Origin of the sequence: Halobacillus dabanensis (assembly GCF_900114165.1) — a bacterium.
GTDB lineage: Bacteria > Bacillota > Bacilli > Bacillales > Halobacillaceae > Halobacillus > Halobacillus dabanensis.
Genome location: NZ_FOSB01000004.1, coordinates 172,105 through 287,447, shown reverse-complemented (window position 1 = coordinate 287,447; position 115,343 = coordinate 172,105). Strand labels below are relative to the sequence as shown.

Annotated in this window: 112 protein-coding genes and 1 pseudogene (1 of these 113 running past the window's edge); 84 read left to right on the top strand and 29 right to left on the bottom strand. The window is 41.3% G+C overall.

Annotated features, from left to right (window positions below; all coding sequences use genetic code 11):
- The first annotated feature begins 395 nt into the window (after positions 1–395).
- The 5 genes from BMZ58_RS09130 (at position 396) to BMZ58_RS09110 (ending at position 5,498) form a co-directional block, all read left to right on the top strand.
- Positions 396–1,352: a hypothetical protein gene (locus BMZ58_RS09130; RefSeq protein ID WP_244151520.1), complete on the top strand. Its 957-nt coding sequence runs from the start codon at positions 396–398 to the stop codon at positions 1,350–1,352.
- 213 nt (positions 1,353–1,565) lie between these two features.
- Complete coding sequence (iolC, locus tag BMZ58_RS09125; protein WP_075036234.1) at positions 1,566–2,567, top strand: 5-dehydro-2-deoxygluconokinase; 1,002 nt, start codon at positions 1,566–1,568, stop codon at positions 2,565–2,567.
- Between the two features lie 61 nt (positions 2,568–2,628).
- Positions 2,629–4,095 (top strand): CoA-acylating methylmalonate-semialdehyde dehydrogenase, encoded by a 1,467-nt coding sequence (locus BMZ58_RS09120; RefSeq protein WP_075036233.1) that lies wholly within the window; start codon positions 2,629–2,631, stop codon positions 4,093–4,095.
- An 84-nt stretch (positions 4,096–4,179) separates the two neighbouring features.
- Positions 4,180–5,073, top strand: a complete 894-nt coding sequence (gene iolE, locus BMZ58_RS09115) for a myo-inosose-2 dehydratase (RefSeq protein WP_075036232.1) — start codon at positions 4,180–4,182, stop codon at positions 5,071–5,073.
- Between the two features lie 203 nt (positions 5,074–5,276).
- Positions 5,277–5,498 (top strand): YczF family membrane protein, encoded by a 222-nt coding sequence (locus BMZ58_RS09110; RefSeq protein ID WP_075036231.1) that lies wholly within the window; start codon positions 5,277–5,279, stop codon positions 5,496–5,498.
- On the opposite strand, the gene BMZ58_RS09105 is transcribed toward BMZ58_RS09110, so the two are convergent.
- The 3 genes from BMZ58_RS09105 to BMZ58_RS09095 all read right to left on the bottom strand — a co-directional run bounded on the left by BMZ58_RS09105 (position 5,495) and on the right by BMZ58_RS09095 (position 9,484).
- On the bottom strand, positions 5,495–6,589 hold the full coding sequence (locus BMZ58_RS09105) for a GerAB/ArcD/ProY family transporter (protein WP_075036230.1): 1,095 nt from the start codon (positions 6,587–6,589) through the stop codon (positions 5,495–5,497). The two genes, BMZ58_RS09110 and BMZ58_RS09105, sit on opposite strands and share 4 nt — an antisense overlap.
- Before the next feature lie 63 nt (positions 6,590–6,652).
- Positions 6,653–7,864: a Ger(x)C family spore germination protein gene (locus BMZ58_RS09100; RefSeq protein ID WP_075036229.1), complete on the bottom strand. Its 1,212-nt coding sequence runs from the start codon at positions 7,862–7,864 to the stop codon at positions 6,653–6,655.
- A complete protein-coding gene (locus tag BMZ58_RS09095; protein ID WP_075036228.1) occupies positions 7,865–9,484 on the bottom strand; it encodes a spore germination protein in 1,620 nt (539 codons plus the stop codon). It lies immediately after the preceding gene.
- Positions 9,485–9,686: 202 nt separating this feature from the next.
- Here BMZ58_RS09095 and BMZ58_RS09090 point away from each other — a divergent pair, with 202 nt between their 5' ends.
- Positions 9,687–10,295: a metallophosphoesterase family protein gene (locus BMZ58_RS09090; RefSeq protein ID WP_075036227.1), complete on the top strand. Its 609-nt coding sequence runs from the start codon at positions 9,687–9,689 to the stop codon at positions 10,293–10,295.
- A 284-nt stretch (positions 10,296–10,579) separates the two neighbouring features.
- Here BMZ58_RS09090 and BMZ58_RS21080 read toward each other — a convergent pair whose 3' ends face one another.
- On the bottom strand, positions 10,580–10,723 hold the full coding sequence (locus BMZ58_RS21080) for a hypothetical protein (RefSeq protein WP_167360056.1): 144 nt from the start codon (positions 10,721–10,723) through the stop codon (positions 10,580–10,582).
- A gap of 231 nt (positions 10,724–10,954) precedes the next feature.
- On the opposite strand from BMZ58_RS21080, the gene nirB reads away from it, so the two are divergent.
- The 12 genes from nirB to gudD all read left to right on the top strand — a co-directional run bounded on the left by nirB (position 10,955) and on the right by gudD (position 24,141).
- Entirely contained in the window at positions 10,955–13,351 is a 2,397-nt protein-coding gene (nirB, locus tag BMZ58_RS09085; RefSeq protein ID WP_075036226.1) for a nitrite reductase large subunit NirB, read from the top strand.
- 32 nt (positions 13,352–13,383) lie between these two features.
- Positions 13,384–13,707, top strand: a complete 324-nt coding sequence (gene nirD / locus BMZ58_RS09080) for a nitrite reductase small subunit NirD (RefSeq protein WP_075036225.1) — start codon at positions 13,384–13,386, stop codon at positions 13,705–13,707.
- 24 nt (positions 13,708–13,731) lie between these two features.
- Positions 13,732–14,583, top strand: coding sequence for a formate/nitrite transporter family protein (locus tag BMZ58_RS09075; protein WP_075036224.1), 852 nt, complete (start codon positions 13,732–13,734; stop codon positions 14,581–14,583).
- Between the two features lie 13 nt (positions 14,584–14,596).
- Positions 14,597–15,382 carry a uroporphyrinogen-III C-methyltransferase gene (gene cobA / locus BMZ58_RS09070; protein WP_075036223.1) on the top strand — a complete coding sequence of 262 codons (786 nt, stop codon included), beginning with the start codon at positions 14,597–14,599 and terminating at the stop codon, positions 15,380–15,382.
- A gap of 156 nt (positions 15,383–15,538) precedes the next feature.
- Positions 15,539–16,195: a carboxymuconolactone decarboxylase family protein gene (locus tag BMZ58_RS09065; protein ID WP_075036222.1), complete on the top strand. Its 657-nt coding sequence runs from the start codon at positions 15,539–15,541 to the stop codon at positions 16,193–16,195.
- Positions 16,196–16,462: 267 nt separating this feature from the next.
- Positions 16,463–17,152: a FadR/GntR family transcriptional regulator gene (locus BMZ58_RS09060; RefSeq protein ID WP_075036221.1), complete on the top strand. Its 690-nt coding sequence runs from the start codon at positions 16,463–16,465 to the stop codon at positions 17,150–17,152.
- Between the two features lie 23 nt (positions 17,153–17,175).
- Positions 17,176–18,111: a 5-dehydro-4-deoxyglucarate dehydratase gene (gene kdgD, locus BMZ58_RS09055; RefSeq protein WP_075036220.1), complete on the top strand. Its 936-nt coding sequence runs from the start codon at positions 17,176–17,178 to the stop codon at positions 18,109–18,111.
- Positions 18,112–18,169: 58 nt separating this feature from the next.
- The gene (gucD, locus tag BMZ58_RS09050) at positions 18,170–19,636 is read left to right on the top strand and encodes an alpha-ketoglutaric semialdehyde dehydrogenase GucD (RefSeq protein WP_075036219.1); all 1,467 of its coding nucleotides are present in this window, start codon (positions 18,170–18,172) and stop codon (positions 19,634–19,636) included.
- 91 nt (positions 19,637–19,727) lie between these two features.
- On the top strand, positions 19,728–20,774 hold the full coding sequence (locus BMZ58_RS09045) for a tripartite tricarboxylate transporter substrate-binding protein (RefSeq protein WP_083412654.1): 1,047 nt from the start codon (positions 19,728–19,730) through the stop codon (positions 20,772–20,774).
- Positions 20,775–20,845: 71 nt separating this feature from the next.
- A complete protein-coding gene (locus BMZ58_RS09040; protein ID WP_075036218.1) occupies positions 20,846–21,250 on the top strand; it encodes a tripartite tricarboxylate transporter TctB family protein in 405 nt (134 codons plus the stop codon).
- A 43-nt stretch (positions 21,251–21,293) separates the two neighbouring features.
- Positions 21,294–22,769 carry a tripartite tricarboxylate transporter permease gene (locus BMZ58_RS09035; protein WP_075036307.1) on the top strand — a complete coding sequence of 492 codons (1,476 nt, stop codon included), beginning with the start codon at positions 21,294–21,296 and terminating at the stop codon, positions 22,767–22,769.
- A 25-nt stretch (positions 22,770–22,794) separates the two neighbouring features.
- A complete protein-coding gene (gene gudD / locus BMZ58_RS09030; protein WP_075036217.1) occupies positions 22,795–24,141 on the top strand; it encodes a glucarate dehydratase in 1,347 nt (448 codons plus the stop codon).
- A gap of 101 nt (positions 24,142–24,242) precedes the next feature.
- Here the strand turns inward: gudD and BMZ58_RS09025 are convergent, their stop codons facing one another.
- Together BMZ58_RS09025 and cudC are read right to left on the bottom strand one after the other, a co-directional pair.
- Positions 24,243–25,130 carry a glycine betaine ABC transporter substrate-binding protein gene (locus BMZ58_RS09025; RefSeq protein WP_075036216.1) on the bottom strand — a complete coding sequence of 296 codons (888 nt, stop codon included), beginning with the start codon at positions 25,128–25,130 and terminating at the stop codon, positions 24,243–24,245.
- 179 nt (positions 25,131–25,309) lie between these two features.
- Positions 25,310–25,861 carry a choline uptake/conversion transcriptional regulator CudC gene (gene cudC, locus BMZ58_RS09020; protein WP_075036215.1) on the bottom strand — a complete coding sequence of 184 codons (552 nt, stop codon included), beginning with the start codon at positions 25,859–25,861 and terminating at the stop codon, positions 25,310–25,312.
- Positions 25,862–26,149: 288 nt separating this feature from the next.
- Between cudC and betB (BMZ58_RS09015) the strand changes: the two genes are divergently transcribed.
- Entirely contained in the window at positions 26,150–27,622 is a 1,473-nt protein-coding gene (betB, locus tag BMZ58_RS09015) for a betaine-aldehyde dehydrogenase (protein WP_075036214.1), read from the top strand.
- A gap of 184 nt (positions 27,623–27,806) precedes the next feature.
- Positions 27,807–29,489 carry a choline dehydrogenase gene (gene betA / locus BMZ58_RS09010; RefSeq protein WP_075036213.1) on the top strand — a complete coding sequence of 561 codons (1,683 nt, stop codon included), beginning with the start codon at positions 27,807–27,809 and terminating at the stop codon, positions 29,487–29,489.
- Between the two features lie 158 nt (positions 29,490–29,647).
- Here the strand turns inward: betA and BMZ58_RS09005 are convergent, their stop codons facing one another.
- Entirely contained in the window at positions 29,648–30,481 is an 834-nt protein-coding gene (locus BMZ58_RS09005) for an MBL fold metallo-hydrolase (protein ID WP_075036306.1), read from the bottom strand.
- Positions 30,482–30,803: 322 nt separating this feature from the next.
- A complete protein-coding gene (locus BMZ58_RS09000) occupies positions 30,804–30,923 on the bottom strand; it encodes a YjcZ family sporulation protein (RefSeq protein WP_075036212.1) in 120 nt (39 codons plus the stop codon).
- Between the two features lie 232 nt (positions 30,924–31,155).
- Here BMZ58_RS09000 and BMZ58_RS08995 point away from each other — a divergent pair, with 232 nt between their 5' ends.
- Positions 31,156–31,353, top strand: coding sequence for a spore germination protein (locus tag BMZ58_RS08995; RefSeq protein ID WP_075036211.1), 198 nt, complete (start codon positions 31,156–31,158; stop codon positions 31,351–31,353).
- A 143-nt stretch (positions 31,354–31,496) separates the two neighbouring features.
- Here BMZ58_RS08995 and BMZ58_RS08990 read toward each other — a convergent pair whose 3' ends face one another.
- The 5 genes from BMZ58_RS08990 to BMZ58_RS21595 form a co-directional block, all read right to left on the bottom strand.
- Positions 31,497–31,676 (bottom strand): YjzC family protein, encoded by a 180-nt coding sequence (locus BMZ58_RS08990; protein WP_075036305.1) that lies wholly within the window; start codon positions 31,674–31,676, stop codon positions 31,497–31,499.
- A 76-nt stretch (positions 31,677–31,752) separates the two neighbouring features.
- The gene (locus BMZ58_RS08985) at positions 31,753–32,214 is read right to left on the bottom strand and encodes a general stress protein (RefSeq protein ID WP_075036210.1); all 462 of its coding nucleotides are present in this window, start codon (positions 32,212–32,214) and stop codon (positions 31,753–31,755) included.
- 361 nt (positions 32,215–32,575) lie between these two features.
- A complete protein-coding gene (locus BMZ58_RS08980) occupies positions 32,576–33,577 on the bottom strand; it encodes a DUF3231 family protein (protein WP_075036209.1) in 1,002 nt (333 codons plus the stop codon).
- Between the two features lie 148 nt (positions 33,578–33,725).
- Positions 33,726–34,277 carry a spore coat protein gene (locus BMZ58_RS08975; RefSeq protein ID WP_075036304.1) on the bottom strand — a complete coding sequence of 184 codons (552 nt, stop codon included), beginning with the start codon at positions 34,275–34,277 and terminating at the stop codon, positions 33,726–33,728.
- Between the two features lie 88 nt (positions 34,278–34,365).
- Entirely contained in the window at positions 34,366–34,494 is a 129-nt protein-coding gene (locus BMZ58_RS21595) for a hypothetical protein (RefSeq protein ID WP_279626123.1), read from the bottom strand.
- 298 nt (positions 34,495–34,792) lie between these two features.
- Between BMZ58_RS21595 and BMZ58_RS08970 the strand changes: the two genes are divergently transcribed.
- Positions 34,793–35,215: a CBS domain-containing protein gene (locus BMZ58_RS08970; RefSeq protein WP_075036208.1), complete on the top strand. Its 423-nt coding sequence runs from the start codon at positions 34,793–34,795 to the stop codon at positions 35,213–35,215.
- Between the two features lie 64 nt (positions 35,216–35,279).
- Entirely contained in the window at positions 35,280–36,017 is a 738-nt protein-coding gene (locus BMZ58_RS08965) for a YqjF family protein (protein ID WP_075036207.1), read from the top strand.
- Positions 36,018–36,044: 27 nt separating this feature from the next.
- On the opposite strand, the gene BMZ58_RS08960 is transcribed toward BMZ58_RS08965, so the two are convergent.
- Together BMZ58_RS08960 and BMZ58_RS08955 are read right to left on the bottom strand one after the other, a co-directional pair.
- Positions 36,045–36,962: a DMT family transporter gene (locus BMZ58_RS08960; RefSeq protein WP_075036206.1), complete on the bottom strand. Its 918-nt coding sequence runs from the start codon at positions 36,960–36,962 to the stop codon at positions 36,045–36,047.
- Between the two features lie 193 nt (positions 36,963–37,155).
- Positions 37,156–37,533, bottom strand: a complete 378-nt coding sequence (locus tag BMZ58_RS08955) for a YndM family protein (RefSeq protein WP_075036205.1) — start codon at positions 37,531–37,533, stop codon at positions 37,156–37,158.
- Between the two features lie 221 nt (positions 37,534–37,754).
- Here BMZ58_RS08955 and BMZ58_RS08950 point away from each other — a divergent pair, with 221 nt between their 5' ends.
- From BMZ58_RS08950 to BMZ58_RS21075, 7 genes are all read left to right on the top strand, one after another.
- Positions 37,755–38,030, top strand: coding sequence for a general stress protein (locus tag BMZ58_RS08950; protein WP_075036204.1), 276 nt, complete (start codon positions 37,755–37,757; stop codon positions 38,028–38,030).
- Positions 38,031–38,250: 220 nt separating this feature from the next.
- Complete coding sequence (locus BMZ58_RS08945; protein WP_075036203.1) at positions 38,251–38,703, top strand: general stress protein; 453 nt, start codon at positions 38,251–38,253, stop codon at positions 38,701–38,703.
- A 76-nt stretch (positions 38,704–38,779) separates the two neighbouring features.
- Positions 38,780–38,962: a YjzC family protein gene (locus BMZ58_RS08940; protein ID WP_075036202.1), complete on the top strand. Its 183-nt coding sequence runs from the start codon at positions 38,780–38,782 to the stop codon at positions 38,960–38,962.
- 80 nt (positions 38,963–39,042) lie between these two features.
- The gene (locus tag BMZ58_RS08935) at positions 39,043–39,888 is read left to right on the top strand and encodes a manganese catalase (RefSeq protein WP_075036303.1); all 846 of its coding nucleotides are present in this window, start codon (positions 39,043–39,045) and stop codon (positions 39,886–39,888) included.
- Positions 39,889–39,902: 14 nt separating this feature from the next.
- Entirely contained in the window at positions 39,903–40,106 is a 204-nt protein-coding gene (locus BMZ58_RS08930; RefSeq protein WP_075036201.1) for a hypothetical protein, read from the top strand.
- A gap of 12 nt (positions 40,107–40,118) precedes the next feature.
- Positions 40,119–40,424 carry a spore coat protein gene (locus BMZ58_RS08925; RefSeq protein ID WP_075036200.1) on the top strand — a complete coding sequence of 102 codons (306 nt, stop codon included), beginning with the start codon at positions 40,119–40,121 and terminating at the stop codon, positions 40,422–40,424.
- 20 nt (positions 40,425–40,444) lie between these two features.
- Positions 40,445–40,600, top strand: a complete 156-nt coding sequence (locus BMZ58_RS21075; RefSeq protein WP_167360055.1) for a hypothetical protein — start codon at positions 40,445–40,447, stop codon at positions 40,598–40,600.
- 246 nt (positions 40,601–40,846) lie between these two features.
- Here BMZ58_RS21075 and BMZ58_RS08920 read toward each other — a convergent pair whose 3' ends face one another.
- Together BMZ58_RS08920 and BMZ58_RS08915 are read right to left on the bottom strand one after the other, a co-directional pair.
- Positions 40,847–41,347, bottom strand: coding sequence for a DUF3231 family protein (locus BMZ58_RS08920; protein WP_075036199.1), 501 nt, complete (start codon positions 41,345–41,347; stop codon positions 40,847–40,849).
- Positions 41,348–41,436: 89 nt separating this feature from the next.
- The gene (locus BMZ58_RS08915) at positions 41,437–42,129 is read right to left on the bottom strand and encodes a DUF421 domain-containing protein (RefSeq protein ID WP_075036198.1); all 693 of its coding nucleotides are present in this window, start codon (positions 42,127–42,129) and stop codon (positions 41,437–41,439) included.
- 260 nt (positions 42,130–42,389) lie between these two features.
- On the opposite strand from BMZ58_RS08915, the gene BMZ58_RS08910 reads away from it, so the two are divergent.
- Complete coding sequence (locus BMZ58_RS08910; RefSeq protein WP_075036197.1) at positions 42,390–43,226, top strand: manganese catalase; 837 nt, start codon at positions 42,390–42,392, stop codon at positions 43,224–43,226.
- Positions 43,227–43,451: 225 nt separating this feature from the next.
- Positions 43,452–44,903 (top strand): 23S rRNA (uracil(1939)-C(5))-methyltransferase RlmD, encoded by a 1,452-nt coding sequence (gene rlmD / locus BMZ58_RS08905; RefSeq protein ID WP_075036196.1) that lies wholly within the window; start codon positions 43,452–43,454, stop codon positions 44,901–44,903.
- 131 nt (positions 44,904–45,034) lie between these two features.
- On the opposite strand, the gene BMZ58_RS08900 is transcribed toward rlmD, so the two are convergent.
- Both BMZ58_RS08900 and BMZ58_RS08895 read right to left on the bottom strand, forming a co-directional pair.
- The gene (locus tag BMZ58_RS08900; RefSeq protein ID WP_244151519.1) at positions 45,035–46,564 is read right to left on the bottom strand and encodes a hypothetical protein; all 1,530 of its coding nucleotides are present in this window, start codon (positions 46,562–46,564) and stop codon (positions 45,035–45,037) included.
- 76 nt (positions 46,565–46,640) lie between these two features.
- Positions 46,641–47,465, bottom strand: coding sequence for an alpha/beta fold hydrolase (locus tag BMZ58_RS08895; RefSeq protein WP_075036194.1), 825 nt, complete (start codon positions 47,463–47,465; stop codon positions 46,641–46,643).
- Between the two features lie 319 nt (positions 47,466–47,784).
- On the opposite strand from BMZ58_RS08895, the gene BMZ58_RS08890 reads away from it, so the two are divergent.
- Positions 47,785–49,932: a type IA DNA topoisomerase gene (locus BMZ58_RS08890; RefSeq protein ID WP_075036193.1), complete on the top strand. Its 2,148-nt coding sequence runs from the start codon at positions 47,785–47,787 to the stop codon at positions 49,930–49,932.
- A gap of 277 nt (positions 49,933–50,209) precedes the next feature.
- Positions 50,210–50,845, top strand: coding sequence for a 2OG-Fe(II) oxygenase (locus BMZ58_RS08885; protein WP_075036192.1), 636 nt, complete (start codon positions 50,210–50,212; stop codon positions 50,843–50,845).
- A 120-nt stretch (positions 50,846–50,965) separates the two neighbouring features.
- On the opposite strand, the gene BMZ58_RS20790 is transcribed toward BMZ58_RS08885, so the two are convergent.
- Positions 50,966–51,088, bottom strand: a complete 123-nt coding sequence (locus BMZ58_RS20790; protein ID WP_139207318.1) for a YfhE family protein — start codon at positions 51,086–51,088, stop codon at positions 50,966–50,968.
- A 231-nt stretch (positions 51,089–51,319) separates the two neighbouring features.
- Between BMZ58_RS20790 and pfkA the strand changes: the two genes are divergently transcribed.
- The gene (gene pfkA, locus BMZ58_RS08880) at positions 51,320–52,279 is read left to right on the top strand and encodes a 6-phosphofructokinase (protein ID WP_075036302.1); all 960 of its coding nucleotides are present in this window, start codon (positions 51,320–51,322) and stop codon (positions 52,277–52,279) included.
- A gap of 295 nt (positions 52,280–52,574) precedes the next feature.
- On the opposite strand, the gene BMZ58_RS08875 is transcribed toward pfkA, so the two are convergent.
- On the bottom strand, positions 52,575–53,345 hold the full coding sequence (locus tag BMZ58_RS08875; protein WP_075036191.1) for an SDR family NAD(P)-dependent oxidoreductase: 771 nt from the start codon (positions 53,343–53,345) through the stop codon (positions 52,575–52,577).
- A gap of 185 nt (positions 53,346–53,530) precedes the next feature.
- Positions 53,531–55,048 carry a BCCT family transporter gene (locus BMZ58_RS08870; RefSeq protein WP_075036190.1) on the bottom strand — a complete coding sequence of 506 codons (1,518 nt, stop codon included), beginning with the start codon at positions 55,046–55,048 and terminating at the stop codon, positions 53,531–53,533.
- Positions 55,049–55,536: 488 nt separating this feature from the next.
- Between BMZ58_RS08870 and BMZ58_RS08865 the strand changes: the two genes are divergently transcribed.
- The 17 genes from BMZ58_RS08865 (at position 55,537) to BMZ58_RS08795 (ending at position 71,699) form a co-directional block, all read left to right on the top strand.
- On the top strand, positions 55,537–56,604 hold the full coding sequence (locus BMZ58_RS08865; RefSeq protein WP_083412650.1) for an amidohydrolase family protein: 1,068 nt from the start codon (positions 55,537–55,539) through the stop codon (positions 56,602–56,604).
- Between the two features lies 1 nt (position 56,605).
- Positions 56,606–56,965: a Rieske (2Fe-2S) protein gene (locus BMZ58_RS08860; protein WP_075036189.1), complete on the top strand. Its 360-nt coding sequence runs from the start codon at positions 56,606–56,608 to the stop codon at positions 56,963–56,965.
- Positions 56,966–56,996: 31 nt separating this feature from the next.
- On the top strand, positions 56,997–58,004 hold the full coding sequence (locus BMZ58_RS08855; protein WP_075036188.1) for an NAD(P)/FAD-dependent oxidoreductase: 1,008 nt from the start codon (positions 56,997–56,999) through the stop codon (positions 58,002–58,004).
- Positions 58,005–58,008: 4 nt separating this feature from the next.
- Positions 58,009–58,593 (top strand): chromate transporter, encoded by a 585-nt coding sequence (locus BMZ58_RS08850; RefSeq protein ID WP_083412648.1) that lies wholly within the window; start codon positions 58,009–58,011, stop codon positions 58,591–58,593.
- A gap of 5 nt (positions 58,594–58,598) precedes the next feature.
- Positions 58,599–59,129: a chromate transporter gene (locus BMZ58_RS20785; protein ID WP_139207317.1), complete on the top strand. Its 531-nt coding sequence runs from the start codon at positions 58,599–58,601 to the stop codon at positions 59,127–59,129.
- Between the two features lie 18 nt (positions 59,130–59,147).
- Positions 59,148–60,614, top strand: a complete 1,467-nt coding sequence (gene betB, locus BMZ58_RS08845) for a betaine-aldehyde dehydrogenase (RefSeq protein ID WP_139207322.1) — start codon at positions 59,148–59,150, stop codon at positions 60,612–60,614.
- 289 nt (positions 60,615–60,903) lie between these two features.
- The gene (locus BMZ58_RS08840; protein WP_075036187.1) at positions 60,904–62,088 is read left to right on the top strand and encodes an alanyl-tRNA editing protein; all 1,185 of its coding nucleotides are present in this window, start codon (positions 60,904–60,906) and stop codon (positions 62,086–62,088) included.
- A gap of 210 nt (positions 62,089–62,298) precedes the next feature.
- Positions 62,299–64,350 carry a BglG family transcription antiterminator gene (locus tag BMZ58_RS08835; protein WP_075036186.1) on the top strand — a complete coding sequence of 684 codons (2,052 nt, stop codon included), beginning with the start codon at positions 62,299–62,301 and terminating at the stop codon, positions 64,348–64,350.
- Positions 64,347–64,871 carry a PTS sugar transporter subunit IIA gene (locus BMZ58_RS08830; protein WP_425268650.1) on the top strand — a complete coding sequence of 175 codons (525 nt, stop codon included), beginning with the start codon at positions 64,347–64,349 and terminating at the stop codon, positions 64,869–64,871. Before BMZ58_RS08835 ends, BMZ58_RS08830 begins: the two co-directional genes overlap by 4 nt.
- 2 nt (positions 64,872–64,873) lie before the next feature.
- Positions 64,874–65,158: a PTS sugar transporter subunit IIB gene (locus BMZ58_RS08825; RefSeq protein WP_075036185.1), complete on the top strand. Its 285-nt coding sequence runs from the start codon at positions 64,874–64,876 to the stop codon at positions 65,156–65,158.
- A gap of 29 nt (positions 65,159–65,187) precedes the next feature.
- Positions 65,188–65,472 carry a PTS sugar transporter subunit IIB gene (locus tag BMZ58_RS08820; RefSeq protein WP_075036184.1) on the top strand — a complete coding sequence of 95 codons (285 nt, stop codon included), beginning with the start codon at positions 65,188–65,190 and terminating at the stop codon, positions 65,470–65,472.
- A 47-nt stretch (positions 65,473–65,519) separates the two neighbouring features.
- Complete coding sequence (locus tag BMZ58_RS08815; RefSeq protein ID WP_075036183.1) at positions 65,520–66,779, top strand: galactitol-specific PTS transporter subunit IIC; 1,260 nt, start codon at positions 65,520–65,522, stop codon at positions 66,777–66,779.
- Between the two features lie 14 nt (positions 66,780–66,793).
- Positions 66,794–67,828, top strand: a complete 1,035-nt coding sequence (locus BMZ58_RS08810; protein WP_075036182.1) for a zinc-binding dehydrogenase — start codon at positions 66,794–66,796, stop codon at positions 67,826–67,828.
- A gap of 21 nt (positions 67,829–67,849) precedes the next feature.
- The gene (locus BMZ58_RS21070) at positions 67,850–68,023 is read left to right on the top strand and encodes a hypothetical protein (protein ID WP_167360054.1); all 174 of its coding nucleotides are present in this window, start codon (positions 67,850–67,852) and stop codon (positions 68,021–68,023) included.
- Positions 68,024–68,041: 18 nt separating this feature from the next.
- A complete protein-coding gene (locus BMZ58_RS08805) occupies positions 68,042–69,097 on the top strand; it encodes a galactitol-1-phosphate 5-dehydrogenase (RefSeq protein WP_075036181.1) in 1,056 nt (351 codons plus the stop codon).
- Positions 69,098–69,297: 200 nt separating this feature from the next.
- Entirely contained in the window at positions 69,298–70,911 is a 1,614-nt protein-coding gene (locus BMZ58_RS08800; RefSeq protein ID WP_075036180.1) for a metal ABC transporter solute-binding protein, Zn/Mn family, read from the top strand.
- A gap of 269 nt (positions 70,912–71,180) precedes the next feature.
- Complete coding sequence (locus BMZ58_RS08795; RefSeq protein ID WP_075036179.1) at positions 71,181–71,699, top strand: YehS family protein; 519 nt, start codon at positions 71,181–71,183, stop codon at positions 71,697–71,699.
- Positions 71,700–71,803: 104 nt separating this feature from the next.
- Here BMZ58_RS08795 and BMZ58_RS08790 read toward each other — a convergent pair whose 3' ends face one another.
- A complete protein-coding gene (locus BMZ58_RS08790; protein WP_075036178.1) occupies positions 71,804–72,508 on the bottom strand; it encodes a general stress protein in 705 nt (234 codons plus the stop codon).
- Positions 72,509–73,063: 555 nt separating this feature from the next.
- On the opposite strand from BMZ58_RS08790, the gene BMZ58_RS08785 reads away from it, so the two are divergent.
- Positions 73,064–74,974 carry an LTA synthase family protein gene (locus BMZ58_RS08785; protein ID WP_083412646.1) on the top strand — a complete coding sequence of 637 codons (1,911 nt, stop codon included), beginning with the start codon at positions 73,064–73,066 and terminating at the stop codon, positions 74,972–74,974.
- A 266-nt stretch (positions 74,975–75,240) separates the two neighbouring features.
- On the opposite strand, the gene BMZ58_RS08780 is transcribed toward BMZ58_RS08785, so the two are convergent.
- Positions 75,241–75,807 carry a TetR/AcrR family transcriptional regulator gene (locus tag BMZ58_RS08780; protein ID WP_075036177.1) on the bottom strand — a complete coding sequence of 189 codons (567 nt, stop codon included), beginning with the start codon at positions 75,805–75,807 and terminating at the stop codon, positions 75,241–75,243.
- Positions 75,808–76,023: 216 nt separating this feature from the next.
- Here BMZ58_RS08780 and BMZ58_RS08775 point away from each other — a divergent pair, with 216 nt between their 5' ends.
- The 17 genes from BMZ58_RS08775 to BMZ58_RS08695 all read left to right on the top strand — a co-directional run bounded on the left by BMZ58_RS08775 (position 76,024) and on the right by BMZ58_RS08695 (position 95,469).
- Positions 76,024–78,021 (top strand): efflux RND transporter permease subunit, encoded by a 1,998-nt coding sequence (locus tag BMZ58_RS08775; protein WP_075036297.1) that lies wholly within the window; start codon positions 76,024–76,026, stop codon positions 78,019–78,021.
- A 2-nt stretch (positions 78,022–78,023) separates the two neighbouring features.
- The gene (locus BMZ58_RS08770; RefSeq protein ID WP_244151518.1) at positions 78,024–79,751 is read left to right on the top strand and encodes a YhgE/Pip domain-containing protein; all 1,728 of its coding nucleotides are present in this window, start codon (positions 78,024–78,026) and stop codon (positions 79,749–79,751) included.
- A 607-nt stretch (positions 79,752–80,358) separates the two neighbouring features.
- Complete coding sequence (locus tag BMZ58_RS08765; RefSeq protein ID WP_083412644.1) at positions 80,359–80,976, top strand: ECF transporter S component; 618 nt, start codon at positions 80,359–80,361, stop codon at positions 80,974–80,976.
- 191 nt (positions 80,977–81,167) lie between these two features.
- The gene (locus BMZ58_RS08760) at positions 81,168–82,298 is read left to right on the top strand and encodes an NAD(P)-dependent malic enzyme (RefSeq protein ID WP_075036176.1); all 1,131 of its coding nucleotides are present in this window, start codon (positions 81,168–81,170) and stop codon (positions 82,296–82,298) included.
- On the top strand, positions 82,295–83,074 hold the full coding sequence (locus BMZ58_RS08755) for a fumarylacetoacetate hydrolase family protein (protein WP_075036175.1): 780 nt from the start codon (positions 82,295–82,297) through the stop codon (positions 83,072–83,074). Before BMZ58_RS08760 ends, BMZ58_RS08755 begins: the two co-directional genes overlap by 4 nt.
- Positions 83,075–83,292: 218 nt before the next feature.
- Positions 83,293–84,330 (top strand): LacI family DNA-binding transcriptional regulator, encoded by a 1,038-nt coding sequence (locus tag BMZ58_RS08750; protein WP_075036174.1) that lies wholly within the window; start codon positions 83,293–83,295, stop codon positions 84,328–84,330.
- Between the two features lie 20 nt (positions 84,331–84,350).
- On the top strand, positions 84,351–85,244 hold the full coding sequence (locus BMZ58_RS08745; RefSeq protein ID WP_075036173.1) for an energy-coupling factor transporter transmembrane component T family protein: 894 nt from the start codon (positions 84,351–84,353) through the stop codon (positions 85,242–85,244).
- On the top strand, positions 85,244–86,092 hold the full coding sequence (locus BMZ58_RS08740) for an energy-coupling factor ABC transporter ATP-binding protein (protein WP_075036172.1): 849 nt from the start codon (positions 85,244–85,246) through the stop codon (positions 86,090–86,092). Before BMZ58_RS08745 ends, BMZ58_RS08740 begins: the two co-directional genes overlap by 1 nt.
- Before the next feature lie 19 nt (positions 86,093–86,111).
- Complete coding sequence (locus BMZ58_RS08735) at positions 86,112–86,969, top strand: energy-coupling factor ABC transporter ATP-binding protein (RefSeq protein WP_075036171.1); 858 nt, start codon at positions 86,112–86,114, stop codon at positions 86,967–86,969.
- Positions 86,953–87,804, top strand: a complete 852-nt coding sequence (locus BMZ58_RS08730) for a nucleoside phosphorylase (protein WP_075036170.1) — start codon at positions 86,953–86,955, stop codon at positions 87,802–87,804. Before BMZ58_RS08735 ends, BMZ58_RS08730 begins: the two co-directional genes overlap by 17 nt.
- A 27-nt stretch (positions 87,805–87,831) precedes the next feature.
- The gene (locus BMZ58_RS08725) at positions 87,832–88,632 is read left to right on the top strand and encodes an MTAP family purine nucleoside phosphorylase (RefSeq protein WP_075036169.1); all 801 of its coding nucleotides are present in this window, start codon (positions 87,832–87,834) and stop codon (positions 88,630–88,632) included.
- A gap of 1 nt (position 88,633) precedes the next feature.
- The gene (locus BMZ58_RS08720) at positions 88,634–90,079 is read left to right on the top strand and encodes an amidohydrolase family protein (RefSeq protein ID WP_075036168.1); all 1,446 of its coding nucleotides are present in this window, start codon (positions 88,634–88,636) and stop codon (positions 90,077–90,079) included.
- Positions 90,076–90,678, top strand: a complete 603-nt coding sequence (locus tag BMZ58_RS08715) for a class II aldolase/adducin family protein (protein ID WP_075036167.1) — start codon at positions 90,076–90,078, stop codon at positions 90,676–90,678. The genes BMZ58_RS08720 and BMZ58_RS08715 overlap by 4 nt, the downstream gene beginning before the upstream one ends.
- Before the next feature lie 18 nt (positions 90,679–90,696).
- A complete protein-coding gene (gene mtnA / locus BMZ58_RS08710) occupies positions 90,697–91,773 on the top strand; it encodes an S-methyl-5-thioribose-1-phosphate isomerase (RefSeq protein WP_083412637.1) in 1,077 nt (358 codons plus the stop codon).
- A 20-nt stretch (positions 91,774–91,793) separates the two neighbouring features.
- A complete protein-coding gene (locus BMZ58_RS08705) occupies positions 91,794–91,964 on the top strand; it encodes a DUF1427 family protein (RefSeq protein WP_075036166.1) in 171 nt (56 codons plus the stop codon).
- A 25-nt stretch (positions 91,965–91,989) separates the two neighbouring features.
- Entirely contained in the window at positions 91,990–94,164 is a 2,175-nt protein-coding gene (locus BMZ58_RS08700) for a malate synthase G (protein ID WP_075036165.1), read from the top strand.
- Positions 94,165–94,452: 288 nt separating this feature from the next.
- Positions 94,453–95,469, top strand: coding sequence for a DUF3231 family protein (locus tag BMZ58_RS08695; RefSeq protein WP_075036164.1), 1,017 nt, complete (start codon positions 94,453–94,455; stop codon positions 95,467–95,469).
- Between the two features lie 264 nt (positions 95,470–95,733).
- Here the strand turns inward: BMZ58_RS08695 and BMZ58_RS08690 are convergent, their stop codons facing one another.
- Complete coding sequence (locus tag BMZ58_RS08690) at positions 95,734–96,624, bottom strand: fructose bisphosphate aldolase (RefSeq protein WP_075036163.1); 891 nt, start codon at positions 96,622–96,624, stop codon at positions 95,734–95,736.
- 492 nt (positions 96,625–97,116) lie between these two features.
- Here BMZ58_RS08690 and BMZ58_RS08685 point away from each other — a divergent pair, with 492 nt between their 5' ends.
- Both BMZ58_RS08685 and BMZ58_RS08680 read left to right on the top strand, forming a co-directional pair.
- The gene (locus BMZ58_RS08685; protein WP_075036162.1) at positions 97,117–97,548 is read left to right on the top strand and encodes a helical membrane plugin domain-containing protein; all 432 of its coding nucleotides are present in this window, start codon (positions 97,117–97,119) and stop codon (positions 97,546–97,548) included.
- Between the two features lie 17 nt (positions 97,549–97,565).
- Entirely contained in the window at positions 97,566–98,747 is a 1,182-nt protein-coding gene (locus BMZ58_RS08680) for an NAD(P)/FAD-dependent oxidoreductase (RefSeq protein ID WP_075036161.1), read from the top strand.
- Between the two features lie 197 nt (positions 98,748–98,944).
- On the opposite strand, the gene BMZ58_RS08675 is transcribed toward BMZ58_RS08680, so the two are convergent.
- Both BMZ58_RS08675 and BMZ58_RS08670 read right to left on the bottom strand, forming a co-directional pair.
- Positions 98,945–99,469 carry a hypothetical protein gene (locus BMZ58_RS08675; RefSeq protein ID WP_075036160.1) on the bottom strand — a complete coding sequence of 175 codons (525 nt, stop codon included), beginning with the start codon at positions 99,467–99,469 and terminating at the stop codon, positions 98,945–98,947.
- Between the two features lie 129 nt (positions 99,470–99,598).
- The gene (locus BMZ58_RS08670) at positions 99,599–100,024 is read right to left on the bottom strand and encodes a hypothetical protein (protein WP_075036159.1); all 426 of its coding nucleotides are present in this window, start codon (positions 100,022–100,024) and stop codon (positions 99,599–99,601) included.
- A gap of 201 nt (positions 100,025–100,225) precedes the next feature.
- On the opposite strand from BMZ58_RS08670, the gene BMZ58_RS08665 reads away from it, so the two are divergent.
- Complete coding sequence (locus BMZ58_RS08665; protein ID WP_075036158.1) at positions 100,226–100,789, top strand: CotY/CotZ family spore coat protein; 564 nt, start codon at positions 100,226–100,228, stop codon at positions 100,787–100,789.
- Between the two features lie 155 nt (positions 100,790–100,944).
- Here BMZ58_RS08665 and BMZ58_RS08660 read toward each other — a convergent pair whose 3' ends face one another.
- Both BMZ58_RS08660 and BMZ58_RS08655 read right to left on the bottom strand, forming a co-directional pair.
- Positions 100,945–101,313 (bottom strand): hypothetical protein, encoded by a 369-nt coding sequence (locus BMZ58_RS08660; RefSeq protein WP_075036157.1) that lies wholly within the window; start codon positions 101,311–101,313, stop codon positions 100,945–100,947.
- 12 nt (positions 101,314–101,325) lie between these two features.
- Positions 101,326–102,516, bottom strand: a complete 1,191-nt coding sequence (locus tag BMZ58_RS08655) for a ParM/StbA family protein (RefSeq protein ID WP_075036156.1) — start codon at positions 102,514–102,516, stop codon at positions 101,326–101,328.
- A 108-nt stretch (positions 102,517–102,624) separates the two neighbouring features.
- Between BMZ58_RS08655 and BMZ58_RS08650 the strand changes: the two genes are divergently transcribed.
- The 11 genes and pseudogenes from BMZ58_RS08650 to BMZ58_RS08600 form a co-directional block, all read left to right on the top strand.
- Positions 102,625–103,473 carry a CsxC family protein gene (locus BMZ58_RS08650; protein WP_482793306.1) on the top strand — a complete coding sequence of 283 codons (849 nt, stop codon included), beginning with the start codon at positions 102,625–102,627 and terminating at the stop codon, positions 103,471–103,473.
- A 299-nt stretch (positions 103,474–103,772) separates the two neighbouring features.
- A complete protein-coding gene (locus BMZ58_RS08645; protein ID WP_075036154.1) occupies positions 103,773–104,507 on the top strand; it encodes a CsxC family protein in 735 nt (244 codons plus the stop codon).
- A 65-nt stretch (positions 104,508–104,572) separates the two neighbouring features.
- Entirely contained in the window at positions 104,573–106,030 is a 1,458-nt protein-coding gene (locus BMZ58_RS08640; RefSeq protein ID WP_075036153.1) for a hypothetical protein, read from the top strand.
- Positions 106,031–106,452: 422 nt separating this feature from the next.
- On the top strand, positions 106,453–107,184 hold the full coding sequence (locus tag BMZ58_RS08635; protein ID WP_075036152.1) for a ZIP family metal transporter: 732 nt from the start codon (positions 106,453–106,455) through the stop codon (positions 107,182–107,184).
- Positions 107,185–107,236: 52 nt separating this feature from the next.
- Positions 107,237–107,608 (top strand): VOC family protein, encoded by a 372-nt coding sequence (locus tag BMZ58_RS08630; protein WP_075036151.1) that lies wholly within the window; start codon positions 107,237–107,239, stop codon positions 107,606–107,608.
- Between the two features lie 168 nt (positions 107,609–107,776).
- Complete coding sequence (locus BMZ58_RS08625; RefSeq protein ID WP_075036150.1) at positions 107,777–109,003, top strand: hypothetical protein; 1,227 nt, start codon at positions 107,777–107,779, stop codon at positions 109,001–109,003.
- Positions 109,004–109,138: 135 nt separating this feature from the next.
- Positions 109,139–110,707 (top strand): BCCT family transporter, encoded by a 1,569-nt coding sequence (locus tag BMZ58_RS08620; protein ID WP_075036149.1) that lies wholly within the window; start codon positions 109,139–109,141, stop codon positions 110,705–110,707.
- Between the two features lie 331 nt (positions 110,708–111,038).
- Positions 111,039–113,000 (top strand): penicillin-binding transpeptidase domain-containing protein, encoded by a 1,962-nt coding sequence (locus BMZ58_RS08615; protein ID WP_075036294.1) that lies wholly within the window; start codon positions 111,039–111,041, stop codon positions 112,998–113,000.
- A 420-nt stretch (positions 113,001–113,420) separates the two neighbouring features.
- A pseudogene (gene pgsB, locus BMZ58_RS08610) lies at positions 113,421–114,668 on the top strand (poly-gamma-glutamate synthase PgsB).
- Positions 114,669–114,689: 21 nt separating this feature from the next.
- On the top strand, positions 114,690–115,139 hold the full coding sequence (gene pgsC / locus BMZ58_RS08605) for a poly-gamma-glutamate biosynthesis protein PgsC (RefSeq protein ID WP_075036148.1): 450 nt from the start codon (positions 114,690–114,692) through the stop codon (positions 115,137–115,139).
- Positions 115,140–115,152: 13 nt separating this feature from the next.
- Positions 115,153–115,343: the start of a CapA family protein gene (locus BMZ58_RS08600; RefSeq protein ID WP_075036147.1), read on the top strand. 1,063 nt of this gene lie beyond the right edge of the window; the window shows 191 of its 1,254 coding nt (coding positions 1–191); the start codon lies at positions 115,153–115,155; its stop codon lies beyond the right edge, outside the window.

The window sequence follows — 115,343 nt, the reverse complement described above, 5'->3', positions numbered from 1 at the left end:
CTGATAGACTGTTTATTCTATATTCTGTAGTTTTAGCTTTATACTTGATAAATGTTTTCCTAGAGCTATCTTACCTTGAATGGATCGTAGGAATTTTAGCTGTTCCAACGCTTTTGGTTTCTTTCTTTTATGCGACCCGTTTGTTTAAAGTCTTGGGAGGTATCTTTCTAACTACTGGAAGTTTTATGTTCCTTTCAGCAGGCATTCATTTTCACACACTTCCTTTGTACCTTATATCTAACATGAATCTCCTTGTTTTTTTAAGCATGTTGCCGTGGATCAATAGTGCTGCCTATATTGGGCGGTATGAAAAGAGTATTAAAGGTCTTATGAAAGTGAATGTTCGCCATCTAGGTGATTTGTACCCTAAAAGTGTATTTACAAGTGGAACTTTAATGACTTTTTTAAATTTGTCAGCTGTGAATTTATCTCAGGGAATATTGATAGATTCATTAAAAGGGGTAAAAAAAAGAATCCGTGATCGGTTTATTGCAAGGTCCACAATACGGGCTTATGCATTGGCAATGATATGGAGTCCGATGGAAATAATGGTCGGTATTGTTGTTGATGCTACAGGGGTTAGTTATTTAAGTTACCTCCCGTGGCTTTTGTTGGTATCGTTCACAGTCCTAATCCTTGATTTACAGATGGAAAAAAATGCCTTTCAATCCATTCCATACAAAGGTTATGAAATAGGGGATGGGTACCAGGCTAAGAAGAAAATCTATTTGAAAATGTTCAAATTGTTGATGATTTTAGGGTTGTTTTTAGCTGCGGTGATGATAACGAGTGAGTGGTTGCAATTTAGTTTTATTCTTGCTGTCACGTTGGTCATTTTCCCGTTTTCTTTCGTTTGGGCGTTCTTCATGAAAAAAGTTTTTCTTTTCTTGAGAATTGGATACAAAACCTGGCGCCAGAAAACAAATCACTTGCAGAACTTTTTTGTACTTTTTATTTCTCTATCACTTTTTTCGAAAAGTCTTAATCAAACAGAAGCCCTTACGTGGATTCAATATCTGTTTACTGTATTTAAAGAATATCCTGTGATCATACTGGGGTTAATTTTATTTACCTACATAGGACTGGGTCTTTTGGGAGTTCACCCCATTGCCACGGTTGGTGTATTACTTGAAATCTTACAGCCACTTTTTGAGGTCTTCAACCCAATGGGAATCGGCGTGATGTTGATTGTAGGAGCTTTGGCAACGGCGAGTTCTGGAACTTATGGAATTGTTGTTACCCTGACATCTATAAATACCCAGCAAAACCCATATGCAATTACAGTCACCAACTTGCCCTTTACTTTGATTTTTGGATCTATCGGAATAGTGACAGCTTATTTTCTGTTATGAGTAAGTTTAGAGGGGAAAAGCTAAACCGACCAATTTTAGAGTTGGTTTTTGAGTAAATTTAGGTTAATTTTTGATTATATTTTGTAACATTCTGTTGCAATTCTGTTCAGAGTATTATATTGTAATATTAAGATATTTAAACGCTTTCAAATCTAAAAAAGTAAAAGGTGAGTCTACTATTCTTAAAAGTTAAGAATTAATGGAGGGGATCACATGTATAACTTGGAATTCAAAGAAGATCGACCCTTAGATCTTATTGGAGTCGGAAGATTGTGCATTGATTTAAATGCAGATCAATTTAATCGTCCAATGGAAGAAACCAAATCTTTTACAAAGTATGTAGGAGGTTCCCCGGCCAATATTACAATTGGTGCTGCGAGACTTGGTCTAAAACCAGGGTTTATAGGTAAGGTTTCAGATGACCAAATGGGTCGTTTCATCGTGGATTACTTAAAAGGGGACAATATTGATACAACGAATATAGCTGTTGATCATACAAGAGCTGTTACAGGCTTAGCTTTCACTGAAATTAAGAGTCCTGAAGATTGCAGTATCTTAATGTATCGAGATAACGTGGCAGATCTGAAACTAAGCACAGATGATGTTTCAGAGGATTATATAAAAAATGCAAAGGCCCTCCATATCTCTGGTACGGCACTTGCGGCAAGTCCATCGAGAGAAGCTGTCTTCTTAGCGTTGGAATACGCTCGGAAACACGAGGTGGTAGTTATTTTTGACATCGACTACCGTCCGTACACTTGGAACAACGATAAAGAAACAGCTACGTATTATAACCTTGCTGCTGAAAAGTGTGATGTTATTATCGGCACAAGAGATGAGTTCGATATGATGGAACAGTTTGAAAAAGAGAAGAAAACAGATGAAGAGACTGCTTCAAAGTGGTTTAGTCATAACGCTGAAATCGTAGTGATTAAACACGGATCCAAAGGTTCTTTCGCTTATACCAAGGACGGAAACTCACATACGAGCGGTACCTTTAAAACTAAAGTGTTGAAAACCTTTGGTGCTGGTGACTCCTATGCATCCGCCTTCATTTATGGTCTATTTCAACATTGGGACTTATCAAAAGCAATGGAATACGGTAGTGCATCAGCCGCTATTGTCATTTCAAGACACAGTTGTTCAGATGCCATGCCGACAACTAAGGAAATTGATGATTTTAAAGCAAAAGCCGAAAGACAGGAGATTTCATGATTTACCTATAATGGAAAGCAACTTATATAATTATCATCACTATTTTAAGGAGGAAAATTAAATGAGTAATGTTACAAGTGAAGTGAAAACACTAAAAAACTATATTGGTGGCGAATGGGTTGAGGCGAAAAGTGATCAAACAGAAGAGGTTTATAACCCTGCTACGGGAGAAGTCATTGCTAGGGTACCGATTTCCTCAAAAGAAGATGTAGATTATGCAGTTAACGTTGCTAAGGTAGCTTTCGAGGATTGGAAAGAAGTACCGGTGCCGAAAAGGGCTCGTATCTTGTTTAAGTATCAGCAACTTCTGGTTGAACACTGGGATGAACTAGCTGAATTGATTACTCTTGAAAATGGGAAAAACTTGAAAGAAGCTAAGGGTGAAGTACAGCGGGGAATTGAAAATGTTGAGTTTGCGACAGGTGCCCCTACTCTTATGATGGGCGATCAATTACCGTCAATTGCGAAAGGTCTTGAATCGGGTGTCCAACGCTATCCAATCGGCGTTATTGGAGGAATCACACCATTTAACTTCCCGATGATGGTTCCATGCTGGATGTTCCCAATGGCAATTGCCACTGGTAACTCTTTCGTCATGAAGCCGTCTGAGCGGACACCCCTCTTGGCCAATCGTTTGGCTGAGTTATTAGAAGAAGCAGGGTTGCCAAAAGGCGTTTTCAATATCGTTCATGGCGCACATGATGTTGTTAACGGACTGCTTGACCATAAGAAGGTTGCAGCCATTTCCTTCGTTGGATCTCAACCGGTAGCAGAATATGTATATAAACGCGGTACAGAAAATCTTAAGCGTGTCCAAGCTCTGGCTGGAGCAAAGAACCATTCCATCGTTCTAAATGACGCTAACATGGATAATGCTTCTACACAGATTCTTAATGCAGCCTTTGGTTCAGCAGGGGAGCGTTGCATGGCTGCCTCTGTGGTTGCCGTTGAAGAGTCTGTAGCTGATGAGTTTATCGAGCAGCTTAAGAAGAAAACAGATGAGATCAAAATCGGGAACGGTCTTGAAGATGATGTCTTTTTAGGACCAGTTATTCGTGAACAGCATAAAGAACGTACAATCGGCTATATTGAAAAGGGTGAACAAGAAGGTGCCAAGCTTATAAGAGATGGTCGTCAAGATAATACCTCCCAAGAAAATGGTTATTTTGTTGGACCAACAATTTTCGATAACGTAACAACAGAAATGAAGATCTGGCAAGATGAAATTTTTGCACCTGTTCTTTCTATTGTACGTGTTAAGAATTTAGATGAAGCTGTAGAAGTCACAAATGAATCTCCATTTGCCAATGGAGCTTGCATTTTCACTAGAGATGGAGGCAGTGTTCGTCAGTTCCGTGAAACGATTGATGCAGGTATGCTCGGTGTCAATATTGGAGTTCCAGCACCGATGGCATTCTTCCCATTCTCTGGATGGAAAAATTCCTTCTATGGAGACTTGCATGCCAATGGCAAGGATGGGGTAGAATTCTTTACCCGTAAAAAAGTTATGACTACTCGCTGGGTATAAGTCAGCTGAAAAAAGGGAGGGCAATCTCCCTTTTTTTCTGCCTGATTTTGTAAGTGTTTACATAAGTGGAGGAGGCTAATGGAAATGTTTAAAGATCATACGGTTAAACTGGGGATTTGCCCGATCGGCTGGACCAATGATGATATGCCTGAATTAGGAAGTGGGAATACTTTTGAACAGTGTGTCAGTGAAATGGCACTAGCAGGGTTTGAGGGAACGGAAGTAGGTAATAAATATCCAAAAGATACCCAAAAATTAAAGAAAGCGCTTGAATTACGACAACTGCAAATTGCCAGTGCGTGGTTCAGTTCATTCCTCACCACACGCCCTTTTAAGGAGACAAAGGAAGCTTTCATAGAACATCGTGATTTTCTTTATGAAATGGGATCTAAGGTTATTGTGGTATCAGAACAGGGCCGCAGTATTCAAAAAGAAGATGTCCCTTTATTCGAAGCTAAGCCTCATTTCAGTGAAGGGGAATGGGAACTTTTAGCTGAAGGGTTAAATCTTCTAGGTGAGCTTGCTCGCGAGAAAGGGATGGATATTGTATTTCATCATCACATGGGGACAGGTGTGCAGACAAAAGAAGAAATTGATAAGCTGATGGATATCACAGATGAGGACAAGGTCTCTCTTCTTTTTGACACAGGACACCTTTATTTATCTGGTGAAGATCCTATGGAGGTATTAAATCTGCATTTCCCCCGAATAAAACATGTACATTTGAAGGATGTTAGAGATGATGTTGCAGCACAGGTTCGGCAGAAAAAGACAGCCTTTCTTGATGGTGTAAAAGAGGGGATGTTTACCGTTCCAGGAAACGGAAATATAGACTTTGGGCCGATTTTTGAAACTTTAGCACATAAGGAATACAGAGGTTGGATGCTAGTAGAAGCTGAACAAGACCCTTCTATTGCCAATCCTCTAGAACAAGCTATTATCGCTCGAAATTACATCCGGGAAAAAGCGGAGATTTAGTGGTAGTTTTGTTAAACCTATTATAAAACCTCAATAGTATTACTTGGGAAAGTTTCTCTTTACAAAGAGAAACTTTTTTAATTCTAACTTTAATGATTGTGCACTTTGGTATGGTACTGTGCCGGGGGTCAGGTACCAAAAATATGGTTCCGGGATAGGGTCTTGCTCACTCACACATACTATAAAAAAGAAGGTGTTTCTTCATGAAGATCATTTTTATCTTCCTTTTTATAAGTATCGGAATGGTCCTGATTAATTACGGAATGGACCTATTATTATTGAACGATAAAAAAGTAGCGATAACCAACCTCTTCAACCCTTTCTGGGTGATGAAACCTTTCGAGTACTTACTTTTAATCCTCTTAACATTATTGTCTATAGCTGTCCTCATCATTCAGGCCATTAAAAATAGGCAAAAAGATTAGTGTGATTTCATGCGTCTGCGAATGAGGGCGATAGCGAGCAGGATTATTGGAACCCCCACCTGAAGGGGAAGATGGATATGAAATGGTACGAGCTCGACTCCTTTTTTAATGTGATCGACTGAATTACTGGCCACACTCATGGATGATAATAAAACGATAATACTTAGCGGAAATATTAGTGATGTATATTTTTTAACATGAAATAATTCTGTAGCACTTATGAGTGCGGCATAAAAAAAGATGGCGATCTTAAAGAAGCCTCCGATGATGAGTGTCAACACAACTGCAACATCCAGCCGTTGGAAAAGCCCTGCCATATCAATCAAACCAATGGCTGATAACAACGGAAAGGCGGATCTGCTCGCTACATAAATGCCAAGAACAGCTATATCCATAGCTACAACCCATGTTAACAAAACGCCACTAATACTCATAGCAGACAAACCAGCCTTCAAGCATAGCCGCGGATGGTTCAAATAAGGGAGTAACATGGTGAAAACAATGATTTCTCCGAACGGAAAGGTAGTTGTGGCGGGGAGAGTACTGATTATAGGCATCCACCCATTTTCCAGTATGGGACGTAATTGATTGATATCGATTTGACCAGAGAAAAGTACCAAACTTGTCCCTACTACCCCGACCAACATCAAAATAACAAAGAAAAATTCCCCTGTTCTTGCTAATACTTCTATCCCGTGCCACAGTACAAAAGCGACCGACAGGATCATGATCGTGTTAATCACAAAAATCGGAGTATAGATATACGTAGATGCTGTCAGCAGTTCACCGAAGTCCCGCAAATCCCTTATTGCAATATATAGAAAGTAAAACAAGTACAAGATTCCAAGACTCATTCCTGCATATTTGCCGAGAATCTTCTTCCCGTAGCCGATTAAGGAGAGGTCAGGGTATAGGCGATAAAGAGCGAAATATACGACAAAAAGGAGGAGGCCGATAATCATTCCCAAGAGGACAGCCAGCCATGCGTCTTTTTTAGCATCGAGCCCCGGATTGATTACGATGGCTGTGCCAAGCTCGAACAAAAGCATTAATACAAACAACTGCCAGCCGCTTACTTTGGCTTTTTCCACGACATCCGTACCTCCCTTAGTAGTTTGTCTGGGAGGATTGCCATCATAGGCTTAATCCTCCTATTATTTTTTTTCTAAAATTAAAGGTTTTGTCCTTAATCCTGTACCACGAATGAAAAAATCAACATTGATCTCGACGTCCATCTCACTAAAGGTGGTTGGCCACTCTTCCTTCATTTTTTTCCACTCTTTTGGATACCTTTGATTCATTGCTTCACCGAATCCTAAAATATCGGTTTCCTGTTCCTGTACGGTCTTTACAGTGGTGCTGACTTCTTCTTCTATTACTTTTGCTAGTTGTTTATTCAAATCGATAATGACTTGAGGATCGGTCAGGTCCAGCGGACACGTAACCTCCTGTAAAGTCCCTTCGCTCTTAATATTGACTGTAATTTTCCGTTTCCCTTCATTTATAGTGGGCTTCAGTTTGGTATTCGCATTCCGGACTTCAACAGCTATCATTCCTTCGTCTTCCTCTTCCTCACAAGTAGACGTGACCACTGTTTTTCGGATCTTATTTTTCACCCACGAAACACCCCGTGCTTCCGTGTCTTCAAGCCAACCTTTTAACTTCCCATTCTGTAAAATTGCTAAGCCACTGAGTTTAATATAAGTGGACGGTACAGCTTGCTCATTAATACTTGAATTTTGACCCTCCTGCATATCCCCGAGGAGGGCTATTCCGCTCAAGGATACTCCCCCGCTTTTAGTTGTTAGTGTTTGAATGACATCATTGATATTTTGATCAGTAGTCTCCCCCCACACCTCGGCGGTTTTCTTTGAGGCTTCCTGAATTTTCATAGCCGGGATTTTTTCCATTGGGTTAAGGATACTTAATATAGGTTGTGCGGGACCACCTTTTGAAATGAGCACAATTGCAGTCGAACGGAATCCATAAAATCTTTCGGTGAAATCCATTACTTCAAAAAGCCCATCGTCCTCTGCTAAACTTTCCCCGATAATAAGTACAACCATATGGGAGAAATTAAGCTTACGAGGTACTTCTTTAGATATTTTCCGTATGGTCTCAAATAAAGTCTGGCCCGTTTCTCTGTATGTAGTGACCGCTGTGCCTTTAGAAGTTTGAGACATTTCTCCGCCACTTACTTGGGCTGGGTTCACGATCTGGAAGGAAACATCATATAAGCCATCCTCCGTTTTATCGATACCCATTCCCATGACAAGAGCTATATCCTCTAGTTCATTCTGATCCCAGCAGCCCGCTAATAGAATCAGCGCAGAAAACAGCCCTATAAATAAAATCCTCTGTTTCATCTAATCACCCTTTTCCTTATTTGAGTTAGAATCAACAGCATCCGGCGGGGCTGGCTTTTGTCCTTTTTCTTGTCGTTGGACATTTTGCTGGCTAATGAGACGAGGGCGGGTAATCATTGACCATAAAGGCTGGCGAATAATGGAATCTTTGATATCCGACCAAATAAACGGTGCAAATGGACTTAAATAAGGAGTCCCGAAAGAACGGAGACTACTCATATGAGCAATGAGAATAAACAGAGCCATTAATACACCGTACAAACCAAAACTTCCCGCTATGATCATCAACGAAAAACGCAGGATACGTGGAGCGACCCCCATGTTATAAGAAGGAAATGCAAAGCTGGCGATCCCGGTTAGTGCTACGACTATTATCGTCGTAGCACTAACAATCCCTGCTTGTACGGCAGCTTGCCCGAGCACAAGCCCTCCAACAATAGAAACCGCTTGCCCTACGGCTCGCGGCATACGAAGTCCAGCTTCACGTATGATTTCAAAAGTGAATTCCATGATCAGTACTTCCATGAAAAGCGGAAATGGTACGCCTTCTTGCTGGGCGGCAAAGCTTATCAATAGAGGCGTAGGGATCATCTGTGGATGAAAAGTCGTCAGTGCTATATAAAGTGACGGCGTCAGCAGGGAAATTGTAAAAGAGATCACCCTTAATAACCGTAAAAATGAGCTGATCACAAAGTTTTGATAATAATCGGAAGGAGTATGAAAAAACTGTATGAATAGGGCAGGTGCCACTAATACAAATGGTGTCCCATCAACTATAATGGCAATCCGTCCTTCCATAAGGTTGCCTACTATGGCATCCGGACGCTCTGAATTATAGATGGTCGGAAACAGGGTGAAGGAGGCATCCTGGATGTACTGTTCAATATAGCCGGAATCGATGATATCTTCGACCTCAATCTTGGTCAGCCTTTTTTTGATTTCACGCAACACTTTCTCACTAGCGATTCCTTTCATATACATGACAGCGACATCCGTCTTGCTTATACTACCGACCTGCATGGTTTCAAACCGGAGATCAGGGCTTTTCAGATAACGTCGGACCAGGGATATATTCGTTCCAAGAGACTCAGTGAACGCAACCTTCGGGCCACGGATGACTAGTTGAGTACTGGGCTCCGTGACACCACGCGTTTCTCCGCCTTGTGTGTCACCGGAAATTGCTTCCTCATAACCATCTACTAAAATGACTGTGTAACCGGATAAAACAGCTAATAATAATTTGTCCCATTCAGAAACTACCGTAACTTTTTCAACCGAATGAGCATGGGCTTTAATAAAATCAAAACTATTGACTCCGCGATATTCCTGCGCCCTCTTTTCAATAGAAGCCTCGACATTCAATGCTCCGGAAACAAATTCATTCACATTCTTTTCATCTACTAATCCACTCATATACACAGCTGCGATTTCTACTAAAGGTTCTCCGCCCATCTCAAAATGGCGAATGACCAAATCGCTACTATCGCCAAGATCCTGTTTCAATTTATTTATATTCACGGATAAGTTTTTATCAATAGAGTTTTCATTTTCATTAGATGCGTCTTGATCTTTTTTCTTATTTCTTTGCATTTTTTTCTTATATCTATTCCATATATTCATCGGAACCCCTCGTCATAATCCTTATTGTTTTTATGATGGTCATAGGAAGGGACTTTTAAACGTGGGGGGTATCTCTCCAAGCCATTCGTGAAGTGGATGATTAACACTGGGATAGAAGAGAGGTGTTTTTCTGACACAGAATGTTTGACACCTCCTTGAAAAAGAAATAATTATAGTATAGAAATTTTCAGGGAGGATTCTCATGCGTTATCTTGTAGTTTCAGACATCCACGGAGCCATTGAGAAGTTCGAAAATGTTCTTAAAGAAGCCTCCTATGATCCGGAAGAAGATCAGTTGATCATGTTGGGAGATTATATTGATAGGGGGCCTCGTTCCAAAGAGGTTGTAGATAAGGTCCAGAAGCTTGTGGAAGAGGATGGGGCAATTGCAATTAAAGGAAACCATGATGACTTATTCATTCGCTCTCAAGATGATACATCAACAAGAAGAATATGGGAATTGAATGGAGCAGATAGTACTCGTGAATCCTATAACGGCGATTTTGAAAGAATGCAAAGACACCGCGAGTGGCTGGAAAACAATCTTCTACTTTACTATGAAACAGAAAACTTCATTTTTGTACATGCAGGACTTCACCCTAATATTCCTTTAGAAAGACAACAAGAAGAAACGATGTTATGGACCCGCCATACGGAAGAAATTGGACTCGGAAAAACAGTGGTGCACGGTCATACACCTGTACGAGATGTTTCTTATTATGAAGATCAAGTAGATATTGATACAGGGGCTGTTTATGGAGGTAAATTGACTATTTTAGAACTTCCTTCCCACCAAGTCTATGCAGTATAAGGGGAATGAAATTCTAGCAAAAGAGTGGCGTTTTCCTAAAATAGGAAAGCGCCATTTTTAAATGATGGATCTTTTTACTTAACTTTAAAAGAGAATATCACTATTAAAAAATTTGCTCAAGGTAAGCTTAGGTCATGATGAAGTTCTCTTTCTATATCCCCTTTTACATAATAAAGCCGCTAACAAAAGACTATTTCCTGTTATAGGGAAATAGTTTTTTTGTTTTATAACCCTCATTTTTGTGCGTTTTAGCATGAAGTTGGGGTGGGGGATCAGCATTGGATTCAATCACGGATTGGCAGGAGGTTGTTCACGAACACTTGCCGTGCTAATAGGTTTTCTATAGGGGAACGTATGGTAGTCCCTGCATTAGGTAGGAAGTTGACAATTCCATCTATATAGAAGTTGTCCCCAATGGTGTAAAACATGAAATGTAAACTTTTTTAACACGGAAGATTTTTAAAGAATACAGTTGAGCACTTCTATAATTAAATAGGTGTATGAAGAGAGCTGTATTAAGCTTGTCTAAGGAGTTTTTTCCTGTGAAATGAAAAAAGTGTGTTAGATTTTCTCACATCTTGTTTGAAATAGAAATTTCTCACAGCTATCATTGACATATAATTTAGAAAATTAAAACAAATAAATGACGGAGGGTTTCCATGGCAAAACAGAAAATTGTATTGATCGGAAATGGAATGGCTGGGATTCGAACTTTAGAGGAAATTTTGAAACTGAGCCCGGATGCATTTGATATTACAGTATTCGGGAAGGAGCCTTATCCAAACTATAACCGTATTGAATTATCCAAGGTTCTCCAAGGAGATACTTCCGTTTCTGATATTACATTAAATGAATGGCATTGGTATGAAGACAATAACATTAAACTTTATCCGGGTGAAACGGTGACGACCATTGATAAGGATCAACAGATCGTCTATACGGATAAAGAGCGGAAAGAATCTTATGATCAGCTGATTATCGCTACAGGATCGGACCCGGTGATCTTGCCTTTACCCGGTACAGACAAACAGGGCGTGACAGCTTTTCGTGATATTAAAGATTGTGAAAAAATGGTCGATTACTCCAAGAAATATAAAAAAGCCGCCGTGATTGGCGGGGGGTTACTGGGACTTGAAGCAGCTCGGGGTCTGCTCAACCTGGGAATGGAAGTAGATGTTGTGCATCTGAGCGATTCTTTGATGGATCGACAGTTAGATAAAGAAGCAGGGGCACTCCTGAAAGAAGAGTTAGAAAAACAGGGGATGAATTTTTTATTAGAAAAACAGACGAGCGAGATTTTAGGTGATGACCATGTCTCTGGTCTCCGGTTCAATGATGGGGAAGAAATGGAGGCGGATTTGGTCGTTATGGCTGTTGGGATTAAACCGAACGTTACACTGGCGAAAGAAACAGGAATCGAAGTCAACCGAGGAATTGTTGTGAATGATTATTTGGAAACAAATGTTCCAAATATCTTCTCGGTGGGAGAGTGTGCGGAACACCGGAAAATGGTGTATGGATTGGTCGCCCCTCTTTATCAACAAGGCCAAGTGTTAGCGAAAAGGATTTGTGGTATGGAAGGGGAGGCTTACAAGGGATCTGTCGTATCGACCCAGCTGAAAGTCTCGGGTGTTGATGTATTTTCCACAGGGCAAATCACGGAAAACGAAAATACAAAGTCCATCAAAGTTTTTGATGATTGGCGCGGCGTGTATAAAAAAATAATTGTCGAACAGGGAAAAATCACAGGCTCCGTCTTGTTTGGTGATACAGGAGATGGAAACCGTCTTCTCAGCCTTATTAAAAAGGGAGCAGCTGTAGAGGAGTACACGGATCCTGGCCAAAACGAGGAATCGGGGTGCGGTTTAGTTGCCGATATGCCTGATGATGAACTGATTTGTGGCTGTAACGGAGTAACAAAAGGAACAATCGTTGATGCGATCGAAACGCAAGGGTTGAACTCTGTTGAACAAGTGAAAGGCTGTACGAACGCTTCTCGTTCCTGCGGTACATGTAAATCACTAGTTTCGGATTTATTAGAGTATACACTTGGAGAAGAATATGAAGAAAATCAAAAAGAAACAGTTTGCGGCTGTACTACATTATCTAAGGATGAAGTGATTGAAGAAATAAAAGAAAAAGGGATGACAAACACTCGGGAAGTAATGAACGTGCTGGGGTGGAAGAATGGAGAAGGCTGTGCTAAGTGTAAACCAGCATTGAATTATTATTTAGGAATGCTTTACCCGGTAGAATATGAAGATGAGAGAGAGTCCCGTTTTGTTAATGAGAGATTACATGCCAATATTCAAAAAGATGGGACCTTTGGCGTTGTACCACGAATGTATGGTGGCGTGACGAATGCGGAAGATCTCAGGAAGATCGCTGATGTGGCAGAAAAGTATGAGGTAGGCATGATTAAACTGACAGGCGGGCAACGCATCAATTTATTAGGCGTCAATAAAGAAGACTTGCCTAGTATTTGGGGAGAACTGGATATGCCATCCGGCCATGCCTATGCAAAAGGGCTTCGCACAGTGAAAACATGTGTCGGATCTGAATTCTGCCGGTTCGGTACCCAGGATTCCACAGGACTTGGAATTGCGCTCGAAAAGAAATTTGAAGGGTTATCAGGACCACACAAATTCAAAATGGGTGTTTCTGCTTGCCCGAGGAACTGTGCAGAAGGTGGAGTGAAAGATGTAGGAATCGTTGGTCTTGAAGGTGTCTGGGAAATCTACGTAGGTGGCAACGGTGGAACGGATTTAAGGCAGGCGGAATTGTTATGCAAAGTAGAGACAAGTGATGAGGTGCTTGAATGGACAGGGGCCTTTTTACAATACTACAGAGAATCAGCAAATTATTTAGATCGTACGTCTGTATGGGTCGAGCGGATGGGGATAGAACATATTCAAGAAGTCGTTGGAAATAAAGAGAAGCGGGCTGAGTTGAATGAACGCATGGATCTGGCTCTTTCAGCTATTCAGGAACCATGGAGTGAAGCGATCAATAATGGAACCTTGTTAAAAGAATTATATGAGAAAGTCAATGCTTAACTTGATGAAAGACCATAAGCAGGAGGGGTAAAATGGAAAAAACTTTAAGTAGAGTATTAATCGGAAATTACTCTGAGTTGCCAGAACGTCTAGGAAAAACGGTCATTATCGCCGATAAAGAGATTGCCGTATTTAAATTAGCGAGCGGGAAGATACGTGCAATAGAAAATCGCTGTCCCCACAAAGGTGGGGTTCTCGCTGAAGGGATGATCAGTGGAGAACATGTATTTTGCCCGATGCATAACTGGAAAATAAGTGTAAATGACGGGCAGGCACAGGCACCGGATGAGGGGTGTGTGGATACGTATGATGTGGAAATCAAAAATGGTTTTGTATATGTGCTTGTAAATGTATAAATGATCATTTGAGGGAGGGGAATTATGTCTTACGTTAAGCCTGGCGAAGTAATGGAAAATATGATTGATGCTGGTGAAACCAAAGCGAAGATGTCTGTTAAAGATATGCTCATTCGGGGCGTCATTGCTGGCGCTCTCCTTGGCTTTGGTACGACGTTGGCATTCACGACGGAAGTTCAATCAGGATTGGGTGTACTTGGAGCTTTATTGTTTCCTGCATGTTTTGTAATGGTCATTTTATTAGGGCTGGAACTCGTAACAGGGAGCTTTGCACTAATTCCTTTAGCTGTCCTCGAGAAAAGGGTGTCTATAGGGAGCATGCTTAACAACTGGTTTTGGGTGATTATCGGTCACCTGATCGGAGGAGCATTATACGCTTTTCTATACACTATTGCTGTCTCGCAGTTAGGGCATGTGACTGACGATGCAGTAGCGGAAAAACTGATTGCTGTAGCCGAAGCGAAGACATTAGGATATGCAAGTCTTGGTGGGGAAGGACTAATCGTTGTTTTCGTCAAAGCGATGTTATGTAATTGGATGGTCACACTAGGAGCAGTATTGGCATTCATGTCTACCTCGACTATCGGAAAGATTGCTGCAATGTGGCTGCCGATTTTAATATTCTTTGCCCAAGGGTTTGAACACGCCGTTGTCAATATGTTTGTAATCCCGGCCGGAATGATGCTTGGTGCTGATATTACTATGGCAGATTGGTGGATGTGGAACCAGATTCCTGTTCTGTTCGGTAATTTGGTGAGTGGAGTGATCTTTACAGGGCTGGGTTTATACTTTACCCATCACAAAGTGGAGCCGAAGATATTCGATTTATCGAAAGCTGAAGCTAGGATGTCCAATACGAAGCGCGGACAAGCATAGAGGAGGAAGAAGAATGGGGAAGGTTTACTTAGTTGGTGCGGGTCCCGGGGATCCTGAGTTGATTACTGTAAAAGCATTAAAGTGTGTTCAACAAGCGGATGTTATTTTATATGATCGTCTAGTCAATAAAGAATTATTGCAGGAAGCAAGACCAGACGTCGACTTGATCTATTGTGGTAAGTTGCCGAACTTACACACGATGAAACAAGAGACGATCAATCATCTATTAGTGAAATATGCCTCCAGAGGTAAAGTAGTGACGAGACTGAAGGGGGGAGATCCATACGTTTTTGGAAGAGGTGCGGAAGAAGCGGAGGCATTGGCTAAGAGAGGTCTGGACTACGAGGTCCTTCCCGGGGTTACAGCTGGGATAGCTGCCCCAGCCTATGCCGATATCCCTGTCACTCACCGTGAATTGGCAAGTTCCTTTGCGGTTGTGACAGGGCATCGCCCCAAAGGGAAACCTAAGGATATAGATTGGGAAAGTTTAGCCAAGAGTGTGGATACATTAGCGATCTATATGGGGATTGGAAACCTTCCATACATTTGCGAACAGCTGCTAAAGTACAAAGAGGACACCCCTGTAGGGATTATCCAACAGGGGACAACAGAAAATCAGCAAGTCGTCACAGGAACATTGAAATCTATTGTTCATCTCGTCGAGAAAGCAGACATCAAGAATCCAGCTATGATTATTGTTGGCGAGGTGGTCCGTTTCCGTGATCGGCTACAGCAATTTAAACTTCTAAGCCAGCAGCAACATTCTGATTATTCATCTATAAAGTTAGAAAAAGCGTGAACATTTTTCTGTCGTGCTTTAGCAGCAATTCTTTTTAGGGAAATAGTCATAGCCATAAAAGATTGAAAATTCATTCTCTTCTCATTTACGCAGTGTCTTTATAATGGTAAAATTCATCATTGTAGTGTACTAAAGGAGACGAAGGAGAGAGGATAAATGGGGAATGATGTGTTATATGCAAAATCATATTTTGAGAGGCTGCCTGAACTTGGTGATTTAGCCCCAGAAGCATTCAAAGCTTTTGTAGAGTTTGACCAAAAGGCTATTGCACCGGGTGAACTGAACGGTAAATTGAAGGAGTTGATTGCTGTAGCTGTTGCTCATGTGACAGGATGCCCTTATTGTATCGATGTTCATGTGAAAAATGTTAAAAAACAGGAAGCCACAAAAGAAGAAGTTTCAGAAGCTATCCTTGTTGCGACAGCACTAAAAGCAGGTTCATCCATCGCACACAGTGTTAACGCACTGAATACATATGACGAAAGTGGAGACGATGCTTTGTATAAAGCATCTTATTTCAGTCGTCTTGAAGAACTGTCCAAGCTGCATGGAGATGCGTTTCATGCTTTCGTGGATTTTGATCAACAATCAATGAAAGCAGGGGCGATTCCAGCTAAAGATAAAGAGCTCATTGCCGTAGCGGTCGCACATACAACAGGATGTCCTTATTGCATTGATGTGCATACCAAAGGTGCTAAAAAACAGGGAGCGACAAAAGAAGAAGTAGCAGAGGCCATTTTTGTTGCCACTGCTCTAAAAGCAGGTTCAGCTCTTGCGCACAGTGTTAATGCATTAAATTCGTATGACGAATAAAGAAAACGATCGCTTTGCTTCATTTAATAAAGCTACTGAACAAAGGCTAGACTCCTACCTTAATTGGGGAAGGAGTCTAGCCTTTGTTTTTATTCAAAAGTATGTAAGAGGGATCACTAGAAGTTCCCCCATCACGACTCTTCATTATTTATTTGTCTTACAAATAAATTTTCTTAAAATTAAGAATTGACATATAAATTCATTTGTCTTACAATTTGTTTGACAAATGATAATTAGATAAATTTAGAAGAAAGGAGGTTATTTAAGATGAGCGAGTTGCGAAAGGATCTAAATATGAAGACCGTGAAACGCAAAACTCTTTCCAATCAAGTGATTGAGCAGATTATTGATTTACTGATGAGTGGCCAATTAAAAGCAGGAGATAAACTTCCCTCAGAAATGAAGCTGATGGACATGTTGAATGTCAGCCGACCTGTACTTAGAGAAGCCCTCATTTCATTGGAAACACTTGGGGTAGTGCACCGAAAAACAAGGGAAGGAACTTTCTTCACAGACAGAGTAGGAAGCGAACCTTATCGAATTATGTTAGCCATTTCCATTGGAGACATGGAATCTATTATTGAAACAAGGCTATCTCAAGAATTAGGTTTGGTAGCCTTAGCTGCGGAGAAAATATCAGAATTAGATTTGAAGAGGTTAGAAGAAAATATCACCGCAATGGAAAAAGCGGAAGGTGATTATACAGAGATTGACCGTGAATTCCATAGAATTATTGCCTTTAGCGGGAGCAATCCAATTACAGAGGGGATAATTGACCCATTGTTAAATATGTACGATAAGACACTAGAGAACATCCCATTAAAAAATCGCGACAAAGAAAAAACGGTCCAACAACATAGAGAAATATATGAAGCACTAAAGAACAGAGATCCACTTGCTGCTCACGCAAGCATGCACAAGCATTTAGTTTATGTTAGAGAAAGGCTCAGCTATTAATTTAAAAAATGAGGAGAGGTTAAATGAGTAAAAGCAGAAAAGCGCCTATCGGAATATCCGGCTTCCCGGTAGCCCCATTCAATCACCAAAATGAACTGGATCAAGAAGCATTGAAGAAAAATATAGAGTTCCTCTTAGAAGAGGGGCTTGAGTCAATTTTCATCGCCTGTGGAGCAGGAGAGTTTCATAGCTTAAGCAAGAAAGAATATGAAACGATGATCGACATTGCCTTAACTACTGTAAATGGTCAAGTCCCCCTTTACACCGGTGTAGGAGGGAATCTTAGTGAAGCGTTAGAAAAAGCGAAGATTTCCGAACAGAAAAAGGTAGATGGATACCTGATCCTGCCTCCTTACTTAATAGAAGGGGAGCAAGAAGGTTTATATGAATACTATAAAGCAATTGTCAGTAGTACAGACCTTAACGCAATCCTCTATCAAAGAAATAACGCAATTTTGAAAGCGGATACACTGGAGGGGCTTTTGGATTACGAGCAAGTGGTAGGTCTAAAAGATGGACATGGAGATATGGAATTAAACGTTGAGCTTACGCAGAGGTTTGGCAGCCGCCTAGGGTGGCTTAATGGTATGCCAATGGCAGAAGTTACAATGCCTGCCTATAAACCTCTAGGATTCGATTGTTATTCTTCCGCTATTTCCAATTACATCCCACATATCTCAAGAATGTTTAACGATGCTCTGCAATCAGGTGATCAAGATACGGTAAACGAAATTTATGAAGATGTCATTCTCCCTATTAATGATATAAGGAGAAAAGGAAAAGGGTACGCTATATCTCTTATAAAAGCAGGGATGAATATCGTAGGACTCCCTGTAGAAAACACTGTACGCGCGCCTGTAGCTCCAGTGACTAGTGAACATTATGAAGAGCTGAAGGTAATTTTGACAAAAGTGTTAGATAAGTATCCGCCAAAAACCAGGATAATCAACGTTAAATGAGAGTGAGAACTTACTTTTGAGCTGAAATTCTTAATAATCAATGTGGAGGGAGCAATATATGACTACAAAAACTAACCAAACGAATCAATATGTAAACTTTATTAACGGAGAATGGGTTTCTGCTGTAAATGAAGAAAAGATTGTAAATTATAATCCAGCTAATAATGAAGAGGTTGTGGGGGAAGTCGCTAATTCTTCAGAAGAGGACTTGAATAAAGCGGTTAGATCGGCAAAAACAGCTGCTAAAGGGTGGAAAGGCCGCTCAGGCGCAGAAAGAGGCCAGTATCTCTACAAAGTAGCAGATATAATGGAAAGTCGTTTGGAGGAAATCGCAGAATGCATGACCCGGGAAATGGGCAAAACCTACCCTGAAGCGAAAGGAGAAACAGCAAGAGGGGTTGCCATTCTAAGATATTATGCAGGAGAAGGCATGAGAGCGGTTGGCGATGTCATTCCATCTACAGATAGTGATGCATTGATGTTTACGACGCGGGTACCGCTTGGGGTTGTTGGCGTCATCACTCCTTGGAACTTTCCGGTAGCCATTCCGATTTGGAAGTCAGCACCTGCTTTAATTTATGGAAACAGCGTGGTCCTAAAACCTGCGACGGAAGGAGCCGTAACTTGTGCTAAGGTCATAGAATGCTTTGCGGAAGCTGGTTTACCTAAAGGTGTTGTCAATATGGTAACAGGGCCAGGTTCTGTCATCGGACAAGCCATTGCTGAACACCCGGATATCCATGGAATTACGTTTACAGGATCTAATCAGGTTGGGAAGCAGATCGGCCATGAGGCGTTAGCAAGAGGGGCAAAATATCAATTAGAAATGGGAGGCAAGAATCCTGTTATTGTTACAGAGGATGCTGACCTAGATTTAGCTGTCGATGCGACCATTAGTGGTGGACTGAAATCTACTGGACAGAAATGTACGGCTACTAGCAGAGTCATCCTTTTAGATGGAATTTATGATAAGTTCAAAGAAAGATTACTAGAAAAAGTAAAAGAGATAAGTGTTGGAAACGGAATGCGGGATGGCTCGTGGATGGGCCCTTGTGTAAGTGAGCGGCAGCTGGAAAACGTACTCTATTATATCCAAAAAGGGGAAGAAGAAGGCGGCCAACTCCTCGCAGGTGGAAAACAACTAAAAGATGATGGACGTGAAAAGGGTTATTTTGTTGAACCTACCGTTTTTGAAAATGTGAATTCAGAAATGACAATTGCACAAGAAGAGATCTTTGGTCCTGTATTAGCTTTGATGAAAGTAGATTCTTTAGAAGAAGCTCTCGATCTAGCAAACGATGTGGAGTATGGACTTAGTGCTTCTATTTTCACAACAAATATCCAACAAATGCTCTCTTTTATTAAAGATATGGACGCTGGACTAGTTAGAATTAATGCTGAAAGTGCTGGCGTAGAACTTCAGGCACCTTTTGGAGGTATGAAACAGTCCAGTTCTCATTCACGGGAACAGGGGCAAGCAGCTAAAGAATTTTTCACTTCCATTAAAACTGTATTCGTAAAATAGACCGCTGTTGTTTGCTCTATAGACCATTATTGAAAAGCTTTAAAATGTAAGCGTTTAATTTAATGATACTAATATAGGGAGTGGTGGATGCGTGAAGAATATTGCGTGGATGACATTTATAGTAATGACAGTTCTTTTGCTTTCAGCTTGTGGAAGTAAGTCTGCTTCGGGTGGGGATAGTGAAAATAGTATCGATCAGTCAAGAGTTCGAGTGGTGATCGGTTCCTCATCTACTGGTGGAGATACTTATCAAAATGCTGAAGCCGTAAGCAGGTATTTAGAAGATGGACTGGGCACGAATATGAAAGTGGATGCGATTGGTGCAGTAAAGGCTTTTGACGAACTTTCTACAGCTAAAGACGACGGAAGCACGGTTATGTTTTTTCACGATATGGCTTATTTAGGTGTAGAGTATGGATCTTTTAAAGAAGAGAACAAACTGGAAAATTGGACAATCGGTCCTGTAGTAGCGATCAACCCAGGAAATGCCTTCTTAACAAGTGGCGATGCTCCCTATGATACGCTTGCAGAATCTGCTGAATGGTTGAATGAAAATCCTGAAGAAACTATTACGGTAGCTATTCAAGCAGGTGGTGTCTCTGAGATTGTTTTCGACGGTTATTATTTATGGGCCAAAGAGGAGTTTGGCACAGGGGTGTCTGACCGAATTAATGTATATGTGACAGGGTCCCAAGAAGATAAAAACCAAGCATTATGGGATGGGAACGCAGATATCATTCATGGCTCTATTGGATCTAACTCCGAGTATACAAAAAAAGGAGTAGAAGACAAGATTAAAATGAAGTTTTTGGGTGTTACAGCCAGTGAGCGTGTAGAGGGATATGATATACCGACAATGGCTGAACAAGGAATTACTGTAAACGGAAAAGAGTTTACGTTTGATAAAGAATTTTTCTTCTTAATGCCTAAAGAGGTGGATGAAGAGTTTGCTACCAAATTGGACCAGGCTGTTCAGGAAGTCGTAGATATGGAGAACTATCAAGAAGACCTACAAAAGAACGCCTATATCACTAATTATATTCCAGCCAAGGAGTCCACGGATTATTTATTAGAAAAACGTGAAGAAGTCAACCAAATTATTGAGGAAGCGCCTGATTTGGATAAAATAGCACAATAATTTTTTCAAAAAAGGGCCGGGTGTTGAAGTAGCACCTGGTCCCTCTCACTAACAATCAAAGAGGTGGGAATATGGAGGATTTACTTACTGTTGAACTCACATTCAGCGAATATCATATTATTTTTCCTAGAATAATCATTACTATTTTATTGATTTTAGGAGCGATGATTGTATTTAGATACTTTTATAAGCGCGTGAAACAAGGTAGTTCAAAAAAAAGAGAGTTCTCTTTTTTTATGGCTAACTATGATAAATCTAAACTTTTCGGTTCGGCGATCCTTCTCTTTCTCTATCCATTTATGATGGAACTGCTAGGATTTCTGATATCGACCATATTATTTATGTTTGTGATTACATTACTTTTTATAGGAAAGGTTCAAAAGAAGGCATTATTCACATCTTTGACAAATGCATTAGCCACTACTTTTGTAGTTTGGTATGTATTTGGTCAAGTGTTCGACATAACTTTGCCATAGAAGGGAGAGAGTTCGTTTGGAGTTGATAGGGATATTAAGTCCAATGTCCATCATGCTGTGCTTCCTAGGGGTATTGATCGGTATCATCTTCGGTTCCATTCCTGGAATGACCGCAACGATGGCCATTGCCATCTTCCTGCCAATCACTTATGCGCTCGATATGATAGATTCAATCGGATTATTGATTGGTTTATATGTAGGGGGAATCAGTGGCGGTCTAGTTCCAGCTATATTATTAAATATCCCGGGTACACCTTCTTCCCTTTGTACTACATTTGACGGTTATCCTATGACCCAAAATGGACAAGGGGAGAAAGCTCTTAAAGTGGGTATTACCGCTTCTGTTATTGGAGGACTTCTCAGTCTTACCATCCTATATTTCTTTGCCCCTCTGTTAGCCTCTGTAGCTATTGATTTTTCTTCTGTAGAAAAATTCCTGATCATCATTTTCGCATTGACCATCATCGCTTCCATATCGAAAGGAAGTCTACTAGTAGGAATGTTCAGTGGAATTCTAGGGGTTTTTATCAGTCTGATAGGGACTTTTGCTGATAACAACGAGATGAGGCTTATACCGCCTGGATTGGAAGACCAGCTTGTCTATGGTTTCTCCTTATTGCCTGTTCTTATCGGATTATTTGCTATTGGGCAAATGTTGATAGAAGCGGAAGAGGGAATGAAACCGGCGACCCACCAAAATATTGAATTGAACAAAGGTGAAAAGAGTAAGTTCAAGTTCCGGGTTTTCAAAAACCAAATTGTCAATCTATGCCGGTCATCTGTTTTAGGCACATTTATTGGTATCTTGCCAGGAGTAGGAGGAAGCGCTGCTTCTATCACTGCTTATTCTCAAGCCAAGAGTTTCTCGAAAAAACCTGGTAATTTTGGAAAAGGAGAGCCGGAAGGTCTGATCGCAAGTGAATCAGCTAACAATGGTCTTACCGGTGGAGCGCTCATTCCTCTATTATCATTAGGTATTCCAGGCGATAGTACGACAGCTATATTGATAGGTGCATTTTTGCTTCAAGGTATTGAAGTTGGGCCGCTGTTCATTCCAACAAATCCAGATTTGTGGAGCGGAATTATCTTTGCATTGATTCTAGCGAATATTGTGATGTTTGCTTTGATGTTTTTCTCTATAAGGTATTTTGCCAAGATTGTATACATCCCGAAGTACATTATATTTCCAATTATTATTGTGATGTGTGCAGTAGGTTCTTATGCGATCAACAACGGGGTAATGTTTGATGTATGGACCCTTCTATTATTCGGTCTTGCAGGATACATTTTTATGAAAATTGGTATTCAAATCCCGCCATTCTTGATCGGTTTCATCTTAGGAGCCCAATGCGAGAAGTATTTTATCGATAGTTTAAAAGGAAGTGGGGGAGACTTGACGATCTTCTTTACAAATGGACCGGTTGCTATTGGGTTGTGGGTTTTGATTATTGCTGCCTTAGCTTATGCGATATTTGATAATCTGAGATCCAAGAAAAATGAGACAAGGGAAGCTGCTTAAAAAATGAAGTCAGGAGTGATTAAAGGTGAACTCAATTAAAACTAAAAAAGAAACACCGGTCATCACGGGTTTAGAGGTATATACTGTAGCAGGTCAGGATAGCATGCTGTTGAATTTAAGTGGAGCTCATGCCCCCTATTTTACCAGGAACATTGTCATAGTGAAAGATAGTACAGGGGAGGTTGGAGTAGGAGAAGTTCCTGGTGGAGAAAATATCAAACAGACGCTTGAAGATTCAAGGGAGTTAATTGAAGGTCAAACAATCGGTAACTATAAAAATATATTAAAGAAAGTAAAGCAAACTTTCGCCGAACGTGATGCTTCAGGTAGAGGAAACCAAACGTTTGATCTGAGAGTGACCATCCACGCTGTCACAGCATTAGAATCTGCTTTTTTAGACTTACTAGGAAAGTTTCTGAATGTGCCAGCTGCTGCATTGCTAGGAGAGGGAATCCAGCGGGAAGAGATTCCGACTTTGGGTTATTTATTTTATATTGGAGACCGCTTGAAAACAGATCTTCCTTATCGTGAGGAACAGGAAGCGGATAATGAGTGGTTTAGAATTCGAAATGAAAAAGCATTGAGTGCAGATGAAATTGTACGTTTGGCAGAAGCAGCCTATGAACGTTACGGATTTAATGATTTTAAACTAAAAGGAGGCGTATTAGAAGGGGAAAAGGAAATGGAAGCGGTCACTGCTCTCCATGAACGTTTCCCAAATGCAAGAATCACTCTAGATCCTAATGGAGCGTGGTCTTTGGAGGAAGCTATACGTCTGTGTAAAGGACAAAACGATGTTCTTACATACGCAGAAGATCCTTGTGGGGATGAAGGGGGTTTTTCTGCACGCGAAGTGATGGCAGAATTTAAGAAAGCAACAGGCCTTCCAACGGCGACAAACATGATTGCAACAGATTGGAGGCAAATGGGGCATGCGGTTCAACTGCATTCCGTTGATATTCCGTTAGCGGATCCCCACTTCTGGACAATGAGCGGATCCGTCCGTGTGGCACAAATGTGTTCCGAATGGGGACTGACATGGGGATCCCACTCCAACAATCACTTTGATATTTCCTTAGCCATGTTCACTCATGTTGCTGCAGCGGCTCCTGGGGAAATCACGCCGATCGATACGCACTGGATTTGGCAGGATGGGCAGCACTTGACTAAAAATCCATATAAAATTATCGACGGGAAAATTCAGCTCCCAAATAAACCGGGTCTTGGAGTTGATATTGATATGAAGCAAGTGGAGAAAGCTCACGAAGTATATAAGGAAATGAATTTGGGGGCGAGGGATGATGCAAAGGCTATGCAGTATCTCATTCCGAACTGGACATTTGATCCGAAAAAGCCTTCATTAGTCCGTTAAAAAAATTGCTCATTTTAATGAGCAATTTTTTTACATAAAGAAAAGAAGGTAGACTCTACACAAAAGTAGAGTCTACCTTCTTTTCTTTTAAAAATATGCTTTTATTTTACCCATTCATCAATTAGATCTTGATTTTCTTCTACCCATTTCTCAGCACCATCAAGTGGGTCTTCGGAACCTTCCACATACTCGATAAGCTTACCGATTTGTTGATCATCCATCTTCCAATTCTTAAACCATTCGCTGATTTCTGGATATTCTTCTTCAAAGCCTTGTCTTGTAGCATGGTGAATCTTTTCAACTCCACCGAATGTGTTTTGTGGATCTTCAATAAATTTCAAGTCGTACTTGGAGAATATCCAGTGTGGGCTCCAAAGTGGCGCTACGATAGGCTCTTCCTCTTTTACTGCATTACCGATTTCCGCTAACATCGCAGATTCAGAGCTTGGTAATAGTTCAAGCTCCAGATTATAATCCTTAATTAATTGTTCCGTTACTTCCATCGTACCTGCACCCGGATCAAAACCAACTATTTCGCTATTGAACAACTCTTTATGTTCATTCAAGTCTTCAACACTGTTTACTTCTTCTACATAAGAGGGAACAACAAGTCCTACTTTTGCATTGTCATACCATGTAGCATCAGAGAAATTAACCGTATCCTGGTATTTATCCAAGTAATTCGCATCCTGAACAGGTAACCAAATTTCTAAACTAGCATCCAGGTCGCCATTTTCCAGCGCCCTCATTGTACTGCCCATGTTCAAATTGTTTAACTCCACATTGTAACCCTCATCTTCCAGAATCACTTTCCACATATTTGTGACAGCAATATTTTCAGCCCAGTTAATTTGGCCAATCGTTACTGATTCTGTATCTGAATCGGACTGTTCACTTTTTGATTCCCCATTAGCGTTTCCGCATGCTGTCAGTACAGAAATCATAAGAATCGCTAAAATAGAACTAAGTACTTTTTTGCACTTCTTCATGTTGAAAAACTCCCTTTATTATTTTATATATAACTCCAACAAACCCCGAACGTTAAGTATGTTAAGAATTTATTTAACAAAAATGCAATACGAACCTTACTCTTTTTTATAAGAGTCTAACGTTCGTATAATTAGCTAGTCTGAAATTAGTTTCTTTAGACTACCTGATGACTTCCTGCTTAATCTTGTTGATCTGTCGGCAAGAATTCAAATATCTCACCACTTCTTATACTTGCAACTAAGTCACCTAGCCAGCGGTAGTATGTTTTGGATTCTTCTAATTGATCATAGTATTCTTTTGCCTCGGCAACAATGTCCGGGGTACTGGCAGAATCTTTGATGACTTCTATGAAATCTTCTTGTGCTTCCTCAATGGCTTCCAAATTCATTTTCGATTCGCGTTCCCACATCTGACAATAGAACGCCATAAAGGAACGGAAAAAATTCTTCTCTGCTGCATACGTATGTTTCCTGGAACCCCGCGTAAATGTTTTTTTTACCATTTTAATTTCCTGGAGCCTGCGGACACTCGTACTCATACTAGGTTTACTCATTTCAAGTTCCTCACGCATTTCATCAAGCGTCATTTGATCTTTAAAGTACATTGTCGCATATAAATTTGCAGCGGCTGGTGTTACCCCATATAAATCCATCGTTTCCGCAATCGTACCGATGACTTTATCTTTAGCTTCTTCTAGTTTTCTCTTGGATCTATCAGTAGACTCACTCATTGGGTCGCTCCTTCAATACAAATTAAACTGTATTAAAATTAAATCAAATATTGTGTACGGACTTAATGTTAACGCGTACAAATCAAATGTCAAATGTGACGATTGGTTTTCATGGGCTGTGAATGTCCAACACCATATTAATCATAACCATTTTAAATATGTTTAATTCACACATTATTTCGTGTTTGGATTAAATTTTGACATCCCTCTAAGTACATGTTAGTGTTTAAAACGTTAAATAAATTTTTAATAAACTTAATTTAAATTTCCAAATTGGAGTTGATCGATATGGATCTTAAACTACAACAATACATTAATGGCAAATGGGTGGACGCGAAATCGGATAATACGCGTACGATTATTAATCCATTTAACCAAGAAATTATCGCCACAGTTCCTGAAGGCGATGAATCAGATGCAAAAGCGGCCATCGCTGCAGCAAGAGAAGCATTTGATAATGGAGAATGGGCTTTTACTCCAGCAACAGAACGAGGGGCTGTCGTAAGGAAGATTGCTGAATTGATTGAAAGGGACAAAGAAGAATTGGCATATTTAGAGTCTCTCGATACTGGTAAGACAGTAGAAGAAAGCCGGGGAGACATGGAAGATATAGCCGGAGTGTTCCGTTATTATGGGGAACTTGCAGATAAAGATGGCGGAGAACTCATTGATTCTCCTGTGCCGAACTCTATCAGTAAAGTGGTTCACGAACCGGTTGGTGTATGTGGGCAAATCACACCATGGAACTACCCTTTACTTCAAGCGTCCTGGAAATTGGCCCCAGCGCTTGCGACTGGAAACACTTTGGTTATGAAGCCGAGTGAAATTACACCACTTACCACTATAAAAGTATTTGAACTGATGGAAGAGGCAGGAGTGCCGGCTGGTGTTGCCAACCTGGTCCTTGGTGCAGGCGATACCATTGGAGAAGAATTGTCCAATAACACGGATGTTGATCTTATTTCTTTCACGGGCGGCATTGCGACAGGGAAAAAAATTATGCAAGCGGCAAGCGTAAATGTGAAGAAGCTCGCACTTGAACTTGGCGGTAAAAACCCGAATGTGATTTTTGCTGATGCTGATTTTGATTTAGCTGTCGACCAAGCGTTAAACGGCGTATTTTTCCACGCAGGTCAAATCTGTTCTGCTGGTACAAGACTTATAGTAGAAGAAAGCATACACGACGAGTTCGTGAACGCACTGGTGGAACGAGTGAAAAAATTCAAGCTGGGAAGCGGATTTGACGAGGATACGCAAATGGGACCGCTGATTTCAGCAGACCACCTTGCGAAGGTAGAAAAGTATGTAGAAGCAGGGATCGAAGAAGGGGCCACTTTAGCTGTTGGTGGCAAACGCCCAGAAGATCCGGAACTGCAAAAAGGATTTTTCTACTTACCTACGATTTTCACAGACTGCACAACAGACATGAAAGTTGTCCAGGAAGAAGGGTTTGGTCCTGTCATCACAGTTGAAAAATTCCGGAGTGAAGAAGAAGCGGTAAAGCTTTCTAATGACTCAATCTACGGACTTGCTGGTGGTGTGTTCACAAACGATATTGCAAAAGCGGAACGCTGTGCAGCAAAAATGCGCATGGGGACAGTATGGATCAATGAATTCAACCTTTATTTTCCCCACGCACCATGGGGTGGGTTTAAGCAGTCTGGTATTGGACGCGAACTAGGCAAACTCGGAATGGAGGAATATACAGAAACAAAACATATATTCCAAAACCTTAAACCTGAACCTATTAATTGGTTCTAAGCCAACTATCTATATCTATTTTCTTCAGAACCACTCAAAGAGAAGTGCAAAACTTATCTAATGAATTGGTGTAAGTGATTTTATAAAAAAACTAGGTTTGATAAATGGAGGAAGGTACTTGAGCGATGCTTTTCGTATTGGCTGAATCCCTATTCCTTCATTTCAACACGAGGAGGAACAGAAGATGAGTGAAAGATATGACATTGTCATTGTTGGAGGCGGTAGTGCGGGCTCTGTACTCGGAGACCGTTTAAGTGAAGATGGGAAGAAAAGTGTACTTGTTTTAGAGGCGGGACGCAGTGATTATTCTTGGGACTTATTGATCCAAATGCCGGCAGCATTACCATTTCCTGCGGGGAAAAGTCTTTATGACTGGAAATATGAATCAGATCCGGAACCTTATATGAATGGACGCAGAATCAAACATGCTAGAGGGAAAGTGCTTGGAGGCTCCAGTTCCATCAACGGTATGATCTATCAACGTGGAAATCCGATGGACTATGAACGTTGGGGAGCAGATGAAGGTATGGAAAACTGGGATTTTGCCCACTGCCTTCCATATTTTAAACGTCTGGAAAATGCATTAGGCTCTCCGGATGATGATCTCCGTGGCCATGATGGACCAATCAAATTGGAACGCGGACCAGCTAAAAATCCATTATTCCAAGCCTTCTTTAATTCGGGTGTAGAAGCTGGTTACTCAAGAACTCCTGATGTGAACGGTTTCCGTCAAGAGGGATTCGGACCATTTGATAAGCATGTGTATAAAGGCCAGCGCTTATCTGCTTCCCGTGCCTATTTGCATCCGGCAATGAAGCGTGAGAATCTAACGGTAAGGACTCGTGCATTCGTTAAGAGTATCGATTTTGATGGTACTCGTGCCAAAGGGTTGACATATCAACGAAACGGAAAAACTCATCAAGTTGAAGCAGGGGAAGTCATTTTATCAGGTGGTGCCATTAATACGCCGCAGCTTCTTCAATTGTCAGGAGTAGGAGAGGCTGAACACCTTCGCTCTCTTGGAATCAAACCGGTAGTCAACCTTCCAGGGGTGGGAGAAAACCTCCAGGATCACCTTGAAGTATACATTCAACACGCTTGTCCGGTGCCTGTTTCTGAACAGCCTAACTTAAATAAAGCTCGCATGCCATGGATCGGTTTGCAGTGGATGTTCGGACGTACTGGACCAGCAGCGACCAACCATTTTGAAGGAGGAGGTTTCGTCCGTTCAAACGAAGACGTCGAATACCCGAATTTGATGTATCATTTCCTCCCAGTAGCGGTACGGTACGATGGACAAAAAGCACCGACAGATCATGGATTCCAAGTACATGTGGGACCTATGTATTCTGATGCACGGGGATCATTGAAGATTCGTTCCAAAGACCCTAAAGAGCATCCGAGCATGGTCTACAATTACCTTTCTACTGAACAGGACAAACGTGAGTGGGTGGAAGCAGTAAGAGTCACCCGTAAGATTATGTCCCAACCAGCAATGAAACCTTATAATGCAGGGGAGATCTCACCAGGTCCTACTGTTCAGACAGATGAGGAAATATTGGAATGGGTGAAAGAAGATGCGGAAACGGCACTTCATCCGTCTTGCACGGCAAAAATGGGACCAGCTTCAGACCCAATGGCTGTCGTAGATCCGAATTCAATGAAAGTCCACGGCCTCGACAACGTACGAGTAGTCGATGCATCTGCCATGCCTTACGTTACGAACGGCAATATCCATGCACCTGTGTTGATGTTGGCAGAGAAGGCTGCAGACCTTATCCTTGGACGTAAACCCCTGGATCCAATTGATGCCGACTTCTATCGTCATGGCGTACATCCGGCTGATGCAGGCACAGTAACTAAATAATATTTTCCTTGAGAAGGGCTCTATCAAAAATGTATTTGTGAATCATACATTTACGATAGAGTGCCTTCTTTTTTTAAATTATATATGGGTTGGCTAATTTTCACGTAAAAAAAGGCTTAAGGTCTTTTATTGCCCTCGAGTCCATTTGTAACAGAAAATCAACGTTTGCGATTCACATAGTGCCCATAATCTGGAATTGCTATCCGATCAAAATCTTGTACTAACCTCTTCAAACCGTCCGAAAGCTCTTTGCCGTATACTGGCTTCCCGTGGCCGGTCACCGCGACAGATGGGTTTAACGCTTCAAGATTTTGCACAGAATCTCTTGCTGCTTCCCAATCAGTGGTCAAATACCTCGGAGGACCGTTAATTTCCTTATGTTGCGTGATTACCTTATAAAGCGATTCTTGTTTTACCGTGACAAAAGCATCGCCCGCAATCAGCGCACGGTCCTCATCACGGAATAAGGAAATATGGCCTGGGGTATGCCCGGGTGTATGGATCCATCGCCAATCAGGAAGATGGGGAACAGTACCATCTGAAGGAAGTGGCTTCACGTGATTACCCAAATCAACCGGCTCATTTGGGAACATTGGAGACATTTTTGCCACTAAGCCGCCTTCGACTGACCCATCCGGTTCTGGGTAACTTGATTCCCCAGTTAAAAAAGGGAGTTCAGCTTCGTGAGCATACACAGGAACATCCCATTCTTCAACTAAATCCACCACGGCTCCTACATGATCAAAGTGGCCGTGTGTCAGTACGATCGCTTTTGGTTTACTATTTTCACCAAACCGTTCTTCTATAGCTTTAATAATACTGTCGGCTGATTTAGGCATGCCCGTGTCAACTAACACCCAATCGTTTGCTTTTTTAGAGTTTTCTACACAACATATATTTACAATCTGGTTTGGGTAACAGTAAAGATCAGGGAGTACCTGGTAAGCCATGTCACTTGTTAAAGAGAACAGTGGAAGAGGTTTGTTATCCATAGGATTTTTTATACCATCCTGTTTGTTTTTTTTCATGAGTATTCACTCTCCTTTGTTCTTGTAGTATAGTTAGTAGATTTGATGAAACCATTGGTGGTCTCAATTCCAACATTCCCTTTGAGTAGGTGATTCATGCTTTAAAAAGGAATACTGTTATATTTTCCGTGTTTGAGGCGAATATAAATAAGGAGAATATCTCTTGAACAACCCTTCTTTTTGATTTGTAGGTAATAGATATGTAGCGATACAGAGGGAGGGTAATATTATCGCTCTGTATCGTAAAGGGAGATAAGAAAGGATAAAGTGGTTGGACGTTTAGATATTAGTAGCCTCCGCCAAATCCACCGCCGTAGCCGCCACCTACGTAAGATGACCCAACGATGATAAGCAAAATAAACAGAACGACAATCAAGGCGAATCCTGTTCCATATCCTGCACCCATAATGCCACCTCCTTTCTTACAATACTTTATACTATGAAGAAAATAGAAGAAGGGAAAGGCTTATATCTTCCTAAATCCATAAAGTAATAGGAGAGTAAAAGGATAGATGGATTTTAGAGGTTCTGTGTTATTAGGAAAAGTAAGTTAAAAACTATAACTAAACTTTTTAACTATACAATATTAGTGAACCAGCATATGTAAACATATAAGACTTTTAAAAGGTGGGGCTTTTATGCCTTGTATAATAATAGGAAGAATAAGAATCAATAGTATGAGTGGAGGTATAGTGAACTTTGGGGATTCATTGTATATTGCTCCCAGTAATATCACTATTTCAGGAGCGGATGGAGAGATAGATGATGATTCGTTCATCTCTCCAGAAGTAGACACAGGAGTTGGGCAGGCAGTGACGGATCCGAATATAAACTAGGAAATTACTAGGGACTATATTTGGGCGCGGATATTATCTCTAGTAAAAAATAACAAGAAATTGCTACCACTTGTTTTGTAATAATCGAAAAAAGCACCCTGCCTTTGGATAATTCCAAGGCAGGGTGCTTTTTTGTAAATTTATTAAGATGATTTTACCCAATAAGCAGCTTCGTTTTCAGAAGGAGAAGGTGGGAACTGATCTCCTTCACTCAAGCTGATTTCAGTATTATCATCTGTTTTATTTCCATTTACAAGTTTATCCACTTTATAGTTGCCGGATTCTGGAGCTTTTTCACCTGTTTTAAATTGTTTGTTTGCCATCATTAAACACCTCCGTTATAATAGTCGTATCAATTAAATAAAGTTACCAGCTTTATTTTGTGCGAGCGGCTGAAATTTAGTTATTGTTAGAACCATTACCTGAATTTCGGCCGCCTTTTTTACCTATTTTCTCGTAATGTTCTTCTCCGTACTTACTACTTGTAGTTTCTCCGCCTTTTTGGCCAATCTCTTCATAGAATTCCTGGTCATGTTCTTGAGCGGTAGTTTCTCCGCCTTTTTTACCAATCTCTTCATAGAATTCCTGGTCATGTTCTTGAGCGGTAGTTTCTCCGCCTTTTTGACCGATCTCTTCATAAAATTCCTGGTCATGATTTTGAGCGGTAGTTTCTCCGCCTTTTTGACCGATCTCTTCATAGAATTCCTGGTCATGATTTTGAGCGGTAGTTTCTCCGCCTTTTTGACCGATCTCTTCATAAAATTCCTGGTCGTGATTTTGAGCGGTAGTTTTTCCGCCTTTTCGACCTGCTTCCTCTGTAGTCATTGTTTGGTTTTTGTTTTGTTTATTGTTTTTAGCCATTTCCATCTACCTCCTATCTTATTGATATATTAATATGTACCACCAGCTTAATGGAATTCAAACATAAATTTTGATTGTAATATTTTCTTAATATAAGTAGAGTTTTATCTGATTCTATTTTTAACTAGGATAGCAATGGTTCCTAGAACAAGTAAATTTAACCTTGCGAACAGCAGCCCCCTTTACAACAACATCTTCTTCCATATTTGGAGGAAAGAAAGTGGCCAACCCTGGAAAACTGGTTGACCATCATGCATTAATACCTGAAGTTTTTAAAATACAGAATGTAGTTAGGTGATTTTAAACACTGAGCGAGGCATTTTATAAATGAATAAACAGGGGGGTATCAAGTGTTTTACGCTTACCCTTTTGTTAATCCCTTATGATTGGTGACTTGTGGTGGTTGCTCTAACCATTCGTTCTTAATCATTATTTCTACACCGTCTTTTGCATATTGAGCATTTTCTGTTGTTAAACGAACATAAGATGTGGCAATATCCGTTCTTAAACTCGCTGCTGAAGCTGTGGCATAATTTGATATGCTTGATGAAATTAATAATGATGTTTGATACATGATCAGTTTGTCTGTGAATGGTGATTTAGTAGAATCAGTTACCTCAAGGTCAGAGGCCGCTGGGGGTTGAATATCCTCCTTAGTTAACATGGATTGAAAAACTTCCACATGTTTTTTTGCTATTTCAGCACCTCTTATGCAATAGGCACGAACTTTCTTATCCTTTGCCACTTGAGCGAAACCTTTTAAAAGAACATTACCAATCATGTTCGTTTCGTTGTTTGCCTGTATATGGGTGATCTCAATTATATTTATAGGTCTATTGCTAAAAAAGCCACCTAAATAATTCTTTTTATCAATAAAATCAATAGTATCAGTTGTTGACACAAAAGGGGCTCTTATAAATATTCCTTTGGACAATAAGACATTTGTGGTTTTGTTATATAGTTCTGTCGAGGTTTGGATCGCTTGACTTAAAAAATCCCGAACCTCTGATTTGGCAGAGGCTGCCAAAGCTACACCATAAACAGATAAACCAACCTTTGCCATGTTTTTAAGGTAGTAGAGGTAAAAGGTATCCGAATATAAGCGTGGTGCGCTTTCACATACGTCTTCCTCTGTGAAACCGACAGGGATTGGTTGATTATCCTCTTGTAGCAACTCACGACTTATATCAAAGTTTCTTTCTGATATAAATAATGCGAATTCTAAAACTGATTTAACATCCTGATCATCAACATTTGCTAAAAAGTATTTGAGCATACATATGGAAAAACTGTTTTGTTGATAACTATTCCATACTATGGAAAATTCTGATGATGTCAACCTTGGTTTATGTTCACCTTGCATGGAAAAAACCCCCATAATGATTAGATAACTTTATCATTCTCTTATAGAGGGAAAGTATACAGGTTTTAAATGTTACTTTTATAAAACATACAGCAAAACAAGAGCTCCCGAATTCGCATGGGAGCTCTCTAATATAGTGCTTTTATTTCTATTGCTGAACGGGTTGGAAGAAAGAGCTGAGGGAACTTAAGCTTTCTTCAGAAGCTGGTAACAGTGGGTAATATCCTTTCTGAACCATATATTGCCATACTTCATAAGCATGCCGGTTGCTATTTAGAAAGGCTTTCTCTAGAAAATGTCTTAAATCTGGATTCGCACATTCCACGGAAGCTACAGCATAATTCTTAGCTGAACCTTTCTGATTTAGTAAATATGCAGTCGCAATCTCTCTGTCAGTATGGGTTTGTACTTCTGTTCTTGGCTGACCTGGCTGAGGTGTGCCTACATTAGAAGTAAAATCACTAAGCTTCCGTACCTGTTGATCAGGCTGAAATTTATCTATGTCCGGTGTACTTTGACTTTGTAAGAACTCGACCTTCAAATTATAATCAGCGACATGTAGGGGAAACTGACGAGTGAGCATCTGCTTGAGTTCGGGATCTTGAGCTTGTTGAATAAAGCTTGCCATACAACCGATTGTATTATAGCACCCCATAGTTAATTCGGCTAAATCGTTCAATTCATGTGAAGCAAGTTTCATGTCATCGTCTCCTTTATTATAGTAAAAGTTATTTTTTCCCTTATTTAGGGATTTACGAACCCTTTTAATATCCACCGGTAATTGTTTTTTATTCGTAGAGGTTGATATCATTGCTTAGAGAAACCGTAAATAGAAAGGTGACCCTCCCCCAGCCACCAGCTCCAATCAAAAATGTTGATTCTATGTAATCAACGACTAATGGGTTAATAATATACACCCAATTTATCCATCCTTTATAAGAAAAATTCTCCACTCTACAGAGAGTGGAGAGTAAGATCCAATGATATTGGATACATATTTTCTCAGTCTTTTTGAGCCATACCTACAAGAGAAATCATCTTTTTTATATAGGAAAAAGCTTTTCCAAGATACCAAAATTATCAGGCATGATTTCTATTTTCTATACCAAGGGATTTTGGATCATTTTTCAACTTCATGTTTAACAACCTCCAAATCATGGCAATTGGGAGAATGTAAGTAAATTTAAAAATTTTACTTGAAAGGTGGTTGGAACCATGACAGTAGTAAATGAGCTGATGAGCACTAATTTGGCTACATGCAATGCTACAGATGATTTGGTCACAGTCGCCAAGCATATGAAAGAAGAGGATGTAGGTTTTGTACCGCTGGTAGAAGGTGACAAATATGTTGGGGTCGTTACAGACCGTGACATTGTTGTCAAAGGGCTTGCCAAAGGGTCATCTGATAATGTGAAAGCTTCCGATGTAATGACAGAAAAAATTATTACGGGTTATCCGGATATGGACGCGGAAGAGGCAGCTCGTTTAATGCAGGAACATCAAATCAAACGACTTTTAGTTGTAGAAAATGATTCCATTCAAGGTGTTATCTCCCTTGGAGATGTAGGTGCCCAAGGTTCCGACGATGTCGCTGGTGACATTGTGCGTGAAGTTTCCAAAGGCTATGCAAATAACTAAAAAGATAAAGAAGAGAGCGCAGTAGAAGTTTTTCTTCTACTGCGCTTTTTTAGGAGGTAAGGTTATGTACGAAGAAATCCTCGAACAAACAGATCATCGCCAAACTCCTTTACCACATGGCCCATGGGTGATGAGCCAAAAGTGGGAAAACCTCCTTTTTATGCATTTCACCGTATCTAAACAAGCGCTACAAGCACATCTTCCGGAAGGAATGGTTGTTGATTGCTATCAAGGAGAAGCTTGGGTGACAATTCTGCCATTTGAAGTGACGGACATGCATTTCCGCAAGACACCATCCATCCCCTACTTGCATTCCTACTTAGAGCTCAATGTGAGAACATATGTAAAGAAGAATGGCTTGCCGGGATTGTATTTCTTTAGCTTGGATGCTAACAAACTGATGGCTGTTTTAGGGGCAAGAGTAACGACTCTCCCTTATTTCTATGCTCAAATGGGTATGTGGCGGGAAGGAAATAATATTCATTATAAAAGTAAGCGTTGGGGGAAATCAAAGGCTAGTCTGCGGGCATCCTTCCGTCCTCATTCTTCCGCTTACTTTTCAAAGTCAGGTTCACTTGATGAATGGCTGCTTGAAAGATACTATGCCTGGAAAACCAACAGAAATAATACCGTGGAAGTAGGTATACACCATATGCCCTGGCAGGTGCAGGAAGTAGAGGCCAACATCCAGACCTATCAGTTGACTCCTTTTGATTTTGAAACTCTTGGGAAGGGGAGGGTGCTCTTTCATTATTCACCTGAGAAGCGTGTTTTATTTTGGCCTATAAAAATCATTAAATGAAGCTTCCTTTTTTAAGGAAGCTTCTTGTTATTGGGCTTTTTTATTTTGCAAGTAACGGGTTCTTTGCTTTCGGAATGGCTTAACTGTCACCACTATAATACTGAGCATAATGATTGCAAAGCCAATAAAAAAATTTAGGCTTAAGGATTCTCCTAATAGTAGCCAACCAAACAAAGATCCTACTAATGGCTGAAAAAAGTAAAATAATGACCCTACACCTGCTTCCATAAGTTCCATACCTTTATTCCAGAAATAAAAGCCGCCTGCTGTTGAAACCACACCAAGATATACAATCCCTACAATAATACTCCCATTTGGCAGTGGCAAAATAGTTGACTGCAATTCCCACACCATCAACGGGGAAGTCATAAGCATTCCAAAAAAAATACCATATCCAGTTATTTCCAATGAAGAGAACTTTTTTGCAGCAATTTTTACATAAACCGAAAGTAAAGCCCATGAAATGGCTGCCATAACTAGGATAATACTTCCCGTTAAGTAATCACCCATCCCAGTATCCCATTCAATCACAATTGTAACGCCTGTTATAGCTAACAGAAGTGAGGCGGCCTTTCTTGCCGTAATCTTTTCTTTCAGAATTATCCTGGCGAATAATACTAGAAAGATAGGAGTGGTAGCAGTAAGTAGTGATCCTGTGTGGGCATTCGATAATTCTACTCCAATAAATTGAAATGAAATAGTCACCAGATAACCGATAAAGCCAATCCAAAGTAATAGAAACCAGTCTTTCTTTGTCTTTGCTCTATTGTCTTTTTGCGTCCATTTCAGTAAAGAGAAGAGGACAATACTTCCGATGAAATACCGAATAACCATTAAAGTGAAAGGAGGGATATATTCTAACACATATTTACTTGCGACAAACATACCTCCCCATATGCTTGCGGCTAACGACAAAGACAGGGCACCAAGCAGAGTGCGTTCCATCAAACTCCCCCGAATAAATCAAGTACAAACTTTATTACCCCTCATATTTTTAAATAAACAGAGTTCCAAATGATTTTTAAAGGGGTTTTTCTCTTAGCAACAGGGGTACCTTTCCCTTATTACCTAGGAGAAGAGAAGAATAAAAAAACCAGCCCCCTTGTAGTTTTAGGAGCTGGTTATTTGCTGATATTTTTTAGTGAGCATAGGATCGTACACGGTTATTCTTCGGTAAAACATGTGAAGCTAAATAAATATGAAATCCATATTCTGCTATTGCAATAATGACTGCTGAGATTAATGCCGCAAGTAATGCGGAGCCGTCGATACTCATGAACCAACTGGCAGCCGCCCATACGACGAGGAAAGTTAAACCAAGATCAGCAATTGTGGCAGGTAAATTGTTCGTTTTGGGAAGAATAAAAAGATCCCCTGACAGATAGGATATGGCACCCAAGACTAGTGTGAGCAGCAATACTCCTCCAAAGGAAGCCCCATAACCAATTCCTAAAACGAGATAAAGCACAATCAATGTTAAGACGCTTTTGATTGCTAAAGCTTTAACATGTTCCATAGTTATAACTCCCCTTTCATATTAGGTTATATGTTTCTATAACCGGACATTTCCTTTCGTAAACTTCAAGGGAGCAAAAGAGAACGTGAAAGTAAGTTTTACATGATAGTTCCTGATATTACAAGAGTGATGTTTCATAGTGTTCTAACACAGTTTATTCTACCGAGAAATGAGAAATGAACTTAATGTGACACGATAAATTGCTAAGGAGGTCGTTTGAGATGGCAAAAAGTAATCAAAAAAGAAGTATGACTACAGAGGAAGCTGGCCGTAAAGGCGGTGGAAAAATATCCCGTAAATACGACCAGGAGCATTTTGAAGAGATTGGTCAAAAAGGCGGCGAAAAAGTAGCCGGCGAATATAGCCAGGAACATTTTGGAAATATCGGTCAAGAGGGTGGGGAGACCACCAGCGAAAAATATGGGAAAGAACATTATGAGGACATCGGACAAAAAGGTGGCCGGAACTCAGGAAACGGCTCCGTTCCTAATTCCTAATTTGGAATAATTCCACTATTTGAAAAATTTAAATCGAGTCACGAAATCCTAAAAATACTATTGGCGTTATGGAAAAGATGAAAAGACCGTTAGCATTACATGATGAAACTATTAAAACCGGGTTAACAATAAATTTTTTAAGGAAAAATGGTTTATTTTAGGTGAAAAACGAGAATAGAAGTTAATGTGACATGATAAATTGCAAAGGAGGTCCATCAACATGGCAAAAAATAATCAAAAAAGAAGTATGACTACAGAGGAAGCTGGCCGTAAAGGCGGTGAAAAAACATCCCGTAAATACGACCAGGAGCATTTTGAAGAGATTGGTCAAAAAGGCGGCGAAAAAGTAGCCGACGAATACAGCCAGGAGCACTTCGAAGAGATCGGTAAAAAAGGCGGAGAGAAAGTAGCCGATGAATATAGCCAGGAGCACTTCGAAGAGATCGGTAAAAAAGGCGGAGAAACTACCGCTCAGAATCACGATCAAGAATTTTATGAAGAGATTGGTCAAAAAGGTGGAGAAACTACCGCTCAAGAACATGACCAGGAGTTCTATGAAGAGATTGGCCAAAAAGGCGGAGAAACTACAAGTAGTAAGTACGGAGAAGAACATTACGAGAAAATAGGTAAAAAAGGCGGCCGAAATTCAGGTAATGGTTCTAACAATAACTAAATTTCAGCCGCTCGCACACAATAAAGCTGGTAACTTTATTTAATTGATACGACTATTATAACGGAGGTGTTTTTATATGGCAAAGAAAGAGCAGTTCAAGACCGGTGAAAAAGCTCCAGAAAGTGGCACATATAAAGTAGACAGCCTCGTCAATGGTAACTCTAGTAAAAATAAGCAAACCATCGAGCTGAGTGAGGGAGACCAATTCCCACCATCTCCAGCAGATAATGATGCAGCTTATTGGGTAAAATCATCTTAAAATCAAGCCCCTCTCTAAAAGGAGGGGCAAATTTAATCTCGCAAACTAGCTATATATAAATCTAAGAAGGAGTGTTGACTATCTTTTTCCATAGAAAAGAACTTCAATTCCATGCGAAACCCGAACGCCCAGACCCTATGTATGCAAAAAAATTGCAAGAAATCCTTGGAGGGCAATTTGGTGAAATCTCTGTTGCGATGCAGTATCTTTTCCAGGGCTGGAATGCCAGGGGAGATGAACGTTATAAAGATTTGATCATGGATACAGGGACAGAGGAATTGGGTCACGTAGAAATGATTTCCACTATGATCGCACGTCTGCTAGACGACGCCCCTGTAAATGAACAGGAGAAAGCGGCAGAGGATCCGGTCATTGGAGCGATCATGGGAGGTATGAACCCTCACCACGCCATTGTATCAGGCCTGGGTGCTATGCCGGAAAACAGTACCGGAGTACCGTGGAGCGGTGGTTATATTGTAGCGAGCGGTAACTTGATTACAGATTTACGTGCAAACTTAAATGCAGAATCTCAAGGAAGGCTCCAGGTGGCCCGTTTATATGAAATGACAGATGATCGAGGCGTAAAAGAGATGCTTTCGTTCTTGCTCGCAAGGGATACTATGCACCAAAATCAATGGATAGCGGCCCTCAAGGAACTAGAAGAAGAACACGGAACAACCGTGCCTTCCAGCGTACCGAAAGAATGGGAAGCAACTGATTTCTCTTATGATCTGCTTAACTTCTCAGAGGGAGAAGAAAGTAAAGAGGGGAGCTGGACATCCGGAAAAACCCCGGACGGAGAAGGTGAGTTCGGTTATGTAAAAGAACCCCAGGCACATGGTGGGAAGCAAGAGTTGAAACCAGCTCCTTCCTATATGCACGGTACACCACCAAAGAAAAAAGAAAAGAGTGGAATTTTTAAATAAAAGGAGGCACTTACATGGCTAAAAGTAACAATTATGCTCAACATGAAATTTTGGAAGTACATGAGATGCTGACAGTGAAATCAGCCTGTGCAGCCAAATCCTCCCTGATGCAGGGGTTAGCAACAGATAGCAAACTAAAAGAGTTGTTGGAAGAGGATGCTAAAGTTGCCCAGGAAGCGATAGAAGAGTTGAAAGGTATTCTTGAGGGAGCTAAATAAAGGAGGATATACATGGCTGGAATTTTAGATAAAATCAACAATAAAGACTTGATTAATGATGAAGTCATTGCCACAGATTTACTTGTCTCGGCAAAAGCAGCAGTTAGAAATTATTCAGTAGCAATCACAGAAACCGCAAGCCCTGAAATTCATAAAGTCCTGAAGAAACAATTAAATGATGCGATTGACCTCCACCATAAGATTGCCACTTATATGATTGATAACGAGTTATATCATGCCTATGATGTGAAAGAACAGGTTAACCATGACCTGGACAAGGCAGATTTAGCGCTTAAGATGCCAGCAAACAGTCAATAGAGATATAAAGGAGGATATGTATGGCTGAAAAGAATGAAAAACAAGACACACGAGACGGCATTTCCCCTGAACAGAAATTGAAAGAGAAAGATCCCAACCGTGATATCGATCCCCAACGGGAAGTGGAGAATAAGAACAAGAAAGAAAGCGAAAAGAACCCTGACGATTACGAATAGGAAATCGTCTGAAAAAGAAGAAAAATAGGTGAAGAAGTGTGCGGTGGTTTATGGACGAGTTGGAATGGTAATATTAAAGCATTCTAACTTCTCCCATAAGCCGCCTTTTTTGTGGGAAAAACTACTGTTTTCCAAAAAACATGGGAGATTGTACTTTGTATAATTGGATGGCATATCATTGACTTCAATAGTTATTATTTAAAAAGAAGACACACCAGTGTATGATAGGTGTGTCTGTTGTAGTGGTTAATTATTCTTATGGAGAGGTGGAGTTATTAACCAGCCTTTTTCTTTATTGAGTCTTAATGCTTTAGCGCCAGCCTGTGCTTTATTCATATGGAATTTCCCGAATAACATGGCTACATCTTCACGAGTAGATTGCCCAATAGCTTGGCTGCATGCCACCAGCCCCTGAGCAATATTCATAGAAATAGCTGCACTGATCTCAGGGTCATTAAATTTTGCACCTGCAGGTATAGATTCTGAATTTGCTACAGAGCGCTCAGGAGGAGAAGGAGGTAGCACGACACCATTCATTTTTAGTATCCCTTCAACTTCTTCACTTTCTTGTTTAATCCCTCGAACAAGGTCTTCTAAAAGCATTTTTAAGTCATGATCTCCTGCATGGTTGTACATTGTCTGATAATTTGCATCTGTTCCTTTTAAAGCTCCCAGGTAACTCCAGAGACTGAAAACTTCTCCATAATGAAGTGGTTCTTTCTGTTGGTTTCCACTCAAAATACCCATTCCATAATCACTCCTTATTCATTAATCATTCCTATTATTCGAAAAAAATTCCTAATTATGCTTTTAATGTGAAATTCTATAAAAAACTATTAGGTTGGATCATCCTTTTTATCAATATACAACGTTCCATTAGGAAGTACTTCTCCATAAAAAACTTGATTAATATCCTTAATTCCACTATTCTGCAGCTGTTGATATAGCCAATCTTCATTCTTTCCTAACCTTTGCAAGTTGTTCGTATTTATTTTACCGTCTGATATTACTTCGGTTGCTAAAGGATAAATATTATCTTTGGGAATAATGTTGAGATCCTTTTTTGTTGCGGGCTGATTGCTTTCATATTTCAATACAGAAAGTTGGCCGCTTGTCTCAAAAATAGCATATTGGACTTCCTTAAAAGTGAAAACATTTTTCTGACGTAGCAATGTTCGTAGAGCGTCGATATCAAGCTGTGTAGACCTAAGAGCGTCTTCCATTATCCTTCCTTCTTTAATGACGATTACAGGTTCGCCAGTGGTGAATTTCCGGGCTTTTTTTGACTTGATATCAATAAAAGCGACAATAAGGGTGAAAACAGTCCATAAGACTAAAGCGATGACACCGTTTTGAACGCTCAAGTTTCCATTCACAGCCAAGTTGGCAGTGATAGATCCAATCGAAATGGCAGAAACAAAGTTGAAGAAAGTCATCTGACTAATTTCTTTTCTTCCCATGATTCTTGTCAAGATAAAAAGTACAACAAATGATAAACAAACTCTCCATATGATCTCAGAGGTGCTCATTTCAATTAACTCCTTTAATAAAGTATGAAAGTGAATTACTTTTTCGGGTTCATGTGGTCACTACTTAGAGTCCCATTACACCTATTATCCATTCACACACCGAAAGATATTTGGAACAAAAGCGATTTGTTCCTAAAGTAAATGTATATATATCCTTATCGTTTTGGAGGCTCGTGTTTTAAATGCTTTTTTGTAATGGTTTCTTGCACAGGATGCAGATCTGGGCATATGGTAACTTTGAAGTACAGAGGGGGAATAAAATGTTTTTCCATGTAAAAGAATTGCAGTACGAAGCAAAGGTTTCTCAGCCTGATCCGATTTTTGCTAAGCAGTTGCAAGAAGTATTGGGAGGTCAGTGGGGAGAGATTTCAGTCATGATGCAGTATTTATTTCAAGGGATGAACGTTCGAGGTGGGAATAAAAAATACCGCGACTTATTGATGGATATTGGTACAGAGGAAATTGCACACGTGGAAATTCTTGCTACACTAATTGCGCGGCTGTTAGATAATACATCCCTTGAACAACAAGAAAGTGCCTATCAATCAGACCCAGCTATAGCTGCAATTATGGGAGGGATGAATCCGCAGCATGCGATCGTTTCGGGGTTAGGAGCTATGCCTGCAGATAGTGTAGGGAACCGTTGGACGGCTGATTATATCATATCCAGTGGGAATTTATTAGCGGATTTTAGAGCAAATTTAACAGCCGAATCCCAAGGCAGACTCCAGGTAGCACGGCTATATGAGTTAACGGATGATCCCTGTGTTAAAGATACATTAAGCTTTTTGTTAGCTAGGGACACAGCTCATCAAAACCAATGGATTCAAGCGATCAGGGAAATTGAATCGAAATCCGGGGACGTTGTGGTTCCGACTACATTCCCAAGATCAAAGGAGAAACAGGCAGTTGCCTATGACTTCTATAACACTTCACGGGGAGAAGCGGATGCTAATGGCCCTTGGGCTCAAGGTATAGCCCCTGATGGAAGAGGGCAATTCAGATATATATCTAATCCGGGACCATATGGCGGCCCTGCCAAACTTCTGCCTGCTCCAGAGGATGTGTATGATACTCCTCCAACTAAGAAATATTGAATATTCACGAGGGTTGTGATTAAAATTCATTCATTATCTTAGTTTCATAGAGGGTAAGTTGGGTTATGGATATCTTTGATCTTGCATAACAATTAAAGCGATAAACACCCCAGGTATATAGGATGGGACTCAATTGTTTTTGGCACTGAAATGTAGTTGGTTGTTTTACCCTTGGATTTGGGTAGTTTATAATGAGGGGAAATTAACAAAAGACAGGAAGTGCCTATGAGTAAACGAAAGAATCATGGATACAAGAAAACAAAAAATAAACCGAACCGATCCGGGAAACAGAAGCCTCCACAAGGCAAGCGTAAAGAGATTGATAAACCTTCACGAGGTCAGAAATCTGTCATTGCCGAGGTAACCTGCTCAGGCTTGACTGATGAAGGAAGAGGCATTGCTGAGTGGAAAGGAAAACAGTTGGAAGTGCCACTTCTGTTGCCTGGTGAGAAGGCTGAGGTGGCCATTTCCCAGAAGGGACGGTTTGTAACGGCAGAGTTGAAACGCGTGATCGATCCAGCAAAAGAACGGGTCGACCCGCCGTGTCCGTATTATTATGAGTGCGGAGGGTGTCAGCTCCAGCATATGAGCAACCAGGCACAATCGCGTTTCAAGCAGCAAACGATAAATCGTCTGATGAAGCCGTTTGGAGAGCCGGAACCTATTATGACGATGGATCACCCGTATGATTACCGGAATAAGAACCATATGACATTCGGTCTCAATCATAAGCGTCAAGTGATTGGCGGGTTGTACGGTCCACATACGCATGAAATCATCCCGATCGATAAGTGTCTCATTCATGATCCGAAAGCAGATGATATCGCAGCGACCATCAAAGACTACATGAAGAACTCGAAAATGCAGCCGTATAACGAAGACACTGGACAGGGATTTTTACGGCATGTACTAGTTAAAGTTGGCAAAGTCAGTGGAGAAATCATGGTGGTATTGGTCGCTGCATCTCCGGAATTTAAAGGCAAAAAGAATTTTGTGAAAGCTTTACGAAAAGCACACCCGGAAATTACGACAATGCTGTTGAATGTGAATAAACGGAAAACAAGTATCGTTCTAGGTGATCAGGAGGACGTATTGTTCGGTAAAGGAACGATTACAGATACCTTATGTGGACTGAAGTTTGAAATCTCGGCGAAATCTTTCTATCAGATTAATCCGGCACAGACGGAGAAATTATATGGAAAAGCGATTGAGATGGCCGAATTGACAGGGAAGGAAACTGTAATCGATGCCTACTGCGGGATTGGAACGATTGGTCTTATTGCCAGCCAAAAAGCAGGGAAGGTCATCGGCGTCGAGGTTAACAAGGATGCGGTTCGAGACGCTATCCAAAACTCCAAACGAAACGGTGTGAAAAATGCGCGTTTCTATCAGGGGGATGCAGGAGAATTCATGGTAGATATGGCAGAGCGCGGGGATAAAGCCGATGTGGTGATCATGGATCCCCCGAGAAGCGGAAGTGATGAAGCATTTTTATCAAGTGTTGTGAAGCTGCATCCGAAGCGTGTCGTGTATGTCTCCTGCAACCCGGAAACACAGGTTCGCGATTTGAAATATTTAGTGGAGAATGGATATGAAGTTGAAGGAATTCAGCCCGTGGATATGTTCCCGCAGACCTATCATGTAGAATCGGTTGCAAAGTTAGTGCGTAAAGGGTAACGGATAATAAAATTCCCAAAAAATTCAAGTGCCTGTACCCTTTCTTTGAGGTACAGGCACTTTTTGTGTGGGAAGGTGTTTGAAAAAGTGATGGCGGCAGTTTCTCACCATCTTCTTAAAAATAATTTTCTTTATAAAAACAACAAAACAAACAGTTGAAGATAAATTTGGACCATAATATAAAAGGCAATGGCGTATTTGTAGTTGAATAGTAAGCCATTCTTAACGATACTGAGTCGGTTCACAGAACTTAGAATAATCGATGGTAAAATCAGTGGGGATAACATAATCGAAATTACGCTTCCTGATGTTATTCCAAGAACGACGATCTCCGGTGGATAGGGAAGTTCGACCCCTTGCAAAATTCCTGAGACAAGGACAATGACCGTCAGGGGACCAAGTCCGATAAATCCTAAAATGATCACGACAAAAGGAAGTACCCATAGGAAGTTCAAAAATGGTACGGCATCGGATACATAAAAGAGACCATCAATAATATACTCGCCATATCCTGACTGATTCACCGCATCGATTAAAAATCCAGCCGCCAATAGAATCGAGAACTGTTGCGCTTTGTTTGGAATGCTTTTTGTTATATAAGTTTTTCCATTTTCCGTAATCGCCCCGCTTCTTCGGCGAATGATAAAGTAGAGTAGGACCCACGCTATGATTACGATCGGAATAATGAGGAGTAATTCCACGTTCCACAATGCGTTAAGAAGAAAAATGGAACCGAATAAAGTCACAAACAGAAGGCCGAATTCGCGTGCATCTCGATTCCCTTGTGTATCTTGTTTCTTTTGTTCTGTAATCTTAGCCAGTTGCTCTTGAATACCTGCTGTAAGGTCCACTCCATAATGACGTTCTTGAAAATAGGAGAAGAGAACAGATAATAAAATTCCAGCGAAAGAGATGAAGAAACCTTGCAAGATCGATAACCCTAACGATGCACCCAGGGCCTCCACAGCAAAAATAAAACTCGGTATGCTGACAACCCACAATGTTGTTAAGGCGAACGCCCTAAGTAACGCTGTTCCTTTATAATTCTCCCATACCTCCCCCTTTTGATTGCTTAAGAAATCATTGATCATCCCATATACCATAGGGATGGAGCCGAATAATAGGAAGTACGAGATGATCTGCGTAATCACCATCATCCCAATATAAAACTTGCGACTTGTATTAAGAAGCTTTTGAGCGAAATTAATGACGGATGCAATGTATGGCTTTTCTTCTAAAACCCAGCTAATCATAGGAACGATGAGCAAGAGAGCGATCAGCCCACTCATTACGGTAAAGCCGGAAACACTTGCTTCTATAAGAGAAGTTCCGGCTGATATATGGACAATAAGGGCGATTACAACAAGTAAAAGGGAGATCCATGCTTGCTTGAGAGGCAAGAAAAGATACCCAATGATAAAAGCAGTCAACCCGAATAAGGAAATAATCGTCGAAAGCTCTTCTCCATGTGTGAAAGAAACGACAAAATGCATAATCACATATAAACTAATACATAAGGTATAACCTCGTTTGGCCAGTTGTACCATTGTTGTTACTCCAATCTTAGTGCATTGTTTTAACTTACACATCGTAACACATGGAAGCTGAATTATCTTGAATCCTGCACAAGAAGGACTCCTATTTTCTTTTACGATTGACATTCACAACACCGAAAAGACTACCTCGTTAGTAAATGAGGTAGTCTTTTCGGTGCAGCTTAAGGTTGAAAAAGCGGTGTTATCTATTCTTTTCCAAGAAAGCATCCATGAGCTCATTAAACTTTTCACTATGTTCCCAAAACATGAGGTGGCCACCAAGTGTCTTCACTGATGTTTGGGGAGTCAGTTTTCTTAGATAGGTATGCGCTGTAGGTGCCCAGTGCTCAGCGACAATGAAAAGAGTCGGCACAGATTCACTACTCTGGGTAGCTTCCTTCCGATAATCAGAGAAGAGGCCGGAAGCGAATAAATTGGCGGCTATATAATACGGTGTTTTTAAGGATTGCTCCACGAGCCATGTTAATTCTTCATCTTTAAGTTCTCGCTGTACCATTACTCCGGTGGCATAGGCTGAAATGAAATCCCGCTGCCCCTGCGGATTTCGCAGATAGTTCGTATAAGCTGCTGCGAGATCATCAAGTGGTCCTTCCACCCAATCCTCGTCTTGTTGAAGGGATAATGATTTCGGCGGCATATCAATTAAAATAAGGGAATTGATGTGATCGGTACCGAATTGGCGAACATATTCCCATGCCGTTAAGCATCCGAATGACCAGCCTACAAATGTTGCATTCTCTACTTTTAACGCATTCAGCACTTTTTGCAGATCTGTCCCATGAGTAACATAGTCATTTCCTTGAACGGTTATAGTAGATCGTCCATGACTTCGAGGATCAATCACAATGGTTCGGTGCGTTTTGGAAAAATGCTCCACCTGTTCGGTGAAAACCTCGGTAGTAAATGTAAAACCTGGGATGAATACGATAGGGTCTCCCGTGCCGATATCCTGTACATATAATTCAACTCCTGGATCCACTTCAATATAAGCTTCCTTAGTTTTCATTGTGTTCCTCCCCATTTTATAAATATACGAAACAGTTTTCTAAATCTTATTCAACACACCTTCCTGCGATTTCTTTTTTTATGTAATGATTTAGATGTTCTAGGGGATGGAATAGGTACCCGTTAAGGATATTTAAAAAGGTGCGGTGGGGAGGAGCAATTCTAGGTGTCCGGGTGATAATCATATTCTCCTCTCTCTATGAGAGGGTTGGTCCCCCTTTTTTCAGGGACGTTTTAGGGCTTTCTATTCTATTGTAAATCCCTTGCTTTCCATCTCGTCTCATAGTACTCTTGGGGTTCAATGAAGGGAGTGGGAGACCATGACACGAGTGGTCATCTTAGCCGAAAAACCCTCTCAGGCAAAAGCTTATGCAGAGGCTTTTACAATACAGGAAAAAACAAAAACATACATTACTTTAAAACCGGATGATACCTTCCCGAATGGAGCGACCATCACATGGGGAGTCGGCCATCTGGTGGAATTGAAAGAACCTCATGACTATAAGCCGGAATGGAAGAAATGGAAGCTTGATCAGCTGCCGATCGTTCCTGATCGATTTCTTGAAAAAGTATCGAAAGGGAAGTGGGACCAGTTTAAAGAGGTCAAGCGTTTGTTCCAACAAGCGGACGTGCTCGTGAATGCGGCTGATGTCGACCGGGAAGGGTCAAACATATTCTACAGTATTCTCCGTTTAACGGGCGTGAAGGGTAAACCTATTCACCGTCTATGGATCAACTCTCTTGAGAAGGACGAAGTGCGCAAAGGATTTAATAATCTACAAAACAATGAAAAAGATTTGCGGATGTTTGATGAAGCGAAGGCCCGTCAAATCAGTGATTGGATGGTAGGAATTAATGCCAGCCGTCTGTTCACATTACATTTGCAAAAGAAAGGCTTCGGAAGCTACTTGTCGATCGGTCGTGTACAATCGCCTACGGTTTACTTGATTTATCAGAGGCACAAAGAGATTGAGAACTTTGTATCAGAGCCTTTCTACCAAATTGAGGGGCTTTTTCAATCAGCGACAGGTTCCTACAAAGGCTTAGCTGAAATTAAGGAAAAAGATAAAGTGAAGGTTCAGGAGCTGATGGACAAGCATGGGCTGAAAGAAAAAGAAGCTCATACAGGGATGATCCAACGTGTAGACAAAAAGACCAAACACCAAAAATCACCGAAGCTGCATTCGCTGTCCACTTTGCAAAGTGTTGCGAATAGACGCTGGAAATATACGCCGTCGCAAGTATTGAAGACAATACAGAAACTTTATGAGAAACGACTCGTTTCCTATCCAAGAACAGACTGTAATTATATTACTGAAAGTGAATTCTCTTATCTAGTGAATAACTTGAAGGCTTACCAGGATACGTTAGATATGTCCTTCACCCCTCTGTCTTTGAAACCGAGGAAGCGGTATGTCGACAGTAAGAAAGTTCAGGAGCACTATGCGATCATTCCGACGAAGTCTGTCCCGACGGAGAAAAAGCTGAGTGGGCTGAGTCGGGAAGAGCGTAATATTTATAACGAAGTCATGGCGACGACGCTAGCGATGTTCCATAATGATTACGTATATGAAGAAACGACGATTTTCACTCATGTTCAAGAACTGCCTTTCAAATCGACAGGGAGGAGAGAAGTGCAGCAAGGCTGGAAAGAGCTCTTTCCTAAGCCATCAAAAGCGAAGCAAGACAAAGAAGCGCTCCTTCCGAATGTGCAGAAAGGGGAGGAGGTGGGTGCACGCCTCGATATAAAAGAAAGTATGACGCAGCCACCGAAACCGTACACTGAAGGCCAGTTGATCAATATGATGAAAACGTGTGGAAAACTCATGGATGATGAAGAAGATGTGGAAATTCTAAAAGAAGTCGAAGGCCTTGGTACCGAAGCCACCCGTTCAAGCATCATTGAAACAATCAAGGCGCAAAAGTACATTGAAGTGAAAAAGAACAACGTCTATGTGACAGCTAAGGGGATCATGCTCTGTGAAGCGATTGAAGGAACACTGTTATCATCCCCTTCCATGACTGCCAAGTGGGAGTCGTATTTGAAGAAGATCGGTAGCGGAGAAGGGTCGAAACAAATGTTCATCAAACAGACGAGACAGTTCATTGAAAAGCTGATTCAAGAGACTCCTGGTTCCCTTCAACAGGTCCAAATCCTAACCACAGATGAAAAGAAAAAATGGAATACGCCAATTGCCAAATGTCCTGCGTGCCAGACAGGTGCCATCATGGATCGATATAAATTTTATGCCTGTTCCGAGTACAAAAAAGGGTGCAAAGTGAGTTTCCCGAAGAGGTTGGCTGGAAAAACACTGACACCAAATATGATTAAAACCCTTTGCGAAAAGAAGAGGACGAAGGTGTTAAAAGGATTTAAGGGAAAGAAGACGTTCAGCACTGCTTTAACATTAGACGAAGAATATAAAATTAAGTTCGATTTTAATAAAAAAACGGAAGCAAGAAGCTAGACTTAGTGCTCGCCACTCCTTATGGGGCTAGGCGAGGACGCCATCTCCTCACGATGTAAAAGAATGAGGGGATGGTGTTTTTTATTAGGTGAAATCTCTAAAAGGGAGTCTAAAAAAATAGTAAACTTCTAACATTTGTGAACAATTCTGTAATTTTTATAAAATTTAAGAATAAACCATAAAAAGATGGTATGATATATCTCATATCTTACCATTCCTCGAGGATATACGGTTTATTGAAAGCGTTTTATAAAAAACAGAAGAGGTTGATGAAAAGTTGACATTAATAGTGAAAGAAGCTTCCATTTTCGACCACACAGGTAACAAAATTTTGACAGAGGACCGTGAAATCGCGATCATTGCTAAAATGGAAGATCCTAAGATTGCTATATTGGGAAATGTGGTCAGTGATGCTGAGTGTGATGAACTTATCCGTCTTTCTCAAAATCGGATGAACCGGTCGAAAATCGGATCACACCATGAAGTAAGCGACATTCGGACAAGCAGCAGTACATTCCTTCCTGAAGACGATGTCACGACCAGAATTGAAAAGCGGTTGGCACATATTATGAATGTACCGATCGAACATGGAGAAGGACTTCACATCTTGAATTACAAACAAGGTCAAGAATATAAAGCACATTATGATTATTTTAAGTCAAAAGTCAAAGCGACAAATAACCCGAGAATCAGCACACTTGTCCTTTACTTAAATGATGTAGAGGAGGGAGGGGAAACCTACTTTCCACACATGAATCTTTCTGTATCTCCACATAAAGGTATGGGTGTCTATTTCGAGTATTTCTATTCGGATCCGGTGATCAATGAACGGACCCTTCACGGGGGCTCGCCGGTCACATCCGGAGAAAAATGGGCAGCAACGATGTGGGTGCGAAGAAAACAGTATAGGTAAGGAAGCGAATGGTATAAAGTTGGATGGATAAAGATGAACCTAAATGAGACACCTGCAATTGCCATAGGATGGCAATTGCAGGTGTTTTTTTGACAGTAAGGGGAGCAGCTTTAACTACCACTATTTCATTCTTGTGTTTTCTACTATTTTGTTCGCTCTTTTAAAGTCTTGCTGAAATCTCACTTGTTGCGTTTTAGTTAACGTACTTCTTTTTTCTTTGGCCATTTGGGCTTTCGATTTCATTGCTGATTCCTCCTTTATCTGTCATTAGTATCATTATGAACTTTTTAGGAGAAGGTTATTCTATACATGGTTGGTCTGGACCTGCCAAAATCATGCTTTCCATTCGCTAAGCGTTCACCAGCACTTGAAACTGATAGGTATGGCTTTTATGCTCAAGAAGGCCCACTTGTGACTGTCATTGGAAGGGTATAGAATATATAGTGGTGATCAGTAGGAAAGTGAGTGATGACAATGGATAGAATCGGTGTCTTAACCAGTGGAGAAGATGCTCCAGGAATGAATGCAGCTATACGTTCCGTAGTAAGAACAGGGCTATATGACGGAATAGAGATGGTTGGGATCAAGTATGGATTCCAAGGGATTTTAGATGAAACAGTGGAACAGATGGAGGCAGCTTCTGTAGGTTCGATTATTCAACGCGGAGGAACGATCCTCCAATCGCGTAGGAGTGAAGAGATCTCTACAGAGGAAGGACAGCAGAAAGCGATAAATAACTTAAAAAGAAACGGGATAGAGGGCCTCGTGATTATTGGGGGAAGAGACGCATTAAAAGTCGCTGCAGAGCTAGCCAGAAAAGAATTCCCGTGTATCGGCATTCCGGCCACTATAGATAATGATATTCCGTTTGTAGAGGAGACCATAGGGTTTGATACAGCACTAAATACAATCATCGACTATGTGGATCGTATTCGTGATACAGCATCATCCCATGAGAAATCCTCCATTATTGAAGTGATGGGGAGAGATGCAGGGAACTTAGCTTTATGGTCCGGGCTTGCAGGCGGGGCTGAAAATATTTTAATACCAGAAAAGAAAGATGACGTAGAGACAATTGTAGAGCAAATCAAGCGTGGCCCTTCAAGAGACAAAAGGTACAGCATTATTATCGTTGCAGAAGGAATTGTGAGTGGAATCGATCTCAATGCCAGGCTTAAGGAAGAAGCAGGTTTAGAGTCACGTGTGACCGTTTTGGGGCATACACAGCGTGGTGGGGCTCCTACCGCCAGAGATCGAGTGTTGGCTAGTCGTTTAGGAGCTTACGCCATCGAGTTGCTTTCTAATCAGGAATCAGGAAAATTAGTAGCACTGAAAGACAGCAAGCCAGTGAGTTATTCCTTTGAAGAAGTTTTTACACAAGAGCGGCACATTGATGAAAGTATGTACGATTTATCCGGGAGATTGTCTATATGAGGTAGAAAGGGACAATGCCAAAAAGATTTCCGAGTATATTCTGTTACGGGCAGTTTTTAATATGCTCAAGAGTACATTCCAATAAAAGCGCCTTCCCTTTCTTAACAAGGGCAGGCGTTTTTTTAGGTGGAAATATTCGAAACCTGATAGGTTACAAGCTAACATGAAGTATAGCTTGTACCATCTGTTTTCCTTAGAAATAAAGAGAAGCAGCCATATCCAAGATAAAGCTGGATGGGCTGCTTTCAGACGATTTTATATGCATTTTAACAAGAGATTGTGGAGGGAAGATGCTTTAAGTTGCACCCATACCACCGTCGACACGGTATTGACTTCCAGTGATGAACTTACTATCATCGCTGGCTAGGAACAAGACTAGTTTAGCGATATCTTCACTCTCTCCGTATCGTTTAAGAGGTATGGCTTGTTCTTGCTGTGTTTTTGCGCTTTCAGCGTCTTCAGGGTTGAATCCTGATTCAAGGGAGCGCATCATTCTCGTGTTTACGGGAGATGGATGTATAGAATTGACGCGTACCGTAGAATCTGCTGCTTCGAGGGCAGCAACTTTTGTTAATCCAACCACTCCATGTTTGGATGATACATATGGTGCTACTCCTGGAGATCCCATCAGGCCTGCAACAGAAGACATATTAATAATGCTTCCCTCTTGTTTTTCCATCATTACAGGCATGACGTGCTTCAATCCTAAGAATACACCACGAACGTTCACTCCATACACTTTATCAAAATCCTCGACCGTTTGTTCAGTAATCGGTGCCACTTTTCCTTCAATACCAGCATTGTTGAAAAAGACATCGATGGTACCGAATTCATCGAGCACCTTTTGGACATAATTTTGAACCTCATCTTCATTGGAGACATTTGCTGAGACAGTCAGCACATCACCGTGATCAGCCAGCTCTTTCTTTGCTTCATCGAGTCCATCCTCGTTCAAATCAACTAAGGCAACGCGAGCTCCCTCTTGCAGAAACAGTTTCGCAGTCTCTTTCCCAATACCACCACTTCCGCCAGTGATGAGTGCTACTTTTCCATCTAATCGTTTCACAAATATACCTCCTGTAAAGAAAATCACATAGAAATTATTCCCTTACGATAATATTTAAAACTATGTTCATAGGAAAAAATACCTCGGTCGCTCAAGTTACTATTTGGCGAGGTAAGGACCAATAAAAAAAGGTGACCCCGGTTCAATACCGAGGTCACTGTGCAGGATTATTCGTCTGGAAAATCTCAGCTAACCTTTTTCTGCTGTTTCTTTTTCCGTCTTTTAGACCATATCTCTTCATTTGCAGACTTATAGAAAGAAACGCCCATAAGAAGAACTATGACTGAGAATGGGAAGGCTGCAATAATCAAGACGTTTTGTAATCCTCCGGTCCCCCCGAAATATACAATAATCGCAGCCATCGAGGATAAGCACAATCCCCAAATAATTTTAACTGTACCTGATGGGTTCAGTGAGCCTTTCGTTGATAACATACCTAAGACGAAGGTGGCTGAATCTGCTGATGTAATAAAGAAGATGGCGATAACAAAAAGCGTGATAAAGGACATCAACATACCGAGTGGATATTGCTCCAGCATCGCAAAAGTGGCTGTTTCCATTGGATAATTAGAAATGGTTGCGAGTCCATGTTGCTCAAGGTCCAGAGCTGATACTCCGAACACGGCAAAGAAGATGAAACAAACAATTGCCGGGACAAATAAGACGCCGAGCATAAATTCCTTGATCGTTCGTCCACGTGAAATCCTCGCAATGAAAATTCCGACGAATGGGGACCAGGAGATCCACCAAGCCCAGTAGAATATAGTCCAGCTATCGATCCATGCACGGCTATCCTGATCTATAGGTGCGATACGGAAACTCATGTTGAAAAAGTTCGTAATATAACCACCAAGGGAATTGGTGAACATATTCAAAATATACAATGTCGGGCCGACGATTAAGAGGAGAATCATCAGAAGGAATCCAAGCATCATATTGATATTACTCAAGTATTTAATTCCTTTGCTGACACCGGACCAGGCTGAAAAGATGAATAGCGCAGTAGAGATAATCAATATTATTAATTGAACTCCATAAGTGCTGGGGGTATTGAATAGAAAGGCAAGTCCTTCATTTATTTGGGCAGAACCGAACCCAAGAGTGGCAGCAACACCAACTACGGTAGCAACGACAGCTAACGTATCGATGATTTTTCCTAGAATTCCTTCCATCCGTTCTTTTCCGAAGATCGGAATAAGAGTAGCGCTGATCAATCCGGCATATCCTCTATGAAACTTAAAATAAGCAAGTACTAAGGCAACGAGTGCATAGACTGCCCAGGCATGTATACCCCAGTGGAAAAAGGAAAATTGCAGCGATTCTTTAATAGCTTGAGCACTACCTTCCTCTGCGTTTGGACTGCTTTTGAAGGCATGAGAAATAGGTTCAGCGGTAGTCCAAAATACTAAGCCCATCCCCATTCCGGCACTGAATAACATAGCAAACCATGAAACCAGGCTGAACTCTGGCTTTTCATCGTTTTTACCTAGTTTAATTTGATTGAAACGGGAAAAAATCAAGTACACACAAAATGCCAGCATGATCATGATAATTAATAAATAGTACCAACCGAACCGAGTGGAAATAAAAGCGGTTGCATTGGAAGTCATTGTTTTCAGATGTTCAGGACCTATTACGCCCCATAGTACAAAAAGGCCGCAAATCCCGAGACCATACCAAAATACCCATGAAACTTTTTTCATCTATCTTCGCTCCTTATGTAAGATTCTGTCGAAATTCGAAAAATTCAACACCTTTTTTATGTTACATATGAATCTTATCCTTTGCAAATCTACTTCTCTTAAAAGCAAATGCACATACCCTTCTTCTCTGGAAGATTACCCTTCTCCATTCTGTTCACTGATTCAACCAATGAAATTATACCTGGAAGTCTACATTCTGAGATTTTGATGAAACCATGGATGGCCGCTTTCCACTGGGAGACCCATCAGTCACCAAAGAAAGGCGAATCGTTTTCTCGGCCCACTATCTTAAACAAAAGTCCTGAAATATAAATGGGATTTTTTTACATTTTAAAAGATTAAAAATGTATCACTGAGCTTCACTGAGGAGAACTGAGACGAACTGAGCTCACTGAGTGGTACTCAACGGCTCTCAGTGGATTTGGTGACTTTAACGATCTGCTGGTAGATTTATTCTAGCGAAACAAGCCCACAAGGAGGACTAATATATGCCGAAACAAATTCCACTCGTCGATACAGACATTCACGAGCGCGTCCAATATGAGGAACTCCTCGAGTATTTGGACGAGCCGTTCAAACATTACATCCAAAATTGCCACTGGATTCAAGAGAAACATATGCCTTATACCCAACCTTCCGTAGCCGGAGTTGATCGTGCCGATGCAGTTGTTCCAGACGGCAGACCAGCTGGATCAGATCTAGCATTCATGCAGGAACAACTTTTAGATGATATCGGCCACGAGTTCGGTATATTGACAGGAGCGTTGGATCCGTCTCCATCATCCATGCATGGGTGGTACGAGATGGCCGCAGCTCTAGCTTCTGCTTACAACGACTGGCAGATCGATAAATGGTTAGATAAAGACGAACGTTTATATGGATCGGTCCATGTGGCTGCTCAGGATCGAGACGAAGCGGTGAAAGAGATTGAAAGAGTAGGAAACCATCCGAAAATGGTACAAGTCTTACTTCCAATCGATGACATCATGTGGGGCGATCCGTATTATCACCCGATTTTCGAAGCCGCTGAGAAGCACAACTTGATGATTGGCATGCACCACAATGAACCACCTGTTTATTACGGGAAATGGCCAAGATATTTTATCGAATGGCATACGTTAATCCCTACCGCCCATATGAAACAAGTCACCAATATGATTTTTAACGGTGTGTTCGAAAAGTTTCCGAATCTTGGACTTATGATGATCGAAGGCGGATTCACGTTCATTCCTCATATGATGTGGAAGATGGATCAGCAGTTTAGAGACTTACGACACGAAGTACCATGGCTGAAAAGAAAGCCAAGTGACATTATGAAAAAACATGTCCGATTCTGTACCCAGCCATCAGAAGAGTTAAATAAAAAAGACTTTATGTCGCTCATTGAACAAATGGGAACAGAAGAAATGATTTGCTTTGCAACGGACTATCCTCACTGGGACTACGATTCCCCTCATCGGGCGTTGCCAAACTTGGATCAAGAGTTAAAAAAGAAAATTTACTTTGAAAATGCCAAGAATTTTTATCCTAAAATTCCAGACACAAAGGAGAGATAACATGAAGGAACAAGTGGTTTGTAAGACAACGGATATCCAGCCGGGAGAAATGATGGAATCCTTCTTCGGAAAACAAAATGTCCTCATATGTCGTACCCCTGACGGTAAGTTCTATGCCTTTATGAACCAATGTAACCATCAAGGTGCCCCTCTTCATAAGGGGATGATTTGTGGTGCAACGACTGAACAGAGTGAACCCGGAGAATACCATTACTGTCATAAAGGCGAAATCCTTCGTTGTCCGTGGCATGGGAGAGAATTTGACATAAAAAATGAAGGACGAATGCTGGCCAACCCTGACAAAAAGCTTCCGAGCTTTAACGTACGGGTCGAAGATGAAGATGTCATCGTTTATAAATAATCCAAATACCACAAAAGAGGGTGATGTACACATGAATATAAATCAAACAGAAAATATATCTGACGTGATTATCATTGGGGGAGGGCCTACTGGTTTATTTGCTGCTTTCTACGGCGGAATGCGGGAAATGTCAGTGAAAGTCATCGACAGCTTACCTCAACCGGGCGGTCAATTAATGGCTTTATACCCTGAAAAATATATTTACGATGTTGCTGGATCACCAAAAATCCTAGCCAAAGACCTTGTTCACCAGCTGGAAGAACAAGCAAATCAATTTGATCCAGAAATGTGCCTGGAAGAAAACGTCCAGAATGTAGAAAAGCTCGAGGAGCACCTTTTCAAAGTAACGACAACGAAAGCGGTCCACTATGCGAAAACAGTTTTGATCACGAGTGGCGCAGGAGCGTTTCAACCACGCCGTCTGAAGCATGAATCTGCGGATAAGTATGAAGGGAAAAATCTCTTCTATTCCATCACAGACTTGCAGGCCCATAAAGGACAGCGGGTATGTATTTCCGGCGGAGGAGACTCAGCTGTCGATTGGGCACTTATGCTGTCAGAAATCGCAGCAGAAACGACCCTTGTTCACCGCCGTAATCAATTCAGGGCCCACGAACATAGTATCAATCAATTGAAAGAGACAAATGTTCAAATCAAAACCCCAATGGCGATCGATGATATCGTAGGTACAGAAAACCACATACAGTCAGTGGTTTTAAAAGAAAACAAGGGGGAGAAAACTGAAAACTTGGAAATCGATTCCTTAATTGTCAACCACGGGTTCCTATCAAGTCTTGGCGCTATTAAAGAGTGGGGGCTTGAGATTGAGAAAAATTCGATTGTAGTCAATCAGAAAATGGAGACGAATATTGCAGGAATTTATGCCGCCGGTGATATTACCACCTATGATGGGAAAGTGAAGCTGATTGCAACTGGGTTTGGGGAAGCCCCGACAGCTATCAGCCAGGCAAAACATTATATTGATCCAAAAACAAGAGTTCAGCCGCCTCACAGCACAAGAGTGTTAGGTGGAGAGTAATTCCTTGTTATTACAAGCTAAAGAGACGGACGGAGCGGACAACTATATAAGCGTTTTATTTGGCCTGTTTCTAACCTTTATGAGGATCAGCCCCCTCGCTTTTGGGGGTGGGATTGCTTTGATTCCTCATATTGAGAGGGAAATAGTTAACAAAAAGAAGTGGTTTGCGACAGAAGATGTGCCCAATGTATTAGCGGTCGCCCAATCGGCTCCTGGTTCGATTGCTATTAATTCAGCCATTTATATCGGTTACATGGTTCGTGGGATAGGTGGTGCCGTCGCTGCTATGATCGGAATGTTGATTCCCTCCGCTCTAATAATTCTTGGGTTAACCTATCTCTTTTTGGCCTATCAAGACCTATCCTTTGTACAGAGTGCTTTTCAGGGGATTCGTCCAGCCATTGTCGGACTTATATTATTTGCAGCTTTTAAAATCGGCAAAGGAGCGATAAAAGATCGTTTTACCGTGTTGTTATTCATAATCGCCACCAGCCTGCTTTTCAGCTTATCGATCTCCCCGGTGTTCCTGATCATCGGGGGTGCCTTAACAGGATGGTTATCTCATACGTGGCATCCTAAAAGGAGCTGACGATTATGCTCTTGTTCTATCTTTTTATCGAGTTTTTTAAAATCGGCTTGTTTGGATTCGGTGGGGGATATGCGATGATTCCACTTATGGAACAAGCGGTCCGTAAACATGAATGGATATCTCCCCAACAATTCACTGATATTATTGCCATTGCCGGGTCAGCTCCAGGTCCAATTGCAACCAATTCGGCCATGTTTATAGGCTATCAAACAGCAGGGGTAGGAGGGGCGGTCATAGCAGCCGTCAGTAATTTACTTCCTTCTTTGTTCGTAATCCTTTTATTAACTAAACTGCTGGCTCGTCATGCGCAAACTCCATTATTGAGTCGCAGCTTATATGGAGTTCACCCAGTGATAACGGCGTTGATTTTGTATGCCGGAATCCGAATGGGAATCCAAAATGATCTCTTTACAACATCCGTGGACACTTTTCAGTATGCAATTATGTTATTAGCGGTGATTCTGCTGTATAAAAAAGTATCACCGCTTTTGGTGATCAGCCTTTCCGGTATTTTAGGGATTTTGATTTATGGTTAAAGGAGGAAGAGACTAATGATGAAGAAAAACATGTACATCAATGGTGAATGGACCGCAGCCACTAATGGTCATACACGTACGATTATTAATCCATTCAACCAAGAGACGATTGCCGAAGTTCCAGAAGGGGATGAAACGGATACACAGTCGGCAATCCTTGCAGCAAGGGAAGCTTTCGACAATGGAGAATGGCGTCATACCTCTGCAACGGAACGAGGGAAACTTGTGCAGAAAGTTGCTGAGTTGATTGAACGTGACCAACAGGAATTGGCTGAACTTGAAACATTGGATTCAGGAAAGACTCTGACAGAAAGCATCGATGATATGAAAACCATTGCGGAAGTGTTCCGTTATTATGGGGGTCTTGCTGACAAAGATGGTGGAGAGGTGATCGAATCCCCGATTCCTGATTCCAGAAGTAAAGTCGTTCGCGAGCCTGTTGGTGTTTGCGGGCAGATCACACCGTGGAATTATCCGCTCTTACAAGCTTCCTGGAAATTGGCACCGGCACTTGCTGCAGGTAACACTCTTATCATTAAACCGAGTGAAATCACTCCTTTGACCACAATTAAAGTGATGGAGCTGATTGAAGAAGCAGGGGTACCTAAAGGGGTGGCAAACCTAGTATTAGGTTCAGGCGCCAAAACGGGCCAGCTGCTTGCTGAGAGCCATTCCGTTGATCTTATCTCCTTTACTGGGGGGATCGAAACAGGAAGGAAAGTTATGACGGCCGCTACAGGAAACTTTAAAAAGGTTGCTCTAGAACTCGGTGGTAAAAACCCTAACATTGTTTTTGATGATGCAGACTTCGATACAGCGGTAGACCAGGCTTTGAACGCTGTCTTTTTCCATGCCGGTCAAGTATGCTCAGCAGGTGCCCGATTGCTCGTTCAAGATTCCATTCATGATCCATTCATTGAAGCTTTGGTGGAGCGTGCGAAACAAATCAAACTCGGTAATGGCTTTGATGGTTCCACCCAATCAGGGCCGCTTATTTCCAAAGAACATCGTGAAAAAGTGGAAAATTATGTACAAATCGGCATTCAAGAAGGAGCTAATCTGATTACAGGCGGCAAACGACCGAAAGCGGAAGGATTGCAGGCAGGCTTCTTTTTTGAACCAACGATTTTTACCGAATGCGAAACATCCATGCGCATTGTCCAAGAAGAAACCTTTGGTCCACTATTAACCGTTGAACGCTTTAACACGGAAGAAGAAGCGGTGCAATTAGCAAATGACTCTAAGTATGGTCTAGCTGGAGCTGTTTGGACAACCGATATCAGGAAAGCAGAACGTGTCGTTAGCGAGTTAAGAATGGGCACGGTTTGGATTAACGACTTCCATCCTTATTTTGCCCAGGCTCCATGGGGAGGATATAAAGCTTCTGGTATCGGTCGTGAACTAGGAAAGCAGGGACTTGAAGAATATACCGAAGTGAAGCATGTATATGAAAACACAAACCCAGCTCCGCTTCACTGGTTTTAAAATCCTATCCTCATTTACATGATTGGTCCTATTATATTAATAACATCCTTTATAATATAGAAAGGATTAAATTAAGCTCCCCTCGTTGGCTTTACCAAGAAGGGGAGCTTATTCTAGTTCAAATAGAACTCATCAACATTAATCACCATTTATTGACAGACCTGGTCACCCAAATAATGGGTGACCAGGTCATACATATTTTACCATCAAGTCAGTCTGTGATTGGGAATCCCCTCCGTATAATGAAAACATGTTACGATATCGTTAGAAAAATAGAGGAGGACTTACAATGACAAGAAGGCTTTACTATGAGGATCCATATCAAATGGAATTCGAATCTACCATTATTAACATAGATGAAGATGAGCGTGGAAGTTATGCGGTACTTGAAGAAACAGCATTTTATCCTACGGGTGGTGGGCAGCCGCATGATACAGGAAAACTGAATGGAATCGAAGTAATTGATGTGGAAGAACTCGACGGCGAGGTACGACATTACACGAGAGAACGGCTTTCGGACGGGGATGGGAGGGTGTATGGAAGTATCGATCAAGCGCGACGAATCGATCATATGCAACAACACTCTGGCCAACATATCATCTCAGCCGTTTTCCATGATGACTTCGGGGTACCGACAACGAGCTTCCACTTAGGAAAAGATACGGTGACGATCGATCTGGATACAGAAAAGCTATCCGATCGTCTTTTGGGACAGGCAGAAGACCAAGTAAACCGCATCATCCGTGCGAACTACCCGGTAGTAACGAAATGGGTGTCTGTGGAAGAGGCGGAGCAATACCCTTTACGAAAAACACTGGCCGTTGAAGATGAAGTCCGCCTTGTCATAATTCCGGAAATTGATTACAACGGGTGTGGAGGTACACATCCTAACGCTACAGGAGAGGTGATGGCTGCCAAGTTTTTAGGATGGACGAAAAACAAAAAACAGGTGCGCCTAGAATTTGTCTGCGGGTACCGGGTGTTGGATAAGCTGGGTCAAAAACACCAAATACTAACGGAAATGAAGCAGATCGTTCCGAAACCAGAGCAACAGCTTGTCGAGGAGGTCCAGGAGTTGATCAAGGCTAGTAAAGAAAAAGATAAGAGAATCGCTGAACTAGAAGAACAACTTCATAAATATGAAGCGCGGGAAATCATTGAAGACTCAATTGAAGAGAATGTGATTCAGCGAGTGTTCCTGAACCGTCCCATCAAGACGCTGCAATCTCTAGGAAAAGCGATCAGTGAAAAAACTCCTGAGGCATATCTGATTTTGATCAGTGAACAAGAAAATCAATTACAATTCGTGCTTGCTTGTGGGTCAGATATTGACCGGAATATGAATGAAGTCGCGAAACAAGTGCTGCCTATAATTGAAGGAAAAGGTGGTGGAAAACCGAATTTTGTACAAGGAGGCGGCAAGAGATTGATCGAAGGAGTGGATCTTGCTGACCGAGTGAAGGCCTTACTATGATCAAATGAAACCATCTCTTGGATCAATAATACACAAGGAATCGGAACTTCCATAAAGGAGGTTCCTTACTTTTTTTATCTCTAAATATTTGAATTTTAAAAAAGTAAATCCCTATGATGTACATTGTATATTCACCATCTTGGGATGAAAGCGTATACATTAAGGGTTCTGTGGGTGCTACAATAAAAATGTGGAAGGGGGACAGACGGAGTGGAACTTAACGAAAGAAGTAATAAAATACTCCAAGAATTAGTTGTTAATCCGAAAATCACGAGTACGACACTTGAGAAGAAATATGATCTAACACGGAGACAACTTGGTTACAGTTTCAACAAAATCAACAATTGGTTGGTGTCTCACAACCTTCCTGAAATTGAGCGAACGAGACAAGGGCAATTCATCATTGACCGATCGATCTTTGTCCGCGTGAATGGCGAACATAAGCCAAGCGTTGAAACAATAGTACTATCAGAAAGACAAAGGGTTCATCTGATTATCTTGATGCTCATATGCAGAGAAGAATTGTCCTTGAACCATTTTACCTTCGAGCTGGATTTTAGTAAAAATACCATTTTGAATGACCTGAAAGAAGCCCAGTCCTTTTTGGATCCTTATGAGATCACCATTAAATATTCCCGAAAGACAGGCTATATGTTGGAGGGGAAGGAGTTTCAAATTCGCCGGGTGCTAATCAAGGTCACTTATGAATTGCTGATGCATACTGGGGCAAGCAAAGTGAAAGAATTGTCTCTACTCTCTTCGGAGCAATTGACTAGATTCAGGCAGCAAATTGAGAAACTCGAAGAAAAACTTAATATTCAATTCACGGATGAAAAAATAGAAATGATGCCTTATATTCTTGCCTTGATTTTAAGAAGGGTCGAGAGAGGCTACGTCATTTCCAACTTCCCATTGAAGCATGAGGATGTTTCGAGTACGAAGGAGTACCAGGTCATGGGAGAGATCTTTGCATCGATGGACATTCCTGAAGAAGAACGTTTATTCATGACCCTCCATTTATTGACGACCAATGTGTATCGGTCTGAGGAACTAGCAGATATCGAGTCGATGTCAGATTTGATTCCGATCATTGAGCATATGCTTCAACTTTTTGAAAGAAGTGCCTGTATCTATTTTCAGGACAGGGAGCAACTGGTCGATAAGCTCTTCCAACATATCAGACCTGCCTACTACCGTATCAAGTATGGGCTCACAGAGACACAAGTCATTCAATCTTCTATTGCAGATGAGCTCAAAGAGATCCACCATCTTGTCAAACGTTCCATTGCTCCTCTGGAAGGTTTCATTGGAAGAGAAATCCCGGATAATGAAGTCGCTTATTTGACGATGCTTATCGGTGGGTGGATGACAAGACAAGGGGAAAGCATTGAAAAGAAAGTCAAAGCCATTGTCGTTTGTCCGCAAGGTGTTTCGGTATCCCGGTTGTTGTTCAATCAGTTGACCGAGCTGTTCCCTGAATTCGTCTTCCTGGATTCCTTATCTAAGCGTGAATACATGGAATATGAGTTGGATTATGATTTTGTATTTTCCACGATTCCGTTGGAAAGCGATGAAGATGAGAGAGTGATCGTATGTCAGGCTTTCCTCAATCGTGACGACCGATTGCGCTTAAGGAAACAAGTCATGATGGAAGTACAGGGATATATATTGAATGATATTCATGTCGACCATCTCATGGATATCATTAGGAATCACACGACCATCCATAATGAAAAAGCGTTGGTCGAAGAGCTTAATTCTTATATCCACCGTGATGGAGAGTCTTCCATTAAACAAAGTTTGGAAAGACGGGCCCTTCACTTAGATCAACTTATTCCTTTGAATCACATTACCGTTAAAGATTCGGTCGGTTCTTGGGAGGAAGCTATTCAAATCGCATCTGAACCGCTGGTTACAAGGGGGTATGTGGAGCAGAGGTATGTGGATACAATGGTTCATCAGATGGAAAGAGATCCATATATCATCATTGCACCTCATTTCGCCATCCCTCATGCAGCTCCTGAGGATGGAGTGATAAAAGCGGGGATGAGTTTATTGAAAGTGGAACAAGGAGTTTCCTTTAATGAAGATGAGACTGTTCATGTCATTGCCGTCATAGCTGCCGAGGATAAGAAAAAGCATATGCATGGATTAATGCAATTGATGAACTTAGCGGGTTCAGAACTAGACCGAACCAAACTCATTCAAGCGGATGAAGCAGAAGAAATCCATGAGCTGATTCAAACTTATTCCACTGAATGAATGGTGCAAATATTTTATATAGTGTGGTGAATATGATGAGCAATATCTATTTTAATGAATCTGTCATTCTACTTAACGTGGAGGCAGCTTCCAAAGAAGAAGTACTAGAAAAAATGGGGCGTAACCTAATCGATGAGAACTTAGTTAAAGAGAGTTTTATTCCCGCTATTATCGCAAGGGAAGAAGAATATGCGACGGGACTACCGACAGCGGGAGTAGCGGTGGCTATTCCTCATACGGATGTGGAGCATGTCCAACGCAAAACCATCAGTATAGGGGTGCTGAAGGATGCGGTTGAATTTGGTGTCATGGGTGATGATAAGGAAACGATTCCAGTGCGGATTGTTTTTATGCTAGCTATGGATGAAGCCCATTCGCAGTTATCCTTACTTCAGCAGTTAATGAGTGTTTTTCAAACGGAGGAAACTCTATTATCTATTCTTAAAGAAGAAAATAAAACGAACATTAGAAGTCTTTTAGAAGAAAAGCTAGACTTCGGTGTCCTTGAAGGAGAGAAATAATAATGGCGAAAAAACAAGTATTGGTCGCATGTGGAGCAGGAATCGCAACATCTACGGTCGTGAACGGGGCTATTGAAGAAATGGCAAAAGAGAACAATCTGGACGTCGATCTCGTTCAAATTAAAATCTCCGAAGTAGGCGGATATGTAGACACAGCGGATTTGCTGGTTACGACAGCGATGACTCAAAAAGAATACCCATTTCCGGTTATCAACGCACGGTCTTTCTTAACCGGAATCGGAACAGATGCTACGAAAAAAGAAATTTTGACAGCGCTTCAAAAATAAAAATCTATTAAATAAGGAGAGGGATTATTATGGCAAAAAAACAAGTATTGGTCGCATGTGGAGCAGGAATCGCAACATCTACGGTCGTAAATGGAGCTATTGAAGAAATGGCAAAAGAGAATAACCTGGATGTGGATCTTGTCCAAATTAAAATCTCCGAAGTAGGCGGATATGTAGATACAGCGGATTTGTTGGTTACGACAGCGATGACTCAAAAAGAATTTCCGTTTCCAGTCATCAATGCAAGGACATTTTTGACTGGTATCGGAACAGAACAGACAAAAAAAGAAATTCTACAGGAACTTCAAAAGTAAACGAACAACACAATTTTGTCACCTGTTAGAACGAGGGAGGACTATACATGCAGGGTTTCGTCGACATCGTACAAGGGTTTTTAGACTTAGGGGCAACTGTCATTTTGCCTGTTGCCATTTTCTTATTAGGTTTGCTATTCGGCCAGAAACCAGGGAAAGCCTTTCGATCTGGTTTAACGATCGGTGTAGCATTTGTGGGGATTTTCTTAGTTGTTGATTTGCTTGTCAATAACTTAGGTCCAGCAGCACAAGGTATGGTCGATCGTTTAGGTGTGGAGTTGAATGTGATCGACGTAGGATGGCCAGCCTCGTCTTCTATCGCCTGGGCATCAGTTGTAGCGGCATTCATTATTCCATTAGGTCTTCTCGTCAATGTCATCATGCTTTTGACAAAAACGACAAAGACGATGAACGTCGATATTTGGAATTTTTGGCATTATACATTTATGGCCGCAATGGTTTATGCGGTATCTGGAAGTATTATTCAAGGGTTGATTGCGGCGGTCATTTTCCAGGTGGTCTGTCTTAAAGTGGCAGACTGGACTGCACCTATGGTCAGTAAATTCTTTGATCTTCCTGGTGTTTCGATTGCTACAGGAAGTACCATCTCTTATGCTCCTGGGATCTTTTTAGTTCAGTTATTGAATAAGGTCCCTGTCGTGAAAAATTGGAACGCGGATCCGGAGACGATTCAGAAGAGGTTCGGTATTTTCGGAGAATCTATTTTCATCGGCTTGTTCTTAGGAGCTGCTATTGGAGTCCTTGCTGGTTACAGTGTAGGGGAAGTCATTGAAATCGGAATGGCTATGGCAGCAGTTATGGTTCTGATGCCTAGAATGGTCAAGATTCTTATGGAAGGATTAATGCCTGTCTCTGAATCTGCACGTGAATGGTTATCGAAACGTTTTGGAGATCGGGAAATTTATATTGGATTAGATGCAGCGGTTGCTTTAGGTCACCCTGCTGTCATCTCCACGGCTTTGATTCTAGTGCCTGTTACAGTGGTTCTAGCAGTCATCTTGCCAGGGAATTCCCTTCTTCCGTTCGGGGATTTAGCCACAATCCCATTCGTTGTCGCCTTTATTGTTGGAGCTGCACGGGGGAATATCGTTCATTCCGTAATCGTCGGAACATTGATGATTGCCTTATCCCTTTACATGGCTACAGACGTTGCGCCTGTGTTCACAGAAATGGCTGTAAATGCTGATTTTGATATGCCGGAAGGGTCTGCAAAAATCTCAAGTATCGACCAGGGCGGAAACTTGGTCAACTGGATCATCTTCAAAGTATTTAGCTTGTTCAATTAATTGGAGGGATAAGATTGAAAGCACTGGTGAAGACGGAGCTTGGATACGGAAATTTAGAAATTCAAGATAAACAGGAACCAGAAGTCGGCAAAGGTCAGGTTAAGATCGAAGTGAAATATACTGGTATTTGCGGGTCCGACATCCACACATATGAAGGCCATTATAAAGTGAAAGTTCCTGTCACACTCGGGCATGAGTTTTCAGGAGTCGTTGTCGATGTTGGAGATGACGTTACAGAATTTAACATCGGAGATCGTGTCACATCTGAAACAACCTTCTATGTATGTGGAGAATGTGAATATTGTAAAAGCGGGGATTACAACCTTTGCAACTATCGTAAAGGGCTGGGTACTCAGCAGGACGGTGGGTTCGCCAAGTATCTGATTGCACGTAAAGAAAGTGTTCATCATCTTCCGCCCGAAGTGGATTACCGCTCTGGTGCGATGACAGAGCCCCTTGCTTGCACCTACCATGCCGTCGAAAAAACGGTCATCAATCCTGGTGATTTAGTTGTCGTCATTGGCCCAGGGCCGATCGGGTTGTTTACCGCGCAAGTCGCTAAAAGTAGAGGAGCGACAGTTGTCATTGCAGGGTTGTCCCATGACCAAATTCGGTTGAGCAAAGCAGAAGAGCTTGGTATTGACTATGCCATAGATATTCAGGAGCAGGACCTTCAAGAATTTGTCAATGGACTTACGGATGGGTATGGAGCAGATGTCGTCTACGAATGTTCAGGAGCTGTTCCAGCCGCTAGTCTAGCCTTGGATCTATTGAGGAAAAAAGGACAGTATGGACAAGTCGGTATCTTTGCGAAGCCTGAGATCGAGTTCAACTTAGAAAAAATCATCCAAAAAGAAATACGGGTCGTGGGCAGTAGAAGTCAGAAATCTGCCGATTGGGAACCTTCTCTAGATCTTATGAACAGTGGCCGAGTGAACGCTCGCTCACTAGTAACACATGAATTCCCAATTAATGAATGGGACCAAGCTTATCAAGCCATCAAAAGTGGAGAAGCCATCAAAGTTTTGTTGACACCGGTGGACGAATAGAAAAAGAAATGAGGGTTTTAAATGGTAGATGCATTTCTTGAATTCATGTTAGGACCGATGCGATCTATTGGAGATGTTTATTTTGAAAACCAAATGATTTTCAATTCCATCATTGTAGGTGCAGCCTGCTGGAAATTAATGAATAAAAGATCGTCTTCCCATTCCGAATCTGCGGAAGAAACGGAAAATGTGTAGAAATAGAAGGTGAGATACATGAAGACATTGAATCTTTATGGGACACAGGATTTACGATACGAAGAAAAGCCTAACCCCGTTCTGACTGGGGAAGAGGAAGTTGTTATTAAAGTGAAGGCCGTTGGTATTTGTGGATCAGATGTTTCCAGATATAAGAAGCTTGGCCCCTATGTGGAGGGAATGACCTTTGGCCATGAGTTTTCTGGTGAGGTTGTTGAAGCAGGATCAAAGGTGGACAATATCCGGGTAGGAGACCGTGTGGCAGGATGCCCGACTTTCTACTGTGGAGAATGTCATAGCTGCTTGAAGGGAAACTTATCCCAATGTGAAAAATTAACATTGATCGGAGCCCGTCACCCAGGAGCTTATGCTGAATTCGTCAGTCTTCCCGCTACCCATGTCCTTCGACTTCCTGACAATGTTGATTATGAAGCGGCAGCAATGGTTGAGCCGTCGTCTGTAGTCGCTCACGGATTTTATCGAACGAGTTTACAACCAGGATCGACGGTAGCCATCATGGGATGTGGCAGTATAGGGTTATTGGCTGTTCAATGGGCGAAAATCTTTGGGGCTAAGCAAGTGATCGCCATTGACATTGATGATCAGAAACTGGAAATAGCGAAGGAAGTGGGAGCGGATGTGCTGATTAATCCTACTGTCCATCCACCTCATAAACGCGTATCCGAAGTCACAGAACAGTTAGGGGTGGACTTAGCTGTTGAATGTGCAGGCTCTCCGATAACTTCAGAACAAGTGCTTGCCCTTCCTAAAAAGGGAGGGGAGGTTCTCTATATGGGAATCCCCTATGCTAACATAGAAATCGAGCGTTTTTATTTTGAAAGAATCGTCCGTAATGAACTAAAAGTTATCGGGTCCTGGAATGCTATTTCCGCTCCTTTTCCAGGAAAAGAGTGGCAATCGACACTTCATTATATGAGTAACGGGCAGTTGAATATACAACCGTTAATTTCTCATCGATTATCATTGAAAGAAGGCCCATCCACGTTTGAAAATCTGATCAATCAAAACGGTTCTTTTATTAAAGTTATGTTTTATCCGCATTATACCATTTAATAGTGTAGACCAAAGGCCGCTGCTCGCGGCCTTTTTTTATGTCTAGAATATAAAAACTTCCAAGAGTGTAAGGTTTTTATCAAGAGCAATACAACAAATCGTAATTATTACTATTTACAAAATGTAACCATTACGATAGTATATTTGTGAACAAACAGTAATCATTACGATAATTGCTTTTCGAAAGAGGAGGAGAAAGGATGTTGAAAAATTTTGCAAGGTTATTCAGCTTGATAGTCGTTCTTTTAGCAATGACTGCATGTGGGGAAGATGAATCGACTAGTGGAGACGGGGAGGAATCGAGTGAAAAAATAAAAGTTTTTACAACTGTTTATCCACTACAATTCTTTACGGAACAAATAGCTGGTGATAAGGCTGACGTGGAGTCCATTTTGCCACCAGGAACGGATCCACATACGTATGAACCCACTTCAAAGGAAATGATAGAAATCGCAGAAGCAGATGCCTTCATTTATAATGGAGCTGGTTTAGAATCTTATGCTGAAAAAATCTCTGATTCTATTGAATCTGAAGATGTGCAGATCCTGGAAGCATCTAAAGGAATAGATTTGGAGGAGCATGTACATAGTCATGACCATGCACATGCCCATGGAGAGAAAGAGGGCAATAACGATAATCACGACGAGCATCATCACGGAGGCCAGGACCCCCATGTGTGGCTGGATCCTATCCGTTCCATACAAATGGCAGAACAGGTGAAAGAAACATTGGTGGAGTTAATGCCCCAAAAAGAAGACACGTTTAACAAAAACTTTGAAACTTTGAAAGGAGAACTGGAAGCACTGGATAATGAATTTCGGACAGAAATCGAAAGTTTACCAGGAAACAAAATTATCGTCTCTCATGCAGCGTATGGTTATTGGGAGCAAGCATATGGAATCGAACAACTTGCCATATCAGGCTTGAGCCCAACAAATGAACCTTCTCAAAAAGAGTTAGAAGAAATCATTGAGACCGCGGATAAATATGGATTGAAGCATGTATTCTTTGAACAGAATGTGACTCCGAAAGTAGGGGATATTGTAAGAGAAGAAATAGGCGCCGAGGCTTTGCGTATTCACAACTTATCGGTTCTTACAGAGGAAGATATTCAAAATAACGAAGACTATTTTACACTTATGCAACACAACCTGGAAGAACTGACAAAGTCTTTATCTGTTTCAAAAGATGTCTCTGATCCAGAAGAACAGCATGAACATGAAGAGAATCATGACCATGGTCATACCCATGATCATAGTCATTCACATGATGAAGTAACTGAAAAAATTTATGAAGGTTATTTTGAGGACAGTCAAGTGAAAGATCGCCCTTTGTCAGATTGGGAAGGAGACTGGCAATCGGTTTATCCGTATCTTCAGGACGGTACGCTTGATGAAGTATTCGAACATAAAGCAGAAGATGGAGACAAAACAGCGAAAGAATATAAAGAGTATTACAAAGAAGGTTACCAAACGAATATAGATCGCATTGTCATCCAGGGCAAAAACGTATCCTTCTTTGAAAATGGAGAAGAAACCTCTGGAGAATATCAGTATGATGGGCACGAGATATTGACATATGAAGCTGGAAATAGAGGGGTGCGCTACATCTTTAAACGAAGCGAAGAAGTGGAAGGGCTCCCTTCCTACATTCAATTCAGTGACCATAGCATTGATCCTACAGAGGCGGATCATTATCACTTATATTGGGGAGATGACCGTGAAGCTTTATTGGAAGAAGTAACGAACTGGCCGACATATTACCCTTTTGATTTATATGGCCATGAAATTGCTCATGAAATGATGATGCATTGATATCCTCTTTAAATACACACTTACAGGAAGGGAATGGGAAGAGCGACTTCACGGTCTTCCCATTTATATTAATTGAAGAAGAGAATCTAGATAGAACCTTTAAGGAAACACAGCTCAAGAGAAAATTTGTCTTTCTTCAAGCTTCCATTATTCGCTTAAGAAATTTCCAATTCGGTTAGACTAGCTTATACTTGAACATGTTATGATGGATATCTTGATGAATTTAAAAGAAATAGCTTAGGTAGTTACATATATAGGAGGTATTATTAATGGATAATAATGATATATTAATTCGACTAAGATATGCCCTGGATATAAAAGATCAAGATATGATTCAAATATTCCAGCTTGGAGGGGTAGAGCTGACGAAAGAAGAAGTTCAAAAGGTCCTCACAAAGTCAGAGGAAAGTTATGATGCGGAAGATGATGAGGGATATGAAGATGAGGAACACATTAAATGTACAAACAGTATGTTAGAGTCTTTTTTGAATGGATTGATTACGTTTGAGCGAGGGCCTCAAAAAACAAAAGATGGAGAACCAATGAAGCCGGACCGGTCGATCAGGAATCACTCAAGTGTGAATAATGTCATGCTTAAAAAAGTGAAAATTGCATTGAAATTAACGAGTGAGGACATCATCGATATTTTAGATAACGCTGGGGTTTCGATCACTAAAGGGGAATTAAGCGGCTTGCTAAGGAAAGAAGGCCATAAGAATTATCGACAGTTTGGTGATCAATACGCGAGGAATTTCTTAAAAGGATTGACTATCAAATATAGAGGATAAGGGGAGAGGTCAAACCATACCGGTCTGACCTCTTTTTTGAATGGGATCTTTTCTATAAAAGACACGCCACAACAGGGACCGTTTCTCTATTGGATGAATAAATATTAAGAGTATCGACGGTTTGTAGTCGTAGAATGTTGTCTTTCTTCCGTTCTTGAACGTGTGTTGTTCGTAGGATGGTTATTGCTTGAACTTCCTGTAAAGGCTTCAGTTTCGACTGTTTGTCTTTCGGAAGAGTTTTGGTGAGAAGTGTGGTCATTGTCTTGATAATGATCCGGATACATCGACTTGTTCTCTGTATGGTTAGAAAGGAATGTACGATAGACTTTATCTCTCAATTTGTCTGTAGCTTCGACAATGACAATGATTTTCCCAGCTTTCAAATGATCTTCGTATTGACGGGCATCTCTTTCAGGCATGCCTGCACCAACAAGGGCGCCGACAATTCCCCCTCCACCTGCGCCAACGCCTGCGCCAGTCAGAGAAGCGGCTATTGGACCAGCTGCAGCAATTTGGCCGATACCAGGGATGGCGAGAAGACCTAAACCAGTTACCAGACCACCAATTCCACCTAAAGCTCCTCCGGAAACTGCTCCTAATCCTGCTCCTTTTCCAGCGTTTTTCCCGCGGCCGCCTTTATTGGAGGTTACAGAGGTATCCATTTCCTCTTCTAATACGTTCACTTTACTTTTGTCTCGGGCAAAAACGGAAATATCATTGGAACCGTATCCGTGATGCTGTAGATCATTAATTGCTTTCTCAGCATGTCCGACTTTAGAAAAAACGCCACCTATAATTCTTGTATCCATCTTTAATCCTCCTTTATATTTTCTCTTAATAGTCGATACCCGATATGAAAGTCAGTAACCATTTTGTGATGGAATCAGGACTTAAGAATCAGTATTTATGGTGAGAGATTACGCCTGAACATTTTTACAACTATGTAAATAGCCTATCTTCAACGGTGGTACGGCATACGATCAGATGGCGACGAATAGCCGATCCCTATGATTTTCAGGGGCATTTAGACAATAATCACGACATGAGGAAAGGACATATTTCCTCTCTATGTCAGACATTGCACTTCTTCGGATCCTGAAATATATTTGAGGAACTTCAAATGGAAGGAACCTTTCAATAATCTATAAGTTTATATCATTGTTTTTTAATTTATGCGTAATACATATGTAATCATATTAAATGAATATAACAGTTGAGTTATAATAGGTGACTTTTATAGTAAATATGTTATGATGAATCTCGTCGTGATACACATGACGATTATGAAATAGCTAGTATACAAGATTTCATCATGGAAAGAATGATGAAAGAGTGGATACAGGTTAATCAACGGAGGTTTTATCATGTTTTCAAAGTTTAGAAAAAAAATGAATGACCCCGCGTTTAAAAAGAAATTTTGGATTTATACTGCTGTGATGGCGATTTTCTGGGCGAAGATGTCCATTGTTCAAGGTGGTATTTTTACACTGGATATAGAAAATGCCAATGAGGCGGCTATTTTAGCTTTTAATCCAATAAGCAGTATTTTCCTTTTATTCGGAGTGGGGATTTTGCTTGCAGGTCGAAAAGGCCTCCTGGCCAGTTATATACTTGGTTCGGTCTTATTGTATGTAAACGTGCTTTTTTACCGGGAATATCATGACTTCCTGACTATACCTATGTTGGGGCAAGCTGCCAACTTGGCTGGTTTAGGTGGAAGTATTACAAAAATTTTGGCTGTGACAGACATTTTCTTGTTTGTTGATGTATTTGTTGCCGTGTTTCTACTATTCTATTTAAAACCGGCACGATTGCAGAGTTTCGTTCCTAAACGGAAAGAAGGGTTGATTTTAGCTGTTATCGCCATCCCTTTGTTCTTAGTTAACTTGGGTTGGGCACAAACGGAACGTACAGAATTGTTACAACGAGCATTTGATCGCAACATGCTGGTCAAATATATCGGCGTACTCAATTTCCACGCCTATGATATTGTTTTGCAGGGACAAACGGAAGCGAAGAAAACATTTGCCGACAGCAATGAACTTGTTCCTGTGTTGAATTATTTGAATGAGAAAGAAACGGAGCCGAACAGTGAGATGACTGGAGTAGCGGAAGGGAAAAACGTTATTCTTTTATCCCTTGAGAGTACACAAACCTTTGTCGTGGACAATACTTTGAACGGCGAAGAGCTTACCCCGTATTTCAATGACCTGAAAGAAGAAGGAGCTTATTTCAGCAACTTCTATCACCAGGTAAAACAGGGGCGTACCTCCGATTCAGAGTTTTTGCTTGATAATTCATTGTATGGACTGAACCGGGGAGCCGCATTCTTTACGCATTCAGGTAATGAATACGAAGCGACCCCTGAAGTGTTAGGTGAAAAAGGCTACACGTCTTCAACGATGCATGCCAATGATGAGACATTTTGGAATCGTAATGTGATGTATGAGTCCCTTGGTTATGATGAGTATTACTCTAAGAAAGATTTTGACGTTACCGAAGAGAAGTCCTACGGATGGGGCTACTTGGATGAGTATTTCTTTAGTGATGCTTTAGAGAAAATGGAACAGATGGAGCAGCCATTTTATAACAAAATGATTACGTTGACGAACCACCATCCATTTACACTTCCTGAAGATAAAAAATTCATTAAAGAAGGAGACACATCCAGTACCACATTGAACCGTTACTTCCAGACGATTCGTTATCAAGATGAAGCGTTAAAACAGTTCGTTGAGAAATTCAAAAAATCTGATCTCTATGAAGATACGATCCTAGTAATTTATGGTGATCACTTCGGGATTTCTGAAAACCACCAGCAAGCGATGGGTGAGTATTTGGATAAAGATATTAATGCTTATGAACAATTCCAGCTTCAGCGAGTACCTCTACTCATGATCGGAGAAGGAATTGAACCAAAAGAACATGATACTGTCGGAGGACAAATTGATTTACGTCCAACGATTATGAATCTACTTGGTGTCGAAGATGAAAACCCCATTCAATTCGGACAGGACCTATTCAGTAAAGATCGTCGTGAAATGATGATCACCCGTGATGGTGATTTTGCCAATGAAGAATATGTGGGTGTCAAAGGAAGCTGTTTTGATAGAGAAACAGGTGAGAAGGTAGAAGGAGAGGCTTGTGCTTCTGGTTTCAAAGAAGCAGAAGAAGAACTCGCTCTTTCTGACTCTGTCGTATATGGAGATCTGCTTCGTTATCTTGATCAAACGGAATTGATTGAGGAAAAGGACTCTTCTGAACAACAAGAATAAAGATATAAATGAGAGCTTGCAGAGAAACCCTGTGTTTTTCTGCAAGCTCTTTTTATATAGCAACGAATGTTAGGAGTTGGAGTAATGGGGTAATTTGTCGAATACTAAAATAGTTGCTTTTCATTCTTCCATGTTTCTGTCGTATTCTGAAATTACTGTACAACATTCTAAAATAATTTTGTCGAATTGTTCCATAACGTTGGCGATTTCTCTATTATCCAGATTTTTGGAGAGGGGGGCGCCTGGCTTACTCCTCGATCCGGTCATTATTCTAAGTAAGAAAATCCATAATTAATGAAACTATTAATCATTACCGCCATTTCCTTCGGCGAACGATCCATATCTTTTTCTATCCAATCCTTGATCACATGAATCGCCCCACTGATCACAAAGGAGCTCAAATACTCGGATTCCTGCTTGTTTACCACATGACCATCCATCAAGTTGGTCATCATAAACCCCCTTGTCAGGTCCATCATGCGTTTTTCAAAAGTAGGGACAGCTTTTTTGTTCAGCAGGACTTGGAACATAAGCTTGTTTTCTGTGATGTACTCTAAAATTTTCTCTGTCATTTGAATCGATTCTTCTTCGCGTTCATAGCTGTAACTATATAAGTACTGGTTCATATCTTCCGTAATTTCTTTCTCCATTTTGCTCAGTAAGTCGTAGTGATCGGAATAATGGGTATAGAATGTGGAGCGATTGATATCAGCCACTTCGCAAACTTCTTTCACAGTGATGTTTGATATTGGTTTCTGGGACAGTAGAGTGATCAGACTTTCCTTCAGTACTCTTCGTGTGTATTTTTTTCTTCGGTCTAATTTCCCGCTCATTCGTAAACTCCCTTTTGTTAAATTTATGTGACAATCCAACACAATCATAAGAGTGTGTTGGTTAACTGACGTTATTTAGAAAACTGTTTGTTGAATATCCAACACGGTGTCAATAAAATAATAGAGTGTATGAAAAGGATATGCAAGAGAGGGGAAGGCCTTATTCATTTGATAGCTCGAATCATTAAACATAAGAAAAGCATTGTCATTATATTTATGATCCTTACGATATTAAGCACGGTGGCACAATTTGCCGTTTCAGTCAATTACAATATGGTCGATTATCTTCCGAAGGATTCGCCCTCAATGAATGCGATGAATTTAATGGAGGAAGAATTTGATGAACCGGTAGAGAATGCACGTGTAATGATTCAAGATGTCTCGATTACTGAGGCGTTGACATATAAAGAGGAACTGGAAGCAATTGAAGGGATCAGCGGAGTCATGTGGCTTGATGATGTTGTTGATTTGAAAGTACCTCTGGAAATGGGCGATTCAGATACCATTGAGTCTTATTATCAGGACAAAGCTGCTTTATTTTCTTTGAATATTGCAGAAGGTTATGAAGTGGAAGTTACAGATGAAATTTATGACTTGATAGGAGAAGAAAATGCAGTCGCGGGTGAAGCCGTCAATACTGCAACATCTCAAAAAATGGCCGGCAGTGAATCGATGTATGCGGGAGCTTTGCTCGTTCCCATTATAATCCTGATTTTGGTCCTATCCACGAATTCCTGGATGGAGCCGGTTTTCTTTCTAACAGCAATCGGCGTCTCTGTACTGATTAACTTAGGAACAAATATTTTTATCGGAGAAGTGTCCTTTGTAACTCAGTCCGTGGCCCCCATATTGCAATTGGCGGTCTCACTCGATTATGCGATATTCCTGCTGCATAGTTTTTCCGACTATCGTAAAGAAGTGTCCGATCCTAAGGAAGCCATGCAGCTTGCCATGAAACGCTCGTTTCCTGCAATCGTTGCGAGTGCTTCGACGACGTTCTTCGGTTTTACAGCTTTGACATTTATGGACTTTGGAATCGGTGCAGACTTAGGGCTTAACTTGTTGAAAGGTATTTTGTTGAGCTTCATTAGTGTGATGGTCTTTTTACCTGCATTAACATTGATGTTTTATCATTGGATCGATCGGACCCAGCATCGGTCGTTTGTGCCTGATTTCAAAAATATCGGCAAACACGTGATGAAATTCAGAATTCCAAGCTTGATTTTAGTTTTATTGATCATCGTACCAGCTTTTTTGGCTCAAAGTAATACATCATTTATATACGGTACTGGTGAACACCCGGAAAACACACGGGCTGGTCAGGATGTAACAGCTATACAGGAAGCATTCGGGAAGAATATGCCGATGGTATTACTTGTGCCTGAAGGGGACAGGGCAAAAGAGGAAGAATTGGTCCAGGATTTAGAAAGTCTTCCTCAAGTTTCAAGTGTTCTTTCTTATGTCAATATGGTTAGTCCAGCGATACCGCCTGGGTATTTGGATGAATCAATGACGGAATCTTTTTATTCCGATGACTATGCACGGATCACCTTATACACGGAAACGGACGCAGAAGGAGAAGAATCTTTTTCGCTTATTGAAAAAGTACAGGAAACTGCTGACTCCTATTATGAAGAGACACATCTGCTTGGTGAAAGTGTCACTTTGTACGACATGAAAAATATCGTCCAGAAAGACAATAAATTGGTCAATTGGCTAACGATCATTACCGTAACGGCTGTACTATTGATAACTTTCCGGTCGATATCGATACCGCTTGTTTTGTTATTGACGATTCAAGCGTCAGTTTGGGTCAACCTGTCCTTCCCGTATTTTATGGATACACCACTCGTCTATGTCGGTTATCTGCTCATCAGCACGATTCAACTGGCAGCGACTGTTGACTACGCGATATTATTTACGGAAAACTACAATCATTTGCGAAAAGAAATGCCGGCATTACAGGCGATTAAGAAAACCATTGATGATAAAATTTTCGCGATTTTTGTATCTGCATCCATTCTATCAAGTGTCGGGTTCATTTTATGGATTACCTCCTCTAACCCGATTGTATCCTCGATAGGATTATTGCTGGGGCGCGGAGCATTGTTGGCATTTATTATGGTTGTTTTCGTCCTTCCAGCGTTGTTGGTCGCTTTGGATTGGGTCATCGAAAAAACTACGTGGAAGCCAAACTTTTATAAGGGGAAATGATGATGAGAATAAAACGTGTGACACCGGTTTTCCTAGCGTTTCTTCTTGTGATGGGAACATTTCCGGTATCCGCTGAAGAAAGCGAAAAAGCAACAACAAATAGGGAAAAAGGTTCCTATTCTGAAAAGCATGAAGTAGTGTATGCCACCCTGGATGCTGCCGGAAATCAAGAAGAGATGTATGTCGTTAATAACTTCAATATTAAAGAACCTGGCCGTATTGTCGACTATGGCCCTTATACGAGCATACAGAATTTGACAGATCTGACAGAAATGGAACAACAAGATGATGAGGTCGCTATAACTGCCGAAGAAGACGAATTTTATTACCAAGGAAATTTAGAAGGGCAGTCCTTACCATGGGGCATCCATGTTTCTTATCAATTGGATGGGAAAACGATAGCACCTGAGGAATTGGCTGGGGAAGATGGAGAGCTTCAACTACAAATCGAAACAGAGAAAAATGAAGAGGCGGATGCAAGTTTTTTCAATAATTATTTAATGCAAATCACACTGCAGCTGGACTCTTCCATTTATGAGAACATACAAGCACCAGAAGGAACCATAGCCAATGCCGGGAAGAATAGACAAGTGACTTTCACCGTCATGCCTGAAGATGAAGGAAGCTTTATTTTAAATGCGAATGTTACTGATTTTGAAATGGAAAGTATCGAATTCGCGGCGGTCCCTTCTTCCATGTCTATCGATGCTCCAGATATCGGTAGCATGAAGAATGAGATGAGTTCTTTATCTGATGCCACAGCGGAAATCAATCGAGGCGTAGCAGATTTAAAGGATGGTATAGCAGATTTAGACCATGGAATCGCAAGCCTTTATGATGGATCGGAAGAATATAATAACGGTATTCAGGGACTTAGTAACGGATCATCGGAACTTGTCAGTGGATCGTCCTCTATCAAAGAAGCTCTACAACAAATGAGCGAATCGGTCGGCTCTGGCTCTGGAGAGATGAACCTCAATGACATTGTGAAAATGGAAGAAGGACTACGGCAGATTGCAGGAGGTCTGGAAGAAACGGAAAGCGGGCTTACTAGCTTGAAGGATCAGTATGGCAAAGCTCAACAAGCATTAAGTCAGTCCATCGAGGCGATCCCTGGTTATCAAATTTCAGAAGAAGACATTCAGGCTCTGTATGAGAGTGGGGCTGATAAGGAAGTTGTCGGTCAACTCGTGGAAACTTACAAGGCGGCAGCTGCAACCAAAGAAACTTATGCGAATGTAAAAGAGGCCTTTGGTGCCGTCGGCCCAGCTTTAGAAAAGAGTGCCGGCTCCTTGAGTGATATGAGTGCAAACCTTTATTCAATGGCTGATCAAGTGGGAAACAGTCTCGACAACATGGATGTAGCTGAATCGATGGAAGAATTGCAGCAAGGGTTACAGACACTATCATCCAACTATAACGATTTCCATGCTGGACTCACTGACTATACTGGCGGTGTAGATCAGTTAGCAGGATCCTATGAAGAACTCCACAATGGGTTGGCGGGTCTTACCAATGGATCGGATCAGTTGAAAAATGGTGCAGCTGAACTCCATAATGGGACATCAGAATTAGCTTCATCGACAAGCGACTTACCTGGTCAAATGGACTCTGAAATCGATCAGATGGTAGAAGAGTATGATAAATCTGATTTCGAACCCGTTTCGTTTGTTTCCTCCCAAAATGAAAAGGTAGGTTCCGTACAATTTGTCATCAAAAAAAAGTATTAAAAAAGAAGAAGAAGAAAAGCAAGCTCCCGAGGAAGATGAAGAGAAAAATTTCTGGGATCGTTTGTTGGACCTCTTCAGATAACACAGAAAACCTTCTCTCACAAGAAATAGAGAGAAGGTTTTTTTGTTATCAGAAAGTAGTTTTCCAGTGGAGGTAATGACTGATCCCCGATATCTACTTTTCCAAAGGTTGAATGTATTCCTTGTTTTAATAGTGGATTCATCAGAATAGGGAAAGGTTTCCATTTTCTTGCATTGCATGATGGGGAAATTTTGTAGACATAAGGTGACGCATGTTTTGGATATTTTGAAAGGGAATGTTATGACGAATTATGTAGAGTTTTGCGTGGTCTTGTCGAAGCTCTACAGGTAATATTTTGAATATATCATTATTTTCAAAATATTGTTGAAATTATTAGGCGCTCTATGTATAATTCAGTCTAAGAAAGCGTTTCCACAAAACTTAATAGGATTACAGTAACCTGTTTGTGGAAACGTTTTTATGTTTGTGGTGCTTTTGAAATAAATGTTAAGGGAGGTGAACTTCCGAAGAAGGGAGGCAGTTTAAAGGTCTAGCTTTCATAAAAGAGGAGGGACATAACGAATTATGATGAAAAAGAATTCCAGTTTCATAGTTGCGATGATTCCTGCCGGTATAGCACTGAACTGGGTAGCCAACTCCATTGTAGAAATGCTCAAGCTACCATTGTTTCTGAATAATATCGGAACTGTATTAAATGCCATAGTGTTGGGCCCGCTTTGGGGCGCAGCAACCGCTTTGATGACCAACGTAATATTAGCTCTTATTGTTCGATGGACGTATTTGCCTTTTGCCCTTGTCGGAATATTTGTGGCTTTTTTAGCCTACTTCTTTTATAAAAAGGGATGGTTTAAGAAAGCTTGGAAAGTCATGACAGCAGGTGCCGTGACAGGAATATTAGCCTCAGCAGTAGCGACAGTCATATCGGTTTATGCTTTTGGGGGATTCTCTGGACATACAGTGGATGTATTGACCGCAGGCTTGATCGCTTCCGGACAGGAAATCTTCAACGCAGCTTTTGTTGCCAATATTCCGGGCACGGTAGCTGATAAATTACTGACGTTCTACATCGTGTGGATGATCCTTAAAATCTTCCCGGTTCGCTTCCTTCCGAATGCTAAAGACATAAGAGAGAAGATTGGGATAGCGCCGAAAAATAGTGGGGGCAAAAAGAAAACGGCATAAAAAAGAACATCAATACAATTGAACTTTGGGGAAAACGAGTTGTTTGATGCTCCATTTACTTAATTTATTTAGAGGATATAGAAAAAAAGAAAAGAATTCAAAAGATACGACTTGGTTGAATGCATGGAAGAGGATCTAATGTGTGTATTTTATATTGGGTCCTATTCCAACTATTTGAGGAGGGGTGGCCTTTGGATTTGCGTAAAGATGCTTTGGAGCTCCATCAGAAATATCGTGGAAAATTGAGTGTGGAAGTAAAAGTACCTGTGGAAAGTAAGGAAGACCTGAGTTTAGTTTATTCTCCAGGAGTTGCGGAACCTTGTAAGGAGATACATGAAAGGGAGGAAACCATCTACGACTACACCATTAAAGGAAATTTAGTTGGCGTCATAACAAATGGGACCGCGGTTTTAGGACTTGGAGACATAGGGGCTGGCGCTTCTTACCCTGTGATGGAAGGCAAAGCTGCATTATTCAAGCTCTTTGCTGATGTAGATGCATTTCCGATCTGTATTGATCGCAAGGACCCTGATGATTTCATAGAAGCAGTGAAAGCTTTAGAACCGACTTTTGGTGGAGTAAACCTCGAGGACATTTCTGCTCCAAATTGTTTTTATATTGAGGAAACACTGAAGAAAGATCTTGACATCCCTGTTTTCCATGATGATCAGCATGGGACTGCGATAGTGACAGCGGCCGGTATAGCGATAGTCAAATTGCTTGTGAATATGGGCGTTGGGGATATTATCCTTTGCGATTCGAAAGGCGCGATATACCAGGGACGTAATTACCGAATGAATCCTCTTAAAGAACAGGTCGCTGCAATGACTAATAAAGCAAAGGTTAAAGGAAATTTATCAGAGGTTTTGAAAGAAGCGGATGTCTTTATCGGTGTATCTGTTGCGGGAGCTTTAACAAAAGAAATGGTGGCTGCGATGAACCGTGATCCTGTGATTTTTGCAATGGCAAACCCAATTCCTGAAATTATGCCTGAGGAAGCTTCAAAAGCAGGTGTTGCGGTGATGGGGACTGGGAGATCTGATTTCCCGAACCAAATCAATAATGTATTAGCTTTTCCAGGAATTTTCAAAGGTGCATTGAGTGTATCCGCTAAAGAAATAAATGAAGGGATGAAGATTGCTGCTGTTGAAGCTATTGCGGCTTTAGTTGATAACGATCGATTGAGTAAAGAATACGTAATCCCAGATCCATTAGATGGGCGTGTCGTTGATGAAGTGTCCCGAGCCGTAGCGGATGCTGCCATACGAAGCGGCGTAGCTAGAAAGATTAAAATATCGGATAGGGTGGAGGTTAAACGATGAAATTTTTGCGTTTTACGATCGAAGGGGAGAAGAAACTAGGGGTGCTTGAAGATGGAGCAGTAAAAGAAATTTCAGGTGATATCTTTAAAGCCTGGGGGTATACAGGTGAAACCTATTCAACAGAAGAAATTGAATGGTTGGTTCCCTTAGAGCCAAATCAAGTAATAGGGATTGGGGCAAATTTTGCAGCGGAGTTGGATGACCTACCAGAAAAAGGACCTGATATGCCAGTTTTCTTTTTCAAGCCGAACAGCTCTGTCATCGGTCCCTCTGACGATATTCAAATACCTGGAACCATCGAAGAAGTGAAGTTTGAGTCCGAACTGGCTGTTGTGATTGGGAAAGAAGCTAGTGGACTAAAAGAAGAGGAAGTACTGGATCATATTTTCGGATATACAATTGGGAATGATGTGACGGCCCCTCAATATTTCCACGAAAACGGTCATTGGACACTAGGAAAATCATTTGATACCTTCACACCTCTTGGTCCTGTAGTGGAAACGGAGTTTGACCAGGAAAAAGCGGTAATAGAAGCTTTTCATAATGGGGAGTTGAAGCAGAAGAGTCCAACAAATCTAATGATCGTCACGATCGAACGGATGGTTTCGTATTTAAGTCATGTGATGACACTGCAGCCTGGGGATGTGATTCTTACAGGAAGCCCCGTTGGAGCTGAGTTTTTAAAGGAGGATGATGAAATAGAATGTCGCATCGATGGAATTGGCTCACTGAAGAACTCTGTAAGGAAGGCGAAGCAGATAACACCTGTTTCCTAAATTCTTATTTAATCCATCTATAGAAACGTTTCCATAATCAAAAAAGGATTTTTAAAAATAGATATCTTTATTTTCTGAAAATTGTTGAATTGGACCATTCCTGTAGAGTATAATAAGTGGAAATAGAAAGCGTTTGCATGCACTTGCTTGGGAAGGTGGGAGAAGGTTTTTTATCTCTCTGCATAAAAACGTTTCCATAAAGTTAGGAAGTGGTGACAATGTCAACGATTAAAGATGTAGCCAAAGCGGCTAATGTATCTATTTCCACAGTGTCGAGAGTTTTAAATAATAGTGGATATTGCAGTGCTAAGACGAAAGAAAAAGTGTATAAGGCAGTAGAAGAGCTGAAGTTTCAGAAAAGCATGGTAGCAACAGCCATGATTAAAAAACAGACTTCGACTCTTGGGTTGATTATTCCGGATATTAAAAACATTTTCTATGGAGAATTGACTCGGGCGATCGAGGATCAAGCTCACCAATATGGTTTCAATGTCATTTTATGTAATACCGACAATGATTTGGATAAAGAAGCTGAATACTTAAACTTCCTGCTTAGAAAAGGAATTGATGGCATCATTTTTTCTACACCTGAAATTAATGATAAGAACATCAAAGAGGTGATGAAGGATCGACCAGACTTTCCTATGATTCTATTAGGGAGTCAAGTGGAAAATGTGCGTTTGGATGAAGTCCTTGTCGATAACTTTGAGGGAGGATATCAAGCAGTCCAGCACCTTTTGGAGTCTGGGCATCGTAAGATTGGTTACATCGGTGGCCAGGAAGAATCTTATGCCACAGTGGAAAGGTACAAAGGGTATTCGAAAGCGCTTGAGGACTATGGTGTTCAATCTGGCAATCTTTATGTGAGGCTGGATGAATTTAAAATCCAAAGTGGATATAACCAAGGGAAAGAATTGTTGTCGCTTCCTGATCGTCCCACCGCAATCTTTGCTGCAAATGACGCCATTGCGGTCGGAGTTTACAAGGCAGCGAGAGAATTAGACATTACTATTCCAACAGAACTTTCTGTCATTGGTTTTGATGATTCTCAATTTGCGGAAATTGTTTTTCCTGAATTGACGACGATCCGTACCCCTATTGCGGATATGGGGGAGAAGACGGTGGAATTGGTTGCCAAAATTATTAAAGAAGGAAAGAACTTCAAAGAAACGATTACATTCCAGCCGACTCTGATTGAAAGGGGATCAACAGCTGTACTAAATGAAAAGTATGTAGTAGAAAAATATCCATCATAATTTATGAAGGAGGAAAAAGCGTGAATAGTTTGTACATGCCTAAAGATAGCTTGATTCACAGCTTGGACCCGAGAACGAAAATGATTTTTGTAGCTTTTGTCGTTGCCAGTTCATTTATCATGAATGACCCGGCCCTCCAGCTCTTACTGTTGGTTGCTCTTTTCCCGTTAGTCGTTATAGCGAAACTAGTAAAGCCATACTTGATTTCCATTCAATTCCTGCTCCTCTTTGCTGTCTTGATCATGACTGTACACGGAATCTATAACCCCATAGGTGTCACCCCTGTTTTTGAAATTTTTGGAGGATTGACGTTCAAGTATGAATCGATGGTGTATGCTTCTGTCATGTCTTTCAGAATTCTGGTTATCGGTACAGGTGCTGTCCTCTTCGTCATGACTACCCATCCATCAGATATGGCTTCAGCGCTTGTTAAATGGAAAGTCCCTCATTCTTTTGCGTTTATATTATTATCAACCTTCCAGATCATTCCGATCATCGCACGTGAGGCGAAAATCGTCATGGAAGCTCAACAGGCCAGATGCCTGGATGTGAAAGGAAATATTATTCAACGTGTGAAGAATTTAGTCCCCATGTTTGCTCCATTGTTCATCATTACATTTATGAAAGTGCATCAACTCTCTTACGTTCTTGAATGCAGAGCTTTTAGTAGAAAAGGAAACAAAACAAGCCTCCGCGAGACGAATATCGGATCGCTGGATTATTCTTTCCTACTTGGAATGCTTGCAGTATTGGTCTTTGAAATCTACTTGAAATTATTCATGATGGGATCCCTCCAGCTTACAACAGATGCTCTACTAACCTATTCCCTTATCGGAACTTGGGTTGTATGTGGGTTCATGTTAATTAAATTTCTATTCAAAAGAGTCCAGGGGAAAGTCGGAGGTGTGAATTAATGGCAGAACAAGCGATCGAAGTCACAAATCTCACATTTGAGTATCCGGATACGGAAGAACCGGTATTGAAGGATATAAGTTTTTCTATTGATTATGGGGAAATTCTCGGAATCATCGGTCCGACAGGTGCCGGCAAATCAACATTAGCCATGTGTGTGAACGGGCTTGTGCCTCAAGTTATTAATGGAGAGATGGAAGGAGATATAAAAGTCAAAGGCATGAATGTACATGAAAGTAATGTGGCTGCGATGTCTGAACATGTCGGCTTTGTTTTTCAGGAACCTGAGAATCAGTTGAGTCAGATGACGATTGAAGAAGAAATCGCCTTTGGCATGGGTAACCTGGGGGTCCCGCGAGAAGAAATGCTTGGCCGAATTAAAGATGCCCTCTCTCAAGTTAGTCTGGAAGGTTTCGAAGAGCGCAGTCCGCTTGCATTATCTGGAGGCCAGCAACAGCGGTTGGCTATTGCTGCTGTGTTAGCGATGAGACCTACCATCATGATTATGGACGAGCCGACATCTATGCTTGATCCGAAAGGTAAGAATGAAGTCTATGATGTCTTGAAGAACTTAAAAGCATATGGAATGACAGGAATCATCATCGATCATGAGGTAGAAAGAATCGCTGCCTATTGCGATAAGGTTCTAGTTTTAGATGGTGGGGAAGTCCAAATGTTCGGCACAACGGAAGAAGTTTTCACTAAGATCGACCGTTTGCATGAATTGACCCTGCACGCCCCGCAAGTGACAGAATTTTTATCCCAATACAATCAGCAGTTCGATGGTAAGTTGGATCTGGCAACAACTGTGAAAAAAGCTGTGGAAGTTTATGAAAGCGCAAACAAATAACGGTGAGGGGGCAGAAACTATGCAACCATATATGTCTGTAAAGAATGTCTCTCATGTTTATCCGAACGGTGTAACGGCAGTCAAAGATATTGACTTGGATATCTATGAAGGAGAAGTCGTTGCGATTCTAGGAAGTAATGGATCTGGTAAAACGACACTCGTTAAGCACTTCAACGGGCTGTTAACACCTACGAAAGGGGAAATAACAGTAGGTGGGTTAAACACGAAGAAGGAGAAAATATCAAAGCTGTCCAGTTTAGTCGGATATGTCTTCCAGAATCCGAATCACCAGACGTTTCTTCCATCCGTGAGGAAAGAGCTGGAATATGGATGTACAAATTTAAAAATGTCTGAAAGCGAGATGGAGGAAAGGGTCAACAAAGCCATTGAGCTTTTTGAACTGGAAGATAAGCTTGAGGATAACCCTTTTGATTTGAATTCAAGTCAGCGGAAAGAAGTAGCGATGGCCTCCATTATGGCGGTTTCACCTAAAGTGATTGTGTTGGATGAACCGACTACTGGTCAGGATCATAAAGGTTGTAAACGTGTGCTGGATTTAGTGCGGATGTTCAAAGAACATGGCCACATTGTTGTGCTAATCACTCATGACATGCATCTGATTGGTGAGCTGAATTGCCGTACCATCGTCATGAACCAAAGTAGAAAGATTGCCGATGATCAGGCCGATATCGTTTTCTCCCACAAAGGAATTATGAAAGAGGCGGGGCTTCAGCCACCGCAAATCACCAGCTTTGCAAATGATTTATCGAACCTTGATTCAAGCAAAACTTATTTAACGGTTGATTCCATTCTTTCATGGATCAAAGAAAATAAAGAGAAGAAAGAGGAGGCTGTTCAAATTGGCTCAGGATCTTAAATGGAAAGCAAAAGCAAATCGACCAGAATCAGCAGATCAATCACAATATCATATTAGGTGCCGTCCCGGTGATGTAGAAAAATATGTATTGCTCCCAGGAGATCCGGAACGTGTTGGGCAGATGGCTCAGCTATGGGATGAGAAGGAACATATTGCCACTTACCGTGAACATGTTACATATACGGGGAAAGTTGGCGGTGTAGGAATATCAGCCTGCTCGACAGGAGCGGGTGGACCATCAACGGCCAGCGCTTTAGAGGAGTTGGCGGAAGTAGGGGCGGAAACCTTCCTCCGTGTTGGAACATGTGGTGCTATGCAGGAGGATATATCCCCGGGGGATTTGATTATATGTGCAGGCGCTGTCCGCTATGATGGGACAAGTGATCAGTATGTCGATCAGAAGTTTCCTGCGATTGCGAATCAGGAAGTGGTGATGGCGACGATTGAGGCAGCAGAACGCTTAGGTGTGAACTATCATGTAGGCATTGGTTACACAGCAGCTTCCTTCTTCTGCGGCCAGGGACGTCCTGGGTTCAATAATTATAATCAAAGCTGGATGAATACGATCATGGATGATATGCAGCGTGCCGGTGTACTCAACTTCGAAATGGAAGCAGCGACAGTCTTGACGTTGAGCAGTTTATTCAATCTTAGAGCGGGAGCTATTTTTACAGCGGTTGCCAATAGAGTGAAAGATGAATTCGAGTATAAAGGTGAAGGGGTAGAACAATCTATCGCTGTGGCGACAGAAGCAATCAAAATCCTAAGCCACTGGGATGAACTGAAAAAAGCATCAGGTAAGCCTTACTTTTACCCATCATTATTAAATCAATAAAAACATAATTAGAGGAGGAAGTTTCTTATGAAAATCGGAATCGTCGGGGGAACAGGTTTTTACAATTTAGTTGATGGAATGAAAGAAGTTCAAGTATCTACAGAATACGGGGCTGTCGTGGTATACGAAGGGGAGTATGCTGGAAAAGAAATTTATTTCCTCCCAAGGCATGGAAAGTCGCATGACAGTCTTGCTCACCAAATCAATTATCGTGCAAACATGATGGCTTTGAAAAAGCTGGGTGCAGATCATGTGCTTGCGATGTGTGCCGTTGGATCCTTGAACCCTGATATCCCAGTAGGGGCGCTTGCACTCCTAGATCAATTCATGGATGTCACTACAAAGCGTGTGTCTACTTATGACAAATATTCAGTAGAAATTACACAGCCGTACTGTCCTGATTTGAATGCAACCTTCTTAGAGGCAGCCAAAGAACTGAACATAGATGTGACACCAAAGGCGAATTATATTTGTGTCGATGGTCCTCGTTATGAAACGGCTTTAGAAATTAACATTTATAAGCAATGGGGGATGGATGTTGTCGGCATGACGAATGCCACGGAAGCGATTCTTGCCAGAGAATTGGGCATTGCTTATGCGGTCGTCACTATGTCTACAGACCTCGCGGCAGGAACAACGGACGTTCCGCCAGATTTAAATACACATAAAAATGTTGTCATCGATAACCAGGGAAAAATCAGAAACCTTTTCTTGAAGACTATTGAACTTGCGAAAGATGATAAACCATCTATTGCACATGAAGCTTATGCGAGAGCTTTAAAGGCCCGTAAAGAAAAGCTTGATAAATTAGAAGTGACTCAAGCTTAAGATGGGCTTTGTCATTAGTAATGCGGAATGGATGGACAGTGGAGGTTCGGTGAAGACGGGAGACATTTTGATAAAAGAGGGGAAAATTGAGGAGATTTTTCCTTCTGGATCTTTTTCCGGCGCTGAAATCCAAATGGTGGATGCCGGGGGTCAATTGATTATCCCTGGAATGACGAACTCGCATTATCACTCGTACTCTAACTTGCTCAAAGGTACAGAAACCGATCTACCTTTAGAACTTTGGTCATTATATACAGTGGCATATGGCCATTCGTTAACAAATGAAGATGTATATTTGGCCATTTTATTAGGAGCAGCTGAGATGATTCGTAGTGGGATCACTTCCTGCTTGGACCATTTCCCGCATATTACCAGAGCTGAAAGTGCTTTGGAAGCTTACCTCGATTCTGGAATGCATGTATCCTTTGCTCCCATGATTCACGATGTGCCTGATCATCAATTTCTTCAATTGGATTTACCGGATGATATAAGAAGGCGGGTGGAATCAGTCGCTCCACGATCTTCAGCAGAAATGAATGACTTTTACAGGGGATTGATAGGCAAATGGCACGGAAAAGGTGGTCGGATTCAGCTGACTGTGGGACCTAATGCACCCCAAAGATGTTCCGCTGAAGCATTGGAGTTATGTAATCACCTCAGCAGCACCTATGACCTTCCGATTCACACCCATCTCCTGGAAACGGAAATACAAAGAGATTACGGAAGGCTTCATTATGGTGGGGGCGGGGTCCTTGCGCACTTGGATCAAGCCGGCATGCTTGATCGTCGCCTAACGGTTGCTCATGCCATATGGCTGGAAGATTGGGAAATGGACCTTCTCAAGGAGCGTGAAGTATCAATTGTTCATAATCCAGCAAGTAACATGATTTTGGGGAGTGGAAAAGCGCCGGTTTTTGATTATTTACAAAAAGGCTTTTCCATTGGGTTAGGAACGGATGCTTCCAATTGTGGAACCACTCACAGTCACTTTGAAACGATGAAACTGGCAGCCATGATGTCACGGGTTGGCGAGAGGGAGCCAGGGAGGTGGCTGGATGCCTCACAAGTCTTTGAAATGGCAACACTCCATGGGGCCCGTGTAATAGGAAATGAAAATCGAAAAGGGAAAATTCAGGAAGGCTTTGACGCCGATTTTGTATTCCTTAAAAAAAACACAACGACATGGTCGAATACACATGAAGCAATCTTACAACTTGTCTTCCATGAAAATGGTTCCTCCGTTGATTCAGTAATGATTCGCGGGGAATGGGTGATGAAGAATGGGGAAATTACAACCTTTGATGAATGCCGAGTGATCGAACGGGTACAGGAAAGAGCAGCATCACTCCGTGAAAATAGTGCAGAAGCTGTTGAATTAGCTGATCGAATACGCGTTCATGTGGAGAAGTTTTACCATCATTTTTATAAAGGGAGGAATGAGAGATGAGTTACGAATTATTGAAAAAAGAATTGCAACATGTGTCCCATAAGGTTTATCAAAAAGGGTTTACCCAGGCTACAGGCGGAAATATCAGTGTGAGAATCCCGGGTACAGATTATGTGCTTATTAAAAGAAGTGGGGTCAGTCTGGGAGAAGTGAGCAGGGAAGATGCACTAGTAGTAAATATGGAGGGGGAAGTCATCGAAGGTCAAGGGAAGCCCTCGAAAGAAATCGGCTTTCATCTCGGAATATACAAAGTCCGCCCTGACGTAAATGCAGTCGTCCATTGTCATCCGAATTATGCTATTGGTTATGCTTGTTTAGGAGAAGAACTTCCACTTCCTACCGTGACAGCAAGGAAACTACTTGGCCACGTACCAGTGGCGGGCGTCGCACCATCCGGTTCAAAAGAACTTGCTCAACATGTGACAGATGTCTTCACTCAGTACCCGGACATTAAAATTACTTTAATGAAGGATCATGGTGTCTGTTCTGTCGGACCAACACTTGAAGCAGCCTATAATGTCGTCGATCTTGCGGAAGCAACAGCCAAGCAGGCATTCATTTTATCTCAATTACGCGCAGGTGTTCCAGTGACAAACTAACAAGGTGGGGGAATTACTATGACGGATATTCAACAATTAGTGCATCATTATCAAAAAGAAAATCTCGCTCTTCCGATATGGTTCGAAGAAGGGACGTTGAAAGTCATCGATCAGACAAAGCTGCCATTTTCTGAAGAGATTATGACATGTGCCACGGTCGAACAACTGGGAGAAGCTATTCGTTCGATGCAGATTCGCGGTTCAGGAGCAATTGGGATCTGCGGTGCCTACGGACTTTACTTAGCTGCTTATGTCTCAGATGGAGATCCGGAAGTTGTGAAGGAAGCGGGAGTTTTATTGAAGAGGACACGCCCGACTGCTGTGAACTTAATGAAAACAGTTGATGAAATGATCGCCTCCATAAAGGGAACCGGACAGGTCCTCATCAATAAGATGGAGGATAAGACTGTGGAGATTGTGGAGCGCCAGCTTGCCTTTGAATATGAACTGGGGAAACATGGTGCCGCTTTGATCGAGGATGGTGACACGGTTATGACTCATTGTCACTCCGGAGCACTTGGAGGAGCCGGTTATGGAGGAAGAGCTTTATCTGTCATCCGTACAGCACACGAGCAGGGGAAGAATATCCATGTCATAACATGTGAAACAAGGCCATATTTACAGGGGGCTCGTATCACAGCTTATGAATTGAAGAAATTTGGTATTCCTCATACGTTAATCACTGATAATATGTCCGGATTTTGTATGAGTACAGGCCGGGTTGATAAGGTTGTTGTTGGATCAGATCGTGTTTCTGCAAATGGGGATTTAGCCAATAAGGTAGGAACATACATGCATGCGCTAGCAGCTAAAGAGCATGGAATACCGTTTTATACAGCAACATCCAGTCATACGATTGATTTTGAAACTCCGAGAGGGGCAGACATTGAAGTGGAAATGCGGGATTCAAGTGAAGTAACCCACTTGAAAGGAATCGCGATCGCCCCTGAAGGAACCAATGCCCTTTATCCATCCTTTGATATTACGCCGAATCAGTTAATCAGCGGAATCATTACAGAAAAAGGTGTGATTACCGCCCCTTTTTCAACGAATTTGACTAAGGTGAATGCACAAGGGAATAAAGTCTCCCAGTAAGCCGGCAAGGAGGAACTGACATGGTAAAAGAAGCTATTCTCGCGATGGTTGCAGGAATCGTAATTGGAGTCGTTTTTAAATTGATCAAACTTCCTTTACCAGCCCCTCCTGTGCTCGCTGGTGTGCTTGGTGTAGCAGGGGTTTATATAGGCGGTAAGATTATAGAAATGCTGTTTATGAGAGTGCAATAATAAAAAAAATAAGGAGGAAGAACTTATGAGTCAATATGTGGATATCGGAAATTTGAAAGTGGACCAGGCCTTGTATGAATTCATTGTTTCTGAAGCTCTTCCAGAGAGTGGAGTGGCGGACGGACAATTTTGGAGTGATTTTGAAACATTACTTAATGAATGGACGCCAGCCAATCGATTTTTGTTAGAAGAACGCAAAACAATTCAAAATCAGCTGGATACTTGGTACAGGGACCATTCAACAGGATATGAATTTGAAGAATACAAAGGCTTTCTGGAGGAAATCGGATATCTTGAACCGAAAGTGGATGACTTCAAGATCACTTCTGAAAATGTCGATCATGAAATTGCTCATCAAGCTGGTCCGCAATTAGTCGTTCCTGTAGATAATGCCAGGTATGCATTGAATGCCGCAAATGCAAGGTTTGGAAGTCTATATGATGCGTTGTATGGCACGGATGTCATCAGTGAAGAGGATGGGGCCGAGCGGGGAAGCAGCTACAATCCAGTAAGAGGGGAGAAAGTGGTCGCTTATGCCAAGGAATTTTTGGATAGGGCTGTCCCTTTAACAGGATCCTCCCACAAAGATGCGGTTACATATAAAGTTACGGATGAAAATTTGGTGGTAACGCTTAGCGATGGCTCAGAAAGAAAATTGGCAGAGCCTGAGAAATTCAAAGGCTACCATGGTCTCCCAGAGGACCCTTCAGCCATCCTGCTTGAAAATCATGGACTGCATTTAGAGATACAACTGGACCCTGAGCACCCGATAGGAAAAGGCGATCCGGCAGGGGTCAAAGATATTTTGGTCGAGTCCGCGACAACGACAATCATGGACTGTGAAGATTCAGTCGCAGCCGTAGATGCAGAGGATAAGGTTCGCGTCTATAAAAATTTGCTCGGTCTCATGAAAGGTGATTTGACAGCTTCCTTTAACAAAGGAGGCAGAGAAGTGACCCGTCATCTCCAACCCGATCGAAGTTATACTACACCTGATGGTGGCGAAATTGTACTAAAAGGTCGTTCTCTTATGTTCATTCGTAATGTTGGTCACTTGATGACAACCCCTGCTATCTTGGATAGAAACGGAGAAGAAGTGCCTGAAGGAATTGTAGATGGAATTGTCACATGTCTCCTGGCTAAGCATGACCTGCTTCAAAATGGGAAATACCAGAACTCTGATGCAGGATCCATTTATATCGTCAAACCTAAAATGCACGGGTCAAAAGAAGTTGCTTTTGCGAATACACTCTTCAACCGGATTGAAGATATGCTCGGACTTGACCGTTATACCGTTAAAATCGGGGTAATGGATGAAGAGCGTAGAACAACTCTCAATTTGAAAAATTGTATCCATGCAGTGAAAGAGCGAATCGTCTTTATTAATACTGGCTTTCTTGATCGGACAGGGGATGAAATCCATACATCAATGGAAGCAGGAGCTATGATTCGAAAACAAGAAATGAAAACTTCTACTTGGCTGCATTCCTATGAACAGTCTAATGTCAACGTTGGATTGGAAACAGGGCTAATAGGAAAAGCTCAAATCGGCAAAGGGATGTGGGCGATGCCGGAGTTGATGAACAATATGATGGAGCAAAAAGGTGGTCAATTGAAAGCGGGGGCGAATACAGCCTGGGTACCATCTCCAACCGCAGCCTCCCTACATGCCCTCCATTATCATGATATTAATGTTAAAGCGACACAGGAAAAACTGATGGAGAATATAACAGATAAAATCGATGAAATTCTCCAAGTGCCTGTGGCCGCTTCGACCGATTGGAATGAGCAGGAAATTCACGAAGAACTTGAAAACAATGCCCAGGGTATCCTCGGGTATGTAGTGCGCTGGGTTAACCATGGGGTCGGTTGTTCCAAAGTCCCTGATATCAATAATATCGGCTTAATGGAGGACCGCGCCACCCTCCGCATCTCAAGTCAGCATATGTCCAACTGGCTCCATCATGGAATTGTAACTAAAGAACAGGTGGAAAAAACATTGAGAAAGATGGCGAAGGTAGTAGATGAACAAAACGCTGATGATACGCAGTATAGACCAATGGCTCCTGATTACGATCAATCGATTGCTTATAAAGCGGCCAGGGACCTGATTTTCGATGGGACCAAGCAGCCGAATGGTTATACAGAACCGATTCTGCATAAACGAAGAAGGGAACTGAAAGAAAAAGCCTTCATTTAATAAGCCTTTAGCATGGAGGCTGAAAATAGTTTCTTTGCACAAAATTAAATATGGACAACGAAATCCTGATTGTCTCAAAGCTGCTTTTCAGTGGAGAGGGGATCAGGGTTATTTTATGTGAATAGCTCTCTTTGAGATGCAACACGTCCTTCTGAGGCTTAGCTTTAGTTCAGCTTAGATAGGAAGAGGAAGTCTCATACGCTTTTGTTCCAGGTGTATGAATAGCCGGACATTTGTTCACATTAAGGAAAGAATTATAGCGCTAAAAGTATATAAAGGGGCATTCAAATGAGTAATAAAAAAATAGACCTGACAGTTTCTGAACTTGGAAGCTTGTGGACCTCCTACTTATACGACAGTATGTCTCTCCAAGTGGTTCGGTATATGTATGAAAAAGTGAAAGATGAAGAAGTCAAACCGGTCGTTAAGAAAGCATTGAGGATAGCTGAACAGCATGTCCGTAAAATGGAGTCCATTTTTCAAAAGGAAAATATGCCGATTCCATATGGCTTCACTGAAAAAGATGTAGAACTCAAGGCCCCGGACCTTTATACAGATACATTCAAACTCACGTATATGCTGCATATGGGACGAGTAGGGATGGTTATTCAGACCGCCAACTTGTCGGTAGCTTCCAGAAGGGACATTCAGGAATTCTATGGACATGGGTTACATCAAGTTCAGGATTTATACCGGTTGGCTTCCGACACTGCGTTAGAAAAGGGGCTGTTCTTAAAAACCCCATATATCCCTTATCCGAAGCAATATTCTTTTATTAATGATGTTGGTTATTTGAGTGGCCTCAATCCTTTAAAGAAGAACCGTATACTAAATGCCGTGGAGATTTCTCATTTAAGCTTGAACATAGAGACTAATCAGATCGGGTTTATGCTTATGGCAAGTTTTATGCAGTCTTCTCAATCTAAAGAAGTGAGCAAGTTTATGAAGAGGGGGAAGGAGATTTCCGAAAAACACATTGCTCTTCTTTCTGAGGTTTTACTGAGTGATGATATTCAGGCCCCTATTTCTCCGGACCATGCAGTGACGGACAGTGCCATTCCTGTTTTCTCGGATAAATTGATGATGTTTCAAGTCAGTCTTCTTAATTCTGCAGGGTTAGGTAATTATGCAACAGCGGCAGCTGCGAGTCAGAGAAGCGATTTGGCATTGAACTATGAGCGTCTATCGCTGGAGGTGGGTCAATTTGCGAAAGACGGGGCGGAACTCATGATTAAGAATAAATGGATGGAAGAACCTCCATCTGCACCCGAGCGTGATCAGCTAGGAAAAAGGGGGAAAGAATAGTGAGGAATAAAAAGATGGTGGGGGAATAAGCCCAAAACAACTAGTTAGAAACTGCAAATCGTGAAAATGAAAAACGCATGAAATCAAAATTTTTAAATCAGATTTCATGCGTTTTATTCATTTTGAAATGGTTTTTTCCCAGCCTCTTATTAGGAAATAGCAGGTTTAGCGCCGGTTCTCCACTTTTATGCGACAATCTATGACGGAAGAATCTCTTGGAGTCCTGTTTAGGGTAGGGAGGCAAATCCTATTCTACGATTATTTTTACTTCTTGTTTACAGAAGCATCGTAAATGGTATCGACCGCTTTTTGTAAGGATCTATTGAATTCTTCCTCTGACTGATTTGCATTTAAATCCGCTGCCAAAGCGCGGGAGAAACTTGCAATAAGACCTTCGTTTTCTTTCAATTTTTCATTCGCTTCATCGCGGGAATAGCCACCGGAAAGAGCGACAACGCGCACGACACGTGGATGGTCGATCAATTCTTTATAAGTGTTCGGCTGTGTTGGAATAGTGAGCTTCAACATCACGTTTTCATCTTCAGATAGACCGTTCAAATGCTTCAAAATCTCATCCCTTAATATTTCCTCACACTTTTCTTTATTCTCACTATGAATATTCACTTCTGGTTCTATGATTGGTACGAGATCGGAAGCGATGATGCGTTTACCAATATCAAATTGCTGCTCGACAACCTCTTTAATGCCGCTTTCGTTTGGCTCATGAATGACGGATCTCATTTTCGTACCAAAAATGTTTCGTTCATTTGCACGACGTAGTGTTTCATCTAGGTTGTCAATCGGCTTCATTAGCTGAACACCGTTTTCCTTATCAGCTAGTCCCTTATCGACTTTGAGGAAAGGGACAATTCCTTTATCGGCAAGATGATCTGCTGTATATTTGCCCTCGATTTCGCGATCCATCGTTTGTTCAAACAGGATGGCACCGAGAATCTGATCAGAATTGAATGCAGGAGAAGTGATAATTCGCGTCCGCATTTGATGGACGAGGTCGAACATTTCATCCTCGCCAGAATAAGAATCTTCCGGTACTCCGTATTCTGCTAACGCTTTTGGTGTACTTCCACCACTTTGATCGAGGGCAGCGATAAACCCTTTTCCATTTTTGATCTTATCGAATTGGCTATTATTCATGCTTTTCACTCCTTTTCTAGTGTGAAAAAAGATTCCGTTATTACCTTTCCCTATCTCCCACCATACATAACGTAAAAATCAAAAGGAGTTGGAAAAATAAGGTGTACCAGGCCATCCATATTATGGAAGACCTGGTACACCTTATTTTGGAATTGTCTAATGATTTGTTAATCAACCATCATATATCGTGCTCAGACCTGGGGCTTTTTTGGATGATTTTTGTGAAGCGAGTAAATGCTAATAAAGGACCAATAGGCTAATAACTAATAAAAAAATTGTCGCTTTTCCTTGTTTTATAAAAAAATTAGGTTAATAAACGTTTATTTTGCCCGAATGTGTTGTGCTTCACAAGATTATATTTTACTCTAATATAGTCAGATATAAAATAATACCTAAACTCTGTTTTGTAACAGGGAGAGACATTTGCTTTTGTATTAATTACTTATTATAAAATAACAAGCTTTATCTTGCTTGTAAAAAGGAGAAGTGGATATGTCAGAGTCATTCACAACAGAAAAAGACGTAGAAGCAAACGTCGCTCGGGATGAGCGTGAACTGCTCGACCAGCTTTTGCAGCCGGAAGTACAGGAATCTTTAACAGTCCTGGTTAAAGAGTTACCGAAGTTGACAGAATTGGTTAAGATCCTTTCCAGCTCATACGATACCGTTCAATCAATTGCAACAGATGAAGTACTGAAAAAGGATACAGCTGAGTTCATCTCTGAAGTGGCCGAGCCTATGAGAGATACAGTCAAAGAATTCGCACAGAATGCAATTGAAGCAAAAGATCAAGCAGAGGAAAGCTCGGAAGTTATCGGGGTCTTTGGATTAATGAAGATGTTGAAAGATCCACAGGCACAAAAGATGTTCCGTTTTATGAATGCATACTTGAAAGTCTCTGCTGAACGTAATCATAAAGAGTAGGAAATGGAGGAATCGATATGTCAAAAGAAATCGTCATACTAGGCGGCGGTTACGGTGGGCTTCTTTCTGCTCTGTCTGTCCGTCAATACATGGATGAATCAGAAGCAAACATAACTCTCGTCAACAAAACGCCGACACACCAAATAATCACTGAATTACACCGCTTGGCTGCGGGGAACATCTCTGAGCAGGCAGCTGCTCTTCCGCTTAAAAAGCTTTTGAAAGGCAAGAATATCACTTTGAAAGTAGCTACGATTGAATCATTTTCTGTCGATAACAAGAAAATCGTTCTTGATGACGGTTCAGAGCTATTTTATGATGCATTGGTTGTCGCTCTTGGTAGCGTAACGAATTACTTCGGTATTCCTGGTCTTAAAGAAAATAGTATGGTACTGAAATCTGCGGAAGATGCGAACAAGGTTCGTGAACATGTTGAAGCGCGTATTCGTGATTACGCAAACACTAAAAATGAAGCAGATGCTCGTATCGTCATCGGTGGCGGTGGACTGACAGGTGTCGAACTTGTCGGTGAACTGGCTGATGAAACACCAGCAATGGCTAAGAAATACGGAGTTAACCCTGATGATATTCAGCTTACACTAGTAGAGGCCATGCCGAAAATACTTCCAATGCTTTCTGATGAATTGATTCAAAGGGCGACAGAAAGCCTGGAAGCGCGCGGTGTTGAATTTTTGACTGATCTTCCTGTTACGAATGTGGAAGGTAACTCCATTGAACTTAAAGATGGACGTAAGATTGAAGCTAATACATTTGTTTGGACAGGTGGAGTTGCAGGAAATCCATTAGTTGGAGAGTCAGGTATTGAAGTCAACCGTGGCCGTGCAACTGTCAACAATTACTTGCAATCGGTATCGCACGAAGATGTGTTTGTTGTCGGTGACAGTGCTGTTTACTTCAAACCGGGGGAAGAGCGTCCACAACCACCAACAGCTCAAATCGCTTGGCAAATGGGTGAAACGGTTGGATATAACCTTTACGCTTATCTTGAAGGGAAAGATTTTGAAGAGTTCGAACCAGTGAATTCAGGTACATTGGCGAGTCTTGGTCGCAAAGATGCAGTCGCTTCCATTGGTGCGAATCAAACATCCTTGAAAGGTTTCCCTGCTTCGATGATGAAAGAGGCAAGTAACGTCCGTTACCTTTCCCACATCAAAGGGCTTTTCGCTCTCGCTTACTAATTCATAAGTGAATCGGCTTAAATAAACCGCCTGCTTTGTTTAAACAAAGCAGGCGGTTTCCATTTGGAATAAATTGGTGTACCAGGTCATCCATAATATGGCAATTATTATCCTGATAAAAATACCTGCTTTTTCGTTGGACGAAAAAGCAGGTATTTCTCTTTAAGCTTGCAAGTTGCTTGTACCTTTCTTGTTGTCTATTTAAACTGTGTCCGTTTAATATTATGATTCTTATGATTTCCTTCATCATATTTATCGAATGAAGTATCAGGCTTAAGAGGAATCGTCTCTTCCCTCCAGTGCTCTTCCGAAGGCTGCTTTCCGACAGCTGTCCGTTTTAAATGAATTTCCTCACGAACCTCAGGTGTCTCAGGTGTAGAAGGCGTCTGCTTCATGCCGGCGATCCATGTATCGAAATCATACATACCCCGATCGATGATCATGCACAAGTCCTCGAGTGACTGCGTCAATTCATTTAAACAGTCCAACCCGTTTCTCAAGATAATGCCTTTTTCTTTGGCCTTCTCTACAGAGTGTTCTAACCGATAACCTTCACCCTGGTATGTAAACTCCACAAAACAACTGTTGCGATCCCAATTGAAATTGAAATCCTGAACTTTTAAACGCTTGATGACTTTAACGAGTCTTTTTTCACAGATACTCTGCTCTTTGTGGGGCATCCATCTGAATAGAACATTCTTGAATAAACGATTCTTGAACATGCCATCCACCTTCCTTTTTTAGTAACCCTACTGATGTTGTTCTTTTATATACTTTCTACAAAAAACGTAAATTACCTTCCGTTGTTGTAAACATTTTGAAGAAATGATTGGATATTTGTCTGATCGCACTCATTTCAATCCTTGCAGAAGTTGTTCATCTTGTTCGCGAACATAGTCATAAGAATCAAGAAGGTGCTTTGGGACAAGTGTTCGGCCATATTCCCAGGCATTTGTTTCGATGACGGATTTGAGTTCTGCAATTTCTTCATCTTCCCCGTACATAAGCGTTCTCAAATCATGTTTGTGTTTTTTGAATGTGAGATAATAACCGATTTCATGATAGAGAATAATTTTGACGAAATCCTCTTCTGTCTCGTTCACTCTTATTTTACTCATATATCCATTGATTTGTAGATAGTTAAAATTTACTGTATTGGTCGAGACGTTATAGCTCATTGGGGCAGGGAGGTTGTTATTGAATTCGAATCCGATATTCAATTGAAGCTCTTCTAACGTTTTTTGAATGATTTTTTCGATATTCCAAATATATAGCATTTGATCAATCACTGCCCTTTCGAAAATCTATTATACATATTATAAGTGAAAAATGGACCGTAACCAAGGTACTATACGATCATATCCATCCTTATTCCCTGCAATTGGAGAAATATTATATTCTCCTAGGCGCACATATCAAACGAAAATCACTTCTGGACGTATAATACGATAACTGAACTACTAAGGAGTGAAAAAAGAATGTCCTTCAATGAGTATGATTATGACTACGATCATGGTCAGAAAGATAAATGTTGTGGAAAAAAAGACAGTAAGCATAAAATGCGCCATTATAAAAATTGTGTGGAAGATGTTTTAGAGGCAATCCTATATGCACAAAAGAAAGTGAAGAATGATGTTTGTCACACGTCTTGTAAACAATCAATCAGTGAACTGTTAGGGGCAAAACGGGTAAAGAAAAACACCATCCCTTTCCTTTTATTTTGTGGATGTGAACCATTCAAAGGAACAGGTGTGACGACTTATTCTTGTCATTCAAAGACAGAAAAAATCAAGTGTATCCATACCCATATTTTCAAGATAAAAGAATTGAATAAAGAATGTGCGGTTCTCGAACTTCTTGTTTTCAAATCTGATTTGAAAGATAAAAAGGAACCAAAACATTGTCACGGCCAATATGGAAATTCTGCCTGCCATCAACTCGACCATAAGAGCTTAGGTGACCTTGTTGGTACGGGTATTTGCATCAATGTGGATTTATCTTGTTTCTGTGCAATCACTTGTTTACCAGCCGTCCATTTATAAAAATGGAATGTTATCTAACAGGGACTTACTTTTTCTTTCTATCTCCTCCTGCACGGCGTATGTACTTTCATGAGAATTTCCTTTCCAACTATTTGAGCGAACGAAAAAAAAGAAGGTAAACCTCTGTGATAGGCCTGCCTTCTTTACATATGTGCTTACCCTCCGAACGCTTCCAGCACGTCGGCAATTTCCTTCATGTTCCTTTCTTGGATTGGAAATGATTTTTTGAAAACAGAAGGGCGACTGGCTGTTTGGACCTCATTCCCTGAATAAAGCATCCTTTTTATTTCCAATAATTCTGTGAGTAAATCGCTCGGAGCTTCCTGGGGAATGGATGCTTTATGAAAATAATCATGAAGTGCAGAGAAGATCAAATGATTTAACGTGTTGTTCTCTGAATGGTATTTGATTTCCTCCAGGATCTTAGGAGAGACGTTCTGATGATCTCCTGTTTTTACATCAATAAAGGTATCCGGAATGGTAAGCACGTTTTGATGAAAGTAATCTTTATATGTTTTTTGCATATCCCTCACCCTCTAGCTTTTGGTATAAGCATAATCGTCCGCGTATTCTTGGTTTTTGCTGATCCATTGCATTTTAGCAAGGATCATTAACCCCTGGACATTTAATTGAGACATGTTTTCTGGAAACATCAACTCGATCGGGCGTCCGCGTTCGCTCCACTTAACTGCAGCTTCTTTAATTTGTTTTTCGGCGATCTCAGCAGCCCCCCCAACGGCAATGTAACGGGCTGCACCCTTGATTTCATTCGAACTGCTCCTCACTCTATCAAAATGTTCAAGGTATTTGATTGCCATCAAACGCAGTTGAGGAGTGACGTACTTGCTGATGTCTTTTTTCACACCAGCGAATGGCTCAACATACCATTCTGATTGACCTGCTGTCAGTTTTTCTTCGAGTTCAGAACGTGAGTTGAAGCTATACAATTCGTTTTTACTTACTTTTTGTATGATATTATCGAGGAATTGATTGATGCCGAACGGTTCCCCTTCGACTGAAGCGACCGGCTTGTTATTCTTGATCCCAACAAAATCCACGGAATCTCCACCCAAATCTCCGATAATGATTCCTTTCTGAGAATCCTTCACAAGAGAATCGTCTTTGATCATTAATGATTCCTGATCTCGTGTTAACGCTAAATAAGCAAGAGCCCCTTCAGCACCGACGATGACATCATTTATGTGTATTTTTATAGCCACTTCTTTTGGTTCTTTTACCCCAGGGACTTTATGGAAAATGATGGTGTGATCTCCCGTCAGGCGCTCTTTGAATGACTCTTTCTTTTCTTTGTACTGAGTGGTGGGAAGAGAGACAGCCAGCTGATCGATCGTGTAGTGAAGTTCTCCCTTTGAAGGGTTTGTCAGTAAGGCATGATAAGCAGCTGTAGCGAAAAGCAGGATATAAGTGCGTTCCTCTTCAGTTTTTTGATTATTGAAAGAGGTCAAGCTGACGTTCTTCTGTTTCATCGCTGATTTTCCAATATAGAAAATTTCGCGTCTGTCGATAACAGAGGGACTTTTGACTTCAACAATCAAATTCTCTTCAAGATCTACATCCTCTTCATCATAAGGTTTTTCGTAGAATTCCTCATCAAATAAAGCGATAGCGTTAGGGACCTGGTAATCTGCGATCTCTCCCTGGTCTGATACCAAGACTTTATACCAACTGTTCCCGACATCTACGGCAAGAAAATTATTTCTGTTCATGTTCTACCTCCTCGTTTTTTAACCTATGCATCTGGAGGGCACCTGTGCTAGTACCCATGTTCACAGGGGGGAGAATCTATTGATTTTCTACGAATATTTTAAAGTTACATGTTTATACTCCATCACCTGACCATGCTTAATAGCGCCTATTGCATACAATACAGGGAGGTTAAGAAAAAGGAGGGAAAAGTGATGAGGAATAATAAATGTCACGGTAATTGTGTAAACTTTAATACGTCCGCTTCAATTGGACAATGTACTAACACTGGTCCAATAGCTGCACTGGTCACCCCTTCCAATAGCGTTACAATCAAAGTACCTGTTGAATTGGGAGCTTATGATGTTACGAGTCACCTAGTAGCCAACATCTCATTCCCATATCCAGTCCTGGAAATCAAAGACATCAAGAAGCGAGTTGTCATAACTCAATGCCGTCTGATAACTCGAACTTCAAAAGGAAGTGGAGATTTGTTCAGTGGTGGAGAATTCCCATTGTTCATCAAAGGGTATGTACGCAAAAACATTCAATATGCCAGTCCCGTTCACGGTGCTGGAGGCGATTGTATTTCATCTGACATCAAGTCACTGACAACTAAAGTTCATTTTGAGTGTATGACTACAGTGGAGCTTGATAATTTAGTCCAACTACCTGTGGCAAACACAAGTAGTGAATACGACTTCTTCCGTGCTCAAGATTTAGGGCCAGGGTTTCCTGAAAAAGATCAACATCTATCCAGCGATCTTTCTCAGTTTCACCAAATAAGTACACAAGCGTATAATGAGATTCCATTCTGTGAACTTATCGAAAGTGAAATTATCGAGTGGGATGAAGCGACGGACCGCAAAGCTGATCGTCCAGTCGATGAAGGGTGTTTCAAACACATCGTTGAAAAAATGGTGCTCAGATTCCGTATCAAAGTGTTACAAAAGCAACAAGTTAATATTAATGGTATCTAAATGATTATAAGAAACACGATCACTCTAGCAAGTGTCGTGTTTTTTATGATAAGGAGCAGTAAGCTGGAGGAAAGGAACCATTCCTTACTCAAGGACGATTTCTTATGTTAGGCGGGTCTTGTCGCAGGATTAGCTAACAATTCGTCTTGCGCTTTTCTTATTTTATGCCATGGGCTATAGGTGGTTCATACTTTTCTAGGCCTCTCCACTTCCTGATATCTTGATTTCGAGATAAGAGCCCAGACATAGTCATTTATCCTACATACGATGAGGGTATCTTTTGTTTAGGAGGAAATCGAATGACAGACCAATATAACGATTCCTACGAATGTGATAAAGGGTTCTGTAAGCCATGTAAACCGCATGTAAGTATTGGGAAAATAACGGCAAAGGTTCCAGTGGTGTTGGCAGAACTCCAGGTACAGTTGCACATGAATGAAACGATCACCTTCCCTGAACCAGTTCTTGAAATTAAAGATATTAAGAAGCGTGTCGCTCTGACTCAATGCCGTTTGCTTCTACCTACAAAGAAATTATTCCTTAAAGGATTCGTTCGAAAAAATATACAGTACGCAAGCCCGGCATGTGAAATCGATAGGAGTACTGATACTACCGTCGCTTCTGATATCCATTCCTTCACTGTCGATCTACCATTTGATAAGGTCATCGAGATTGATGATTTCCTTTCCATGCCGGTCATGCCGAAAAATAACAAACGGGAAGAATTCGATTTTGCCGTATCTCAATCCTTGCCTTCAGGATTTCCTGAAACAGATGAGCTGCTAACGAGCGATTTATCACAGTTCCATCAGGAGAGTTGCCAATTTTATAATGAGCTGCCCTATTGTGAATTGCTTTCAAGCAAAATTATAGAATGGGATGAGGCCTTGGACCGTCAGCCGTTGCCAGGATCCGCCCCATTTAACGAAGGGTGCTTCACACAAATCGAAGAAAAGATGGTGTTGGATATTTGTTTAAAGGTAATCCAGGATCAACAAATCCGTGTTTCGTCATCTTCTAATGATGATTGCTGAATGAGCGGGAAAAGCAGAAAGGAGGGGAGAAAGGATGCTGAAAAGCAAGCACCTTTCGGAAGGCTATGAAGAGAGATGAAATCAAGTTCTACCAAAAACGTTGGAGTAAACGAGATCATCGAAAAACACATTACCCAGATTCCGATGAGCAATTAAACACTCACTCACTCTTTGACGACCTCTCACTTGAAGAAGAACCAAGTAAGGAAAATTCTCCTAATCAGGAGATTTATACACCACATAAGTCTGAAGGAGAAATACCCCGTCCCATCATTTCACTACCTTCCAAAATTATAAAAGACAAAGAGGATGCTAAGTTAGCTGAAAGTAGGAAACGTATGTCATCTTTCCGAAAAGAGGCAGCGCCCATGCAGGAGCATTCGGATGAGAGTGTAGATGAGGAATCAGCTTTTGAATCGTCTGAAGAAGCAAAGGGAACAGGTTGGAAGAGAGGAAAACAAGGAAACCCATTTTTAGCTGAAATTCTATCTATGTTAGAGGAATCACAAAGTGGAGAATGGAGCATTATAGAAGAACAAACCGATACAAAAGAGGAAGAGAACCCCTTCGAAGAACATTCCATCTTAACAGATATCGCTGCTTCATTGGATGAACAAAGTGGTTTCAAAAATCCCTATCATACTCCCCATGACAGCAATATGGAAAAGGATGATTTCATTTTTTCTGATGAGTTTTCTCTGGAAGACGAATCATCCGCTCAAGAGGGGGACGGGGAAGATGATGAATCGATCTTAGAAAGTTCTTCTTTAATTAATGATATTATATCCATGTTTGATGAACCGAGTCCCTTGATAGATGAACTGGAAGAAGAGTATGAGGAAAGTGGCCCATCAAGTCGAGATCTGTCTTCATCCCCCGAAGAGAGCCATGAATGCTTGGAGGAAGAGGAGTGGCAAGAAGAGTCTTCCTCAGAAGCTTCTCTTTGCTTTCCTGAATCAGAAGAGAGCTCCCCCTCAGGGGAAGAGCTTTCAGAGGAGGAATACGTAGATCCTTCAGAAAAAACAGTCGTTAAAGTACCAGTTTTATTATCTTGTGTAACGGTGGACATTGATTTCATGGAAACGTTAGACGTACCTACAGACATTTGTGAAATGATCGATATGGAATTATCTTTACACTCTCTTGAAACAAAGGTGGTTTCTCCATCTTGCTATGCTTTTATTAGTGGTGTAATCAGAGCAGAGCTCCAATATAATAATGGAACATCTGTGCAGTTGCTGAAACTTCCGATTCCATTGGAAAAAGTAGTACCTGTTAAGTGGCGAAAACAGCCATTATTACCATATTCCAATAAAAAAGAGTATTATTTTGGGGCTGACGGTGGGCAAGAATCAAACCCCCATATGGAATTTTACCAAACTTTCATCGATCCTATAGAATGCGAAGGGAAAAGTGTGAGGGTCGTGAGCCATCATGAGTCTCTATCTGATGGAAAATTTCATATCCATGGGACAGCTCAGCTCGTTATCAATCTTCTGCAACAGCAATATGTAACCATATAAACTTTTAATCTTCCCCAAATAAACTCCATTTCTGTAAAACTCAGTTTCGAGATATCTGGTCAATTGTGAATGGTGGGAGTTACTCGGAACAAAGGGTGCGAATTTTATCATAAACATAGAAATGGCAGCTTTCGAATGATAATATGGGCGCGCGGAACGTTGGGAATTAGTGTCATTGCTCAAACAGTTAATAACCGCTTCTGAAAAAACATCGCGCTAAAGAATCAAGAGATGCTCCTTTATAGAGGCATCTCTATTTTCTTGCACGAAACTTAACTTTTTGCTAATACATTTTATGGCAGTACCCTTGAAGGCTCAAATTCGTGATATCAACCCTTCTTATTTTCGCCTAAGAGGTATTGGCGTCTTTTTGATAGCTTTTCAACATATCTTTGAAAAAAAGACATCGGTGGAGGGATGGTATGGAGTGGAACATGTGGGTGATGGTGGTTTCTGCTCTGGCGACGAGTTTAGGAGCGATACCTGTTTTGTTCATACGAGGGATATCTCACCGGCGGATGGATAGCATTCTTGCTTATACGGCCGGAATCATGGTGGCTGCTTCTACATATGGACTGATACCTGCATCACTAAAATTGACCAATTTGTACGTACTATGCTTTGGGGTTCTTATAGGTGCTTTATTATTAAACCTTCTTGAATATATCATTCCTCACATCGATTTTGATCACCAGCGAAGTGACGTGGTTCTGCCTCAGCAGTCTCTCATGCTTATTGCTGCCATGACCTTACATAATATTCCGGAAGGGTTGTCTGTAGGGGCAAGTTTAGTAAGTGAGGTAGAGAATCTGGGAATTGTCGTTGCACTCTCTATGGGCTTACAGAACGTACCCGAAGGATTTCTTGTAGCCTTGTTTTTAGTCAATCAAGATGTTCATAAATTATTTGCAATCATGATGGCTGTGTTTACCGGCTTAATCGAGTATTTCGCAAGTTTGGTTGGCTTCTATTTGGTTCAAGTTTCCTTATTCCTCGTTCCTTATGGACTAGCTTTTGCCGCTGGTGCGATGTTGTTCATCGTTTATAAAGAGTTGATCCCTGAAACACATGGCCATGGTTATGAGCGTCTGGCTACATTTTCTTTTCTCCTGGGACTTCTTAGTATGATTGGAGTCGTCGAGTGGTTCAGGTAGCTACTCTACTGGATATCAAGTACACTGGAGGAAAGGAAAAAGGAGTGGAAGCATGTACGAAGGCATTCATCACGTTTCTCTATTAGTGAAAGATATAGAACAAGCGAAGCATTTTTACAAAGAGGTGCTCGGTTTTGAAGAAAGCCCCGATAGACCGGATTTCGGATTTCCTGGTGCATGGTTTCAGGTCGGATCTACCCAGATTCACCTGATAGAATACAAGGAAGGCCGAACGTTCCGTGGGACGACAACGATCGATTCCCGTGATGGTCACTTTGCGATTAGAGTGAAGGATATCGAAGCTTTCATCAGACGAATGAAAGAAAAGCAAGTAGAAATATTGAATAAACCTGAAAATAAGACAGAATGGCATCAAGTGTATATCAGTGATCCTGATGGCAATGTAATTGAATTCAATAAATAACAATAAACGTTTAAAGCTCAGAGGTTACTCTGGGCTTTTTTTGGTCTTTACAGCTGATCTTTTCCATTAAAGAATTTTTCTGTAAAACCCTCTTAAATATCCGTTTAAAGAATATATTTTTGGTTATATATTTTTTAGCAGTAATTTCAAAGGAGTGGAGGTGAGGTCATGAACAAGTCAACGATAAAGATAGGGTTAATTACAGCACCAGGTTACCCGAATGAACTAGGAGAAAAATTAAATAAACAACTGCCAGAATTGCTGAGCTATTATGTGGAAGATCGTTTCGACTGGGATGTGGAGTACATTGTCGATCCACTGACAGGGGTGACGGAAGAATCTAACGAGGTATTGAGTGCAACTATGGATAAAAAGTCTGAGAAAAAGTGGGATTTTGCAGTCTGTCTTACGGACCTTCCATTATTCAAAGGAAAAAGGCCGATTATCGCAGAGGCATACGAAGAGGGGAACGTCGCATTAATAAGTCTTCCTGGCTTAGGTTCTACTCCTATGTTGAAGCGCGTCAGAGAGTCGATTCTCCAGTTGGTCAATGAGATGTATTTCGGAAGTTCCGAGAAAGACAGGGAACATGCAAAGAATAGAATCCAGTCAAAAGATGATGGGAAATATGATGAACTGAAAAATAAAGGTTATAAAAGGTTGATTGGCAAGAGAGTTTTTGAAGTATTTTCTCCTATTCAGCGGGAAACCCCGGATGGGGATGAAACAAATATTGATGTCCGGTTTACGGTGAGATCACAAGTCAGCGGTGCATTAAGGCTGTTGACGGGAATGGTACGTGCCAATAGGCCGTGGGCGATGTTCCCGGCATTTATGAAGGTCATTATCTTTGCTTTTACAACAGGGACCTATGCGCTCGTCTTCCCGACATTATGGATGCTGAGTGATAGTTATGGCATCTGGCGTATGTTCATGCTTTCCATTGTCTCCATATTTGCAATGGTCTGGTGGATCATCCTCGCTCACAATTTATGGGAAAAGCCAAATGAAAAACGTGCTGATTATCTGCGGAAATTATATAACATTGCAACGGTTCTTACCTTGTTTCTTACTGTCACTTTATATTATTTCTTATTATTCCTTTTATTTTCAGTCGCTGTCATCGCAATCATTCCAATGGGGATGCTGGAATCACAGTTATCGGGAGATGTAGGATACGTGAATTATTTTTATATTGCATGGACAGCGACTAGTGTCTCAACAATCATCGGTGCGTTAGGATCAGCACTCGAGAAAGAAGAGGTTGTGTTGTCTTCCACTTATGGACATCGGCAGCAGCAACGCTACAAACAAATCAAAGAAGCTGAAAAAGAGAAAGAAAAAAAGCAAGAAGAGGAAGAAGAGGGAACCACGATGTTAAAGAAAGCAAAATAGTTCCGTAGCATTTGTCTGAGTGATTGGGAAATTCCTGATATAGTAATTTATTAAAAATTTCATCCTTTTTATGTTATGGGGCAGGGGGGAGCGGGTATTGTTTGAGAAGAAAGTCACATAGCTTAGGAGGATTGGATGTTTAATAAGAATTTGATTGATTATAAGATATTTATTCCAGCAATTATTATCATGATCGCGATCAGCATTCCATTTGCCTTATATGAAACCGAATCATTGGAGTTGCTGAACTCCATATTCGCTGCCATTGTTGAGAGTTTTAGTTGGGGATACTTATGGTATGGCATCATACTGGTTGTGGCTGGTTTGTATTTATCTTTTTCTAAATATGGTCAGGTCGTCCTTGGAGACCCTAAACAGAAACCACGCTTCAATTTGTTTGAGTATGCGTCTATCCTGATCGCAATGGGTGTCGGATCGACGATTATGCGGACAGGGATGTTGCAATGGACATCTGTAGCCAATGATCCACCAGCAGGGGTGGAAGCAGGTTCTCCGGAGGCTTTATTGTGGGGAAATGCCTACAGTATGTTTTTGTGGGGCTTTCAAGTCTTTGCGATTTTCGTCATGATTGCTCCTGCGATGGGGTATATTCTCCATGTTCGTAAACGTCCTTTAATGAGGATTTCAGAAGCATGCCGTGTCCTGTTCGGAGACCGGTTCACAGATGGTATCGGGGGAAAAGTCCTTGATGTTCTTTTCCTGATTAGTATTCTTGCAGGTGCTTCTGTTACATTGGGACTTGGTGCGCCGATTATTACCCAAAATTTATCCCATTTAATGGGGATACAAGTGAACTTTACCTTGACTATCACCGTGACGATTATTTGGGTACTTTTATTTTCCATAAGTGCTTATCTCGGTATTGAAAAAGGGATAAAGAGATTAAGTACATGGAACATGTATATTGCAGGTCTTTTTGCTGTATTTATATTAATCGGAGGTCCAGGGGTATTCATCCTCAATTATTTTTCAGATAGTGTGTCATTCCTATTGTCCAACTATTTGAATATGTCTCTGAATACAGATTCCGTGCATCAGGGGGAAGCATCCCACATACAAAGTAATACGGTATTCTGGTTTGCCTATAGTGCCACATGGGCGATGCTTCACAGTGTGTTTGCTGCGAAAATATCCAGAGGACGCACGATTAAGGAAATGATTCTCACCTACCTGCTGGCGCCTACTCTCATTTCCTGGATAGCTACAGGAGTACTCGGCGGACTTGGTGTCCATCGTTACCTTACTGGTGATATGTCCATTCTTAACCTTGTCCAGGAAAATGACCGTATGGCGGCTATTCCGGATATTCTTTCGACCCTTCCGTTCGGTGAGGTAGCTATTATTATATTTATGGTTGTTGCGCTCATTTTCTTGACTACGACACTTGATTCAACCACATACACGGTAGCAGCTTATACAAGCACGAGGGATATGAGTAAATTCGAACCTCCGAAAATATTAAGGATTATTATTGCAGCTATTATTACAGCATTTGCTTTAGTGCTTATGAGAATCGGGGGATTGCCTCCACTAGAAGTCATTTCTGGAATGATGGGGCTTCCGGTGATTATCATCCAGTTTATTCTCATTTATGCTGCGAAGAAGATGATGGATGAAGATCGTGCCTGGAACAATAATATAAGGGAAGACAAGAAGAAGAAAGCAGAAAGAGATTCTGCCTGAACAAAAAACGTGTGAAATCAAAATCTTGATTTCACACGTTTTTTATTTCGTATTTTGCAGGAGCGACATTGAGTCCCAGCTTACCGTAACGATTTTGAATTTGTATCTTTTAAACTTCTTTTGTTAAACGAGATTCGTGGTGATTTATAATTACAATAAAAAGTTACACTCCTGATTTACTATGTATATAAAAAATCCATGGATCAACAATAATCTTGTGCCCAATATCTCCGAGCCGAGTCTTCCGCTGTTCAACGTGTGATAGATATATTATTATGAAAGAAGGAAGAAATTGTCTACTTGTGTAAGTAAAGGAGAGAGTATATTGAAAATGCTGAGATGGATACTATTTTCATTTATTTTGGTTATGCTCGCCGCATGCTCTGATCAACCTAAGCCTGAAGAGACATTCAAAGCTTATATGGATGATTGGGAACAGCAAAATTTTTCAGATATGTATGCTCATTTGAGTGAATCTTCTAAAAATGTGATATCTGAGGAAGAATTCGTAGAACGTTATACAAACATATATGAGGACATGGGGACAGAGGAACTCGAATTTACATATAATTTGCCTGAAGAGGAGCAAGAGTATGAAGCGGAAGATACTCCTTCTTTCGAGTATGATGCATCATTGGAATCTTTAGCAGGTACGATTGAATTTTCCCATGCTGCCCGCCTTGTGTTTGAAGAAGGGGAAGAAGAGAATCGGTGGGCCATCGATTGGAATTCATCCATGATTTTCCCGGAAATGGAAGAAGGGGATACAGTTGAAGTAACAGCCCTTTTCCCAGAACGGGGAGAAATTTTCGGTGCGGATGGGCAGGGACTAGCAATAAACGGGACCGTCAATGAAGTTGGCATCGTGCCAGGGGAGATGGAGGATGAAGAAAAACTGAAAGAGGGGTTTTCAGAGATATTGAATATGTCGATAGAGGAAATCGATCAGAAGTTGAACCAGTCGTGGGTCGGCCCAGAAACGTTCGTGCCCTTGGCTAAAGTCCCAGATGATGAGGAGGAAAGACTAAAGGCCATCAATAATTTACCTGGAGGGAAGTTAATTGATCCAGGGGTGGAATCGCGTGTTTACCCACTTGGGGAAGCTGCAGCTCATTTGACTGGCTATATGGGGAATATAACGGCAGAGGAATTAGAAGAACACGAAGGATATTCAGCAACTGACAAAATTGGGAAATCCGGATTAGAAAAAGTGATGGAGAAGGAATTACGTGGGGAAACCGGGTGGAACATTTCTGTTTACAATGAAGAAGGGGAAAGGAAAGAAGTGCTGGCAGAAAAAGCGGAAGAAGATGGGCAAGATGTCAACTTGACTATTGCGGTGGATGTTCAGAAGGCTATTTATGAACAAATGAAAGATGACTCAGGGGCCGCCGCTGCCATCCATCCGACAACGGGTGAAGTCCTGGCTCTTGTTAGTACACCTGCTTATGATCCGAATGCTAAAACTTTAGGATTAGGTGAGGAAACGACGTTGAACAAATTCAACCGTACTTTTTCCCCTGGGTCGACCTTTAAGCCGATTACTGCAGCTATCGGCTTAGAGAGTGGAGTTATAGATCCGGCGGAAGACATGACAATCAGCGGAGAAACGGAAAATGTGGGTGGCCATGAAGTGACGCGGGTCGAAGGGGCGTCCAGTGAGACACAAGTGAATCTCCGTGATGCTCTGGTACGCTCGGACAACATTTACTTTGCAAGGGAAATTCTTGAAATTGGTGGTGATGAATTCCTTCAAGCAACCAAAGATTTTGGGTTTGGAGAAGAACTGCCTGTCGAATTCCCTATCGAAAGCTCTCAAATCCTCAACGACTCCTCATTTGATAGTGATGCTTTACTTGCTGACACAGGATATGGGCAAGGTCAAGTTCAGATGAGTCCACTACATTTAGCTATGACATACACTCCGTTTGTTACTGGTGGTTCCCTTATCAAGCCTTCCATGGTTGCTGAGAAAGAAGAAGGACAGGTGTGGCATGAGAATGTGATGAGTGAAGAAACGGCTTCGATCATCCAGGAAAGTTTGAAAGCTGTTGTCGATAATCCTGCAGGGACAGCGCATCATCCTGACATAGAAGGATTGGATTTGGCAGGTAAAACGGGCACAGCGGAACTGAAACAATCCCAGGGTGAAGAAGGACAGGAGAATGGATGGTTTGTCGCATGGGATACAGAGACTCAGGATTTATTAGTATCCATGATGATTGAAGATGCTAAAGAGGGAAGTCATACCGTTGTACCAAAAGTTAAAAATGTTTTCCAAACCATAAAATAAATGGAAGTACGGTCTTTCTGCTGAATTTCTAACAATAGTACTCAGAGGAGGATCGATAGAAAAACAGCAGAAAGTTAAATGAAAGAGGTTTTGTTCCGAAAAAGGGACAAGACCTCTTTTTGTATGGAGGGAAATTAACAGGAGAATCCTTTTGTAGAGAGGGTTGGCTATATCTCTTTGAATATTTATCGGGAGATTGAAAGTCATAAAATGTATTTTAATGTCGAATAATTATACCGCGTATATTTTTGAAATATTTTTGAAAAATCTATTTAATTTTTTATGAATAGGGTATGTAAGTAATAGCGGTACTTTTGTTGGACGGTGGCGATTTATGTTATAATCTGATAGTTTTAGAGAGTAATAGTGTTTTTTCACAAGAGAGGGATGTGAAATTTTGTGGATGAGTTAGCCTACCTGATGATCTTTTTTGTTTTTGTACTTGTAGTAGGTCTTTGGGAAAAATATAAGCTTGATCGTCGCTTGAAAAAAATTCCGACAAGGATTCTAGTGAATGGAATCCGTGGGAAATCGACGGTCACTCGTCTTGTTATGGGGATATTGAAACAAGACGGGCGGAAAGTTATCGGGAAAACGACAGGGACTTCAGCCCGGATGTTTTATTGGGATAAAGAAGAAGAGGACCCAATCATCCGTGGTCTGCAAGGCCCTAATATTAATGAACAAATGAAAATCACGGACAAAGTGGTGAAAAGGCGGGCGGATGCGTTTGTGAGTGAATGTATGGCCGTGAACCCTGAATATTAGAAAGTGTTTCAGGAGCGGCTTGTGAAGGCGAATATAACCATCATTGCCAACGTAATTGAAGACCATATGGACGTCATGGGACCGACATTGGATGATATTGCAGAAGCGTTCAGCTCGACGATTCCTGAGAATGGTTATGTCATTATACCGGAAACACCTTATCAGAAATACTTCGAGAAAGTCGCCCGCCAGAAGAATTCAAAAGTCGTGGTTGCGGATGAAAGTTGGATAGATGAAACGTATCTACAGAAGTTCCCATTCATGATTTTTCCTCAAAATGCTGCTCTGGCTATGGCTGTGGCTGACATTTTGAATATCGATCATGAAGTGGCATTGGAAGGTATGTTGCAAGCCCCTGTAGATCCTGGAGCTATGCGTGTGCACCGCTTTGGTAAAGAGGAAGCACCTAAGTACTTCTTTAATGGTTTTGCTGCCAACGATACGACTTCGACATTGAATATTTGGGAGAGGATCCAGCAATTGGACTACCCTGATCATGAACGAACAGTAGTGATGAGCTGTCGTAGTGACAGGGTAGAGCGGACCATCGATTTCGCAGAAAATGTCCTGCCCCATATTGAAATGGAGCGGTTGATTGTCATGGGAGAGAGTGTGTGGCCGGTTACGAAGGCCTATGAAGAGGGGAAGATCAGGCCTTTGAATCTCATAAACTTGGAAAAAGCATCGACAGAGGTTATTGTTGATCATTTGAAAGAGCTTCCCGATCATAGTGTTATTTATGGAATTGGAAATATTGTCGGAGCGGGCGAAAAAGTGGCCGCTGCTGTAGAAGAGCTTGAGTTCCAACCGTCTTATCGAGGAGAAATCGGCTGGGATGAAGTGGAAGAGGTGGAAGAGAGCCGTTCTTTTTCACGTAAGGTTCTACAGACGAACAAATAATGGTAGGGAGTTGGAGTCCACGTGTTCGGTACTGATTTATATATAGCGATTGTCCTTGGTGTTTTATTAAGTTTGTTGTATGCGGAGAAAACTGGAATTGTACCCGCGGGGCTGGTTGTCCCGGGCTACATAGCTTTGATATTCGATCAAGTGATGTACGTATTGGCTGTCGGTTTGATCAGCCTTGTTACATACTTACTCGTTTCTCAAGTTCTCGCAAGGTTCACAGTTCTTTACGGCCGTCGTAAATTTGCTGCGATGTTGACCGTCGGGGTTTTGATGAAGATGTCGATGGATTATCTATATCCGCTCACCCCTTTTCCTGTTATGGAGTTACGGGGGATCGGTGTCATTGTTCCCGGATTGATTGCAAATTCTATACAAAAGCAAGGGGTTCTGCCTACGTTCAGTGCCACTTTCCTTATTGCATTTGTGACTTTTGTATTGATTTCAGCGTATCATTTGATTTAGAGGAGATTTTTCAATGGAAAAAGATCTTAAATATAAGATGAAAGTATGGACGAAAAAGCACAAAAAGAAAGCCCCTTTCCATTCAGTGGTGCTAGCGGCCCTTTTAGCTGTGCCTTTTTTCGGCCATCAGTGGATTGATAAGCCTTCGCTTCCAGAAGATACACGTCCGGATGATGTGGATTTCAGGATTTCGATGGTGGGTGA

Bases quoted from the DNA above. Each gene is read 5' to 3' on its own strand.
- BMZ58_RS08815 (WP_075036183.1), top strand. From the start codon at position 65,520: ATGCAGGGTTTCGTCGACATCGTACAAGGGTTTTTAGACTTAGGGGCA.
- BMZ58_RS08830 (WP_425268650.1), top strand. From the start codon at position 64,347: ATGAATGGTGCAAATATTTTATATAGTGTGGTGAATATGATGAGCAAT.
- BMZ58_RS08960 (WP_075036206.1), bottom strand. From the start codon at position 36,962: ATGGAACGCACTCTGCTTGGTGCCCTGTCTTTGTCGTTAGCCGCAAGC.
- BMZ58_RS08890 (WP_075036193.1), top strand. From the start codon at position 47,785: ATGACACGAGTGGTCATCTTAGCCGAAAAACCCTCTCAGGCAAAAGCT.
- betB (WP_075036214.1), top strand. From the start codon at position 26,150: ATGGATCTTAAACTACAACAATACATTAATGGCAAATGGGTGGACGCG.
- BMZ58_RS08620 (WP_075036149.1), top strand. From the start codon at position 109,139: ATGTTTAATAAGAATTTGATTGATTATAAGATATTTATTCCAGCAATT.
- BMZ58_RS08665 (WP_075036158.1), top strand. From the start codon at position 100,226: ATGTCCTTCAATGAGTATGATTATGACTACGATCATGGTCAGAAAGAT.
- BMZ58_RS08950 (WP_075036204.1), top strand. From the start codon at position 37,755: ATGGCAAAAAGTAATCAAAAAAGAAGTATGACTACAGAGGAAGCTGGC.
- BMZ58_RS21075 (WP_167360055.1), top strand. From the start codon at position 40,445: ATGGCTGAAAAGAATGAAAAACAAGACACACGAGACGGCATTTCCCCT.
- BMZ58_RS08650 (WP_482793306.1), top strand. From the start codon at position 102,625: ATGTTTATACTCCATCACCTGACCATGCTTAATAGCGCCTATTGCATA.
- BMZ58_RS08750 (WP_075036174.1), top strand. From the start codon at position 83,293: ATGTCAACGATTAAAGATGTAGCCAAAGCGGCTAATGTATCTATTTCC.
- BMZ58_RS08910 (WP_075036197.1), top strand. From the start codon at position 42,390: ATGTTTTTCCATGTAAAAGAATTGCAGTACGAAGCAAAGGTTTCTCAG.
- BMZ58_RS09110 (WP_075036231.1), top strand. From the start codon at position 5,277: ATGAAGATCATTTTTATCTTCCTTTTTATAAGTATCGGAATGGTCCTG.
- BMZ58_RS08840 (WP_075036187.1), top strand. From the start codon at position 60,904: ATGACAAGAAGGCTTTACTATGAGGATCCATATCAAATGGAATTCGAA.
- BMZ58_RS08765 (WP_083412644.1), top strand. From the start codon at position 80,359: ATGATGAAAAAGAATTCCAGTTTCATAGTTGCGATGATTCCTGCCGGT.
- BMZ58_RS08925 (WP_075036200.1), top strand. From the start codon at position 40,119: ATGGCTGGAATTTTAGATAAAATCAACAATAAAGACTTGATTAATGAT.
- BMZ58_RS09075 (WP_075036224.1), top strand. From the start codon at position 13,732: ATGTCTTACGTTAAGCCTGGCGAAGTAATGGAAAATATGATTGATGCT.
- kdgD (WP_075036220.1), top strand. From the start codon at position 17,176: ATGAGTAAAAGCAGAAAAGCGCCTATCGGAATATCCGGCTTCCCGGTA.
- BMZ58_RS08800 (WP_075036180.1), top strand. From the start codon at position 69,298: ATGTTGAAAAATTTTGCAAGGTTATTCAGCTTGATAGTCGTTCTTTTA.
- BMZ58_RS08785 (WP_083412646.1), top strand. From the start codon at position 73,064: ATGTTTTCAAAGTTTAGAAAAAAAATGAATGACCCCGCGTTTAAAAAG.
- BMZ58_RS08695 (WP_075036164.1), top strand. From the start codon at position 94,453: ATGAGTAATAAAAAAATAGACCTGACAGTTTCTGAACTTGGAAGCTTG.
- BMZ58_RS08615 (WP_075036294.1), top strand. From the start codon at position 111,039: ATGCTGAGATGGATACTATTTTCATTTATTTTGGTTATGCTCGCCGCA.
- rlmD (WP_075036196.1), top strand. From the start codon at position 43,452: ATGAGTAAACGAAAGAATCATGGATACAAGAAAACAAAAAATAAACCG.
- BMZ58_RS08860 (WP_075036189.1), top strand. From the start codon at position 56,606: ATGAAGGAACAAGTGGTTTGTAAGACAACGGATATCCAGCCGGGAGAA.
- BMZ58_RS08725 (WP_075036169.1), top strand. From the start codon at position 87,832: ATGAAAATCGGAATCGTCGGGGGAACAGGTTTTTACAATTTAGTTGAT.
- BMZ58_RS09130 (WP_244151520.1), top strand. From the start codon at position 396: ATGACTTTTTTAAATTTGTCAGCTGTGAATTTATCTCAGGGAATATTG.
- BMZ58_RS09025 (WP_075036216.1), bottom strand. From the start codon at position 25,130: ATGAAGAAGTGCAAAAAAGTACTTAGTTCTATTTTAGCGATTCTTATG.
- BMZ58_RS09035 (WP_075036307.1), top strand. From the start codon at position 21,294: ATGTCCATCATGCTGTGCTTCCTAGGGGTATTGATCGGTATCATCTTC.
- BMZ58_RS08900 (WP_244151519.1), bottom strand. From the start codon at position 46,564: ATGTCAATCGTAAAAGAAAATAGGAGTCCTTCTTGTGCAGGATTCAAG.
- BMZ58_RS09090 (WP_075036227.1), top strand. From the start codon at position 9,687: ATGCGTTATCTTGTAGTTTCAGACATCCACGGAGCCATTGAGAAGTTC.
- mtnA (WP_083412637.1), top strand. From the start codon at position 90,697: ATGACGGATATTCAACAATTAGTGCATCATTATCAAAAAGAAAATCTC.
- BMZ58_RS09095 (WP_075036228.1), bottom strand. From the start codon at position 9,484: ATGAATATATGGAATAGATATAAGAAAAAAATGCAAAGAAATAAGAAA.
- BMZ58_RS08790 (WP_075036178.1), bottom strand. From the start codon at position 72,508: ATGGATACAAGAATTATAGGTGGCGTTTTTTCTAAAGTCGGACATGCT.
- nirD (WP_075036225.1), top strand. From the start codon at position 13,384: ATGGAAAAAACTTTAAGTAGAGTATTAATCGGAAATTACTCTGAGTTG.
- BMZ58_RS08715 (WP_075036167.1), top strand. From the start codon at position 90,076: ATGAGTTACGAATTATTGAAAAAAGAATTGCAACATGTGTCCCATAAG.
- BMZ58_RS08940 (WP_075036202.1), top strand. From the start codon at position 38,780: ATGGCAAAGAAAGAGCAGTTCAAGACCGGTGAAAAAGCTCCAGAAAGT.
- BMZ58_RS21080 (WP_167360056.1), bottom strand. From the start codon at position 10,723: ATGTTTTACACCATTGGGGACAACTTCTATATAGATGGAATTGTCAAC.
- pfkA (WP_075036302.1), top strand. From the start codon at position 51,320: ATGGATAGAATCGGTGTCTTAACCAGTGGAGAAGATGCTCCAGGAATG.
- BMZ58_RS08970 (WP_075036208.1), top strand. From the start codon at position 34,793: ATGACAGTAGTAAATGAGCTGATGAGCACTAATTTGGCTACATGCAAT.
- BMZ58_RS09000 (WP_075036212.1), bottom strand. From the start codon at position 30,923: ATGGGTGCAGGATATGGAACAGGATTCGCCTTGATTGTCGTTCTGTTT.
- BMZ58_RS20785 (WP_139207317.1), top strand. From the start codon at position 58,599: ATGCTCTTGTTCTATCTTTTTATCGAGTTTTTTAAAATCGGCTTGTTT.
- BMZ58_RS08865 (WP_083412650.1), top strand. From the start codon at position 55,537: ATGCCGAAACAAATTCCACTCGTCGATACAGACATTCACGAGCGCGTC.
- BMZ58_RS08965 (WP_075036207.1), top strand. From the start codon at position 35,280: ATGTACGAAGAAATCCTCGAACAAACAGATCATCGCCAAACTCCTTTA.
- cudC (WP_075036215.1), bottom strand. From the start codon at position 25,861: ATGAGTGAGTCTACTGATAGATCCAAGAGAAAACTAGAAGAAGCTAAA.
- BMZ58_RS08805 (WP_075036181.1), top strand. From the start codon at position 68,042: ATGAAGACATTGAATCTTTATGGGACACAGGATTTACGATACGAAGAA.
- BMZ58_RS08990 (WP_075036305.1), bottom strand. From the start codon at position 31,676: ATGGCAAACAAACAATTTAAAACAGGTGAAAAAGCTCCAGAATCCGGC.
- BMZ58_RS08690 (WP_075036163.1), bottom strand. From the start codon at position 96,624: ATGAATAATAGCCAATTCGATAAGATCAAAAATGGAAAAGGGTTTATC.
- BMZ58_RS08825 (WP_075036185.1), top strand. From the start codon at position 64,874: ATGGCGAAAAAACAAGTATTGGTCGCATGTGGAGCAGGAATCGCAACA.
- BMZ58_RS08735 (WP_075036171.1), top strand. From the start codon at position 86,112: ATGCAACCATATATGTCTGTAAAGAATGTCTCTCATGTTTATCCGAAC.
- cobA (WP_075036223.1), top strand. From the start codon at position 14,597: ATGGGGAAGGTTTACTTAGTTGGTGCGGGTCCCGGGGATCCTGAGTTG.
- BMZ58_RS08820 (WP_075036184.1), top strand. From the start codon at position 65,188: ATGGCAAAAAAACAAGTATTGGTCGCATGTGGAGCAGGAATCGCAACA.
- BMZ58_RS08915 (WP_075036198.1), bottom strand. From the start codon at position 42,129: ATGAGCACCTCTGAGATCATATGGAGAGTTTGTTTATCATTTGTTGTA.
- nirB (WP_075036226.1), top strand. From the start codon at position 10,955: ATGGCAAAACAGAAAATTGTATTGATCGGAAATGGAATGGCTGGGATT.
- BMZ58_RS08630 (WP_075036151.1), top strand. From the start codon at position 107,237: ATGTACGAAGGCATTCATCACGTTTCTCTATTAGTGAAAGATATAGAA.
- BMZ58_RS09005 (WP_075036306.1), bottom strand. From the start codon at position 30,481: ATGGATAACAAACCTCTTCCACTGTTCTCTTTAACAAGTGACATGGCT.
- BMZ58_RS08625 (WP_075036150.1), top strand. From the start codon at position 107,777: ATGAACAAGTCAACGATAAAGATAGGGTTAATTACAGCACCAGGTTAC.
- BMZ58_RS08720 (WP_075036168.1), top strand. From the start codon at position 88,634: ATGGGCTTTGTCATTAGTAATGCGGAATGGATGGACAGTGGAGGTTCG.
- BMZ58_RS09120 (WP_075036233.1), top strand. From the start codon at position 2,629: ATGAGTAATGTTACAAGTGAAGTGAAAACACTAAAAAACTATATTGGT.
- BMZ58_RS08770 (WP_244151518.1), top strand. From the start codon at position 78,024: ATGAGAATAAAACGTGTGACACCGGTTTTCCTAGCGTTTCTTCTTGTG.
- iolC (WP_075036234.1), top strand. From the start codon at position 1,566: ATGTATAACTTGGAATTCAAAGAAGATCGACCCTTAGATCTTATTGGA.
- gucD (WP_075036219.1), top strand. From the start codon at position 18,170: ATGACTACAAAAACTAACCAAACGAATCAATATGTAAACTTTATTAAC.
- BMZ58_RS09040 (WP_075036218.1), top strand. From the start codon at position 20,846: ATGGAGGATTTACTTACTGTTGAACTCACATTCAGCGAATATCATATT.
- BMZ58_RS08855 (WP_075036188.1), top strand. From the start codon at position 56,997: ATGAATATAAATCAAACAGAAAATATATCTGACGTGATTATCATTGGG.
- BMZ58_RS20790 (WP_139207318.1), bottom strand. From the start codon at position 51,088: ATGAAATCGAAAGCCCAAATGGCCAAAGAAAAAAGAAGTACGTTAACT.
- BMZ58_RS08740 (WP_075036172.1), top strand. From the start codon at position 85,244: ATGGCAGAACAAGCGATCGAAGTCACAAATCTCACATTTGAGTATCCG.
- BMZ58_RS08680 (WP_075036161.1), top strand. From the start codon at position 97,566: ATGTCAAAAGAAATCGTCATACTAGGCGGCGGTTACGGTGGGCTTCTT.
- betA (WP_075036213.1), top strand. From the start codon at position 27,807: ATGAGTGAAAGATATGACATTGTCATTGTTGGAGGCGGTAGTGCGGGC.
- BMZ58_RS09100 (WP_075036229.1), bottom strand. From the start codon at position 7,864: ATGAAACAGAGGATTTTATTTATAGGGCTGTTTTCTGCGCTGATTCTA.
- BMZ58_RS08955 (WP_075036205.1), bottom strand. From the start codon at position 37,533: ATGGAACATGTTAAAGCTTTAGCAATCAAAAGCGTCTTAACATTGATT.
- BMZ58_RS08685 (WP_075036162.1), top strand. From the start codon at position 97,117: ATGTCAGAGTCATTCACAACAGAAAAAGACGTAGAAGCAAACGTCGCT.
- BMZ58_RS08670 (WP_075036159.1), bottom strand. From the start codon at position 100,024: ATGCTATATATTTGGAATATCGAAAAAATCATTCAAAAAACGTTAGAA.
- BMZ58_RS08645 (WP_075036154.1), top strand. From the start codon at position 103,773: ATGACAGACCAATATAACGATTCCTACGAATGTGATAAAGGGTTCTGT.
- BMZ58_RS09060 (WP_075036221.1), top strand. From the start codon at position 16,463: ATGAGCGAGTTGCGAAAGGATCTAAATATGAAGACCGTGAAACGCAAA.
- BMZ58_RS08930 (WP_075036201.1), top strand. From the start codon at position 39,903: ATGGCTAAAAGTAACAATTATGCTCAACATGAAATTTTGGAAGTACAT.
- BMZ58_RS08660 (WP_075036157.1), bottom strand. From the start codon at position 101,313: ATGCAAAAAACATATAAAGATTACTTTCATCAAAACGTGCTTACCATT.
- BMZ58_RS08895 (WP_075036194.1), bottom strand. From the start codon at position 47,465: ATGAAAACTAAGGAAGCTTATATTGAAGTGGATCCAGGAGTTGAATTA.
- BMZ58_RS08985 (WP_075036210.1), bottom strand. From the start codon at position 32,214: ATGGCTAAAAACAATAAACAAAACAAAAACCAAACAATGACTACAGAG.
- BMZ58_RS09065 (WP_075036222.1), top strand. From the start codon at position 15,539: ATGGGGAATGATGTGTTATATGCAAAATCATATTTTGAGAGGCTGCCT.
- betB (WP_139207322.1), top strand. From the start codon at position 59,148: ATGAAGAAAAACATGTACATCAATGGTGAATGGACCGCAGCCACTAAT.
- BMZ58_RS08775 (WP_075036297.1), top strand. From the start codon at position 76,024: ATGATCCTTACGATATTAAGCACGGTGGCACAATTTGCCGTTTCAGTC.
- BMZ58_RS08635 (WP_075036152.1), top strand. From the start codon at position 106,453: ATGGAGTGGAACATGTGGGTGATGGTGGTTTCTGCTCTGGCGACGAGT.
- BMZ58_RS08700 (WP_075036165.1), top strand. From the start codon at position 91,990: ATGAGTCAATATGTGGATATCGGAAATTTGAAAGTGGACCAGGCCTTG.
- BMZ58_RS08640 (WP_075036153.1), top strand. From the start codon at position 104,573: ATGAAGAGAGATGAAATCAAGTTCTACCAAAAACGTTGGAGTAAACGA.
- BMZ58_RS08945 (WP_075036203.1), top strand. From the start codon at position 38,251: ATGGCAAAAAATAATCAAAAAAGAAGTATGACTACAGAGGAAGCTGGC.
- BMZ58_RS08705 (WP_075036166.1), top strand. From the start codon at position 91,794: ATGGTAAAAGAAGCTATTCTCGCGATGGTTGCAGGAATCGTAATTGGA.
- BMZ58_RS21070 (WP_167360054.1), top strand. From the start codon at position 67,850: ATGGTAGATGCATTTCTTGAATTCATGTTAGGACCGATGCGATCTATT.
- BMZ58_RS08995 (WP_075036211.1), top strand. From the start codon at position 31,156: ATGCCTTGTATAATAATAGGAAGAATAAGAATCAATAGTATGAGTGGA.
- BMZ58_RS08795 (WP_075036179.1), top strand. From the start codon at position 71,181: ATGGATAATAATGATATATTAATTCGACTAAGATATGCCCTGGATATA.
- iolE (WP_075036232.1), top strand. From the start codon at position 4,180: ATGTTTAAAGATCATACGGTTAAACTGGGGATTTGCCCGATCGGCTGG.
- BMZ58_RS08655 (WP_075036156.1), bottom strand. From the start codon at position 102,516: ATGAACAGAAATAATTTTCTTGCCGTAGATGTCGGGAACAGTTGGTAT.
- BMZ58_RS08870 (WP_075036190.1), bottom strand. From the start codon at position 55,048: ATGAAAAAAGTTTCATGGGTATTTTGGTATGGTCTCGGGATTTGCGGC.
- BMZ58_RS08675 (WP_075036160.1), bottom strand. From the start codon at position 99,469: ATGTTCAAGAATCGTTTATTCAAGAATGTTCTATTCAGATGGATGCCC.
- BMZ58_RS08780 (WP_075036177.1), bottom strand. From the start codon at position 75,807: ATGAGCGGGAAATTAGACCGAAGAAAAAAATACACACGAAGAGTACTG.
- BMZ58_RS08755 (WP_075036175.1), top strand. From the start codon at position 82,295: ATGAAATTTTTGCGTTTTACGATCGAAGGGGAGAAGAAACTAGGGGTG.
- BMZ58_RS08920 (WP_075036199.1), bottom strand. From the start codon at position 41,347: ATGGGTATTTTGAGTGGAAACCAACAGAAAGAACCACTTCATTATGGA.
- BMZ58_RS08975 (WP_075036304.1), bottom strand. From the start codon at position 34,277: ATGAAACTTGCTTCACATGAATTGAACGATTTAGCCGAATTAACTATG.
- BMZ58_RS08980 (WP_075036209.1), bottom strand. From the start codon at position 33,577: ATGCAAGGTGAACATAAACCAAGGTTGACATCATCAGAATTTTCCATA.